The 115,343-nt window shown below is 48.3% G+C and carries 108 protein-coding genes and 3 riboswitches (2 of these 111 running past the window's edge); of the genes, 16 read left to right on the top strand and 92 right to left on the bottom strand.

All coding sequences use genetic code 11. The features are described from left to right. The 11 genes from SATMO3_RS07965 to SATMO3_RS07915 form a co-directional block, all read right to left on the bottom strand. Nucleotides 1-717: the 5' end (the start) of a diol dehydratase reactivase subunit alpha gene (locus SATMO3_RS07965; RefSeq protein ID WP_371379858.1), read on the bottom strand. The gene continues 1,107 nt to the left of window position 1, outside the view; only the first 717 of its 1,824 coding nucleotides appear in the window; the start codon lies at nt 715-717; the stop codon falls past the left edge of the window. A gap of 12 nt (nt 718-729) precedes the next feature. Continuing rightward, the gene (locus SATMO3_RS07960; RefSeq protein WP_371379856.1) at nt 730-1,242 is read right to left on the bottom strand and encodes a diol dehydratase small subunit; all 513 of its coding nucleotides are present in this window, start codon (nt 1,240-1,242) and stop codon (nt 730-732) included. Nucleotides 1,243-1,258: 16 nt separating this feature from the next. Beyond that, nucleotides 1,259-1,906, bottom strand: a complete 648-nt coding sequence (locus tag SATMO3_RS07955; RefSeq protein WP_371379855.1) for a propanediol/glycerol family dehydratase medium subunit — start codon at nt 1,904-1,906, stop codon at nt 1,259-1,261. 16 nt (nt 1,907-1,922) lie between these two features. Then, nucleotides 1,923-3,593 carry a propanediol/glycerol family dehydratase large subunit gene (locus SATMO3_RS07950; protein ID WP_371379853.1) on the bottom strand — a complete coding sequence of 557 codons (1,671 nt, stop codon included), beginning with the start codon at nt 3,591-3,593 and terminating at the stop codon, nt 1,923-1,925. 20 nt (nt 3,594-3,613) lie between these two features. Then, nucleotides 3,614-4,405: a propanediol utilization microcompartment protein PduB gene (pduB, locus tag SATMO3_RS07945; protein ID WP_371379852.1), complete on the bottom strand. Its 792-nt coding sequence runs from the start codon at nt 4,403-4,405 to the stop codon at nt 3,614-3,616. A gap of 26 nt (nt 4,406-4,431) precedes the next feature. Next, nucleotides 4,432-4,710: a propanediol utilization microcompartment protein PduA gene (gene pduA / locus SATMO3_RS07940; protein ID WP_371381684.1), complete on the bottom strand. Its 279-nt coding sequence runs from the start codon at nt 4,708-4,710 to the stop codon at nt 4,432-4,434. Further along, the gene (locus tag SATMO3_RS07935; RefSeq protein WP_371379851.1) at nt 4,711-5,142 is read right to left on the bottom strand and encodes a EutP/PduV family microcompartment system protein; all 432 of its coding nucleotides are present in this window, start codon (nt 5,140-5,142) and stop codon (nt 4,711-4,713) included. A gap of 4 nt (nt 5,143-5,146) precedes the next feature. Then, the gene (gene eutS, locus SATMO3_RS07930; RefSeq protein ID WP_371379850.1) at nt 5,147-5,488 is read right to left on the bottom strand and encodes an ethanolamine utilization microcompartment protein EutS; all 342 of its coding nucleotides are present in this window, start codon (nt 5,486-5,488) and stop codon (nt 5,147-5,149) included. 281 nt (nt 5,489-5,769) lie between these two features. Then, nucleotides 5,770-7,425, bottom strand: coding sequence for a response regulator (locus SATMO3_RS07925; RefSeq protein ID WP_371379848.1), 1,656 nt, complete (start codon nt 7,423-7,425; stop codon nt 5,770-5,772). Between the two features lie 19 nt (nt 7,426-7,444). Beyond that, on the bottom strand, nt 7,445-8,665 hold the full coding sequence (locus SATMO3_RS07920; protein WP_371379846.1) for a PocR ligand-binding domain-containing protein: 1,221 nt from the start codon (nt 8,663-8,665) through the stop codon (nt 7,445-7,447). A 97-nt stretch (nt 8,666-8,762) separates the two neighbouring features. Beyond that, the gene (locus SATMO3_RS07915) at nt 8,763-9,797 is read right to left on the bottom strand and encodes a nicotinate-nucleotide--dimethylbenzimidazole phosphoribosyltransferase (RefSeq protein WP_371379845.1); all 1,035 of its coding nucleotides are present in this window, start codon (nt 9,795-9,797) and stop codon (nt 8,763-8,765) included. 99 nt (nt 9,798-9,896) lie between these two features. After that, nucleotides 9,897-10,098: riboswitch (cobalamin riboswitch) on the bottom strand. 286 nt (nt 10,099-10,384) lie between these two features. Between SATMO3_RS07915 and SATMO3_RS07910 the strand changes: the two genes are divergently transcribed. Next, nucleotides 10,385-11,542: an iron-containing alcohol dehydrogenase gene (locus SATMO3_RS07910; RefSeq protein WP_371379844.1), complete on the top strand. Its 1,158-nt coding sequence runs from the start codon at nt 10,385-10,387 to the stop codon at nt 11,540-11,542. 58 nt (nt 11,543-11,600) lie between these two features. Here SATMO3_RS07910 and SATMO3_RS07905 read toward each other — a convergent pair whose 3' ends face one another. From SATMO3_RS07905 to SATMO3_RS07890, 4 genes are all read right to left on the bottom strand, one after another. Further along, complete coding sequence (locus SATMO3_RS07905) at nt 11,601-12,683, bottom strand: hypothetical protein (protein WP_371379843.1); 1,083 nt, start codon at nt 12,681-12,683, stop codon at nt 11,601-11,603. Between the two features lie 135 nt (nt 12,684-12,818). Further along, nucleotides 12,819-13,634, bottom strand: coding sequence for an ethanolamine utilization protein EutJ (gene eutJ, locus SATMO3_RS07900; RefSeq protein ID WP_371379842.1), 816 nt, complete (start codon nt 13,632-13,634; stop codon nt 12,819-12,821). A 175-nt stretch (nt 13,635-13,809) separates the two neighbouring features. Beyond that, entirely contained in the window at nt 13,810-14,961 is a 1,152-nt protein-coding gene (locus tag SATMO3_RS07895; RefSeq protein WP_371379840.1) for a glycerophosphodiester phosphodiesterase, read from the bottom strand. 138 nt (nt 14,962-15,099) lie between these two features. After that, nucleotides 15,100-15,705, bottom strand: coding sequence for a DedA family protein (locus SATMO3_RS07890; RefSeq protein WP_371379838.1), 606 nt, complete (start codon nt 15,703-15,705; stop codon nt 15,100-15,102). A gap of 263 nt (nt 15,706-15,968) precedes the next feature. Between SATMO3_RS07890 and SATMO3_RS07885 the strand changes: the two genes are divergently transcribed. Beyond that, nucleotides 15,969-16,436, top strand: a complete 468-nt coding sequence (locus SATMO3_RS07885) for a hypothetical protein (RefSeq protein ID WP_371379837.1) — start codon at nt 15,969-15,971, stop codon at nt 16,434-16,436. Nucleotides 16,437-16,490: 54 nt separating this feature from the next. Here the strand turns inward: SATMO3_RS07885 and SATMO3_RS07880 are convergent, their stop codons facing one another. From SATMO3_RS07880 to SATMO3_RS07855, 6 genes are all read right to left on the bottom strand, one after another. Further along, the gene (locus SATMO3_RS07880; protein WP_371379836.1) at nt 16,491-17,126 is read right to left on the bottom strand and encodes a nitroreductase family protein; all 636 of its coding nucleotides are present in this window, start codon (nt 17,124-17,126) and stop codon (nt 16,491-16,493) included. A gap of 20 nt (nt 17,127-17,146) precedes the next feature. Next, nucleotides 17,147-17,695, bottom strand: a complete 549-nt coding sequence (locus tag SATMO3_RS07875; protein ID WP_371379834.1) for a gamma carbonic anhydrase family protein — start codon at nt 17,693-17,695, stop codon at nt 17,147-17,149. Nucleotides 17,696-17,821: 126 nt separating this feature from the next. Then, nucleotides 17,822-19,228 carry a DASS family sodium-coupled anion symporter gene (locus tag SATMO3_RS07870; protein ID WP_371379832.1) on the bottom strand — a complete coding sequence of 469 codons (1,407 nt, stop codon included), beginning with the start codon at nt 19,226-19,228 and terminating at the stop codon, nt 17,822-17,824. 101 nt (nt 19,229-19,329) lie between these two features. Further along, nucleotides 19,330-21,021 (bottom strand): MDR family MFS transporter, encoded by a 1,692-nt coding sequence (locus tag SATMO3_RS07865; RefSeq protein WP_371379830.1) that lies wholly within the window; start codon nt 21,019-21,021, stop codon nt 19,330-19,332. Nucleotides 21,022-21,497: 476 nt separating this feature from the next. Further along, on the bottom strand, nt 21,498-22,349 hold the full coding sequence (locus tag SATMO3_RS07860) for a YitT family protein (protein WP_371379828.1): 852 nt from the start codon (nt 22,347-22,349) through the stop codon (nt 21,498-21,500). A gap of 191 nt (nt 22,350-22,540) precedes the next feature. Continuing rightward, nucleotides 22,541-23,386, bottom strand: a complete 846-nt coding sequence (locus SATMO3_RS07855; protein ID WP_371379826.1) for a methyl-accepting chemotaxis protein — start codon at nt 23,384-23,386, stop codon at nt 22,541-22,543. 199 nt (nt 23,387-23,585) lie between these two features. Here SATMO3_RS07855 and SATMO3_RS07850 point away from each other — a divergent pair, with 199 nt between their 5' ends. Beyond that, nucleotides 23,586-24,005, top strand: a complete 420-nt coding sequence (locus tag SATMO3_RS07850) for a hemerythrin domain-containing protein (protein ID WP_371379825.1) — start codon at nt 23,586-23,588, stop codon at nt 24,003-24,005. A 69-nt stretch (nt 24,006-24,074) separates the two neighbouring features. Here the strand turns inward: SATMO3_RS07850 and SATMO3_RS07845 are convergent, their stop codons facing one another. Further along, nucleotides 24,075-24,743, bottom strand: a complete 669-nt coding sequence (locus SATMO3_RS07845) for a CAP domain-containing protein (RefSeq protein ID WP_371379823.1) — start codon at nt 24,741-24,743, stop codon at nt 24,075-24,077. 137 nt (nt 24,744-24,880) lie between these two features. Further along, the gene (cooS, locus tag SATMO3_RS07840) at nt 24,881-27,007 is read right to left on the bottom strand and encodes an anaerobic carbon-monoxide dehydrogenase catalytic subunit (protein ID WP_371379821.1); all 2,127 of its coding nucleotides are present in this window, start codon (nt 27,005-27,007) and stop codon (nt 24,881-24,883) included. A gap of 297 nt (nt 27,008-27,304) precedes the next feature. Between cooS and lepB the strand changes: the two genes are divergently transcribed. After that, entirely contained in the window at nt 27,305-27,868 is a 564-nt protein-coding gene (lepB, locus tag SATMO3_RS07835; RefSeq protein WP_371379819.1) for a signal peptidase I, read from the top strand. A gap of 138 nt (nt 27,869-28,006) precedes the next feature. On the opposite strand, the gene SATMO3_RS07830 is transcribed toward lepB, so the two are convergent. From SATMO3_RS07830 to SATMO3_RS07810, 5 genes are all read right to left on the bottom strand, one after another. Beyond that, nucleotides 28,007-28,750 carry an ABC transporter permease gene (locus SATMO3_RS07830; RefSeq protein ID WP_371379817.1) on the bottom strand — a complete coding sequence of 248 codons (744 nt, stop codon included), beginning with the start codon at nt 28,748-28,750 and terminating at the stop codon, nt 28,007-28,009. A 106-nt stretch (nt 28,751-28,856) separates the two neighbouring features. Beyond that, nucleotides 28,857-29,756: a LysR family transcriptional regulator gene (locus SATMO3_RS07825; protein ID WP_371379815.1), complete on the bottom strand. Its 900-nt coding sequence runs from the start codon at nt 29,754-29,756 to the stop codon at nt 28,857-28,859. 118 nt (nt 29,757-29,874) lie between these two features. Further along, nucleotides 29,875-30,123: a hypothetical protein gene (locus SATMO3_RS07820; protein WP_371379814.1), complete on the bottom strand. Its 249-nt coding sequence runs from the start codon at nt 30,121-30,123 to the stop codon at nt 29,875-29,877. Nucleotides 30,124-30,164: 41 nt separating this feature from the next. Beyond that, nucleotides 30,165-31,451: a homocysteine synthase gene (locus tag SATMO3_RS07815; RefSeq protein WP_371379812.1), complete on the bottom strand. Its 1,287-nt coding sequence runs from the start codon at nt 31,449-31,451 to the stop codon at nt 30,165-30,167. A gap of 25 nt (nt 31,452-31,476) precedes the next feature. After that, nucleotides 31,477-32,697, bottom strand: coding sequence for a homoserine O-acetyltransferase (locus SATMO3_RS07810; protein ID WP_371379810.1), 1,221 nt, complete (start codon nt 32,695-32,697; stop codon nt 31,477-31,479). Nucleotides 32,698-32,854: 157 nt separating this feature from the next. After that, nucleotides 32,855-32,963, bottom strand: a riboswitch (SAM riboswitch). 323 nt (nt 32,964-33,286) lie between these two features. Between SATMO3_RS07810 and SATMO3_RS07805 the strand changes: the two genes are divergently transcribed. Further along, a complete protein-coding gene (locus SATMO3_RS07805; RefSeq protein ID WP_371379809.1) occupies nt 33,287-33,970 on the top strand; it encodes a TMEM165/GDT1 family protein in 684 nt (227 codons plus the stop codon). A 58-nt stretch (nt 33,971-34,028) separates the two neighbouring features. Here the strand turns inward: SATMO3_RS07805 and SATMO3_RS07800 are convergent, their stop codons facing one another. From SATMO3_RS07800 to cysK (SATMO3_RS07775), 6 genes are all read right to left on the bottom strand, one after another. Next, on the bottom strand, nt 34,029-34,235 hold the full coding sequence (locus SATMO3_RS07800; RefSeq protein ID WP_371379807.1) for a heavy-metal-associated domain-containing protein: 207 nt from the start codon (nt 34,233-34,235) through the stop codon (nt 34,029-34,031). A 106-nt stretch (nt 34,236-34,341) separates the two neighbouring features. Then, a complete protein-coding gene (locus tag SATMO3_RS07795) occupies nt 34,342-36,780 on the bottom strand; it encodes a heavy metal translocating P-type ATPase (RefSeq protein ID WP_371379805.1) in 2,439 nt (812 codons plus the stop codon). Between the two features lie 38 nt (nt 36,781-36,818). Beyond that, nucleotides 36,819-37,088: a metal-sensitive transcriptional regulator gene (locus SATMO3_RS07790; protein WP_371379804.1), complete on the bottom strand. Its 270-nt coding sequence runs from the start codon at nt 37,086-37,088 to the stop codon at nt 36,819-36,821. A 189-nt stretch (nt 37,089-37,277) separates the two neighbouring features. Continuing rightward, nucleotides 37,278-38,387 carry a double-cubane-cluster-containing anaerobic reductase gene (locus SATMO3_RS07785; protein WP_371379802.1) on the bottom strand — a complete coding sequence of 370 codons (1,110 nt, stop codon included), beginning with the start codon at nt 38,385-38,387 and terminating at the stop codon, nt 37,278-37,280. Between the two features lie 25 nt (nt 38,388-38,412). Continuing rightward, nucleotides 38,413-39,189, bottom strand: coding sequence for an acyl-CoA dehydratase activase (locus SATMO3_RS07780; RefSeq protein ID WP_371379800.1), 777 nt, complete (start codon nt 39,187-39,189; stop codon nt 38,413-38,415). A gap of 344 nt (nt 39,190-39,533) precedes the next feature. Beyond that, nucleotides 39,534-40,469 (bottom strand): cysteine synthase A, encoded by a 936-nt coding sequence (gene cysK / locus SATMO3_RS07775; RefSeq protein ID WP_371379799.1) that lies wholly within the window; start codon nt 40,467-40,469, stop codon nt 39,534-39,536. Between the two features lie 95 nt (nt 40,470-40,564). On the opposite strand from cysK (SATMO3_RS07775), the gene SATMO3_RS07770 reads away from it, so the two are divergent. Then, nucleotides 40,565-40,693 (top strand): hypothetical protein, encoded by a 129-nt coding sequence (locus SATMO3_RS07770; protein ID WP_371379798.1) that lies wholly within the window; start codon nt 40,565-40,567, stop codon nt 40,691-40,693. On the opposite strand, the gene SATMO3_RS07765 is transcribed toward SATMO3_RS07770, so the two are convergent. The 4 genes from SATMO3_RS07765 to hydE form a co-directional block, all read right to left on the bottom strand. Beyond that, complete coding sequence (locus SATMO3_RS07765) at nt 40,683-41,813, bottom strand: ABC transporter substrate-binding protein (RefSeq protein ID WP_371381683.1); 1,131 nt, start codon at nt 41,811-41,813, stop codon at nt 40,683-40,685. The genes SATMO3_RS07770 and SATMO3_RS07765 overlap by 11 nt on opposite strands. A gap of 353 nt (nt 41,814-42,166) precedes the next feature. Further along, nucleotides 42,167-43,768 (bottom strand): nitrite/sulfite reductase, encoded by a 1,602-nt coding sequence (locus tag SATMO3_RS07760; protein WP_371379796.1) that lies wholly within the window; start codon nt 43,766-43,768, stop codon nt 42,167-42,169. Between the two features lie 152 nt (nt 43,769-43,920). After that, nucleotides 43,921-44,286: a DUF2292 domain-containing protein gene (locus SATMO3_RS07755; protein WP_371379794.1), complete on the bottom strand. Its 366-nt coding sequence runs from the start codon at nt 44,284-44,286 to the stop codon at nt 43,921-43,923. A 26-nt stretch (nt 44,287-44,312) separates the two neighbouring features. Next, the gene (gene hydE / locus SATMO3_RS07750) at nt 44,313-45,359 is read right to left on the bottom strand and encodes a [FeFe] hydrogenase H-cluster radical SAM maturase HydE (protein WP_371379792.1); all 1,047 of its coding nucleotides are present in this window, start codon (nt 45,357-45,359) and stop codon (nt 44,313-44,315) included. A 272-nt stretch (nt 45,360-45,631) separates the two neighbouring features. After that, nucleotides 45,632-45,729: riboswitch (SAM riboswitch) on the top strand. A 75-nt stretch (nt 45,730-45,804) separates the two neighbouring features. Between hydE and SATMO3_RS07745 the strand changes: the two genes are divergently transcribed. The 4 genes from SATMO3_RS07745 (at nt 45,805) to SATMO3_RS07730 (ending at nt 50,238) form a co-directional block, all read left to right on the top strand. After that, entirely contained in the window at nt 45,805-46,944 is a 1,140-nt protein-coding gene (locus SATMO3_RS07745) for a PLP-dependent aspartate aminotransferase family protein (RefSeq protein ID WP_371379790.1), read from the top strand. A gap of 415 nt (nt 46,945-47,359) precedes the next feature. Next, on the top strand, nt 47,360-47,584 hold the full coding sequence (locus SATMO3_RS07740) for a hypothetical protein (RefSeq protein ID WP_371379789.1): 225 nt from the start codon (nt 47,360-47,362) through the stop codon (nt 47,582-47,584). A gap of 123 nt (nt 47,585-47,707) precedes the next feature. Next, nucleotides 47,708-49,084 (top strand): SLC13 family permease, encoded by a 1,377-nt coding sequence (locus SATMO3_RS07735; RefSeq protein WP_371379787.1) that lies wholly within the window; start codon nt 47,708-47,710, stop codon nt 49,082-49,084. Nucleotides 49,085-49,302: 218 nt separating this feature from the next. Next, the gene (locus SATMO3_RS07730; protein ID WP_371379786.1) at nt 49,303-50,238 is read left to right on the top strand and encodes an AEC family transporter; all 936 of its coding nucleotides are present in this window, start codon (nt 49,303-49,305) and stop codon (nt 50,236-50,238) included. Between the two features lie 172 nt (nt 50,239-50,410). On the opposite strand, the gene SATMO3_RS07725 is transcribed toward SATMO3_RS07730, so the two are convergent. The 6 genes from SATMO3_RS07725 to nifH form a co-directional block, all read right to left on the bottom strand. Then, nucleotides 50,411-51,010 carry a TatD family nuclease-associated radical SAM protein gene (locus SATMO3_RS07725; protein WP_371379784.1) on the bottom strand — a complete coding sequence of 200 codons (600 nt, stop codon included), beginning with the start codon at nt 51,008-51,010 and terminating at the stop codon, nt 50,411-50,413. A gap of 26 nt (nt 51,011-51,036) precedes the next feature. Further along, nucleotides 51,037-51,390: a DUF2292 domain-containing protein gene (locus SATMO3_RS07720; protein WP_371379782.1), complete on the bottom strand. Its 354-nt coding sequence runs from the start codon at nt 51,388-51,390 to the stop codon at nt 51,037-51,039. 262 nt (nt 51,391-51,652) lie between these two features. Beyond that, nucleotides 51,653-52,534 carry an ABC transporter ATP-binding protein gene (locus SATMO3_RS07715; RefSeq protein ID WP_371379781.1) on the bottom strand — a complete coding sequence of 294 codons (882 nt, stop codon included), beginning with the start codon at nt 52,532-52,534 and terminating at the stop codon, nt 51,653-51,655. A gap of 203 nt (nt 52,535-52,737) precedes the next feature. Beyond that, on the bottom strand, nt 52,738-53,667 hold the full coding sequence (cysK, locus tag SATMO3_RS07710) for a cysteine synthase A (protein ID WP_371379779.1): 930 nt from the start codon (nt 53,665-53,667) through the stop codon (nt 52,738-52,740). Nucleotides 53,668-54,319: 652 nt separating this feature from the next. Beyond that, entirely contained in the window at nt 54,320-55,609 is a 1,290-nt protein-coding gene (gene nifB, locus SATMO3_RS07705; RefSeq protein WP_371379777.1) for a nitrogenase cofactor biosynthesis protein NifB, read from the bottom strand. Between the two features lie 158 nt (nt 55,610-55,767). After that, nucleotides 55,768-56,643 carry a nitrogenase iron protein gene (nifH, locus tag SATMO3_RS07700; protein WP_371379775.1) on the bottom strand — a complete coding sequence of 292 codons (876 nt, stop codon included), beginning with the start codon at nt 56,641-56,643 and terminating at the stop codon, nt 55,768-55,770. A 374-nt stretch (nt 56,644-57,017) separates the two neighbouring features. On the opposite strand from nifH, the gene SATMO3_RS07695 reads away from it, so the two are divergent. Beyond that, on the top strand, nt 57,018-58,199 hold the full coding sequence (locus SATMO3_RS07695; RefSeq protein WP_371379773.1) for a MalY/PatB family protein: 1,182 nt from the start codon (nt 57,018-57,020) through the stop codon (nt 58,197-58,199). 65 nt (nt 58,200-58,264) lie between these two features. Here the strand turns inward: SATMO3_RS07695 and SATMO3_RS07690 are convergent, their stop codons facing one another. The 7 genes from SATMO3_RS07690 to SATMO3_RS07660 all read right to left on the bottom strand — a co-directional run bounded on the left by SATMO3_RS07690 (nt 58,265) and on the right by SATMO3_RS07660 (nt 64,244). After that, nucleotides 58,265-59,464, bottom strand: coding sequence for a MalY/PatB family protein (locus tag SATMO3_RS07690; protein WP_371379771.1), 1,200 nt, complete (start codon nt 59,462-59,464; stop codon nt 58,265-58,267). Nucleotides 59,465-59,506: 42 nt separating this feature from the next. Further along, nucleotides 59,507-60,262 (bottom strand): amino acid ABC transporter ATP-binding protein, encoded by a 756-nt coding sequence (locus tag SATMO3_RS07685; protein WP_371379769.1) that lies wholly within the window; start codon nt 60,260-60,262, stop codon nt 59,507-59,509. After that, nucleotides 60,259-60,975 carry an amino acid ABC transporter permease gene (locus SATMO3_RS07680; protein WP_371379767.1) on the bottom strand — a complete coding sequence of 239 codons (717 nt, stop codon included), beginning with the start codon at nt 60,973-60,975 and terminating at the stop codon, nt 60,259-60,261. Before SATMO3_RS07680 ends, SATMO3_RS07685 begins: the two co-directional genes overlap by 4 nt. Continuing rightward, entirely contained in the window at nt 60,972-61,670 is a 699-nt protein-coding gene (locus SATMO3_RS07675; RefSeq protein WP_371379764.1) for an amino acid ABC transporter permease, read from the bottom strand. The genes SATMO3_RS07680 and SATMO3_RS07675 overlap by 4 nt, the downstream gene beginning before the upstream one ends. Nucleotides 61,671-61,701: 31 nt before the next feature. Then, nucleotides 61,702-62,553, bottom strand: coding sequence for a transporter substrate-binding domain-containing protein (locus SATMO3_RS07670; RefSeq protein ID WP_371379762.1), 852 nt, complete (start codon nt 62,551-62,553; stop codon nt 61,702-61,704). 208 nt (nt 62,554-62,761) lie between these two features. Continuing rightward, nucleotides 62,762-63,397, bottom strand: coding sequence for a response regulator (locus SATMO3_RS07665; protein ID WP_371379759.1), 636 nt, complete (start codon nt 63,395-63,397; stop codon nt 62,762-62,764). Beyond that, on the bottom strand, nt 63,387-64,244 hold the full coding sequence (locus SATMO3_RS07660) for a sensor histidine kinase (RefSeq protein WP_371379757.1): 858 nt from the start codon (nt 64,242-64,244) through the stop codon (nt 63,387-63,389). The genes SATMO3_RS07665 and SATMO3_RS07660 overlap by 11 nt, the downstream gene beginning before the upstream one ends. A gap of 359 nt (nt 64,245-64,603) precedes the next feature. On the opposite strand from SATMO3_RS07660, the gene SATMO3_RS07655 reads away from it, so the two are divergent. After that, nucleotides 64,604-65,404, top strand: a complete 801-nt coding sequence (locus SATMO3_RS07655; protein WP_371379754.1) for an alpha/beta hydrolase — start codon at nt 64,604-64,606, stop codon at nt 65,402-65,404. Nucleotides 65,405-65,513: 109 nt separating this feature from the next. On the opposite strand, the gene SATMO3_RS07650 is transcribed toward SATMO3_RS07655, so the two are convergent. The 4 genes from SATMO3_RS07650 to SATMO3_RS07635 form a co-directional block, all read right to left on the bottom strand. Continuing rightward, nucleotides 65,514-66,182: an ABC transporter ATP-binding protein gene (locus SATMO3_RS07650; RefSeq protein ID WP_371379751.1), complete on the bottom strand. Its 669-nt coding sequence runs from the start codon at nt 66,180-66,182 to the stop codon at nt 65,514-65,516. Between the two features lie 15 nt (nt 66,183-66,197). Then, nucleotides 66,198-67,397, bottom strand: a complete 1,200-nt coding sequence (locus tag SATMO3_RS07645) for an ABC transporter permease (RefSeq protein WP_371379748.1) — start codon at nt 67,395-67,397, stop codon at nt 66,198-66,200. 402 nt (nt 67,398-67,799) lie between these two features. Then, the gene (locus tag SATMO3_RS07640; RefSeq protein WP_371379745.1) at nt 67,800-69,227 is read right to left on the bottom strand and encodes a ThiF family adenylyltransferase; all 1,428 of its coding nucleotides are present in this window, start codon (nt 69,225-69,227) and stop codon (nt 67,800-67,802) included. Nucleotides 69,228-69,276: 49 nt separating this feature from the next. Further along, nucleotides 69,277-69,654: an iron-sulfur cluster assembly scaffold protein gene (locus SATMO3_RS07635; protein ID WP_371379742.1), complete on the bottom strand. Its 378-nt coding sequence runs from the start codon at nt 69,652-69,654 to the stop codon at nt 69,277-69,279. 248 nt (nt 69,655-69,902) lie between these two features. On the opposite strand from SATMO3_RS07635, the gene SATMO3_RS07630 reads away from it, so the two are divergent. Both SATMO3_RS07630 and SATMO3_RS07625 read left to right on the top strand, forming a co-directional pair. After that, nucleotides 69,903-71,207, top strand: a complete 1,305-nt coding sequence (locus SATMO3_RS07630; RefSeq protein WP_371379739.1) for an aminotransferase class I/II-fold pyridoxal phosphate-dependent enzyme — start codon at nt 69,903-69,905, stop codon at nt 71,205-71,207. 210 nt (nt 71,208-71,417) lie between these two features. Next, nucleotides 71,418-72,263: a methyltransferase domain-containing protein gene (locus SATMO3_RS07625; RefSeq protein ID WP_371379736.1), complete on the top strand. Its 846-nt coding sequence runs from the start codon at nt 71,418-71,420 to the stop codon at nt 72,261-72,263. Between the two features lie 986 nt (nt 72,264-73,249). On the opposite strand, the gene SATMO3_RS07620 is transcribed toward SATMO3_RS07625, so the two are convergent. Beyond that, the gene (locus SATMO3_RS07620) at nt 73,250-73,444 is read right to left on the bottom strand and encodes a nitroreductase family protein (protein WP_371379733.1); all 195 of its coding nucleotides are present in this window, start codon (nt 73,442-73,444) and stop codon (nt 73,250-73,252) included. Beyond that, on the bottom strand, nt 73,374-73,610 hold the full coding sequence (locus SATMO3_RS07615) for a nitroreductase family protein (RefSeq protein ID WP_371379730.1): 237 nt from the start codon (nt 73,608-73,610) through the stop codon (nt 73,374-73,376). The genes SATMO3_RS07620 and SATMO3_RS07615 overlap by 71 nt, the downstream gene beginning before the upstream one ends. Before the next feature lie 841 nt (nt 73,611-74,451). On the opposite strand from SATMO3_RS07615, the gene SATMO3_RS07610 reads away from it, so the two are divergent. Then, nucleotides 74,452-75,567, top strand: coding sequence for a nitrogenase component 1 (locus SATMO3_RS07610; RefSeq protein WP_371381682.1), 1,116 nt, complete (start codon nt 74,452-74,454; stop codon nt 75,565-75,567). A gap of 1 nt (nt 75,568) precedes the next feature. Further along, complete coding sequence (locus SATMO3_RS07605) at nt 75,569-76,894, top strand: nitrogenase component 1 (RefSeq protein WP_371379727.1); 1,326 nt, start codon at nt 75,569-75,571, stop codon at nt 76,892-76,894. 200 nt (nt 76,895-77,094) lie between these two features. Here the strand turns inward: SATMO3_RS07605 and SATMO3_RS07600 are convergent, their stop codons facing one another. The 35 genes from SATMO3_RS07600 to SATMO3_RS07430 all read right to left on the bottom strand — a co-directional run. Beyond that, nucleotides 77,095-77,886: an N-acyl homoserine lactonase family protein gene (locus tag SATMO3_RS07600; RefSeq protein WP_371379725.1), complete on the bottom strand. Its 792-nt coding sequence runs from the start codon at nt 77,884-77,886 to the stop codon at nt 77,095-77,097. 59 nt (nt 77,887-77,945) lie between these two features. Further along, nucleotides 77,946-78,968, bottom strand: a complete 1,023-nt coding sequence (locus SATMO3_RS07595; RefSeq protein ID WP_371379723.1) for an ABC transporter substrate-binding protein — start codon at nt 78,966-78,968, stop codon at nt 77,946-77,948. A gap of 59 nt (nt 78,969-79,027) precedes the next feature. Then, nucleotides 79,028-79,819 (bottom strand): ABC transporter permease, encoded by a 792-nt coding sequence (locus SATMO3_RS07590; protein WP_371379720.1) that lies wholly within the window; start codon nt 79,817-79,819, stop codon nt 79,028-79,030. A gap of 84 nt (nt 79,820-79,903) precedes the next feature. Continuing rightward, entirely contained in the window at nt 79,904-80,749 is an 846-nt protein-coding gene (locus tag SATMO3_RS07585; protein ID WP_371379717.1) for an ABC transporter permease, read from the bottom strand. Nucleotides 80,750-80,768: 19 nt separating this feature from the next. Beyond that, on the bottom strand, nt 80,769-81,467 hold the full coding sequence (locus SATMO3_RS07580; protein WP_371381681.1) for a FadR/GntR family transcriptional regulator: 699 nt from the start codon (nt 81,465-81,467) through the stop codon (nt 80,769-80,771). Between the two features lie 296 nt (nt 81,468-81,763). Continuing rightward, entirely contained in the window at nt 81,764-82,300 is a 537-nt protein-coding gene (locus SATMO3_RS07575) for a pyruvate kinase alpha/beta domain-containing protein (RefSeq protein WP_371379714.1), read from the bottom strand. 218 nt (nt 82,301-82,518) lie between these two features. Continuing rightward, complete coding sequence (locus tag SATMO3_RS07570) at nt 82,519-83,352, bottom strand: sugar phosphate isomerase/epimerase family protein (RefSeq protein ID WP_371379712.1); 834 nt, start codon at nt 83,350-83,352, stop codon at nt 82,519-82,521. Between the two features lie 34 nt (nt 83,353-83,386). Continuing rightward, nucleotides 83,387-83,836, bottom strand: coding sequence for a GNAT family N-acetyltransferase (locus SATMO3_RS07565; protein ID WP_371379709.1), 450 nt, complete (start codon nt 83,834-83,836; stop codon nt 83,387-83,389). A 324-nt stretch (nt 83,837-84,160) separates the two neighbouring features. After that, nucleotides 84,161-85,462, bottom strand: a complete 1,302-nt coding sequence (locus SATMO3_RS07560) for a nitrogenase component 1 (protein WP_371379706.1) — start codon at nt 85,460-85,462, stop codon at nt 84,161-84,163. Between the two features lie 103 nt (nt 85,463-85,565). Then, nucleotides 85,566-87,020: a nitrogenase component 1 gene (locus tag SATMO3_RS07555; RefSeq protein ID WP_371379704.1), complete on the bottom strand. Its 1,455-nt coding sequence runs from the start codon at nt 87,018-87,020 to the stop codon at nt 85,566-85,568. Between the two features lie 312 nt (nt 87,021-87,332). After that, on the bottom strand, nt 87,333-87,899 hold the full coding sequence (locus tag SATMO3_RS07550) for a nitroreductase family protein (RefSeq protein ID WP_371379701.1): 567 nt from the start codon (nt 87,897-87,899) through the stop codon (nt 87,333-87,335). 19 nt (nt 87,900-87,918) lie between these two features. Continuing rightward, nucleotides 87,919-88,911: an NADH:flavin oxidoreductase gene (locus SATMO3_RS07545; RefSeq protein ID WP_371379699.1), complete on the bottom strand. Its 993-nt coding sequence runs from the start codon at nt 88,909-88,911 to the stop codon at nt 87,919-87,921. Nucleotides 88,912-89,060: 149 nt separating this feature from the next. After that, nucleotides 89,061-90,023 (bottom strand): cysteine synthase A, encoded by a 963-nt coding sequence (cysK, locus tag SATMO3_RS07540; RefSeq protein WP_371379696.1) that lies wholly within the window; start codon nt 90,021-90,023, stop codon nt 89,061-89,063. Nucleotides 90,024-90,050: 27 nt separating this feature from the next. Beyond that, nucleotides 90,051-91,595 carry a nitrogenase component 1 gene (locus tag SATMO3_RS07535; protein ID WP_371379693.1) on the bottom strand — a complete coding sequence of 515 codons (1,545 nt, stop codon included), beginning with the start codon at nt 91,593-91,595 and terminating at the stop codon, nt 90,051-90,053. Nucleotides 91,596-91,609: 14 nt separating this feature from the next. After that, nucleotides 91,610-92,950 (bottom strand): nitrogenase component 1, encoded by a 1,341-nt coding sequence (locus tag SATMO3_RS07530; protein WP_371379690.1) that lies wholly within the window; start codon nt 92,948-92,950, stop codon nt 91,610-91,612. A gap of 29 nt (nt 92,951-92,979) precedes the next feature. Beyond that, nucleotides 92,980-94,248 carry an MFS transporter gene (locus SATMO3_RS07525; RefSeq protein ID WP_371379688.1) on the bottom strand — a complete coding sequence of 423 codons (1,269 nt, stop codon included), beginning with the start codon at nt 94,246-94,248 and terminating at the stop codon, nt 92,980-92,982. Nucleotides 94,249-94,385: 137 nt separating this feature from the next. After that, nucleotides 94,386-95,402, bottom strand: a complete 1,017-nt coding sequence (locus SATMO3_RS07520; RefSeq protein ID WP_371379685.1) for an ABC transporter substrate-binding protein — start codon at nt 95,400-95,402, stop codon at nt 94,386-94,388. 11 nt (nt 95,403-95,413) lie between these two features. Then, nucleotides 95,414-96,193: an ABC transporter ATP-binding protein gene (locus SATMO3_RS07515; protein WP_371379682.1), complete on the bottom strand. Its 780-nt coding sequence runs from the start codon at nt 96,191-96,193 to the stop codon at nt 95,414-95,416. Next, nucleotides 96,187-97,134, bottom strand: a complete 948-nt coding sequence (locus tag SATMO3_RS07510; RefSeq protein WP_371379679.1) for an ABC transporter permease — start codon at nt 97,132-97,134, stop codon at nt 96,187-96,189. The genes SATMO3_RS07515 and SATMO3_RS07510 overlap by 7 nt, the downstream gene beginning before the upstream one ends. A gap of 201 nt (nt 97,135-97,335) precedes the next feature. Further along, entirely contained in the window at nt 97,336-98,007 is a 672-nt protein-coding gene (locus tag SATMO3_RS07505; protein ID WP_371379677.1) for a DUF1847 domain-containing protein, read from the bottom strand. 243 nt (nt 98,008-98,250) lie between these two features. Next, nucleotides 98,251-98,598, bottom strand: a complete 348-nt coding sequence (locus tag SATMO3_RS07500; RefSeq protein WP_371379674.1) for a nitroreductase — start codon at nt 98,596-98,598, stop codon at nt 98,251-98,253. A 213-nt stretch (nt 98,599-98,811) separates the two neighbouring features. Continuing rightward, nucleotides 98,812-99,825, bottom strand: coding sequence for an ABC transporter substrate-binding protein (locus SATMO3_RS07495; RefSeq protein WP_371379671.1), 1,014 nt, complete (start codon nt 99,823-99,825; stop codon nt 98,812-98,814). 158 nt (nt 99,826-99,983) lie between these two features. Next, nucleotides 99,984-101,198: a 2-hydroxyacyl-CoA dehydratase subunit D gene (locus SATMO3_RS07490; RefSeq protein ID WP_371379669.1), complete on the bottom strand. Its 1,215-nt coding sequence runs from the start codon at nt 101,196-101,198 to the stop codon at nt 99,984-99,986. 54 nt (nt 101,199-101,252) lie between these two features. After that, nucleotides 101,253-103,301 carry a 2-hydroxyacyl-CoA dehydratase gene (locus SATMO3_RS07485; RefSeq protein WP_371379666.1) on the bottom strand — a complete coding sequence of 683 codons (2,049 nt, stop codon included), beginning with the start codon at nt 103,299-103,301 and terminating at the stop codon, nt 101,253-101,255. Between the two features lie 32 nt (nt 103,302-103,333). Then, nucleotides 103,334-104,542, bottom strand: a complete 1,209-nt coding sequence (locus SATMO3_RS07480) for a 2-hydroxyacyl-CoA dehydratase subunit D (RefSeq protein ID WP_371379663.1) — start codon at nt 104,540-104,542, stop codon at nt 103,334-103,336. A gap of 51 nt (nt 104,543-104,593) precedes the next feature. Further along, nucleotides 104,594-105,619: an ABC transporter substrate-binding protein gene (locus SATMO3_RS07475; RefSeq protein WP_371379660.1), complete on the bottom strand. Its 1,026-nt coding sequence runs from the start codon at nt 105,617-105,619 to the stop codon at nt 104,594-104,596. Nucleotides 105,620-105,817: 198 nt separating this feature from the next. Beyond that, nucleotides 105,818-106,708, bottom strand: coding sequence for an acyl-CoA dehydratase activase (locus SATMO3_RS07470; protein WP_371379657.1), 891 nt, complete (start codon nt 106,706-106,708; stop codon nt 105,818-105,820). 111 nt (nt 106,709-106,819) lie between these two features. After that, a complete protein-coding gene (locus SATMO3_RS07465; protein WP_371379654.1) occupies nt 106,820-107,602 on the bottom strand; it encodes an ABC transporter permease in 783 nt (260 codons plus the stop codon). 28 nt (nt 107,603-107,630) lie between these two features. Next, nucleotides 107,631-108,488: an ABC transporter permease gene (locus SATMO3_RS07460; RefSeq protein ID WP_371379650.1), complete on the bottom strand. Its 858-nt coding sequence runs from the start codon at nt 108,486-108,488 to the stop codon at nt 107,631-107,633. 203 nt (nt 108,489-108,691) lie between these two features. Further along, nucleotides 108,692-109,108, bottom strand: a complete 417-nt coding sequence (locus SATMO3_RS07455; protein WP_371379647.1) for a NifB/NifX family molybdenum-iron cluster-binding protein — start codon at nt 109,106-109,108, stop codon at nt 108,692-108,694. Between the two features lie 240 nt (nt 109,109-109,348). Beyond that, entirely contained in the window at nt 109,349-110,761 is a 1,413-nt protein-coding gene (locus SATMO3_RS07450) for an FAD-binding oxidoreductase (RefSeq protein ID WP_371379644.1), read from the bottom strand. A 12-nt stretch (nt 110,762-110,773) separates the two neighbouring features. Further along, nucleotides 110,774-111,967, bottom strand: a complete 1,194-nt coding sequence (locus SATMO3_RS07445) for a pyridoxal phosphate-dependent aminotransferase (protein ID WP_371379641.1) — start codon at nt 111,965-111,967, stop codon at nt 110,774-110,776. Beyond that, nucleotides 111,964-113,031: an ABC transporter substrate-binding protein gene (locus SATMO3_RS07440; RefSeq protein ID WP_371379639.1), complete on the bottom strand. Its 1,068-nt coding sequence runs from the start codon at nt 113,029-113,031 to the stop codon at nt 111,964-111,966. Before SATMO3_RS07440 ends, SATMO3_RS07445 begins: the two co-directional genes overlap by 4 nt. A gap of 20 nt (nt 113,032-113,051) precedes the next feature. Beyond that, on the bottom strand, nt 113,052-114,371 hold the full coding sequence (locus SATMO3_RS07435) for a nitrogenase component 1 (RefSeq protein WP_371379637.1): 1,320 nt from the start codon (nt 114,369-114,371) through the stop codon (nt 113,052-113,054). Continuing rightward, nucleotides 114,364-115,343, bottom strand: the 3' portion of a protein-coding gene (locus SATMO3_RS07430) for a nitrogenase component 1 (RefSeq protein WP_371379634.1). Its footprint extends 493 nt past the window's final position; the window shows 980 of its 1,473 coding nt (coding positions 494-1,473); the start codon falls outside the window, past its right edge — the gene reads right to left on this strand; the stop codon is at nt 114,364-114,366. Before SATMO3_RS07430 ends, SATMO3_RS07435 begins: the two co-directional genes overlap by 8 nt.

Genomic DNA, 115,343 nt, shown 5'->3' with positions numbered 1-115,343 from the left:
GATCAAGGCTCTGGCAATGGGCACGACCATTTTGGTTTCATCAGGTGTCAAGGTAAAGACAGTGGCAATGCCATAGGGATTAGAGAGTGTCTTTATTGTCTGTCCGGCTTCGGCTACTTCTACGGCAGCCAGCATACCGACAGGAACTTTTTCAATTAGCGTGACTTCATCAACAACCGGGATGGAATACTCCAGCCTGTTAACGATAAGCACGGCGTCATCCTGACGAGCTATCGCCCCCTGGACCTCGACGCCCCTCGCCATAGCCGCATTGATCCCCCGGGCAGCATCTTCAAAATCAATGCCTTTAGGAATCAGGCAAATGACTTTTTCCCCCGGGCGACTCCCGGGAAGCCGGTCAAAGGGTATCGTCACGCCGACGCCTAAACCAATACCTCCCGGTGTGGAAGGGTTATGTCCGATCATGGTTGATTCGGTAATTATGGTTTCCGTAATGGTTTCCATCGCCAAATCACCGATAACCGGCGTCGCCTCATTCAGCCGTATTTCGTCCAGTGCGCTTAAACTTAGCCCGGACTTTTGCACCGCCTCTTTCAGGGCGATAACAATGCCCGGCACATTGGCCAAAGTTCCTTTTATCCCTGTTGTTTTAATAATACTGCTGGCCAGATATTTTTCTATCCGGCCTTGCTCTATTTGAGCCAGACAAACTTCAGTTGTGGAGTTACCAATATCCACGCCTGCAATAATAGGCATGAAGCTCCCACCTTAGTCCGCTCTGAGACGGTTCCGGCGCTCGTAGACTTCTGCGGCCTCTCTCACAAAAGCGGCGTTAATTTTTGCGTTGTATTTTACTTCCAGTTCTTCAGCGATTGCCAGCAGTTCCTGTTTGGTGGAACGGTAAGGGCGCATGGCATTGTAGATTTCCAGTACGCGTGCATCGGGAATTGCAACCAGTTCGGCTGCGCGGCGGAGGTTATTGGCAAATTGGTATCTGCCCACACCGTCGGCAATCTCGGCCTGCATTCTGAGCGTCTCCGGGGTAATACGGACATCCTCGGATTTTACCTCACCATTCAGGATCTTATCCAGCGTAATATCTGCCAGTGATTTGCCGGTAGGCGTTTTCAAGAGCTCAGGGCGCTTGCTGGCCAACGGATAGTCGCGCTCAGGGCACAGACCGGCTTTAGCGGCAGTTGCCGGTGCAGCGGCCTGAGGAGCGCCAGCCATGGATTTTAATACTTCACGGACGATATCTTCCAACATTTTATTATCTGTCATTTATTTTCACCTCCGCCTAATTAAAATGAACTTCCAGTTCAACCGGCTTGGCGCCGGGAACAACATGTTCGGTTTCTTTAATATGAAGCACTGCGGCTTTCGCCTGATATTTTGGCCTGGCCATCTGATCATTCTTGGTCGGTACAGGTACCGGCGACTGGCCTTTGGCGTATTGGGCAGCGTTTTTGCCGATTTGGCGGTAGGCTTCCAGGTCCAAAAGCGGGGATTGCGAGAACAATTCCAGGTTGCTCAGAGGCGGCAGATCTTTCTGATGGATTACCGTTGTGCCCCGGGACTGAATGCCGATGGCAATGCCCGAGCCGCTGAGTTTTGTGCAGTCGTGAGCGGCGAAAGCTACGTCAGAACTCCTTAAAACACGGACAACTCTGGCTTTGACGCCTTCCTCTTCAATGCCGGCGATCATTTCACGCAACACATCGCTGTGCGGTACATTTACGATGGTTTTATTCTGATATTTGCCAAAGGCTGGCGCCAGGGCGATAATAACTTCGTCGGTTCTGGTGCCGGGGCGGGCCTCCCCTTTTTCCACCAGCGTCATGGAACGGCCGGTTACAGCTGCTTTCGGAGCTGCAGGCTGGACCATACCGGCGAGAACTTGCCCAACTATTTCGCGAATCAATTGTTCGTTAATTTGCATTTCCATCCACCTCTCTCCTAGATCACACGTCAAAGTCAGACGGTTTAATCGCCTGGCGTATGTCTTTAATTTCATCCCAACGTTCTTTGCTCAGGCGATAGCCTGTGCCAGGGCCGGCATAGTCGTTCTTGCAATTTACGGCGCTAACAACGTTAAGATTCTTATCGAGAATGGCCGAGGTATGGAGATAATCACCGGAAATACGCTGTTTCAGAGTGCCCAGCGCGTTTTCGGCAACATCGACAAAGCCGTTCTTGGCCAGCGCTCTTACAATATCAACACCGGTAATGCCGCGCTTCATCATTTCTTCGGCTGCTTTCAGGTCCTCAACTACATTACGTTTAATGATATCTTTGGTCCCGTGCGCATAGGTGGCTGCTTCCACTTCCTCGTCGGTAATGGCCGGGAAGCCGAACTCTTTGAATACGGCCTGGATGGCTTTGGCAGCTTTATTCCGTACGGCAATAACGGCTTCTTCCGAAACCGGCTTGAGGCCGCCGTCAACCATCAGGTCGCGTTGAATGATGTTCCAGTCGTCATAGTCATCAACGTCCCAGTTGGAGCCGGCGAACATGTTGTCATAGTTCGGCGTGGCGCTGTAACCGGAGCAAATGAAGTCGGTGCCCGGCAGCATTTGCATCAGGGTACGGGCGGTACGGCGGATATCGGAATGGGTAAAGGTCTGGTCGTTACTGGAGGCAACCTCGAGATCCAGCATGGCGGCAGTCAGGTTTTCACCCAGGATGGCGCGGATACCGGAAGGAACAGCCGCCGGCACGCCTACGCAGCTTACCGAGCCGTTTTGCAGGCCCTGTACGCCGGCGCCGCGGGTCAGCATGATGCACTTAACTTCCAGGTACAGCATGGATTTGCCTTCGGCGTAACCCATTTGCACTTCCGAGCCGGTGCCGGAGGTAAAACGCATCTTAAGACCGCGGGAAGCATAGGCCGAGGCCAGGAAGGCTTTGGACCACGGAGTGTCGTCACCGTCCACGAATACGTTTTCAGTGCCATATACGGAAATGGTCTCTGCATAAGCGGTAATGCCTCTCATGCCTAACAGGAGTTCGGTTGCTTCTTCGAGCGCGCACTGGATAAGCACGCCGCCGCGGCCGACCTGGCCGCCAACCTGAAGCGCCAGGGCATTGAACGGAGCATAACGGACAACAGCTACCGTTGTTTCCATTTCGTCAAAACCACGCATGGCAGCTTCAGCAGCATCAGCGGCAATCAGTACCGGATTATCCTGCGGATTGGTTACGTGGCATTGGTTAGAAGGAATTTTCCGGGCCCGCATTTTTTGCAGCGCCATCATCATTTCCACAACGTTCATGGTGTTAAGAACAGCCACAATTTTAGCAGCTGTCAGGCCGCGAACTATTTTAACAAGCTCATCACGCGACACATTGACGTCTACAAGCATCTTAGCAATTTCAACATCGGACATAGCCATTGCCTGAGGAGCAATAGAAGTGTCAATAGCATAATCGGCGATAAACTGATCTATAAAGTCAAACTGAGCACGGGGAATGCCGTCCATCTCAACGACTTTACCGTTTTCAATCTTAATGCTGGGTTTAGGATCGTTGGGGCTGCCCATTGCCATCAGGCCGACTTCCGGCCACTCGACCACGAAACCATCCTGGTTTACAGGGCGGGCTTCCAACACTTCAAAACGTTTTGATCTTTTCATCTCTCAATTCCCCCCTGTTCTTAGATGTATGGCGTTGTAACGGACGGAGCCGGGCCAGCCATAGCTTCCAATACTTTAAGACCTACTTCCTTAGCCGAAATAACAGCCTGGCGAACAGCACCGGAATCGCCGGTAATTTGCAGAATAACCTCATTGGAGAAGGAAGTGCCGCCGGCTGGGCTGGCATAACCTACAATTTCCACATTGGCAGTTTTTACTGCAGTATCGGCCATGAGCACGCCGATAGCGGCAGGTGCGCCGACAATTAGACCAAAGGCTTTTCCCAGAGGAGCGCCGAAGGCTTTATTGATAGCATAGCTGGCACGAGCCGTGTATTGAAGCTCAAGATGACCTGCGTCATTGGCGTACACATCACCCATAGTGCGATTAATTTCTTTTAACGCTACTTCAATAGCACGACGGGCATCCGATACTTCTTCAGCTCCGAAGATTATCAAGGAACCATGTCCTGCGCCGCCTTTGGTGTCCCGCGGCAACTCAATGGAGATGATTTCGGTATTGGTGGCTTTCACGGCTTCGTCAGCAGCCATAATGTGCGGACCGGCACCGGTACGGGCGCCCAGGATACCGATGGAGCGGTATTTAGAATCTAATTTCATCTTATCATGCAGCATGGGGTCAACATTGGCAATAACCAGGCCTACTGTATCACCGATGGCAGTACCGACAAACTCGGTAAGCCCGGGGTTGCAAGCAACCTTTACAGCTTCCTGGACAGGCGCTGCCGCCGCCGCGGTTTCCATTCTTTTTTTGATTTCATCCATTACCTTCTCGATCAACTGGTCTTGCATGTAATCACACCTCCAAAATTTATGCTTTATTTAACTTTAGGAAGAATTTTTTCAACATCTGTATGAGGACGGGGAATAACGTGAGTTGAGACAACCTCTCCAACATTTCTGGCAGCTGCTGCGCCTGCGTCGACGGCGGCCTTTACAGCGCCGACATCACCCCGCACCATAACAGTGACCAAGCCTGAGCCAATCTTTTCATAGCCTACTAACATAACATTGGCTGCTTTTACCATGGCGTCCGCAGCTTCAATGGCGCCTACCAAGCCTTTGGTTTCGATCATACCTAATGCTTCGCTCACTATTTACACCTCCTTTCCTATGAGATATTCTGTCAATTCGGCCAAACCGGTTCCGGTATGCGCGGAAACACAGAAGAAAGGTTCTTTAATTCCCGCCTGCCTAAGCCGCAGTTTGGTATGTTCCTGGTCAGCTCCAGGGGCATCTATTTTGGTGACTACTCCCACAACCGGACGCGGAAACATGGCGGCGAAACCGGGTGGGAGTGTTATACGCGGATCTGTGGCATCCTGCACCATAAGGACTACTTTGGCATTCGTGGCCGTCACGGCAAGCGCTGAATAAAAGCGCGGCATTTGCGCGTATTCGCCGGGCGTATCGATGCTGCCGTCACTAAAGCAGATGCTCGATGTTTTTTCCGCCTTGCAGGAGTCCTGGTTAAGCGCATGGATTAACGACGTTTTACCTGCCCCTACAGGGCCTACCAACATAATCATAACTTTATGACCTTGTCAGTTTTGCTGTTGAAAAGCCCAGGCCGTCGGCCAGCAGATTAACTACCTGCAGGAGGGCCGCCTCACAGGCTGAGACAGTACCGGTAATAACAACCGAACCGGTAAACCGGTCCATAAAGCCGATTTGCACCGCAGCGGTTTTGGTGGCGGCATCGGCCGCGATGATAGCGGCTTCACAGGGAGTTATGGTCAAAATACCAATAGCGCCGCTGTTTACTATTCCCAGTCTCTCACACAGCTCTTTTTTGGGATTGGCGATAAGGTGGGCTAATGTCACCTGTTTACCAGGCACATATTCCTGAACCACTCTCGGCTTTTCCTGCGACATGTCGTTCCCTCACAATTCTGTTTATCTTCCTGATTCCTCGTAATAATTAGATTTTTTCGCAATTTTACCTTGAGATGAAGTTGCGTAAGCACAGGACATATTTGCCAGCATTAGCGCAATGATCCGCCAGGAAATTAATTACAAAAAAACACAAATGGTAATTCTTTGTTATGTCCTGGTGTTTTTGCGAAGACAAACAAAAAAAGACTGTTTTCACAGTCTTTTTTTGTATGCTGATAAACTCAGCGCAAAATGCAGAAATCACGCATAGTATTTTATTGTTATTTTTTGCGAGGTTGTTGTTGTATGGCTGCCGCCGGCTGCTCTGATTTCTTTTTGGATTGCGTCCGGTATTGATTTGGGGTAACGCCGACTTCCTGGCGAAATACCCGGCAAAAATAACTGGCATCCTGGTAACCGGCTTCAGCGGCCACACGCACAACCGTCAATTCCGGGTTCTGCAGCATAATTTTCGCTTTATCAATACGAACTTTGGTCAGAAAGTCAACAAAGTTAAAACCTTTCTCGGCTTTGAAAATCCGGCTAAAGTAATAGGGGCTCAAATGCACAGTCTGGGCAACTTCTTCCAGGGAAATGCTCTTATGAAAGTTCTCGGTAATGTAGGCGCAGGCCTTATTGATCAGCCGGACGTTCATACTGCTGCGATTTTCCAGCATATTGTCCATAAACTGATCCAGAGCATCAAAAATCCAGTGGCGGACCTCTTCCCTGTCTATACAGTCATTTAGACGGTTAATGCAGTTGAAATTAAGCAGTGTAAGCTGTTCCAGATTAGCACCGCCTTCCACTGCCGCTCTTGATAATACGATCAGCAATTCAAGCACACAGGCTTTTACCATCTCGACACTGGCTTTGGCCGTAAAGATTTCATGCAGAAGCTGGCGCAAAACTTCCTTGGCCTGCTGCCGTTCACCGCACCGTACCTTATCCAGGAGGTTGCGTTCATAGTTAAAAGGATACCGGAAGGCTACCGCGCTTAAGTGCGGCAACTCGTCAATATGAATAATCTGATTGTCGCCAATGTAAATTTTTTGCTGTTGGGCGCTGGAGGCCTCAATATAGGACTTATGCATCTGCAAAGGATCGTCATAGTAGCGCCCGATACCGATCGTAATACTAATACCCAGCTGGATGATACCATCCCGGATTTTTTGGGCCGTTTCCCGGACCTCCTGCTCAATTTGCTCCATAGAAGCGGCGCCTTCATACCCCATAAGGATGATAATTTCATCACCGCCGAACGGAACTACCAGTGTATCCCGGCCGACGATTTCACAGATATGCTGGTATACGCGCTGCTTAACGACCTGCCGCTCCAGTTCAGAAACACTGCGGGTAATTTGCTTGAAATTATCAATATTAGCAACCAGAATAACACCCGCACCGGTTTTGATGCCAAAGAAACCGGCGCGTTCACGGAAATTCGCCAAATCAGTAATCTTGCCGGCTATCAGGTCCTGAATGAAAGAATTCTTGATAAACGGCATGGCGTGTTCGATGTTTTTTCTAAGCTCGGCTTCTTCCTGTTCTTTCCGCTTACGCCTGCCGACATTCTCAGCGACAGACTGCAGCGTCTGCAGCAAGTCTTTGGGACGCAACGGCTTGAGTAAGTACTCCACAGCCCCAATGGAAAGAGCTTCTTTGGCATAACTGAATTCGTCAAATGCAGTCAACATAACTATAGCGGTATTGGGCAGCATTGACCGGATAGCACGGGCCGCCTCCAGTCCATTCAGTTCCGGCATACGAATATCCATCAGCACAATGTCCGGCTTTTCCTCCGCAGAAATGCTCACAGCACTTTTCCCGTCACCGGTTTCTGCAACTATCTGAATATCCGGACAGTTCTTTTCAATTATAAATCTGAGCGCCTGCCGTTCCAGCAGTTCATCATCGGCAATCAAGAGTCTGTACATATTGTGTCTCCCTTATCTTTTATCGGTAATCGGACGGCGGCAAGGTAATATAGATATCTGTCCCCTTACCGATTCTGCTTTCAATATGAATGCCGTACTGATCGCCGAAGTAATGCTGTATACGCTTATGGACATTAATGACTCCGAGTCCGGTTGTATGCCCTTTCCGGGAACGCATTTCATTGCGAAAAATGGCTCCAATTCTGTCTTCTGAAATTCCGACACCGGTATCTGACACCCTAATGACTATGTTATCGTTTTCAGTATGCCCACTGATCCGGATATGACCGCCTTCCTTTTTTGGTTCCAGTCCGTGGATAATGGCGTTTTCCACCAGCGGCTGGAGGCTAAAGGCCGGAACCGATGTTTTCAGGAATTCAGACGGTACGGCAATGGCAGCCTGAATCCGGTCCCCGAAACGCACCTTCTGAATTGTCAGGTAGTCATCGATGGTTTTGATTTCGTCCTCTAAAGTGCGCATCTCTTCTATAGCCCGCAAATTATTGCGCAGCAAGTCGGAAAGTGAGTGGACAACTTCCTGGGTGCGTTCCGCCCCCTCCAGCAATGACAAGCGGGCAATGGTATTGAGTGTATTAAACAGAAAATGGGGATTTATCTGAGATTGCAAAGCCTTCATTTCGGCAGCCCGCAGTAAGTTCTCCAGTTCCGCCTTGGCTTTAAGTTCTTCCATCAACTGCTGCTGCACCACATTGGTTACACTCATTTCCACAATGTAGTTGGCCATGATATGCAGCAAATCGGCAGCCGCTTTAAGCCGGTTTTCCGGAATAATGGCCACTTTGTCAAACAAGTCTGACAAAATGGCGGTATCCATGCCCGCCGGCAATAAGCGGTTAAACATTTCCTCTTTGGCATCATACCCCTGCTGCGGTAAAACGACCTGTCCGGCCAGCAACGCTCCGACATACTCGTTTTGCACAATAATGGGCGCGGCGAAATCGGTCAGCCCGCCATGGCAGTGATACACGACCGGACGCTGTCTTTCCACGGCGGCGCGGCCACCCCGGTCATCACAGGCCATGCAGCGGGCTAATCCTATGGGAAAGGACCGGACATAATCGCAAAACTCGGTAAATTTGCTGGGTCTGGTCACAGGTTTGCCATCGGCGTCAACCACAACAGCTGAAATGCCTGTAGTCTCCGAAAACTTGTCCTGAATCTCCTGCAGTATCTGGGTATTAACAATTTCCGACAAAACAAACCGTTTATAGTTTTGCACTATATTTCCCCCTGCGAACACTTTCGTAAGAGGTTATTTTAGCTGTTCCAGCTGCCGATTCCTGCCTAAGCGCGCAGACAATCGTCAAAAAGTGTCGCTAAATGGCTGCCAATTGCTCTGATTGCGGATTACTTAATTCGAAATCAGAGAGTCTGGCCATATTATACATGGTATAAGCCATGGTTTTAAGCATACCAATCATTAAAATGGCTCCGGTCCCTTCTCCCAAGGCCATGTTTGCCCGGATAGGAACATCATCGGCCAGGATATTGCCTAAGATCATGGCATAGCTCATCCCCGGTTCCTTGGAAAGATGGGAAGGCAAGCCAAAGTTTTCAACCTCTTTTTGAATACGGGATGCGCAAGCAAATGCCACAGCCGTAATAAAACCGTCAATCACAAACGGAATTTTCCGGTTTGCACACTCGGTCATTCCCGCGCAAATCGCCACAATATCAAAACCGCCAACACAGCGGAGAATATCTTCAATGCATTTGAAGGTTTCGCGGTGCCGCTCCACGCCTTTGGCCACAACCACACATTTTCTTTTCAGCACATCGCTGTTAGGACCGCTGGCGCCGTAGCCAACAACAAATTCGGGTAATATACCGGTCATGGCATGGAGCACAGCCGACGAAGTTGTTGTATTGCCGATGCCCATTTCCCCAAAGGAAATCAGGTTAGCACCATGTTGGTCCACGGCATACCCCACCATTTCCTGACCGATACGCCACGCTTTAGCAAATTCGTCCCGCGTCATGGCTTCGGTTTTCATGAAGTTCTTGCTGCCGGCTGCCACCCGCCGGTCTATGCCTACCCGTTTTTCATTTTTAATACCAATGTCAATGACCGAGTAAGGCACCTGATTAGCCGTGCAGAAGCAGCTGATAGTGGCTCGCCCGTCTACCATGTTTTGCGCCTGCAGGTAGGTGATCTCATCCGGAAAGGTAACAACGCCTTCTTCCACAACTCCGTTATCGGCGGCAAAAATCAAATGATAGGGTTTAATTTCCGGGTGCATCGTACCCCAAGCCAATAACATTTTTTTAAATACTTTTTCTAACAGCCCCAGACTGTTAACCGGTTTTGCTGCACCATCCACCAGTTCGTCTACTGCACTCCGATAATTCATGCCATTTCCCCCTTTAAAATAAAAAGTCCCTGGCCCAAAAGGGCTAGGGTTTTATCTTCTTAAAATCCTGTCCTTCCGGTACTACCCCTGGCGCGGGGGTAAATAACAGCCAAGACAGGCAGGTCTCCTGGCTTACGGATCATAAAAACATCCTGGCCTTCCCGGTTCCCGGTGGCATAGTAGGATATTTCTCCCCGATTACAGTGGCGCGACCGCGTCGTTTAAGGATTGTGAGCAATCCTTCCGAACTTCCCTATTCTCCTCTTATCTGATAAGAGGCACCTGTATGGTGGCATATATTAAATTTGTTGTTTCTTTGATGGCTCAATTTTACACCTAAAGCATTCTGCTGTCTACCACTTTGGAGCTTGTCGCAAGATGTTAAAGCATTTGGCCAAAAAAGTACTATTTCCCCGGTCTTGCTCTTACTGACATAGCCTGTTACGGTATCTGCCATATGGTTGTCAGTTGTTGTGATTTGTCACTTTATTGCCGACATCGCGCCAACTGCCGTCCGGGATCTTGCATAAATAAAAAAACGGTGTTATTGTTTTTAAGAACTTAAAGGAAAAGGGGGGCTGTGGTCAATGAAAAAGATCTTTGAATATTTTATGACACCGATTAGTATACTGGGAACAGGCTGCACGGAGCGAATCACCAGTTACATCAAACCAATGCTGTTTCGCAAAGCGCTGATCGTCAGCGATAAGGTTCTTGTCGAGACCGGCTTGATTGACAAACTCCTGGCACTACTTGACGAGGAAGGTATATTTTATATAATCTACAAAGATGTTTCTCCCAACCCCACCGTGAATCAGGTCAATTACGGGCTAAAACTCCTCAGGGATAACGGCTGCGACTTTTTGATTTCGTTTGGCGGCGGCTCGCCTCACGACTGCGCCAAAGCTATTGCGCTCTTAGCTACCAATGGCGGCGAAATCGCTCATTACGAAGGCTTAAACAAATCCCAGAAACGGGCAGCGCCGCTTATCGCCATTAATACTACGGCCGGTACAGGCAGCGAGCTGACCCGCTTCTGTGTCATCACCGATGAAGAACGTCATGTAAAAATGACAATTAACGATTGGCATGTCACTCCCATCATTGCCGTCAGCGACGCCGAACTTATGACCGGTATGCCGCCTGGTCTGACGGCAGCCACCGGCATGGACGCGCTGACTCATGCCATCGAGGCTTATGTGTCGACAAACGCCACACCGGTAACCGACTGCAAAGCGGTAAAAGCTGTTGAGCTAATTGTCGGCAATCTGGCCACAGCCTACTGCGACGGCAACGATTTAAGATCCAGAGAAGCCATGGTTTACGCTGAATACCTGGCGGGAATCGCCTTCAATAACGCGAGCCTGGGATATGTACATGCCCTGGCGCATCAGCTTGGCGGCTTTTATAATCTGCCGCACGGACTGTGCAATGCCATCCTGTTACCGGCAGTTATGGAATTTAACCTGCCGGCAGCCGTAACCAAATACGCCGATCTGGCCCATGCCGCCGACATTGATACGCAGGGCTTGTCGGCGGAAACCAGCGCCAAACGCTTTATCGCCCACATAAAAGGATTAAACCAAGAACTGGGATTACCGGCGAAACTCCAGGAATTGCGCGGCTTTAAGGCCGAAGACATACCAAAGCTTGCCGAAAATGCGCTTAAAGACGTCTGCTGCCTGACCAACCCCCGCCAAGGCACCCAGCAGGATATAGAGGCCATTTACCGGTCTATATTGTGAGAAGAAGAGTGAGCTCCCTGGCGCTAAGCGTCAGAGACCTCACTCTTCTTTTCATCTTCTACCCCAGGCTGTTGATTAAGAATTTTACCAGCAAGCCGGCAAGCATCCCGATAAATGGATCCGCAATGGCAGTAACTGTCATGGTAACGCCGCCGACAATGCTGTCCGGACCTTCGATCCCACCGCTTAAAGCCAGACTGGCATTAATGGGTACGGTAACAATAGCTCCCAGTACCAGCAGGAAACCGGCGATAGATTCATTCGGCACATATTTGCCAATCTTAACCAACAAGCCGGTTGCTAGAATAGCGGCCATGATAACCATCATGAGAACACCGGCGGCAAGCGGGTGAGGCGCAGCCCCAGTAGCGGAAATAATGGCCTGCACCGGTGCGCCGCCAAACAACGAAGTTACTATGTCGGCAATACTGCTGATTATTGTCAGATGATCGAGATTGATCTCGGTTTTAGCCAGTGTCTGGGCTGTAATGTTGCCAAAGGCAATATTGGCCCCCACGTTAAGAGCACTCAACCCCAGCGCCCCGCGGATAACGGTTTTGTTAAACGCCAGCTTCTGCAGCACAAAGCGTTCACGGCTTGCGTCAACCGCAAGCGGCTGCCGCCTGTTAAGAAAAACACTAACCAGCGAGGAAACAGCCACACAGCTTACAATCGTATAAACCAGCTTATCGGCCGGGTTGGCCGTTAGGTAATAAGTTGCAACAGCGGCGAGAATAGACGCACCGCCAACAAAGGGATTCCTGGCAGCCATCTCGACAGCTACCCTGGCCAGGACAATACCAACACCGGCCATCATAGCATTGGTAATCACCGGTCCGATAAAGCCGACAATAACCTTAAACAACCCCATCAGTCCCACGGCAAGAAGAATAACACCCTCCAGGAATATCATAGAGATTCTTTCCTGAACGGTACGCCCCATGGTTCCCGCTAACGTCAGCGTCTCCGCCTGAAAAGATATGGGGGTCACGACGCCCAGCAAGCCACAGCCGACAGCACCTATAATAAAACCGGCTGCCGTCGGGACAGAGGCGAAACCGAAAGTCAATGCGTAAAGCCCTCCCGGCAATGCGTTGATTACAACACCGATAGCTACTAATAAGTCCTGCATTGTCAACATAATGCATCCCTCCACACAAAAGAATAAAGCACCAGCATCTGGCTTGTGCTTTATTCCATGTACGTCTCATTTATCCTGCAGTTCAAGCTAAGAAGCGCAAGAATGTGATTAACCCTGTTAAATATGTTCTATTCTTTAGCCAAACATAGCAATACCTAAAGGTGTAACCAGCAAGGGATGGGGCGGAACATGAACTTCGCGGCCAAAGGCTGTGCCGAATTCCTTTTCAAATCCCTCTAAATACGCCGTGCCGCCAACTACGTAAACAGGATAGTCCGCGAATTCTTCTTTGCCGGCCAGCATGTCTTTGACCACTGTCGCCATTTTCTCTATGACCGGCATAATAACCGGCATAATTTTACGGTGCTGGGCGGGATTCCGTTTTAAAAGCTCTGCTTCCTCAAATGAAATTTTGTAGGCGCCGGCCAGAACCAGCGACACATGCGTGCCGCCTGTTGGCTCGTCAGCCGTAAAAACCAGTTCGCCGCTCCGCAAGACGGCTATCCCGGTTGTACCGCCGCCGATATCGACCACTATACCATGCGAAATATTGAGAGCTTTAGCGGCAGCCACCGGCTCATCCACCTGGCATACAGGTTCCAGACCGGCGCCGGCAATAACGTGACCACAGGCGGCGGCATTCCGGCCGACGGTGCCCGGTGGAATGGCCGTGGCGCCTTTGTCTAAAGTAACACCCATAATCGCCTCAACCTCGGTCTTTAACTCTTCAACAATCGTCATGGCGCCGCGAAAATCTACAACCAGGCCATCTTTTACGACCGAAGCCCACCGCAAACTGCCGGCAACCGGATTACCGGCCTCATCGGTAACCACCAGCACAACATCAGCGGTTCCCAGGTCCACCCCGACCTTATAAGGGCCGGGTAAATCAGCGGCAGTCTTAGTTTCAATCAGTTCCTTAAGTCTATAGATTTTTTCATAGGCTTCCATTAATTAACCCCCTTGGAGTACCCCTTCATTAAGCAAATCCGTTTTTGTTTGATTCCTCGCATCAGAAGCAAATACCTGTTACCATAATCATAAAAATCTGACAGGATATTTTAATTTTTTGCGCAAAAAAGCTCCCTGGCGAAAACCAGCGAGCTTTTTTTCATATCAAGATCCATTATTCGGCCGAGTCGCCGCCTTTTGCCAGTACTTTGGTATCGCCGGCGACAATGGCCGTGCCGGTATGATAAGGACTGTTAACATTAACTGTCGGCTCGGCGACGGCAATTCCCCGCTTTAAGAGCACCTCACGCAGTATCCACGGTTTATCGGTAATGAGACCGTCCACGCCCATGTCGATCAGCATATTCATTTTGACCGGATTATTCACAGTCCACGGCACAACTTTCATGCCTAACCCGTGGGCTTCGCTTACCAGTTCCTGCGACAATTCCTCCCAGTAGGGCGACACAATGTCGGCGCCGGCCGCTTTAGCCGCTTTCACATAGTCGCCTTTGTAAGCGTCAATATCTATGCCTCCCATCCACGGCGAGGCTCCCGGCTCGCCCACCTGCCGGCACATGCTGTCACGACCCCAGGATGGCTGTTCACAGGTTAACGCCACAAGGGTAATGTTGGGATCCAGCTTCTTCATTTCTTTCAAGGTCCGCCAGTCAAAAGACTGCAGCATAACCCGATTTTCCATATGGTATTTTTTAATGATTTCATGTACTTTTTTTACAAACACAGCCGGGTCAGGATTGTTTTTTGCTTCCGGAAAAGCCGGATCAGGATAGGACTTTGTCTCAATATTAAACATAATATTTGCGTTACCGTACGCATTGGCTAACTCAAATACTTCTTCCAGCGTCGGCATGGCAGCTCCGGGAAAAGACAACTGCGTTTTACCATGACCTTCATAATAATCCCCGGCGGCCGGATTCATGGTCCCGAGGTCAAATCGTTTTATCTCTTTTAGCGTCATGGTGCGGATATCATATTTGCCCGGAGTAACATAGGAACCGTCCGGCCCCTTAGCCAGGCTGGCATTCATAAAAGGATTATGGCTGATTACCACCCTGCCGTCTTTGGTCAGCTGCATATCCATCTCCAGCGTCGTTACGCCAAGTTCCATGGCATAGGCAAAAGCTATCAGCGTATTTTCCGGCCGGGCATCCCGCCCGCCCCGATGGGCCTCAAAGTCAAAAATTTGCGGAATGGCTTTGGCCTCAGCCGAGCTCATTTTCAGCACACCCCCTCCAGTTGCCATCATCGCTGCCGCCAGGCCTGCCGCCAGGAAACGCTGCCAGTATTTTTTGCTGATAATCATCTTACTCTCCCCCTTGTTTTTGAAATATTGCCAGTGCTAATTAGATTATATTGTGGAAAAACCTGGGGATTGTTATGCGAAGATTATCTTTATATTAACACAATTTTAGCAGGGACAGCGTAATCCTTATAGCATATATCACGGAGCCTCATTTTGCTTATAACGCCGCAACCTCCATACCAGCAGCCCCAAGCCTAAAACGCCGGCGGCTGCCAGCCCGAACCGGCTCGCAAACCCGGCTATCTGCTGCCAGCTATGCCCCAGAAAAAAGCCCAGGTAAATGAGAACGCTGCACCAAATAATTGAGCCAAAAATGTTCCCGACAACATATTTTTTTATATCCATAGCTGCAAAACCGGCCGGGATGGGGACAGCCCCGCGAACGACAGGCAGCAGCCTGCCACACAGGATAGCCAAAATGCCATACTTTTCAAGCCAGCCAGTTACCGCCATCATTTTGCCGGCTGAGGGTGTAAGAAAAGATAAATAGCGGGAAACCAGCTGCGATCTGCTAAAAAAACCAATCCCATAGCCGAGTAATGCTCCCAGTAAGTCGCCTGCTGCAGTGGCAATAACAGCAGGCAAAAAATTTACCTGAGCGGTAAAAAGCAAATAACCGGTAAAACCTAATGTCAATTCACCGGGGAAGGGAAAGCCAATTCCGGTTAGCAGCAAGGCGGCAAAAATCGCTGCATAGATATTCCCCCCCATTGTATTTGCCAAGGCGAATGCCGTTTGTTCCATCTGCGACCAAGCTCCATTTTTCCTATAATTACTGCTGCACAAATACTATTGTTTCCGGCAATATTAAATAATAGTATGCTTAACGACCGTAAAAAAAAGACTGAGATTCAGGTGGGGTTCTAACCTCATCTGCAGGTTAGCCGTCGGCTAAAAATCCCGGTCATACGGTTCTCACACTATTTACATGGCTGGCGGCGTTATAAATATTGTTAAGCCGCCCCATACTATTATTAATCTTGGATTTCATATCGGAGGAGGTTTATATGAAAAAACATTTCTGCAAAATCCGCTGTATTCTCCCTGTACTGTTGCTGTCGCTTTCCGTCCTCCTGGCAGGCTGCGCCAATAATCTCACCCCGGTAGAGCCTCAGCCCCAGCCGCCGCACACTGTAACCCCCCCTGACGGGCAAACAGTCCCGACGCCTACAAATGATGTTGTCGTAACCTATAATTACGGCGCTGCCGATAAAGTACAGCTTTCTGCCAACAACTTCAAAATGAAGGTTGGGCAAAGACTGATACTTCAGCCTGCCCCCGGCGTTACCAAGACTACCAGATTCACATCATCAGGCGATAATTTTTGGGGCGATATTATGAAACAGGACACCAATCAGGAAAGCACCGGCAAAGCAGTCTTTACAGCCGTAAAGGCCGGCAAGGGAAAACTTCAGATCATTCCAAACAGCACAGAAACCGCCAGGGCCGTTGATTTATGGGTCACGGTTGAATAGCAAAAAAACGGGCATGAAATGCTTTGCAGCACTTTCTGCCCGTTTTCTGTTTCTTTAATTAATAATTGTCAGCACGTCTTCGAGCGGCTTGCGCGGCGTGCCTGTTGCTTTTGCATTGGCAGGGACCCCCAGCGGTGTCATGGCTGCCAAATAGTACCCCTCTTTGGCAAAACCTATATAGTCGGAAATTTCCCGGGCGGCATACGTGGGGCCGGTCATCCAGCAAGTCCCGTAGCCTAAGCTGGCGGCAGCCAGCAGCAGGTTCTCCATGGCGGCGGCAATATTTTGAATACCGGGATTTTGTTTGCCGTATTGCAGAGCCTCCTCCCGGGGCATAACACCGTCGGCCAGCAGCATATCCGCAATGGTTTCATAAGGGCCGGCATAGACGAGGACCAGCACGGGCGCATTTTTGAAAACAGTATGATAACCGACAGTGCCTTTGAAACTCTTAAGTTTGGCCTCATCGCGCAAATATGTACTCAGTTCGGTGTTTTTGGCCTCAACCAGCCGGGCTATCTCGGCGATTTTCTGTTTATCGGTAATCACGACAAAATGCCAATTTTGCTGGTTTTTTCCGGATGGCGCGCAGGTCGCGGCTTTGATGATTTCCCTGATGGTTTGCTCCGGGATTTGCTCATCGGTAAACTGCCGTACACTATGGCGTTTCTTAATAAATTCCAATTCCATGTTAGCACCCTCCTTGACAATTATACGATTTTTTCCCCATGATAGCGTTCCCCGCCTGCATCGGGCATGATTTTATAGCGTTCCGTCCACAGGGTTTTGTATTTCAAGGCCTGAGCGTGAATACTGTCCCACTCCTCAGTCACTGATTTCACGACTTTGCCGGGGACACCGACAACCAGGGAATGCGGCGGCACAATCTGGTTTTCACGGACAACGGCCCCGGCGGCAATAATGCTGCCTTTGCCGATTACCGCACCATTCAGGACAACTGCGCCCATGCCAATAAGGCAATGATCTTCGATTGTGCAGCCGTGAATAATGGCGTTATGTCCCACAGTGACATAGTCACCGATGATGGTTGGATGTGAGTCGGCTACATGAACAACACTGTTATCCTGCACATTGGTATACCTGCCAATATGAATCCGGTTTACGTCGCCGCGGGCAACCGTGTTGTACCATAAACTGCTAAATTCCTCCATAGTGACTGCGCCAATGGCCTTTGCTCCGTCCGCTATATAAGTTTTTTCATGAATAGTTGGTTTAATTCCTTCAAATTCTGCAATCATGACTATGCCCCTTTCCTTGACTAAGTGTAATTATTCCTAACGAATTTTTTGTTTTCAATATTCACTGGTCCTTAGTTAATTCGCTTACCATTTAAAATTTCCTTTTTTTAACCAGCAAAAATCCTGCTAATACCACAGGCCAATCAATTTCCAGTAAGCCACGCCGACGGTCAGATACAATACGGCGTGCAGCACGGTCAGTAATGTGCCCACTCCCCACCAGGTCTTTTTGTCATTATATCCTTTTTCCATTAAGAGAGGTCCTAATGCATTACCGTAGTGAGTCAGGGTGCAGGAAATAATCATTAAATAAGCCAATACAAAAAAAGCCGGATATCGGGGTATGTCAGTAGCGGCTACAAAGGAAAAGATCAGCGGCGAAAATGCTACCACATAGCCTGTGTATGAAACAAAGAAATAATGCGGCACAATAGCCAAAGCAGCTACCAGGAGAAGGATGGAATAGGGATTAAGACCGGTGGTGGGCAGCAGCAGTTTGATGATACCGGCAAACCAGCTAAAGAAACCCAGTTTGGTCAGGGCTGCCGAAAATCCTAAGATAGCCCCGAACCAGATGAGAAAGGACCACATCTCTTTACTCTCGGCCAGGTCGTTCCACTCCAAAACCCCCAGCACCAGCATAAGCGTTATCCCGATAAAAGCCACCAGCGTATTGTCAATCCCGGTCACCGTGCTCGTCGACCAGAGAATGAGGATGGTAGCAAACACACCGGCCGCAATCAGTTCGCTGGTGCTGACGCCGCCCATGCCGGCCAGTTCCCGCGTGGCCCTGGCTCTTACCTCAGTCATGGCAGTTGTGTCAGGCGGACACAGCTTATAGATAATATAAGGCGTCAGCAAAAAACCGATAAAACCCGGTAAGGCGGCCAAAGTCCATAGCGGCCAGCTGATACTTATACCAAGCACATCCTGCGCCAGCTTGACATTTATCAGATTAGGCCCCATCCCGGTCATGAACAGCGCGCCGGTAAGCATACTGGCCATATAAGCCAGCAATGTAAAATAGGCGCCTGTCCGCTGCCGGCCTGCCCCATTGCCTGAACTGCCGGCATCAATAACCCCCTCAGCCAAAGGATACACCAATCCGCCGGTCCGCGCGGGCGACGCCGGCGTACTGGTAGCCAGCAGCAAATCAATAAAGCTTAAAATATAGCCGATTCGCAGGGTTGTTTTGCCAAAGCGGCTAATTAACAGCAGCCCCAGTCGCAGGGTCAGGCCGGATTTTTTCAGGCCTGTGCCTATCATCATGGCGACAAGCGTCAGCCACAGCATTCCGTCTGTATAGCCCGCCAGTATTTCCTTGATCGGCAAAACAAATATACTGGCTAAGGTGGTAACCACCAGCAACAAAGTGGGCTCCGGATACGGCTGCAATATCAGCCCCAGGATTAGCGCCGCAAATACCCCGAATAAATGCCACGCCGTAGCGCTTAAGCCAGCAGGCACCGGCAGGACAAAAAATAAGCAGGCAACGCTAAACAGCGCTGCTATTTTGGCAAAGCGTAAATTCAAGAGACTCATCTCCCCAGAAATATACCAAACTATAACAGTTCTACTTTTTCTCTGTCTTGCTGACAAAATCCTTTTATAGTTAAATCTGGATTGATATGTCCTTACTTTTTACTATCGTTCTTACCCTGGATCAGGTCGGGAACTAATTCAGCAGCCAACTCAGTCTCCGCCGCCAAGCCCTCGGCGAACAACAGCACTCCGGCCTCCTCGGCAGCCGGCCTGTCTGTTTTACCGTTGACTCTGGCATCTCCCATAAACAGGCTTATAACAATACCGGCAGCCACAATAACCGCCGCTACCCAGAAAACCAACTGCAGTGAGTCTGCTAATGCAATCTTCAGCGGCGGCAACAAGGCTTGCTGCACCCCGGCAGGAATGACCTGCAACGCCTCCGGGCTTAACAGCATATTAAACAAACTTTGCGGGTCGGTATGCGCTTTGTCAAGCATGGCTCCCAACTCTCCTGTCGCAAGGGCTGCATTGCCCTGCAGCACAGGAAAGAACTCCTGGGCCATAACAGACCGCGAATGGTAGTTAAATACCACTCCCAGGCCAGTCATCCCCAGAGTACCGCCAATACTGCGGAAAAATTGGGTAGCAGACGTGGCGACGCCACGCTGTTCCGGCGGAAACGCGCTTTGGACGGCTATGGTAACGGTGGGCATGATTACGCCCATCCCCAGTCCCAGGATAACAATATATAAAATGGCCGCCGTTTGCGTAGTAGCTGCCGTCATGGTGCTCATAAGATAGAGGCCTAGCGTCATAAGCCCCATGCCGGCGGTAAACATAGTGCGAAAACTGACCTTGGTCACAATGCGGCCGGCAACAACACTTGTCAAAATCATGGCAAACATCATCGGGATCATGGTATTGCCTGACGACGTTGCACTGACGCCAACAACCCCCTGTAAAAATAACGGCAGGAACATCATGGCGCCAAACATACCCAGCCCCATCAAAAAACCGACGATATTGGTGATTGTAAAAGTGCGATTTTCAAAAAGCGTCAGGCTTAGAATAGGATCTTCCGCCCGTTGCTCAATAAAGGTAAAAGATATCCAGGCAATTACCGCCGTTGTTAAAAGGCCCAGTATCTGCCACGACAGCCAGGGAAAATCCGTACCGCCCAGGTTAAAGCCCAGCAGCATGCTCACCGTCGCAATAATGAGCGCCACAGCCCCGGCGTAATCGATGATCGCTTTGTCAACAAACCGTTTTTCCCCCATAAGGCCGATGTGAATAGTTATAGCAGCCAGCGCCCCAATTGGCAGATTAATATAAAAAACCCATTGCCAGGAGGAATAGTCCACTATCCAGCCGCCGATAGCGGGGCCTACAACGGAGGATAAGCCAAACAAAGCGCCCATCGCCCCCTGCCATCTGCCTCTCTGCTCGGGGGGAAAGACATCGCCGACTATTGTCATCGCCAATGGCATCATAATCCCGCCGCCAATCCCCTGCAAGGCGCGAAAAACTATCAGTTGCGTCATATTGTTACTCGTCCCGCATAAAGCAGAGCCCAGCATAAAAAGGATAATACCGGCAACATACACAATCCGCCGGCCATACAAATCCGCCAATTTGCCGGCTATCGGCACGACAGTTGTCGAAGTAAGCATATAAGCAGTCGTAACCCAGGTCATGATGCTTAAGCCGCCCAGTTCGCCGATGATCCGGGGCATTGCCGTACCGACAATAGTCTGATCCAGCGAAGAAAAGAAAAGTCCTAAAAATAATCCTAATAGCAGTATCTTGCGTTGTACTTCGATTTCCAGATTAATGCCTCCCAAAACGATGTAATTACTTTATGTAGTCATATCATCTCCAGGATTGGCGTTTCCTACTTATTGAAGGAGAGTTATACTTTCAGACAGGACAAAAAAATCATCAACTTGGCATAATGCCCAGTTGATGATTCTATTTCTTTTGCTAATCTTTTTTATTGTTTGCTTCAATAAGCTTGCAGGACTGATGATAGAGCGCCAAAACCCAACCAATACCCACCACTGCCAATAATGCTAATTCCTGCCCGTTCACACGAATGCACCTCCGTTTTATTTGAGGCGGACATCCGGTTAGAAGGAGCTTCCCGGGCGTAGCTGTCCTCCAGAATTTTTGAACTCTCCTTTTGACTCGAAAAGTTCTGTCCTTCTGGTCCTGCCAGGAAGTTATTCTGGTTGGTTGGCCGTTATACATATATTATACATAACATCCGCAAAATTTTCAATCAAATCTACTAAATTTATTGAAAAAGCTTATTTTCATATTACATACCTTTAGCACCCGGCAAAGTAAAGCCCCGTCCCATTACTTCGGCGGCATCCTGTACAATCATAAAGGCTTGCGGGTCGGCCGCATGCGCAAGCTGTTTGATTTTGGCGATTTGCGTAAGACTGACGACAACAAAAATCACCTGTTTGTCCTGACGGGTAAAAGCCCCCTGGCCATGCAGGATGGTTACGCCTCGCCCGACTTCTTTTAAGATAGCGTCGACAATTTTATCGGTATTGTAAGAAACTATAAAAACCGTTTTCCGCCGGTTGAAGCCTTCGACAACTTTGTCAGTAAGATTGGCGCTGATAAACATGGAAATCAAAGTAAGCATCGCCAGTTTGAGACCGAACAACAATGCGGCCACAAACATAATTACGCAGTTAATGGCAAAACCCACAGCCCCAAAATTGAGTGAATAATATTTTTTGACAATGGCTGCTACGATATCCAAACCACCCGCGCTGCCATTAACCCTAAAGATCATACCGCTGCCAATGCCGGCGGCAATCCCGCCGGTAATTGCTGAAATGATAGGGTCGTCGATCAAATTATATTGCGCGGCAAAACTTGTGGCATCAATTGCCAGCGAAAATAGAATGGTCCCATAAATGGTGCCAACCGTGTACTCCTTGCCCAACAACCGGTAGGCGGCATACAGTAAAGGAATATTCATCAAGAAAACCTGTACACCGATGGGTAAGCCGAAAAGGAAATAAGAAATAATGGCGATCCCGGAGACCCCGCCGCTCAACAGATGATGCGGCACCAGAAAAGCATTGATGGAAAAACTGCAAATCAAGCACCCAACTGCCACCCATAAATATTGGTAAAATGTATCGCGCATATGTTCCCCCATTCGTTTTTAAATAACTATTTAATTGTCCTCACTCGAATTTTATCATAGTATCACATTTTCGCCAACTCCATGTGTGCAGAGTCTTTGTCAATAAAAATCCGCCGTACCCAGTCCCCAGCACAGCGGTCAGAAAGAATAAACCTATCTTTTTTTGTACGGACTCACGACATACAGAGGCTTTACAGCTTGTTGGCCAGCCCTTCGAGGATCGTGGCCGACGCACTAAGTTCCTCAATGGAGGCAGTAATTTCCTCGATTGCAGCGGCCTGTTCCTCAACTACCGAATTAGCCTTATGGATGCCGCGGGAAATTTGGATCACCTGTGTCTGGACCCGCTGCAAAATGGCATTAATTTGGCTGATGCTCTCATGACTGGAACTTGAAAGTTTCCGTATCTCCTCAGCCACTACGCTAAAACCGCGGCCTTGTTCCCCGGCCCTGGCCGCCTCGATGGCGGCGTTAAGTCCTAAGAGATTGGTCTCACTGGCTACATTTTTAATAAAAGTAATGACTTCGTCCGTCTTTTGGGTATCGTTTCTGGCATTATCCGTGTATTGCAGCAGTTCTTTGTTGGAATTAACCAAATCCTGCACACCGGCGGCCACATGGCCGATACCGTCTGATATCTGCTTAAGCGAGGCGGCCAGCGTATTGGCCAGCGTATACACTTCACGCTGCCTGTTTAAGCTTTTGGCAATTCCTATTGAGCCAATTACCGTACCGGTTTCGTCTTTTACCGGCACATCAACCGACCGGACATCAATACCGACTACTTCTTTGGAAATCACCATCGATCTGGTTTTTCCCTGCATAATAGCCTGCAGGGAAGCTGCACCGGACGGCAGCCTGTCGCCGTCGTTCACACTGACTTTAATACTTGCGCTATGCAATATCTTAAGGTACTTTTCTTTATCTGTGACAGATAAGGTGACATCATCCTCAAATAATTCCTTCAGGTATGGTGCAAATAAATTAAACGCCGCCAAAATTTTTTCTATATCGGTCTTTTGTGCTTCCGCTTGCATTTATAGCCCCCTCCTCCACCCAGTGTCCAACCATGTCCACCGGCAAATTTCTTCCAATTATTCAATATTATACCTTATTCATTGCCTGTAATCGACTATTTTTCATAATTAATTCCAAAATATGTGACCTGGCTCACATATTGGGCGATAAATGAGAGTTATACTGAAAGCACCAAAAGAATTCGAGGAGGCTTTACTAATGGCTGATATCTCAAATTTAACAAGACAGCACAAAGATATTGTGGAACTTTTAGACAAGCTGGACGCATATTCTACTCCCCAGCAAGTGGAGAAAAACGCTTTTGCCATTTCTCTGCTCTTGGGACAGTTGTCAGGGAAAATCAATATTCACTTATCCAACGAGGACCGATTCGTTTATCCCCGGCTGCTCAAGGTCAATGAAGCACAAACCCGTCAGCTTAGCCAGCAATTTTCCCGGGAGATGGGCGGTTTGGTTACCGTATTTAACAACTTTAAAGGAAAATATTTAAGCTCGGTAAAGATTAATGCCAATGCCCCGGCCTTTTTGACCGAGTTAAAGGAAATAGCGGCTGCCATTAAAGAACGGATTAACAAGGAGGAACTTCTGCTTTATCCGCTCGCCTCAGCAGCCAATTAAATATAAATCACTAAAAAACCAAGCATGTAAACAAAACACCCTCAGCGTTTGTTTACATGCTTGTTCTGTTTAGCCAATAAATTCCTGACTTATCATCAGGCCATACGGTCCACCTTTAATTATCCCGATACCAATTTGGGTAAAGTTGGCATTAAGGATATTGGCACGATGACCGGACGAATTCATAAGGCTGGTATGAGCAGCCGTAACGGAAGAGTTGCCGGCGATGTTCTCGGCAGCCGTCTTATACGTGATACCCTGGAACTTCATCAGGTCATAAGGCGAACCGTATACCGGCGACTGGTGTCCGAAGTAGTTGTTATTAATCATATCCATGCTCTTCATCCGGGCGACCTTTAGCAACCGGCTGTCAACCGTCAATGCTTTCAAACCGAGGCTGGTCCGCTCCTGATTGACAAGATTGACCATTTGCTTTTCCTGAGCAGTTATCGGCGCGGTTAGTAAAGCATCCGTACCGGTTGTTGATGGCTGGGGAGCGGGAGTGGAAGCTGGAGCCGGAGTCGGCGACGGAACCGGCTTTGGTTGCGAAGCTGGGGCCGGTACAAGATTATAAGGCTCGTAACCCTTGCTGATCAGCCAGTTGTTATACTTTTGGTAAGTCTTCAATTGCTGCGTTGTGGAATAATACAGGGTCGGGGCAGCTGCCGCTGGCACAGTAGCCATACCAATAAACACGGCGGTCAAAATGGCGGCCATAAGTCTACGGGATTTCTTCACTGTGTCACTCCTTATTTAAAATTGAAGAACCATGCTTTCGCAAGTGCTATTATACCTTAGTTTAGCAGAGATAGCATCAAATAATATTTGTCAAAAACGAGCTGCAGTACCGGCGAACGTTTTATCTCTATTTGCCTTTAATTAAGCCCCAGTTCTTTGCGTTTCTTTTCAATATGATCAACGTAAATCTGCACCGTCTTGTCCGCGCTTGTCTCAACCGTGAGTTTGCCCAGACCCAGCGTTTCGGTAGTTTCAGTCAGCACCTTAACCACGACATCACTGCCGGTAACAGACGGCACCGGCGCCACATGCACCAGCCAGCCTAAGGCAATCGCCGTGCAGGCGTCAGCAACCGCCTTTTGTTCCAGGTATTCGGGCGCCCCGATAACAAGCGGCAGCTTATTAGTGTCAACATCCAGGGCATCGGCAAGTTCTTTGGCAGTTTGCGTCATTTTGCCAATATCTACACAGGCGCCGTAGGAAAGCACCGGCGGAATCCCCAGCGCTTTGCAGACTTCTTTCAGACCAGGACCGCATTCTTCAGCCGCCTGCGGGTTGGTTAGGCCGGTATATTGCATAACCGACGAAGTGCAGCCGCCGGATAATACCAGGATGTCCTTTTCGATTAAGCCTTTAGTGATACGGAAAATATTGCTGCCGCCTTGTCCATACCGGGCAGTTGTGCAGCCGACGATTGTGGCAATACCGCGAATCTTACCGGCGGCAATTGCATCAATCAGCGGCTTCCAGGAACCTCCCAGCGCATCCCGGACAGACTCGGTACTAAACCCGATCACACAGCCTTCCGATACATGGGGCGGAATGTATACTTCGCGATTTTCGGCCTTGCGTTTGGAGTATGCCTCAATGGCCATACCGAGGATTTTTTCGGCCTGTTTTTTCATTTCCTCCGGTTTGAATTCGACCACTTCAGTCCCCGGCATGCGAATGACTTCATGCGTACTCACCATTTTTGTCCCGAAGCGCTCGGCATATAAAGGCAGGGTGGGGATGGTGCAGTTGTAATCAAACATAAATAAATCAACGGCACCGGTGGCAAAGAGATACTCTTCACTCAGCCACTCGCCTTCCTGACCGCCATAGGCGCTCATTTCGCCGGTATCTTTGTAGTTTAACAATTGCTGGCCCTCACAGACATGGCCGAGTACCTGCAGGCCGCTGGCGCCGGCTTGTTTGGCTTTTTCCTGCCACTCAGGCGTGGATGCCAGTTCGACAACAATATGGGCGGTTAAAGGCATATGCCCGTTTGTTATGATATTAACCATATCTTTCTTTAAGAGACCCATATTTTGTTTGGCGGCGCGTATTTTCTGGGTACCCATCAGGATTTCCTGCAGAATATCCAGAGCAAACAACCCTTGATATTCATTAATTACGCCGAGCCGCACCGATGTCAGCAAAAAGTCAACCGGATCGGCGTTGAGATTAGTCATACATTTTGTTTGGGCAAAACCGACTTCACTAAAACCCCCGCCGGGAAAAACGTTGAGTTTGCGCCACAGTTCCTGTCGCTTGGGCGGGGCAAAGGTCTGAACCATTGCTGATTCCTCCCAATAGGGCTTGCCCATATCCTCAAGTACCCAGTTGGCAAAGTTGACAGCTACCTTATTAATGTCTTCATGGCTGTTTAAACCAGCCATCTCGGCATATTTCTGCAGTTTTTGCGGGTCACGGATCTTAAGGCCGCTTTCCGGTTTCTCGGCAGCGGCTTTTAAGGTGCGGGCCGCCTGCTGGGCGTGAAATATATTGGCGGAAGCGCCAATAGTAACATGCCGGTAAACAAAGTTTCTGGCGACCATAACATGAGCGTCAACACCGCAGTTGCCACGCGGCGCTTTGGGGCTGATACGGCAAGGACCGTTGGCGCAAAGCTGACAGGACAGACCCGAAGAACAGAAGCTGCAGCGGATTTTCTCCTGCTGCTCAAAGCGGTCAAACACGTTGGTCAGTCCCTGGGCATGCACATGCTGGTACATCTCCCGCATGGCCGGGTCAATAATTACATTGAGCGGAAAGCCGTCTTTGCCCTGATCATGTACTTTAATATGCTCACGCTGCCATTTATGTACCTCAGGCATAGAATCGGGAACCTTTTCGATCTCATAATACTTTTTAGCATTTTTGTGAACATCAAAATGATCGTCCGGGTTATTTGTGCCGCTGGCATCTCCTTTGTTAAGAACTGATTCGACATCACCGCCGCTGGTGGTATCCTCGCTGCGGATTAAAGTATCTTTGGACATGGCTGCTATAACCTCCTTTGGGTGTATCTGGACATAGTTTGTTACTAAAAAACATTTTTTATTACCGGGCCGCCGGCGGCAATAATAAGATAAAGCAGACTTAGCATATCCATTTGCCGGTAATTCGATCAGTCCCTCATATTAACTCTTGCCCCAAACTAACCTATCTGCTATAGTAAGACTTAGTTCTGGAAGAGAAGACCGCTCCCAGAGCTAAGGGTATTTGCTTAAAACTGTACAAGTTCGCCTTAGCCTGTGTATACAAGATAGATTTACTATTTTAGGGGGATTCCAAGTATGAAGTTTTTAAAAGAAATAGCTGATTGGGCTTATAGTCTGGCGGTAGCCATCGCCCTGGCCATTGTAATTAATGCTTTTGTCTTTCAGCCGACACGCGTAGTTGGCAGCTCCATGGAGCCGAACCTTCACCACAACGATTATGTGTTTGTGTCTAAACTAAACCATACGTTTGCCGGTACACCGGAATATGGCGACATTGTAATCATCGACAGCCGGGTGTTCAGAGAACGCAGCGTAAAAGACGATATTGCCGATCCGGTATCCACTTATCTGAGCGTTGCCAAAATCACCGAGATAGACAACCATATTTGGATCAAGCGGGTTATCGGCAAGCCAGGCGATACCATTGAAATCAAGGATGGCAAATTATATCGCAACGGCACTGCCCTTGACGAAGCCTATATAAAAGAACCCATGCGGCCTGCGGAACCGAAGAAAGTCGTTATTCCACCCAACCAGGTATATGTAATGGGAGATAACCGCAACAACTCCAGTGACAGCCGCTATATCGGCCCGGTTCCTGTCAGCCATGTGCTTGGCAAAGTTGTAAAAGTTCTCTAAAGAGACTGTGGTTGCAACACCGGTTTTGACAAATATCAAAGACGGTGCTGCTTTTATCCAGGCGAAAGTTATACTCTTTATCCAAACAAAAAAATGGGTAGGATGCCAATGGCATCCCACCCATTTTTTTGTTTGAAATTAGTCCCTCACCCGTACCATTGTCCAAACACCAACAGCAAACAACAGTACCGTATAAAATGCCAGAACCCCCACCGACAGCCAGGGCGTCTCCAAGCCTGCGCCAATAGCCCGGAGCGCATAAGTGGCATGTGTTAGCGGCAACAGCTCAATAAACAAATGAAACACCGGCGGCAGCCGGTCAGGTGTGAAAAACGTCGCGCATAAAAAAGACATGGGCAACAGTACATAAGTATTGAAACTGGCCATATCCTCATGCGAATTAATCAGCATAGCCGCCACCAGCCCCATGGCGGCAAACAACAGGCAAGTCAGGGCCAGTGTTAATACAAAACCGGCAGTTACCGCCAGTTTCGCACCAAATAAAAATGCCAGCACAAAAATAACCGTACAGGAGATAAATCCCCTAAGCGCCCCGGCCAACACTTTACCAACCACAAAAGAACCCGCACTGACTGGCGCAATAAGATATTCCTCAAGTGTCTTGTGGTAAAGGCGGCTCATATTGAGCGGGGAACCAACCGCACTAAAACTGATATTCATAGCATTCAGAGCCATAATCCCCGGCAGTATGAAATCAAGATAACTGCCGCCATTTACCGAAAGACTGCGTCCCAACCCCCAGCCGAAGGCCACCAGATACAGTATCGGGCTGATCATCCGGGACAACACAAATTTGACCAGCCGCCGGTTTAGTACAACCCAATCCCGCCAGAAAACAGTATTTATATCTTCCAAACGCAAGTTTTGCCAATCCCTTCTTGAACAACTGTTATCAACATTAATACTTTTTTCGCTGTACTTACCGTTTATCCTGCAAAAAAACACCTGGCTGTTGACAGGCCAGGTGTCAGTCCAGTTTCACTTCTACGCCAAATAGACATGCGGCATATTTTAGCCATTCCCGCGCCGCAAAGGAGAGATAGGTATCCTTTTTCCACACAATAGCCAAATGCCAGGGGCTGATTTCCTCGGCAATGGGCAAGGCCTTAACGCCATCACCAATCTTATCACATACTACCTTGGGCAGCAAGGCCACTCCCAGCTTGGCAACCACGATTTCGGCCATAAAATCCCATTGCGAACTTTCGCAAAGTACCCGCGGCACAAAACCATGTTCACGGCATTTCTCCACAATATGATCATGCAGGGCAAAATCTTTGCGGAACAGGACAATCGGCTCTTCCTCCAGATCGGTAATACTTACCACTTCCCGCCCGGCCAGACGATGTTCAGGATGAACAATGAGCCAGATCGGATCTTTTACGAAAGCAAACAGGGAAAAAACAGCTTTATTTTTAACTGGCAGCACAACCACGCCAATATCAAGAGTGCCGTCTTCGACCATCTCTTCCACAGCCCGGGAACCTATTTCAACTAAATCGATAACAATATTGGGGAATTTTCTCTTAAACTCCCCAATGGCAATGGCGAAAAAACTTGTCTCAACCATAGGGGGAATGCCAAGCCGGATACTGCCTTTACGGCCGCTCGTCAAGTCATCCAGATCACTTGTTACATTTTTGAGCGAATCAACTATCTTCAGACCGCGTTCATATAAAGCCTGTCCCGCATCGGTCAGTTTAATCCGCCGGGCAGACCGGTCAATTAGCGTAACTTTCAATTCTTCCTCTAAATTACGAACCATTTTACTAATAGAAGGCTGGGAAACATGAAGCTCCCGGGCCGCTTTAGTAAAACTCAACTGCTTGGCGACTTCAATAAAATAGGTAAGATGGAGAATATCCACAGCCGGCGTACTCCTAACATCAGTATAAGGTATATAGCCTATATACTATATACCTTATACTATGGCGGGCAGACTATGAATCTGTCAAGAATTAATTTACAGTTAGGCCAAAAAACACTTATGACCAAACTGCTTTATCCCAAAATTCCTTTGTCCTGGTTATATCTCTGACAACCGGAATAGGCACCACCTTGGCCCGTTTATCAACAAGCACGCCTTCTTTAGTCTCCCGCATCCGGGTAGTGGGTAACCTATAACCAAATATCCATGTTAACAAAGCCTGCATAGCCGAATCCTCCGCATACTGTACTAATTTTACTTTTATTGTAACCGCAGGCGGTCCGGCAGTAAAATACACATTATGCATATATAGAATTACTCCAGGCTATGGAAGCTTCCGTCCGTTACTTATTTACTGGCAGTCAAAGCCTGCGCCAAATCGGCGATAAGGTCGTCTGCATCCTCAATCCCGATCGAAAGCCGGACCATATCATCAGATACGCCTGCACTGGTCCGCTGCTCACCCGATAGTTGGGAATGTGTGGTGCTGGCCGGATGAATTACCAGCGATTTGGCATCGCCTACATTAGCCAGCAAAGAGAATAAACGCAGGGCATTGATAAATTTCCTGCCGGCTTCCAGTCCGCCCTTGATACCAAAAGTCAGTATGGCGCCGGCGCCTTTGGCCAGATACTTTTTCACCAGCTTGTGATCGGCGTGGCTTTCCAGGCCGGGGTAACTAACCCAGGACACCAGTTCGTGACTTTCGAGGTATTGAGCAATCGCCAGGGCGTTCTGACTGTGCCGCGCCATCCTGAGATGGAGCGTTTCCAGCCCCTGCAGAAACATGAAGCTGTTGAACGGGCTGAGACAAGCGCCAACATCCCGCAGAACCTGCACTCTGAGCCGGATAATAAAGGCGAGATTGCCGAGAGCTTCGGTATAGCGGATATCATGATAGCTTGGATCCGGCTCGGAAAGCAGCGGAAACTTGCCGTTCCCCCAATTGAACTTACCGCCGTCGATAACCACTCCCCCCATCGCAGTGCCATGTCCGCCGATAAATTTAGTTGCCGAGTGCACAACAATATCAGCCCCGAAATCCAGCGGCCGGCACAGGTAAGGCGTGGCAAATGTGCTGTCAATAATGAGCGGCAATCCATGTTGGTGGGCAATAGCGGCCACACTTTCCAAATCCAGCACATCAATCTTGGGGTTGCCGATGATTTCGGCATACAGGGCTTTCGTATTGGGGGTAATGGCGGCGGCAAAATTCTCCGGCTTGCCGGGATCGACAAATTTGACCTTGATCCCCAGTCTTGGCAGGGTATGGGCGAACAGATTGTAGGTCCCGCCATAGAGAGTTGAAGAACTTACTATTTCATCACCCGCCTGGGCAATATTGATGATTGCCGCCGTAATGGCCGCATGGCCGGAAGCAAACGCTAACGCGCCCACACCGCCTTCCAATGCGGCAATACGTTGCTCAAATACGTCTGTTGTCGGATTCATAATCCGGGTGTAAATATTGCCCGGTTCTTTTAAACTAAACAGATCGGCCGCATGATCGGCATCCCGGAAATTGTAGGCCGTAGTCATGTACAGGGGAACGGCGCGCGCGCCGGTTGCAGGGTCAGGCTGCTGCCCGGCATGTACGGCCAAGGTGTCAAAACGCAGTTTTTCGGGTAATGTCATAGTTCAACCCTCATTCTTTCATATTTTATATTGTTGGAGCTTCTTTTACCTGTATCCCTGATATCAGGCGGGCGCCCAGATAGGCCAGCTTAGAAGGCCGGAACATTCCCCACTGTCTGATTGGCAGGACCGAGGGAGCAGGCAGAACTTTATTAATAAACTTTGATAGTATTGGCCGCAGCAAATGGAAGTCGATTAAAAAGCCATCATGTCCATGCGGGCTGTCGATAACCGCAAAATCGGTGCGAACGCCAACCCGGCGCATGGTCTCGGCCAGTTCCTCCTGTTGATAGGCCGGATACAAAAGGTCCGAGCTTACCCCGATAACCAGCACTCTGGCATCGATCCGGGCTAAAGCCGCCTCATAAGACCCGTACCCGTCAGACAGATCAAAGAGATCCAGCGCCCGTAGCAGGTAGAGATAGGAATTGGCATCAAAACGTTTAACGATACTTTCCCCTTGATAGTCAAGATAATTCTCAATTTCAAACTGACCGCCGCGGGTCCGGCGGCCGAATTTATAGGCCATGGACATCTCACTCTGGTATGTAATCATTCCCAAGGCCCGGGCGGCTGCGAGTCCCCTTTCCGGTTTGCTGCCACCGTAATAATCGCCGTTCTGCCAGGCAGGATCGAGCATAACAGCCTGGCGGCCCACCCGGTTATAAGCGATGGCCTGCGCGGCCGAATAACCGGGAGCGGCAATAACAACAACCCCGTCAACAAAGTCCGGGTACCTCACTGCCCACTCTAGAGCCTGCATCCCGCCCATCGAGCCGCCGATTACCAGCGCCAGTTGCTTAATGCCCAATACCTCCAGCAATCTTTTCTGGACCTGAACCATATCACCTATGGTGATCTCCGGGAATTCCATACCATAGGGGTTGCCGGTGGCCGGATCGGGTGAAGCCGGACCTGTCGTTCCCTGGCACCCTCCCAGCACATTGGCACAAATAACAAAAAAGCGTTCGGTATCAATGGGACGGCCCGGACCGATTAGCGGCTCCCACCAGCCTTTCTCGTCATATTGGTCATGAGAAGCCGGATGGCTGTCACCGGTCAGTGCATGGGCAACCAGGATGACATTGTCACCGGTCGCAGATAAAGTGCCATAGGTTTCATATGCCACAGTAACGTCAGTCAGACAGCCGCCCTGTTTCAGCTGCAGCGGGTTCTCCGGACTGGCGACCTGAACTTGTTTTAATTGCGGCCGCCATTTAAAACCCGGAAAAAAGGTCACAACCATAATTCTTCCCCTCCTTACAGTATTCATGAAATAAAGCAGACTTAGCTTCAGGTGGGGTTTTAACCGCATCTGAAGGTTAGCGCCCTTATCCAGGAGGATATTTGAGAGATAACGAAAGCCCCCTCGCTAAGAGGGGGCATAATCTGTTTGCCAATCCCTCTCATCTCCCAGGAAATCTGCTGATTCCTGCTGGAATTAGCACCACTGCGCATTGCGCCGGTTGCCGGGTGTCATCGGGCCAGTCCCTCGACCTCTCTGGATAAGAGCGTACTATTAAATTTGTAAAGTAATGTATACATGATACCTAAATAGCAGCCGATTGTCAAGTATCTCCATTTTTCAGTGAACAAATGTATAATCTTCTGCCGCAGCCCTTATTGACATATTAAAGTTTTTATTATAAACTAGTAACTAATCTAATACTCCTAAAGGGGAGTAGCTCATAGAACAGAGTCAACATACTGATGAGTATTCATCTGGCTCTGTTGTTGACACTTGTCAATTAGCGAGACCTTTAGTATGGCAAATTTGTATTTGCCATACTAAAGGTCTCGTTTTATATATATTACACATCTTAAGGGGGATTATCATGACAGCATTTTTAACCTCGCTTATCTTTGTAGTGCTTGCTGAGATGGGTGATAAAACGCAACTACTGGCTATGGCCTTTGCAACCCGATTCAAGTGGCAAACCGTTATGTGGGGCGTCTTGGCCGCAACAATTTTCAACCATCTGTTTGCCGTAATTGTCGGCAGCTATCTGACCCATTTCATCCCGATGAGTTACATTCAGATTGCCGCGGCCATCTCCTTCATCATCTTCGGTCTTTGGACAATCCGGGGGGATGAGCTCAACGGCGAAGATAAAGGCTGTAAGTACAACCCATTTTGGACAGTGGCCATTGCTTTTTTCATTGCCGAAATGGGTGACAAAACCCAGCTAGCAACCATTGCGCTGGCAGCTCAATTTAATAGCATTATCCCGGTATGGCTGGGAACAACCACCGGTATGATGGTAGCGGACGCCATTGGTATCATTATTGGCATTGTACTGGGAAAAAGAATCCCCGAACGGGCTGTGAAGTGGTTTGCCGCAATTATCTTCATACTGTTTGGCCTGTTTGGCCTCTATGAATACTTACCCGGACATTACCTCACACCGGTCTCTGTCACCGGCACCTTGCTGGCGGTACTGCTCTCTATATTCTTAGTGTCCCGCATGAGCGGAGATTGCGATAAAGAACCGCAGAAATCGCCGCAAGAAAGTAAGTAAACTAGTAAAAAGCGCGAAAATCTTCAAGCAGATTTTCGCGCTTTTTAGTTGCCTGTTCTCAAACTACGTCAAAGCCGATGTCTTCGACAGCCTTCACCAGATCAGCCTGTTTAGCAGTGCCGGTTACAACCGCTTGCTTCTTTTCCAGATCTACACTGGCGCCTACTACTCCCGGAATTCCCAGAAGTGCTTTTTCAACACTCATTTTGCAATGCCCGCAAGACATCCCTTCGATTTTTAAAATTGTTTCCTGTGCCTGACTCATACCGTCACCTCCCTTCTTGCCGGCTTTCAATACCGTACACCCCTACACATTTGGCTACTGACGGCATATTCTCCTTAGTGTTAGGGTTGTCACGGTACTGGCGGCATTATGCCGCAGTATCCCTATCCCTGTAGGGATCAAACCGCCTTAGCCTGAGCGCATTAGTGACCACGGAAACCGAACTGAAGGCCATGGCCGCCCCGGCCAGGACGGGTGATAAAAAACCCATGGCGGCAACAGGAATTCCCAGTGAGTTATAGATCAAAGCCCAAAACAGATTTTGCTTGATGTTCCTCATGGTTGCCTTACTCAGGCGAATGGCGGCGACGATGCCGGTCAGATCTCCCCGCATCAGCGTAATGTCAGCGGCCTCTATGGCAACATCGGTACCTGTGCCGATGGCAAAACCAACATCGGCAGTAGCCAGCGCCGGCGCATCATTAATACCGTCCCCGACCATCGCCACGACTTTGCCTTGCTTTTTCAGCGCGTCAACCTGCTCGGCCTTGTGTTCAGGCAGCACCTCCGCCAGAACATTGGTAATACCCACCGTCCGGGCTATTGCCTGGGCAGTCCTTACGTTATCGCCGGTAATCATCCAGACCTCGATACCCATTTGTTTGAGCGCAGCCACGGCCTGGGCCGAGTTCTCTTTGACGGTATCCGCCACGGCAATCAGCCCGCTCAGCCTGCCGTCCAGAGCAAACAGCATAACGGTCTTGCCCTCAAGTTCCAATTGCTCAATTGCAGCTAGCTCGGCAGTAAACTCGACATTGTTTTCTTGCATGAGTTTGCGGGTGCCCACTAAAATTCGCCTGCCCTCCAGCGTAACCTCCACCCCGTGTCCCGGAATGGCGGCGAACGACTCCGGTTCAGGCAGGACTATACCTTGCCTTTGACCATATTTAACAATAGCCTGAGCCAGAGGATGCTCCGAATTCTTCTCGGCGCCGGCAGCCAGTCTCAGCAGTTCTGTTTCAGCAAGTCCTGCCAGCGGTATAACGTCTGTCGCTTCCGGCTCTCCCTTGGTGATGGTGCCTGTTTTATCAAGTACAATGGTTGTCAGCCTGTGGGCATTTTCCAGGTGCTCCGCCCCTTTTATCAGGATACCGTTCTCTGCGCCCTTACCGGTTCCTACCATGATCGAGGTTGGAGTAGCCAGGCCCAGGGCGCAGGGGCAGGCAATGACCAGCACGGCTGTAAAATTAACCAGAGCCCGTGAGAAATTGCCGGGATCAAGGAAAATATACCAGACTCCAAAGGTCACAAGCGCCAGTCCAACAACAACCGGCACAAAATATCCGGAAACCACGTCGGCAAAGCGCTGAATCGGCGCTTTTGAGCCCTGTGCTTCTTCCACAATACGGACAATCTGCGCTAATGCAGTATCCTTACCGACTTTGGCGGCCGTAAATTTAAAAGTGCCAAGTTTATTAATGGTAGCGCCAATAACCGTGTCGCCCGCCTTCTTGTCAACAGGCAGACTTTCACCGGTAAGCATAGACTCATCAACAGTCGATGTCCCTTCGGCAATAACACCGTCGACCGGAATCTTTTCGCCCGGCCGAACAACCACAACATCGCCGACTAAGACGGCTTCCACCGGAATATCGAGTTCCTGGCCGTCACGGACCACTCTGGCCGTCCTGGCCTGCAGCCCCATAAGGGCTTTAATGGCCGCCGAAGTTCTTCCCTTGGCAGTGGCTTCCAGCAATTTGCCTAAAATAATCAGGGTAATTAAAATTGCTGAAGTCTCAAAATATAAGTCGGGTTCATTCCGAAGTACATTGGCGATACTGTAAAAGTAGGCGGCCGAGGTACCAAGTGCAACCAGTACATCCATATTAGCGCCGCCGTTTTTGAGCACCGTATACGCACTGCGGTAAAACTGCCAGCCGGCAATAAATTGCACCGGCGTAGCCAGTACCAACTGGAGATACGGATTCATCAACACATGCGCAACACTGCCCATGATCCCCAGCATATGCAGGATCATAGCCAGTAAGAGCGGCAGGGAAAAGCCGGCCGCCACCAGGAGGCGAAAACGCTGCCTGCTTACCTCAGCTTCGCGGGTTTGCTTTTCCTGATCCACCTCAGCAGTATCTGCTAAATCGTGTGCGCCAAAACCCGCTTTTTCAATTCTGTCCTTAATATCGCTGATACCGGTAACACCCGGATAGAACTCAACAGTTGCCTTTTCCACCGCCAGATTGACAACGGCATTTACAACTCCCGGCAATTTTTTCAGGCTTCTCTCAATGCGGCCTGAGCAGGCGGCGCAGGTCATACCGCTAATCTTTAACTCCACCTTGTCCGTTATGACCTGAAAACCTATGGCCTCAACTTTTTGCGCTATCTCAGTCAGCGTAACCTGCGCAGGATCATAGGTTATAGCCGCCTTTTCGACAGCCAGATTCACGGCTGCCTTCGCCACCCCCGGCAGCTTGGACAAGCCGCGCTCCAATCGTCCGGAACAGGCCGCGCAGGTCATGCCGCCTATTTTGAAAATGACATTCTCCAAACCATTCTTTGCCGTCTCGGTCATCTTTCTCACCCCTCTTGTACATATACACCCCGGCAGGGCTACTTGGTGAATTTGGATAAAACGCCCATCAATTCATCAACAGCCTGCTCGGTGCGATTTTCTTTGATGGCATTTACGACACAACTCTTAGTATGACTTTCAATCATAATCAGCGCCACCTGATTGAGCGCCGCCCGTGCAGCCATAATCTGCTGCAGCACATCTACACAATAGCGGCCTTCATCGATCATTTTTTCAATGCCGTTAATTTGTCCGCTGGTCCGACGCAATCTTTTCTTTATATCTATCTTTTCCTGTTCATTTAACATGATTTCCCTCCGTCATACTATACCCCCGTATAGTATATATACTACGCTTAAATATATCACCAGTCAATAGTTTTATTATTTACTGGCGATGTATTTAAAACACGGTTGCATCAAACCTAAGGCGAAACAAAATCAAACTTATAACTGATATATAAAAAAAAAGACCCGGATTTCCGGGTCTTTTTCGCCTTACCCCATCATTTCCAGGAAGGCTTGTACTCTTGTTTTTATTTGTTCTACATCCCCCTGCGAATAATCGGTTTCGATCTGAAGAAAAGAAGTATCGCCGTTTTGTTTCAGGTAATCCCTGATTACCCGGCTTTCCACATTATAGGTGTGGCACCCTTGCCAGGTAATATCCACAACACCGTCGGCCTTATACTCTTTGACCAGTTGGGCAAGATTCTGCTGCCGGACGGGGTTGGGACTCATACAGGAGCAAGGAATTGCCAGATACTTCTCAGCAATGGCTTCAAGCGGCGGTTTGCTTTCATCTACAAGAGTAACAAACTGCTTCATGCCTGAACAGTTTTCGATATAGACAACGGCGGCGCCGCAGTCCTCGATAATTCTAATGACCTTCTCGGCGCCAACGCCTGTAGGCACGCCGGTCACAACAATACGCCTGGCGCCTTTAGGCATGGCGGCTTCCCCTTTGGCCACAGAGTCTTTTATATCGGCAATAACGGCCTCGATTTGCTCGGCAAAATCGGTCCGGTCTGTTACAAAATTGCGTCCCCACATCAGTTTAAGGAAATCCTGCCCGGTCATCGGCACCGGATCCAGTTTCATAAACCCGGACAGTTTTTGCATCAGCAGGCGTTCCTGATTCAACTGCTTAATGGCGGAGCGCAGCTTTTCGTCGGTGATCTCGGCCGCCAGTTCTTTTTCCAGCACCGCTTTTAATGCCTTGACTTCCTCCAGCCAATACGCCTTGTCCTTATCGTCCAGATTGCATTGCGGCAATTTCATAACATGCACGGGTTTAAAGCTTTGCATGAGTTCAAACATCTTTTTCTTGCCGTCACAGGTTGTCTCGCCGATAATAATGTCGGAATACAGAAAGTACGGACACTTATCGGTTACCGCAAGACCATAGGACGACTTGATCAGCGGGCAAAAATTGCGCGGCAGCGTTTTTTCCCCGTCGGGAATTCCCTCTTCTTTTGTGGCGCACAGGCCGAATCCCAGCGCGTCGGCTGCTAAAACCAATTCCTGCGGCGCATAGACACAGTAAAAGCCAACAACTTTTTTTCCTGCCTCTTTGGCATTTTTCAGCATGGTAAATGCATCTGACATACTTTCTCCCCCATTTTTAAAGTTTTTAATTCACAGCATCCCAGGCAAACAGCGCTGCGCCGATGGAACCGGCAAAAACGGCCTCCGGATGCGTAACAACAGCTAATCCCAGTTTGCCGGCAAGTTCCTGCCGCAAAGCCTGGTTCTGCGCTAAACCTCCCGTAAAAGCAACCGGCGCTGCGGGCTGAATGGCGGCTGCCATCACCGCAACCCGCCCGGCAATTGATGTATATAAGGCCCTGATGATAGCCTGCCGGGGAACGCCCCGGTTGACCAACCCGATAACTTCCGATTCGGCAAACACGGTACACATGGAATTGATAGTACAAGCCTCGGCGTCCGGCTCACCGGAAAAGTTGCCGATTTCGGCAATATCAAGCCCCAGCGCCTGGGCGGTAACCTGCAGAAAGCGCCCTGTCCCCGCCGCACATTTGTCATTCATAACGAAATCCTGTACTTTGCCCTGCTGATCGATGCGAATGGCTTTGGCATCCTGACCGCCGATGTCGATAACAGTACACGCGCCAGGCAGCAAAAAGCCCGCCCCCCGCCCATGGCAGGTAATTTCCGTCATGGCCTTGGTGATAAAGGGCAGATTCAGCCGGCCATAGCCGGTACCCACAATGTAAGCCGGCTCCAGGGCACCCACTCCGGCCATTGCCGCTGCCAGCAGATCAGCCGCTTGTTCTTTGGGATTCCAGCCGGCAGGGCAGATAAAGTTCTTACTGTTTTTACCGTCATACAGCGTAAGTTTGATCGCGGACGAACCGGCATCAATACCGGCAACTATTGTAGCTTTCATAAATCACCTGTCTGTAAATATAGATTAATTTTAGAACTTAAATTAAAATATTCTATCACTTTATTCGCTGCCTGATAGCTTAATCCTGCTCTTACTACATAGAAGCCCAAGTTGCCCTGACAATAAAGAAATTTATACTTGCTTCAGCACAAAATCAAAACCACCCGTCCTCCGGGTGGTTTGCTCGCCCCTATAAGGACAGTTACCGGCCAGCGCCTAAAGACTCTGATGCGGGTAATTTATTGTCGAGCGCCAAATTCCTGCGCTCCACTGGCTAAAGTCCTATATAAAGAAGGCAGGCATGCCGTTGTGTCAGCATGCCTGCCTTCTTTATCTTCTTCGTATTATTCTTCGCCATAGAGAGCAGTGGATAAATACCGCTCACCGGTATCCGGCAAGATAACCACAATGCTTTTGCCCTTATTCTCAGGGCGTTTGGCCAGTTCGGTTGCAGCGAACAGTGCTGCGCCACTGGAAATACCGACAAGCAGACCTTCCGTGGCAGCCACATCTCTGGCAGCCTGGAATGCGTCATCAGTTTGCACTGTGATAATTTCGTCAATAGCTTCGCGGTTAAATACGACCGGCACAAAGCCGGCGCCGATTCCCTGAATCTTATGCGGACCAGGGTTGCCGCCCGACAGTACCGGCGAATCGGCCGGTTCAACAGCTACGGCTTTTAAACCAGGCTTATATTTTTTCAGAGCTTCGGCAATACCGGTAATCGTACCGCCGGTACCCACACCACCGACAACAATATCAACCTGGCCGTCGGTATCCCGCCAGATTTCTTCAGCGGTTGTTTTCCGGTGAATTTCCGGATTGGCCGGATTTTTAAACTGCTGAGGAATCCATGCGTTCGGGGTTGTCGCCACAATTTCTTCCGCCCGTTCGATAGCGCCTTTCATACCTTTCGAACCCGGTGTAAGCTCAATTTGCGCGCCCAGAGCCTTAACCAGTTTCCGGCGTTCAATACTCATCGTCTCAGGCATGGTAAGAATCAGTTTGTAACCGCGGGCAGCCGCAACAAAGGCCAGGCCAACACCGGTATTGCCGCTGGTCGGTTCAACGATTACCGTATCTTTATTAATAATGCCCTTATCTTCAGCGTCTTTGATCATTGCATAACCGATACGGTCTTTTACGCTGCCCAGCGGGTTAAAATATTCAAGCTTGGCAATAATATGGCCAATTGCCTCTCTTTTTCCACTATAGCTTTTCAATTCCACCAGAGGTGTATTGCCAATCAGTTCAGTCAGATTTCCGTAGATTTTTGCCATAATACAATCATCCTCTCAAATTTTGTTAATTATTATTCTAACCTATTTTCCGTTAAAGTAAAATATATGACTGCGAAAAACAAAAGGAGGCAATCGTGACTGTACCAGTCACCGATTGCCTCCGGTTTTCCGGTCAGCAAAAGAACTATCTTGTAATTATGGTAGCATATGCCTGCCGGGCTGTCAACCCTGTTTTAACAAATTCCCGCCAAATTAGAGCTTAGGCGTAATTTTTTCCTTGAACATCTGTTTGCCGTCTTTCATTTCAATAACAACGGCGCTCTTGATAGGATTATGATTGGCGTCAACGGTCATTATGCCTGTGCTTAACTGAAGGTTCTTGGTCTGTTCCAGAGCTTCACGGATCTTTACAGGATCGGTGCTGTTGGCCCGTTTAATGGCATCAATCAGGAGTAAGCCGGCATCATAGCCGAGAGCCGAAAACACGCTGGGTTCCTGATTATATTCTTTTTTGTAGGCCTCAATGAATTTGACGACGTTGGGATCGGTATCCTGCGAAGAATAGTGGCTGCTGAAGAATGTATTGTTAAGCGGCGCAGCGCCGGCAATTTCCACTACCTTGGAATCATCCCAGCCGTCGGTTCCGAGGAACGGCATGTTCATGCCCATTTCCCGGGCCTGTTTGAGGATTTTGCCAACTTCCTCATAGTAGGCCGGCAGGAATACAACATCCGGATTCATAGCCTTAATCTTAGTAAGAGTTGATTTGAAGTCCTGGTCTTTTTGCAGGAATGCTTCTTTACCTACCACTTTACCGCCATTTTGGGCAAAGACGGTCTCAAAAGACTGCGCCAGGCCTTTGGAATAGTCGGAACTGCTGTCGATAAACACAGCTGCTGTTTTGGCCTTTAGTGTGTTGCTGGCAAAGTTGGCCATAATAGTGCCCTGCAGCGGGTCAATGAAACAGGAACGGAACGCGAAGGGTCTGGTTTTACCGTTATCTACGGTAATTTTCTCGTTCGTGCCTGTCGGGGTAATAATAGGAACTTTATTATCCTGTGATACCTGGACGACGGCTAAAGTATTGGAACTGGTGGCGGGACCGAGAACAGCCACAACTTTGTCCTGCGTAATCAGCTTGGTGATGGCATTAGTGGCTTCGGCTGCCTCCGATTTATTGTCTGCCAAGACCAGCGTCAGTTGCTTGCCCAGAACGCCGCCGTTGGCATTGGCTTGCTTAATGGCTAATTGAATTCCGTTGACTGCCTGTTTGCCATAGTTGGCAACTCCGCCTGTCAACTCAAAGTTACCGCCGATTTTGATATCATTGGTTTCCTGTTTGGCGCCGCCGCCGCAACCGGCAAGCGCGCCGGCCATCAGCATTGTGCTTATAGCCACAGCTAATAGTTTCTTGCGCATATTTTCCCCTGACCTTTCCCTTCCTCTGCAGCTACGTCTTCTAACTCAAAACAAGTAAAAGTCCTTTTTAAAAAATGTTTTTGCACAGAGGAGTTTTTGTATTTTGTACTCAAAACAAACTATACACTTTTACACCTTGTATGTCAACACTTAATTGTTTGTGTCGTTAAAAAGGACATTTGTCTTTTTTGTTCACACTTCCGCGATAAAACAAAAAGTTAGCCGATGTTGCCCTTCTCCAGGCGAAAGTTATACTTTCTATCAGGATAAAAAAGGGGGTACTCTTTCTGTCGAAAGAGTACCCCCCTAAAAAGAAGCTAGGCAATAAAGCAGTTAAGTTCTGTCTGAACCGGTTCAACCCCGATCCGCTGGACAAAGGCGTGAAAAGACTCGCCGTCCGCCCGGTTGGCTTTATAAAATATCACAAGTTTTTCAATGGCTTGGGCGGCCTCATCGGCAGCTACACTGCCTTTAAGTTTTGTACCGAAGGAAGCTTGCGGCCCCAGTTTCCCACCGACGGAAATTTCAAACGCCTCAGTTATTTTGTCACCGACTTTTTTCATAACTCCCTGCAGGCCAATATCGGCAATCTGCTGTTGGCCGCAGGAATTTACACAACCGCTGATATGAAGAATGAGCGGTGTATCCAGTTCAACATTTTTATCGAGATATTCGAGAATGGCTTTAGACCGCTCTTTGGTTTCCGCAACCCCCAGCGGACAAAACTGCGTGCCGGTACAGCAAACGGCATGAGCCGTGAAAGTCTTGGGAAACGGCGTCAGACGGACGAGCACTTTTTCGGCCAATAGAGTCTTGACCTGGGTGTCGGCAATATTGGGCAATATCAGATTTTGCGAGTTAGTGGTGCGCAGGGAACCATCGCCGTACTGATCGGCCAGATTAGCCAACTGCTCCATTTCCTCGGCATAAAAACGCCCCAGGGGAACAGAGATTCCCAGATAGTTAAGTCCTGGTTGCTTTTGCTTACGCACACCGTATTCGCAGCCGGCATTCCAGTCAACAACCAGATCCTTGCCCCGGCTGGCCAGCGATCCTGTGATTTTCAGCAATTCTTCCTGAAACTTGTCAATACCCCAGTCAGCCAACAGAAATTTCAGGCGGGCATGATTACGCTTTTCCCGGTAGCCGTAATCACGGAAAATAACACCTACCGCTTTGGCGACCGCCAGCACTTGTCCTGGCTCGACGAAAATATCCAGCGGCTGAGCCAGACAAGGTTTGGCGGAAAGGCCGCCGCCTGCCATGACATTAAAACCAAGCGTTTTTACCCCGTCAACTTCTTTCTCCGCCGGCGTAAACGACAAATCGTTGATTTCGGCGTGAACCGGATTATGGATACTGCCGGAAATCGATATTTTATATTTGCGGGGAAGGTTGGAGAAGTCCCTGTTGTTATGGAAGAAATCAGATACTTCTTTCAGTACGGTCGCGGCGTCAAGCACTTCTTCCGGATCATAGCCTGCCACCGGATTGCCCACAATCGTGCGCGGACAGTCGCCTGCCGACTCAATACAGCTCAAACCCACTTTCTCCAGTCTGGCGAAAATGTCCGGCAAATACTCAACCCGTATCCAGTGGAACTGAATAGCGTGCCGTGTGGAAATGTCCAGTAAATTACGGCCGTAATCCCGGGAGATGCCCCCTAGCACCCGGGCCTGCGCTGACGTAAGCACCCCGCCGGGAACCTTAACTCTCAGTAAAAAATAGCCCTCTTCTTTCGGCCGCGATATGTACAGCCCCAGCCATTTCAGCAAATCAAAGTCCCGTTCTTCAACAGAGGCAAACCCCAGTTTTGCAAAACGCTCAATGTCTTCAACAATATCCAGCCCGTCTTTTTCCAGCTTAATCAATTCAACCTTGTTCAATTTAGTAAGATCGCCCGCCCAGGTTGGTTTCACAATGATTCCTCCCGTTTTAAATTTAGTTATATTCAAATAACGAAAAGGCCAAAGTTCACCTATTGAACTTTGGCCTTCAGTTTTCTGATTAGCACATAATTACACTACCAAAAATTCTGCCGCTTGTAAAGTGAAATTGTAAAATTCGTTGACTATATGCCATCGCCATGAAGGCCCGTTAGTTTGCCTACGCGGTATTTTTCGGTCCTCTCGACCTGCATAATTTGTCCGGCCTGTATTTGAATGGCAACCTTGCCATACTCCATACCGCTGACAGACTGTATAATACGAGTTCGTATCCCCGTCCCGCCCGGCTCTTTCGCGGCGGCTTTGGCAGACCCTTTGGCCTGCTGGTCGCAAATCCGGATTTTCTCCAGCTTTTCAAGTTGAATTACCTTTGAGTCCTGAATTACCAGTGTAAGCGAGCCAAAACTTATATCCCGCACCGCCTGTTCAATCAATTCAAGCGCCGCATCGGAAAAATACTTGCCTGAAACTACCTCATCCTGCTTAGCCATACTTTTACTCCCCCATTTGGCTCTAACTATGCGCGTTTAACCCGGAAACCATGTGTTTCCGACACCTTGCGGCCAATTCCCTGAATTTTACCGGTAATGCACGACCGGCAATGCGCCGGCGTATCATTGATGCAAATCTTGCCGGGATAAAGAAGATACATTTGACGGTATTCACCTTCAGTAACATTGGGCATAACCACATTAGCCCCCCGCTGTAGAGCCAGTACCCGCCCACGGGGATTCAGCGACTCCATTGCCGTTGTGGCCGGAATGTTGATATCCGGCATCAGCAGCCGGAGCATAGCCACAACCTTGGTGCTCATTTCAAATGTTCCGCCGCTTTCACCGGCCAGCGGCGTATCCGGATTGGGAATAAACGGCCCAATCCCAAGCATATCGGCATCAATTTCTTTAAAAAACAATATATCATCAGCCAAGGACTCCACGGTTTGCCCGGGAAGCCCCACCATACTGCCTGTGCCGAGTTCAAACCCCAGCTCTTTCAAATCCCTGAGACATCGCGCCCGGTTATCCCAGCTCATTCCCGGATCCAGCTTCTCATATAGCTCTTTATCGGTTGTTTCAATTCTTAAAAGGTATCTGTCCGCTCCGGCATCACGGTATTTTTCATATACTGCCCGCGACTTTTCGCCGACACTCAGCGTTATCGCCAAATCAAGCTCCTTGATCTTCCTGATGAGACAGACCATAGTCTCTGTATCGAAACAGTCATCTTCACCTGACTGCAATACTACCGTCCGATATCCGTAGGACTTAGCTTTTGCGGCGAAATCAACAATTTCATCCGGCTTCAAACGATAGCGCTTAACATTTTTATTATCGCGTCTTAATCCACAGTACAGGCAATTCTGTTTACATATATTTGAAAATTCAATTAACCCCCGCAAATGCACCTCGTCGCCTACATAGGCTTTCCGCACCCGGTCGGCGGCGGCAAAGAACTCTTCCTCATACTGGGTATCTATAAGCAACGCTACGATTTCTTCTTTGGAAAGCGTATGCGTTGTTTCCGCCTTTTGAATTAATTCCCCAATATTTTTAGGTTCAGTCATATGGATCACTGCCTCTCCCCCAAATTTCAAAAACAGGTTGCCCTTTTGAAATCATGATAAATGCTTTTTCCATCGGCGTCAATACAAAGTACCCAACATTTTATCCGACGACTAACCCGCTCTAAGACTCCCCCTTCTATAAGCGGGAGTTATACCCCTACGGGCACAGGCGAGCGGTTAATTCTACTTTATAAAGTAATCTTTACAATACCTATTGACAAAATTTATCGTCTATGGCAAAATATATTTCAATATCTCTTAATTGCATATCAAACTTATCGAGAGTGGTCGAGGGACTGGCCCTATGACACCCGGCAACCGGCAGAAATGCAAGGTGCTAATTCCAGCGGAGCAATCCGGAAGATGAGTTATTCGTGTTTATAAACGACTCTTCTTGCGGAAGAGTCGTTTTCTATTATTTATATAAAAGCAGGAGTGATAATTTATGAGATTTGCAACCAAAGTTGTCCAGGCCGGATTAGTCACAGACAAAACCACCGGCGCCCTTAGTACTCCCATTTACCAGACAGCCTCCTTCCGCCATCCTGAGCTAGGCCGCAGCACCGGCTATGATTATTCCCGCACCCAAAATCCAACCCGCAAAGCCGTAGAAGAAGCGGTAGCCGCACTGGAAGAAGGTCATGCCGGGTTTGCCTTTTCCTCAGGCATGGCTGCCATCACAGCCATTCTCATGCTTTATCGCCCTGGTGATCATCTGATTATTACCGAAGACTGTTATGGCGGAACTTATCGCGTTATGGATAAGTTATTTGCACAGCTTGGTTTAAGCGCCAGCTTCGTCGATACCAGCAATATTGATCAGGTACGGCAGGCGCTCCAGCCGGCAACCAAGGCTATCCTGGTGGAAACGCCGACAAATCCGCTGATGAAAATCGCCGATATCAGAGCTATTGTTGCTTTGGCCCGTAAGCACCAGAATCCTGTCCACGTCATTGTCGATAACACCTTTTTATCGCCTTATTTCCAAAAGCCCTTACTTCTGGGCGCCGACATCGTATTTCACAGCGGTTCAAAATACCTGGCAGGCCACAACGACGTTATCTGCGGTATTGCCGTGGCCAAAGACGCCGCCCTCTGTGAACAGATTGGCTTTGTCCAAAACGCTGCCGGCGCAATTTTAGGGCCGCAGGACAGCTGGCTGCTGCTGCGCGGCATGAAAACTTTGGCCATTCGCCTGCGCCAGCACGAACAGAACGCCCTGGCCATTGCCAAGTGGCTTACAACGCATCCCAGCGTCACCGCAGTGTATTACCCCGGTCTTCCCGGTCATCCCGGCAAAGAAATTCAGGAAAGCCAGGCCTCAGGCTACGGCGGCATGCTGTCTTTTACTGTAGATCATCCCCGTCTGCCAGAGCAGATATTGCGCAAGGTAAAGGTTCTGCAATTCGCCGAAAGCCTGGGCGGCGTTGAGTCATTAATAACTTTTCCGGCCGTACAAACCCATGCCGATATCCCGGCCGACATCCGCAACCGTCTTGGCATTACCGACTGTCTGCTGCGATTCTCGGTCGGCATTGAGGATGTAGAGGACCTCATTGCCGATCTGGCGCAGGCGTTGGAATAGTAATAGGCAATAATAAAACAGAGTAACCTTCAGATGAGGTTAAAGCCCCATCTGAAGGTTACTCGCCTATCCAGTGACTTAGCCGTTCGCCTGTGCCCGTTAGAGGTATAACTCCCACTTGTAAAAGCAGGAGTCTTAGAGCAGGTTGATCGTCGGATAAAAGATCTTACTAGTAATATAGTGGCCGTATTGAAACGTAACGTTTCAATACGGCCACTATTGTTCTGCCGGGCAACGGCATGATCGGGCTAGCCAAGGTAAAACGAATCGACATAATTAATAGCAAATATTGTATTATATAAAAATTATCTATAAAAATATTTAAAATGCATATTTTTAATTTATATATCTTTTAATTATAATATGATCAAAGGTCGATAGATAATTTTAATGATATGCGAAGGGGGGAAGAACTATGAAAAAGCATGTGGCCAGCAGAAAGCCAATGGAGCTTACTTTGTCAAACCAGAACAAACTAAGCAGAAATTTTAATTTGCATCAGGCTAAATTTGCTGCAGCGACGAAAAGAGCGGAAGAATTACTGAGTCAGCCTGCCCCGCTTGGCATTAACGACTCTTTAAATTGCGGAAAATTTAATGCTAAATTTGTGAAAGAAATAAGAAAATCGCTTTTGGGTTGAATGGTCATCGACATTTAGCTTGACCTTAAATTTCACTGGAGAAGTTATAGCTGCCAATAAAAACTTAAAAAAGCTTCTCAGATAATGCTGAAGTATAATTTTAAAACCGGGAGGAAGGAAGTTATGCTTGAAATGTCTGCTGCCGCCATCGCTTCACTGCTTGGTGTCATTATTGTAGTTGGTTTATCAATGTATGATGAAGAACTCAATGTGGGTATCGTGGCTATTGGCTTTGCTATTGTTATAGGAGCTGCTTATGCTAACCTTTCTGCTGTCAAGATTATGCAAGCATGGCCGCTGGACTTGTTTATGATTTTAACAGGTGTAACATTCCTGTTTGGCATTGCGACAACCAACGGCACAATGGATAAGCTTACGGCTAATGCTATCCGTTTAGCAAAAGGGAATACTGCGTTAATTCCTTTAATTATTTTCTTGCTAATTACTATTATTACGACGATCGGTCCTGGTAATATTGCCACTGTAAGTCTAATGGCCCCGGTAGTTATGTCTATAGCCGGCCGTATTGGCATGAGCGCGTTTTTAATGACACTGCTTGTTGTCGGCGCTGCTAATGGCGCTGCTTTTTCTCCAATTGCGCCAACCGGAATCATCTCAACTTCTATCCTTACCAAGATGGCGCCACAACTGGAAGCTCTTGGTCAGCATCTGGGCGACATAAATATGTTAGCCTGGAAAATCCACCTGAATTCCGAAATTACCCAGGTTGTTGGTAATGTCGGCGGGTTTCTCGCGCTTGGCGGCTGGGCATGGATACGGCAACAGCGCAATTCCAACTTAAGCATAGATGACATTGCGCCGAAACCAGATCCCTTTGATAAAAAACAATGGTTGACGCTTGCTTCTATTTGTGTATTGGTGCTATTAGTTATTTTACCCAGTCTGTCTGCAACGAAAAGCTGGTTCTCGCCAACTATGATGAATCTTATCGGTACCGGCAAGGTAACTAATGTAGGCGCTGTGGCATTCCTGCTTTCTTGTATTCTTTTAGTCTGTAATGCTGGCGATAGTAAATCCGCTGTTAAATCAATGCCCTGGTCTGTAATTATCATGGTAGGCGGTATGGGAATTTTAATTGATGTAATGGATAAAGCGGGCGGCCTAAATGCTCTCGTAGGAATGATTGCAGCAGTATCCAATCCGGTTAGTATCAATGGTGTATTGGCTTTTGCATCCGGCATTATATCTGCTTACTCAAGTTCTTCCGGAGTGGTAATGCCGATGTTTCTCCCTCTGGTTCCTGGCTTGATTGAACAATTAGGCGGCGGTAATGCGATATCTATGATTTCCTCCATTAATGTTGGTTCGCATATGGTTGATACTTCGCCGCTTTCTCTATTCGGCGCAATTTGTATTGCTTGCGCGGGTGAACATGAAGACAAAGGGAAATTATTCCGGCAGTTGATAATTTGGGGTTTTTCGATGTCAGTAGTTGGCGCCGTTCTATGCTATATATTCTTCGGCATCCTGGGTCTTTAGTTTCTCTCTCTTAGCATATATAGCGCACCCCTGATATCAATGGGCAATTTTCCTATTAAAGCGTAACAGGTATATTTAGGTTTGTTTGTTGTTCCTTGCGTGGTTAGGTCTATCCAGAGGATATGAACAGATATAAATACTATCTGTTCATACTTCTTTTTTTTAAAAAAACTAATAAATTAATGGATTTTATTCCTTAAATTGTAGGTGTAGATATTATGATTTTTTTTGAAGCAATACAAGAAAACCTAAGTATTGTCATTATGATTACGGTGGGATATTTGTTAGCGGAAAAAGGCTGGTTTAACCCTGAAAACTCTCGCCTAATAGCCCGTTTGGTGACGCGGATTTCTTTACCGGGATTGATGATTTGGAACCTGACAAGCAGCTTCAACAGGGAAAATCTCCTGGGCTTGAGCTATGGCCTTGGCGTGCCTCTGGTAACGATATTAGGGAGCTGTGTAATTGGAATTTTGCTTGCCAAATTGATAAGGATACCTAAAAACAAGCAAGGGGTATTTATTGCCGGATCTTTCGGCGTTAATACGATTTTTGTGGGTTTGCCGGTCAATCTGGCGTTATTTGGTCCTGAAAGCCTGCCTTATGCGCTGTTGTTTTATATTGCCAACACCTGCACTTTCTGGACGCTGGGAACTTATTATATAAGTACAGACGGGAGTGGTCCCAGACATAAATTTTTAAGCCTGGATACATTGAAAAGTTTTTTTTCGCCCCCTATGCTCGCTTGTCTTGCTGGCTTATTTCTGGTTTTAACAAATACCAAATTGCCGCCTTTTCTATTAGACACCTGCAAGTATTTAGGCAATATGACAACCCCTTTGGCAATGCTTTTTATTGGGGTAGCTATTCACGATGCTGACATTAAGGAACTGAAACTAAGCAAAGATATGCTGGCTATGTTTATCAGCCGCTTTGCCATCGGTCCAGCTATCGTTTTTTTGCTGGCGCTGATATTTCCTTTGCCGGTGCTAATGAAAAAAGTTTTTGTAATTCAGGCTGCGATGCCGATCATGACTAACCTCTCGATTATGGCTGCCGCCTATGGGGCTGATGCCAGATATGCCGCTGTATTAACCTCGGCGACAATTTTGTTATCCATGGCAGTGATTCCGCTTTACATGGTCATTTTATAGCAGTAAATAACGGGAGTTCAGCTAACTGACTTGACAGGATTATGCCTTCTATAACATAAATTGAGGGATTATCCATTCTATAACAAAGTATTTATTTTATCTTCTCTCCTTTGACGTGAAAAACCACTAAAACACATAGTTTTAGTGGTTTTGTATTACCAAAAAACTCGAATCATGTCTGAAACTGCCGCACCCGGAAATTAACCCCGATCTCTTCTGCAATCGCCCGGCAGGCCGCAATATCTGCCGGCGGCATCACATCCACTACCGACAACGTCACCTCAGGGACATACTGTCTGCATTTTCCGGCAAAATCAAGCAGCGCCGGATAGGCTGCTTCATCATAATCCGGCAGGCATAACTGTTGATACTCCTGGCTGTTCTTGGCGTTCATGCTTATAGAAACCGCGTCTATCAAGCCGGCCAGACGCGGGGTAATATCCTGTCCGCAGATTAGATTGGCATGGCCATTGGTATTGATGCGAACGGGTTTGTCAAATTCGTCCTTAAGCTGCCGGCTTATTTCCAGTACATCAAACGCACGCATCATGGGTTCCCCATAGCCGCAGAAAACAAACTCTTTATACTGATTTATATCCCGTTTGCGGATGTCAGCAAGCACCTCCGCGACGGCAGGCTCCCGTTCCAGCCATAACTGAATGCCTGCCGCAACACCCTGGGAGTTATTCCTTACACAAAAAGAACATCGATTGCTACAACGATTGGTAATATTTATATATAATGCATTTCCCAGCTCGTATGTGATCGTCATAGTAATTCTCCCCTCAGCCAGCGAACCTATATACCGTCGCCAAGTATGCCTTCCTGCTCATTAATCCGTCTTTTCTCCGTTTTTTCTATTTGTTCAACTTTACCATCTTCAATCCGGATAATCAACTGCCCGTACATCAAGCCCTGCAATTGAGCCAAAATCCTGGACTGGAACGCATGCTGACCTGCCGGGACATCCCGCACTATATAGCCTGTTTTGTTCTTTGAGGAAAAAATGAATTTTTCCGTTCTCTCCATCTTTATCACACATCCGTCCTGCACTGTCAAAACCAGGTAACCGTATTGCATAGTATGAAGAGAGTACCGGATCAAATCTATGATCTGTGCCGACAAGAGCTTTTTGGGGCTTACCTTTTCCACACATTACACCTCCGAATCTTTAGTTAATACTACTCATCAGCTAACAAGATGCAATGCAAAAAACAAAATACCAAAGGCTAAGGGACTCATGCTAAAGAGAAGACTTGCTTAGGCCAAGTCCTTAGGACACGGCCCCCGCCTTAGTCACTCTTTGGTTATCAGCAAGGGAAAGGTCGCTGATAACGTTAAGAAGTCCCTTAGCCTTCAGTATGTCTGATCAGCTAATGCGATTGTTAAATTGTTCTTCACACTAAAAATTACATTATAAAGCGGCGGACGAAGATATAGCCTCAGCCACATTCTGTTCCGGCGATTTTTTCTTTGTTGCTGAAAAATGTTCATTTTGCAGCAGTTCCCAGATTTTGTGCCGGACCCAGCCAAAGTCGGCTGACGAGCGAATGCCGTCTCGCGGTCTGGGCAAATTGATTGTGACAATTTCTTTAATGGTTCCGGGGTGCGCGGTCATTACGGCAACCCGGTCGGCCAGAAACACGGCTTCATCAATACCATGGGTTACAAAGACAATTGTCTTTTTCGTTTTTTCCCAGATCCGAAGCAGTTCTTCCTGTAGGACTTCTCTGGTCTGGGCATCAACAGCCGCAAACGGTTCATCCATAAGCAAAACTTCCGGATCGTACGCCAGGGCTCTGGCGATGGCCACCCGCTGTTTCATCCCGCCTGACAGCTCATGCGGATAACGGTCCTCAAAGTTTTTCAGGCCAACCAGTTCTATATACTGCTGACTGATTTCTTTGCGGTCTTTTTGCGGGACTTTTTTTATTTCCAACCCAAACTCTACGTTCTTTCTTACTGTTCGCCAGGGAAACAGCGCATAACCCTGCATGACAATGCCTCTATCCAATGCCGGGCCGGTGATGAGCTTTCCGTCCATAAATATTTCGCCGGAGCTAGGTTGGGCCAACCCGGCAATCATGTCCAGAAAAGTTGACTTACCGCAGCCGCTCGGTCCGACAATGGCCAAAAATTCCCCTTGTTTAACAGTAAGATCCAAATGTTTAATGGCTTCAAATTCGGTAGCCTCTTCGTTCGGCTGCCGCTTTATCTGGTATACACGCCGTATATTGCGGGCAATGATTTTGTCATCTTTGTCAACTGCCGTTGCCACCTCTTGCTTACTCGACATAAAAGTTTCCTCCCTTATATAGTATCCATAAAGCAGACCTAGCTTCAGGTGGAGTTAACCCCAGCAGAAGCTAAGTTGCTCTTATCCAGGGACTTAACCGCTCGCCAGTGCCGGTAGGGTATAGCTCCCGCTTGTAAAAGGGAGCGTCTTAGAGCAGGTTAGTCGGATAAAGATTGTCAGCGAGTGTATTCGTAAGAACCTGTTTAGTTTTCCGCGAAAAGAACGGTGCTAAGATACCGTTCCCCGGTGTCCGGCAGAATCACCACGATCAGCTTGCCCTGACTTTCCGGGCGTTTGGCAATCTCAATAGCAGCAAACGCCGCAGCACCCGAAGAAATGCCTGCCAGGACGCCTTCTTCCTTGGCCAAGCGCCTGGCAGTCGTAAGCGCTTCCTCATTCTGGACTTTATAGATTTCATCAACCACATCCAAGTTCAGCACATTAGGAACAAAACCGGCGCCAATCCCCTGAATCTTATGGGGACCCGGCTGCCCGCCCGACAGTACCGGTGAATTAAACGGTTCTACAGCCACGACTTTTACGCGGGGGTTGCGTGTTTTAAGCACTTCACCCACACCGGTAATCGTCCCGCCTGTGCCGACACCGCCGACAATAATATCAACCTTGCCGTCAGTATCCTGCCATATTTCTTCGGCGGTAATGGCCCGGTGAATAGCCGGATTGGCCGGGTTGTTAAACTGTTGCGGAATAAAAGAATTTGGCGTAACAGCCGCCAGCTCTTCAGCTTTCAATACCGCCCCCTTCATACCGGCCGCACCGGGAGTCAAAACCAATTCCGCCCCATAGGCCTTTAAGAGGCTGCGCCGCTCCACACTCATAGTCTCCGGCATAGTCAGGATCAGGCGATACCCTTTGGCGGCGGCGATAAAAGCCAAGGCAATGCCGGTATTACCGCTGGTGGGTTCAATAATTACAGTATTTTCATTAATAAGTCCTTTTTCTTCGGCGTCTTTAATCATACTGAAGCCAATGCGATCTTTAATACTGCCGCCAGGATTGAAAGACTCCAGTTTGGCTACCACTTCGGCTTTAACGCCTGCTGTCAGCTTGTTTAGCCGTATTAGTGGCGTACCGCCTATCAGAGCAGTGATACTACCAGCAATTTTAGACATGACATCCATCTCCCTCTCCATGAGTTTTTTCGGAAAAGCATTTAAAAATGCTATAACAAAAAGGCAAAGATTTATTCTTTTTTAGAACATCTTTGCCTTCAGCATGTTTTACTGATCAGTCAAATTCTCCTATTAGGTTCGCGCCCTGTCAGCCGCCGAAAGACGATCCGGCAATAATGATAAGCTAGGACTTGGTTTGTGACAAGTCCCTCAGGACGCCGGCAAAAACCTTAGTCGTTCTTACGTCCACACAATCTAGTTATAAATTCTGGTAGAGCAAAATAAAAAGGCCAAGGTCCATCCTTACGGATAATACCTTAGCCTTCAGTCCTTCTGATCAGCCAACAGCTATATAATATCTTTTATTATACTTCCTGTTGAGCATTTGTCAATAGGCTTTTGGTTCTAAGCTGCATTTTATTGTTTACAAAATGCAGCTTAGAATCCGGCTGCCAGGGCTGTACGGCAGAATCGTCAGCTGGTAGATATTAGAATTTGTCTTTATATATAATAAAAAGGCTGTATTCCAAATGACTTGGAAAACAGCCTCTAGCTTTTAGCCAGCCAGGTGTTCACTGGTAATTAATTGTTGCGCCTCCAAACTCCCACCCTGAATTCCGCCAGAAAGTTTCCTGCCGGACTCAGGGTTGTTTTATTTATACCCGCTGGCCGGTCTAAGGGGTAACTCAGCAACTTTACCGGCTGCATATTGCAGGCCGCTTTCTACCGTATCACAATATTCCTCGATATGGATCCCGCTCGCGCGGAAAACCTCTTTGGCATGATAGCCAATCCTCATTGTCAGTATCGCGTCACAATCTTGTAGTGTTTCCACGATTTTATCCCGCCGCTGTTCTGTCTCTCCATCACATTCGGCCATCCCGGTGCAATACTGCTCCACCTGCCGGGTCTCAAACAGTTGAAATTCCCGTCCAGCTCCCTGATAAATGTGAAACTGGCTGGCGTGACCAAAATGCTGGTCAACCAGATTGCCGTGTTTGGTTGTCACGGCAATCCGGTAAATCCTTGGCGTCAGGGATTTTGTCGCGGCGCAAGCCGGCACGCTGTTACACATGCGGAACTCCTGCGACCGGTCTTCCTTGAGGAGGCCGACAGCATCGGCCCGGCACTGCTGGCAGTGCCGCATCTGGCGAATATCAAGCTCGCAGATATTGCGTAAGGCATTAAGCTCTTTCATGCTGGTCTGGGGCCGCTGCTCAAAAGCGCTGCCCGGTGCGGGAATAAGCGGCATAATGTTGGTTACAAAAACCCCCAGTTCTTTTACCTTCTTGACGACCGCCGGAATCCCGTCAGCATTGAGGCCTTTGATCATAACAATATTGATTTTTACCAGGACACCGTGTTTTACCAGGTATTCAATCCCCTCCAGCTGGTTAGCGAGTAAAAGATTGGCTGCAGCAACACCTACATACGTCTGCCCCCGGTAAGACACAAACTTATAGATTTTGGCCCCGATCTTTGCATCCAGCGTATTCACAGTTACCGTAACATGGCGAAGGCCCAGCGCCACAATGTCCGGCGCATAATCCGGCAGCAACAACCCATTAGTCGACAGGCAGAAGATAATATCTGAATCAACTGCCTGAATGGCTTCAATAGTCGCTTTAGTAAGCGGCCAGTCCGCCAGGGCGTCGCCCGGGCCCGCAATCCCCACTACGCTCAGGTTTTCAATTTTTTCTTTAACCCAGATAAACTTATCTTTAGCAAGTTCAGGTGTCAATACTTCGCTGGTGACGCCCGGACGGCTCTCGTTCACACAATCGAATTTCCGGTTGCAGTAATTGCATTGAATATTGCAGCGGGGAGCAACCGGCAAGTGTATCCGCGCATATTTATGCTGCGCATCGGCTGCGTAGCAGGGATGCCTGCTGGTTTTTTCCTGCATAGCGGCACATAGTGAACCAGCGCATACATCGCTCATATTGTTCACCTCTCTTTTCATAAAGTAGACTAATCTTCAGATGGGCTTTTTACCCCATCTGAAGATTAGTCGCCCTCATCCAGGGGCTTAGCCGCTCTAACTCCCACCTGTAGAAGATGAGAGTCTTAGAGCGGGTTAGTCTCAGGATCCAGCCGGCATTAAATGCCGGCGGCAACGCTGCGAACTTCGCCTGTTTCAATGGCTAACAGCTGATCGGCCCATTTGGCGGCCCACTCGCGCAGTTCGGCAGTTTCCAGCGGCGACGGCACTTTGGATTTTGTTGTTTCTACTACTTTCTTGGCCAGCTGGCTGTAGATTTTGGCCTGCGCGGAATCAGGCGAAGCCTCTATGGTTGTTTTACCCTGCAATTCGGCTTGCGTTACGGTTACCGAGCGCGGAATATATTCGACCACCTGAGTCTGGGTCCGGGCGACAAAATCGTCGACAATTTCCCGGGAATAAGGGGCATTGATGGAATTGGCAATCAGTCCGCCTAAGAGTGCGCCCCCGGCATTGGAGTATTTTTTGATGCCTTTAAACAGGTTGTTGGCCGCATAGATAGCCATAAAATCGGCGGAGGATACCGTGAAAACGTGCTCGGCAATGCCTTCGCGGATGGGTACGGCAAAACCGCCGCAGACAACATCGCCTAATACATCATAAATGACTACATCTAAATCCAGTTCTTCATACACTTTCAATTGTTTTAAGAGTTGCACGGCGGTGATAATTCCCCGCCCGGCGCAACCAACACCCGGAGCCGGACCGCCTGCTTCAACGCAATATACGCCGTTAAACCCTTTATAAATTACATCTTCGGCCTGTACTTTGTTTTTCTCGCGCAAAGTATCAAGCACAGTGGGAATGTAGGTGCCGCCACGCAGTGTGTTGGTAGAATCAGCTTTGGGATCGCAGCCAAACTGCATCACTTTATACCCTAATTTTGACAATGCCGCACTGATGTTGGAAGTTGTGGTTGACTTGCCAATTCCGCCTTTACCGTAGATTGCGATCTGTTTAATCTTCTTGCTCATGTGTTACCCCTCTCTAAGATTGCCGGAGAAACAAAAAGGTCAGAACAACACTTCTACGAAGAAGTGCCATTCTGACCTTTGGTTTGCTCCACCAATCAGTCTCATTATAGTTTTTGGAAATTAGCTTGTTATTTATTATACTTAACACATTCTGAAAATACAAGATGCTTTAACAATGTTTTTTTGAAATCGTTTCTTGACAATGAGAACCGTGAATGGTAGCCTTAATATATATATTATTATATCGGCTGATCAGAGTGCCTGAAGGCTAAAGTATTGTCTAAAGCAGACAACTTTAGCCTTTTCTCATATCCGCTCTCCATAATAGTGCACCTCATGTCAGTCGCTAAAATTTGTGAAAACAGGGTGATACCATGAGTTATGACAAATTTGACGCCGTAATTACGCGCAAACTGAGCGGCAGTACCAAATGGGACGATGCCGATACACTTTTTGGCGCAGAAGATGTTCTGCCCCTCTGGGTTGCCGATATGGATTTTTCTTCACCGCCGGCGGTAAACGAGGCCCTGGCCGAACGGGTCCGCCATGGAGTTTTTGGTTATCCTTCCCCCCGCGCCTATGCCTGGTACGCCGTATCGGACTGGCTCCAGAGCCGGCATAACTGGCAAACCAAACCCGAATGGATGGTAAGTACCCCGGGCGTAGTAGCCGCCATCACGCTGGCAGTACAAACTTTTAGCGAACCAAATGATAAAATTATTATCCAGCCGCCGGTTTATCCGCCGTTCTTTTCCAGCGTCGCAAATTCAAACCGCATTGTGCTGGAAAATCCGTTACTCTATGAAGACGGCGAATACCGTATGGATTTCACCGATCTGGCCGCCAAGGCAGCCGAGGCCAAGCTGCTGATTTTATGTAATCCGCATAATCCGGTCGGCCGGGTTTGGACCCGGGCCGAATTAGCCAAACTAGCAGAAATTTGCCGGGAGAACAATGTATTAATACTGTCAGATGAAATCCATGGCGACCTGGTTTATGCCGGGCATAAATACATCCCGCTGGGTTCCCTGGACAGCGGGATCGCAGACCGGATCATAACCCTTACCGCTCCCAGCAAAACCTTCAACACAGCCGGTTTGTATACCTCAATCGCGATTATTCCCGATAAGAAACTGCGCAGTCAGTTTGCCAAAACCGTCCAACAGCTCAGTATCAACAAATGCAATGTGTTTGGCATCACCGCATTGGAAGCTGCTTACCGCCACGGCGGACCCTGGCTTGACGAGCTGCTAACTTACCTGAAAGGCAATGCCGAGTACCTGACAGAATATATCACGGCCAATATCCCCGCGATCAAGGTGGCCAAACCGCAGGGAACCTATTTAGCCTGGCTTGATTGCCGCGCTTTGAACCTTTCCCAGCCGGAGCTTGTTAAATTTTTTGGCCAAAAAGCCCGTGTAGGGTTAAATGACGGCGCCACCTTCGGCAAACAGGGCATCGGCTTTATGCGCCTGAATTTTGGCTGCCCCCGCTCCATATTAGCGGAGGCGCTGGAACGGATTTCTCAGGCTGTAAAACAGTTGGGCCAGGCCTGACAAGATGCAAAAAAGACGGCGGCAACCTCTACTATGAGGATTGCTGCCGTTTTTTTTGCATCTGCCTATCTCTGCCGGGATTTCTTAATCGCTTTCTCGATTCTCGCTAAAGCTTCCAGTAATACACTCTGCTGGGTAGCAAAATTAAGACGCGCAAAGCCTTCACCCTGACTGCCGAAAGATTTGCCCGGGTTCAAGCCTACCTTTGCCTCTTCCACCAAAAATTTCTCTAACGCCGAACTTTCTTTAAAGAAGTTACGAAAATCCAGCCAGGCCAAAAACGTTCCCTCCGGCTTGACTACCTTAACCTCCGGAAGTTTTGTTTCTATAAACTCAACAAGTACATCGGCATTTTTCTCCAAGTATACCAGCAAGGCATCAAGCCACTCCTCGCCGGCCTGGTAAGCCGCGCTGGTAGCCAACACGCCAAAAAGATTATTCCGGCGAAGATGCAGGCGGTTGACTTCCGCATCGATCAGGCCGCGTCTGCGCTTGCAGGGCACAATAATATAGGACGTATTCAGTCCGGCAATATTAAACGTTTTACTGGCCGCCATGAAAGTTACACTCTGCTTGCATACCGGCGTGCCCAGTGAGGCAAATACAGTATGCTTGCGCCCGCTATAAACCAAATCGCTGTGAATTTCATCCGACAATACATCAACCTCATATTTTTGACAAAGCTCATGAACTTTTGCCAGTTCGTCACGCCGCCACACCCGGCCTACCGGGTTATGCGGATTACATATAAGCAGCAGTTTGTTGTTTTTATTGGCGAGTTTTTCTTCCAAATCGGCAAAATCAATTTCATAATGGCCATTGCGGGTAATGAGCGGATTTTCCACAATAACCCGGTTGTTATCTCTGATTGAGGCGAAAAACGGCGGGTAGACCGGCGGTTGAATGATAATGCCGTCACCCGGCTGTGAAAGGGCTAAAATCGATAGGATAATGGCGGGAACAACACCAGGCGCCTGGATAATCCAGTCCTGTTCAATATCCCAGCTATGACGCCGCTTTACCCATTCAACAACTGCCTGATTCAAGTTATCTTCCCGGGCATTATAGGCATAAATAGGATGCCTGGCCCGTTCAGTTACCTTGTCCGCTACCGCCGGCGGAACGGCAAAATCCATATCGGCTATCCATAGCGGCAAAACCTCCTGACTGCCAAATACACTGCCAATATCGTCCCACTTACGGCTGCCGGTCCCCCGGCGGGTTATACTCCGGTTAAAATCAAATACAATACTGTTATCTGCCATAGAAATTTGTCCTCATTTACTTAGTTTTACAGCTGTCAGTTGCTAAATGACATATTCATTAAAGGAAATATAGCGTGACAAAAACTGTTTGGTGCGTTCTTCCTGCGGATTATTTAATATGGTTTGCGGGGGACCTTGCTCCACAATGACGCCTTTATCCATGAAAATGATCGTATCGGCCACTTCCCGCGCAAAATTAATTTCATGGGTAACTACCAATAAGGTGCAATTCACTTCCTGCGCTACTTTTTTCATTACCTCCAGAACTTCCCCCACTAATTCCGGGTCCAGGGCCGAAGTCGGCTCATCAAATAAGATAACATCCGGATTAAGGGCCAAAGCACGGGCAATGCCGATGCGCTGCTGCTGACCGCCTGACAATTGATGCGGGTAAGCATCGGCTTTATCAGCCAGACCGACCTTATTTAAAAAATACAAGGCTTTTTCTTTGGCCTCAGGCTTAGACATTTTTTTTACAACTGTCAAACCTTCCATGATGTTTTCTAATGCAGTCTTGTTTTTGAACAAATTGTACATCTGAAAAACCATGGCGGTACGCTGACGGATTTTGTGAATATCGGCTTTGGACGCTTTTTCTACATTAATATGGATGTCATCTAAAATAATTTCCCCACGGTCTGCTTTTTCCAGAAAGTTGACGGATCTTAGCAATGTTGTTTTGCCTGAGCCGCTGGGGCCTAAAATTACCGTGACAGAACCAGTAGGTATTGCGCAATTAATTCCCTTCAGAACTTCATTATCACCAAAAGCTTTGTGCAGGTTCTTAAATGTAATCATGGCTGTATTCCCCTTTTGAAAAAAGCAAGTTTGTCTTCGATTATCAGAAACATTCTTTCAAAAAATATGCTTATGCTCCAATACAGCAGCGCCACGACTACATAAACCTCCAAATAGCGGTTATTATTAGCGCTAAGCACATTGGCGGCGCCAAACAACTCCATCACGGTAATCATAAACGCAATGGAAGTGTTTTTTATCAGATTGAGAAATTGATTGGCCATTAAAGGCATGGCAAATACCGCCGCCTGCGGCAGAATAATGCGCGTAAATCCCTGCCACCAGGTCATGCCAATGGACAGGGCGGCTTCCGTTTGCCCTTTATCCACCGACTGCACGGCGGCGCGAAATACTTCTGTCAAATACGCCCCGGTGGTTATGGTTAAACCGATTATGGCAAAGGTCATAGCCGGGATTTGATTAACGGCTATTTGCTTACCGGTTGTTTCAGAAAAAATCATCAGCAGAATCGGCAAAGCAAAAAACACGATATATAAGACAATCATGGCCGGCAAAGCCCGGCCGATCAAGACATACACGGCGGCCAGCCGGCTTAGCACCGGGATTCTTCTGGCCCGGACCACCATAACCACAAGCCCCAGCAAACTGGCCAGAATCATACTGGTGACAGCCAACCCCAGAGTAACTGGTACATACTTTACCAATGCAAAAAAGATTTCAACTAAAATATAAGTATCCAAAATGCTATTCATGCAGCCAGCTCCTTACCCCAGGTCGTATGCCGCTCCAGCAAGGCGGTTGCCGCCTGAATGGCAAAACACAAGAGAACGTAGATAATGGCAATATCCAGATACAATTCTAGATGCCGGTAGCTGTAAGACCCCATCAGGTCAGCTTTTCTCAGCATATCGACAACACCTACATTGAAAATTAATGAGGTCCCTTTCAAAGTGGAAATGATATTGTTGCCCAATGCGGGAATAGCCATAGAGAAAGCCTGGGGCAGGACAATTCTTGTGTAGGCCTGAAAGCTGTTCATACCAATGGAATGGGCGGCTTCCAATTGCCCTTTGTCCAGCGCCAAAATGCTGCTGCGCATGATTTCCGCAATATACGCGCCGGCATGTAGCGACATAACCAAAAATACAAACAATAGCCCGGGAAGCGAGCGGATATCCTGATAGCCCAAACTCTGCAACAACTGCGGCATCCCAAAACAGACTAAATACAGCTGTACTAAAAAAGGAGTGCCTCTAATAAAGGAAATATAGCCAATACAAATTGGATTTAATACTTTTGTCTTATTGATTCGCACCAAAGCCACCACACAACCAAGCAAAAAGCCGAATACCTCGGCAACAATGGTCACGACAATGGTGACATCAACATATGACAAGAGAACAGGAAATGATTTTATCATATATTCCAAACTGAAATAGCTTCCCAAGATATCCCCCACTTCCCGGTTATCTTATTTCTTACCTTTGCGGCACTGTGTAATCTTTGCCTAAAAACTGCTCAGATAATTTCTTCAGCGTGCCGTCGGCCCGCATTTCTTTTATGGTAGCATCAATCCGGTCGGCTAGCTGCTGCGATTTTTCATCCTTGCGCAGGGCATAGCAGGTGGCATCACTGGCAATGACAGGGCCAGCAGCCTTGATATTAAGCCCCAGTGTCTTTCTGGCTTCCTCGATGGCCACTTCATAGGTCGGCGAAGCGTCCACCCGGCCGGTAACCACCAGGTTCAGAGTTTCGGTCGTGCCTTTGTCGGTGTAGACCAATTCGATCTTAGGGTCTGCTGTCTCATTGTACTTTTGCAATTGACGGGTCACTTCACTGCTGCTGGTAACAGCAACTTTTTTGCCGCGCAAATCATCAATGCCTTGGATGTCCTGTCTGTCGGCCTTAACCGCTAATTTCCGGCTTGTATAATTGTTGACTTCCCTGGTAAAAATGCTTTTTTCGGCACGTTGCGGATTGGCGACAATCTGGTTGGCGACAAGATCAACCTGGCCCGATTCCAAACCTAAGAAGCCGGCATCGACACTCATTGTCTTAAATTCAAATTTTATGTTAGGGTTTCGTTTCTCGATTTCGCGTAAAATTTCGATATCGTAGCCTGTCAAATGATCCTTGTCATCCATATAAGTAAACGGTTTAAAAGTTCCCCGGGTTGCAACCTGATAAACTTTTACATCGTTGGCATCATTTTTAGCCGCTTGCTTAGTGTTCTCGCTTAAACCACAGCCGGTACTAACCGCCAATCCCATAACGATCAGAGATGTCAAAAATAAACTCCAGTATTTTTTCCTGTTAATAAATGATTTCATAGCTTCCTCTCCTTAAAATAATATTTACGCAAAACAAAAAAGGCCAATTTCTCATAAATTTTCGAGAAATTAGGCCTTCAGTTTTCTGATCAGCTTAGATTTTTCATAATCCTATATTCTATTGCTATATAATAGCTATATTATAAATAGACACCGCAAAATCGTCAAGCATATTTTAAATGTCGTTTATTTTCCCAAGCACATCCTATTATTGAATCAGACGGTTTTTAAATGCAAATGCAATCAATTGCATACGATTGTGCAAGTGAAGTTTATCCATTATGTTCCGTAAATGATTTTTTACGGTACTTTCACTGATGTACAGTTTTTCGGCAATTTCTTTATTGCCCAGGCCCTGGCTGACCAGTTGCAGAACTTCTTGCTCCCTTTCTGACAAATTACTACCGGAAATATCAGCTTTTACCAATGAAAATTCCTGCAATATTTTAGTGGCAAGAGCCCGGGAGATAGGCGCTTCACCCCGAACAATGCTAATAATATAATCAATCCAGTATTCCGGTTCCATATTTTTTAGCAGGTAACCCTGCGCGCCCTTTTTAATGGCTTCGAAAAAATCCTGCACATCATCAGACACACTGAGAATGACAATTTTTACATAAGGTATTTCTTCTTTTATCAGCCTGGTAGCCTCCAGCCCGTCAAGACCGGGCATCTTAATATCCATTAGAATAAGGTCCGGCATAAGCAGTCTGGTTTTTTCCCAAGCTTCTTGTCCGTTTGTCGCTTCACCGACAATGGCAAACGACGGGTGAGTGGCCAGAATACTGGCAATTCCTTTACGGGACAACAGATGGTCATCTACAACTAATACTTTAATTGTCATAAGCTGATCTCCCCTGTAAATTCAGGCTGATAGTAGCTGTCGTCCCGAGACCGGGAAAGCTTGCCAGTTCCAATCGCCCGCCAATGGCCCGGATGTCATTTTCCAGAAGCTTTAGCCCAAAGGACAAACCTTGCTTGTTTATAATCTCTGCCGAAAATCCTTTACCGTTATCGCGAACTTCCATCGAGAACTGCTCCTCCGTCTCGCGGAGATTAACATGCACCTGCTTTGCACTGGCATGTTTACGAATATTTTGCATAAGTTCCTGAAAAACACGAAACAGTTGGTTTTTTACTACCGGACTTAGCTTGTCGCCTATCCCGCCCGACACCTTCAGTTCCACCTGCATACCGCTGTCTGTCTCGTAACTGGCAATATATTGCCGTATAACCGCCAGCAGATTGATGTTTTCCGTCGGAACCTGCTGCAAAACAAAAATATGCTGGCGAATGTCGGCATCTGTCATGCGTATGGCATCTTTGACTTCCCCGATTGCCGCCCAGGGTTCCCGCTGCTGCCGTAAAGCCGTTTCAATTTCTGTCATTTTAATATTCATAAAAAACAAGGCCTGGGCAACACTGTCATGAAGTCCCCGGGCTATCCGGTATCGTTCCTGTAGGACAGCAGTCCCTTCCTTCTCTTTTTGCAGCTTTGCATACAAGTTTTCAAGCAAAGCGAACATACCGTGAAAACATATAAAAACCAATACGCCGGTTAAAACGGCCACCAGCACATTGCCGAATTCCATGGAAATAACATGCAAAAACTGATGTCTGATAAACTCGAATGCCCCAATAAAGCTAGCCGCCAACAAAGCCACAAACCATTTCATTTGCTTTATACTCACTCGCTCAACTCCCCAGAATCTTTTGCTGCCTGTCAACCTATGCCGCCGCACCGGACCATTTTTTAATTTGACGGTAATGGCAATTGCCGGTTTTGCCAACCACGCCGTAGTTAACTATCTAAAAGCATTACTTGGGTACACAGAATAGTATTTTTAGACAGTTGACTGTAGCATGCCGTTCACCACCTACCAGGCGTGGATGCTCAGCAATACTTATCTTTACAACTGATTTTAAGCATGATATAATTTATTATAATTTAATACTGTAGCTGATTAGATAAACTAAAGGCCCAAAATGCGACACAAAGTCGTCTTTGGGTCTTATCTTATTTTTAGGCCGAAAAGGAGAGAAATGTACTATGAAACAACATGAATGGATACTCAGCCAGGGCCGTAAGTTATCAGCCATGATTCATGCCAATAATTTTACACTGACCCAAACTCCTGTTGTTATATGCTGCCACGGGTTTACCAGCGAAAAGATCGGGTCTAACCAACTCATGCTCCATATAGCGAATGCCATTGCAGCAGCCGGTCTTATCGCTGTCCGGTTTGATTTTACAGGCTCAGGAGAAAGCGATGGCGAGTTCGCTGCCGACACAACCGTCAAAAATTGGCAGGAAGACTTAGATAGTGTGATTGGCTGGGTAAAGAATCTGCCGGAATTTGAGGGCTTGCCCATCTACCTGCTTGGTCATAGTCTGGGCGGTCTTATCGTGCTAAACAATGAGGATCAGTCGATTGCCGGCCGGATTGCATTAGCCCCGGTTACGCAGCCGATCGAAAACTTCCGGAATATTATCCTGGGACCCGGCTTGTGGCAGCGATCTTTGGCCGGCCAGACAGTCGCCAACTTTTTAGGCAAAGGATTTAGTCTAAGCCCTAATTTTGTTAATGATCTGCTGGAAAACCGCTATGACCCCCTGGCCAAAAGCCGGCAGCGCCGTTCCCCGCTCTTAACTGTTCATGGCAGCGAGGATATTGTTGTCCCGCCGGCAGGCTCAGAGATTTTATATGACCGGTACAAAGGCAGCAAAGAGCTTGTTCGCCTCCAGGCCGATCACGTATTTACAGGCAAGCATGACGAGCTTACCACTCATATAACCGAATGGCTGCTAAAACAGAAAGAACAGTTAATCGCCTTAAGTCATGCTCACTAACACCGCTAAAGCCAAAGGAGAGCTTACCGGATCTTGTATTCAGGAAGCTCTCCTTTCCTGTGTCAGCCAATAATAGCCAGGGATTCTGCCCTTTGCAGCCAGCTGGACGTTACTGGCCCGCTACAGCATGCAACGTACCGTCTGCCAGGCGGAAAGTCTGATCGGCCCGGGCTGCCAACCCCAAATCGTGAGTGACAATAACTACACTGGTTCCCGTCTGCCGGGCGCCCAGCAGGCATCCGGCGACTTCTTCAGCCAAAGCCGGGTCCAAATCATTGGTTGGTTCATCAGCCAATAAAATAGACGGCTTAAGCAGCAGCGCCCTGGCCAGTGAAATCCGCCGCAATTGGCCCAGGCTTAACTCCTGCGGCTTGTGCTCAAGCCGGTGGGACAAACCAAAACGCTCCAGCAATGCTTTGGCCTGTTGTTCTACCTTTTCGCCGCGGCGAATGAACCATGCCGGCGCGATCACATTCTCCAAGGCAGTTAAATAATTTATCAAACGCGCTCTTTGAAAGACAAAGCTCAAATACTGCCCACGCACTTTAGCCATTTTGTGCGGACTTAAACACTCAACAGACTGACCAGCTATCAGCACCCGGCCGGTCGTTGCCTTCTGCAGCAGGCCCATAATGGACAGCAGTGTCGTTTTACCGCCGCCCGACTGGCCGATAATAGCCACGACAGTTTCTGGGGCCAGCGCAAATGAAATATCGGATAAAATGATGTCATCACCAAAGCTTTTACTGATCCCCTGTAATTCCAGCAGATTGCCCATATAAGCCCCTCTTTTCTAGTCGAATTCGCCCCTGGTCATAATCACGCTGGGATCAATCCGGCTGCCCCGGTAGGCTGGCAGCCAGGCAGCCAAAGCACCCAAGCCGGTAAACAATCCGATTGTGCCAATTGCCGTAGCAGCAATAAAACCCCAGGTCGGTTGTACAAAGGGAAACGCCTGATAAGACTCGAGTAAGGCCAGGCTGCCTTGATAAAGTCCGCCGCCCAGTATCAGGCCGGCAACAGATCCTGTTAAAGATACCGCTACTGCCTCGCCAGTAATTACGGCCCCAATATCCCGCCCGCAAGCGCCAAAAGCCAAATAAAGTCCCCATTCAGCCTGCCGTTCCCAGGTCAGTGTATAAAACCGGGAAAAAAGCTGCAGCAGGGAAGTACCCACCGCCAGTATACCGACAATTCCAATGAGCAGCACAAATACCGTAAACTGCTCGGCAATTCGCTTTTTTACCTCTGCCGCTACAATCGGCTTCATCAGACCAACATTTTGGATCGCGGTTACCACTTGGTTTATATCGGCGCCTTCATCAATCTGTACTAATATTGTCGAGATCAGGCCGTCCGGCGGTCCCTGCTTATCCCATACCGGCTGCAGCGATTTGTCTTTGGCTACTACCCGTCTGGCTTCATTCATGCTGACTAAGAGGGAATAATCAAGGGTGGTCCCGGTTTCTTCCGCCACTGCGACTATTTTGTACCACTGGCCTAAAATCGATATCTTATCCTGCGTCCAGGTAGGGACTTTAGCCCCCAGAATAACTTCATCATCTTTTAGTTCTGTTTTATGTATTTTTTTCAGCCAGGGAGCGATAATCCAGTCACTGGCAGAATCATAGCCGATCATTCGGTTCTGAGCGCCGATATCGTGACAGTCCGCCGTTAAAGAATGGGTATAAAACTGCGGTGTTGCTGTACGAACACCGGGCAGCGCACGCACTTCGTCCGCATAATTTTTCGGCATGTAGGAATTGGCCGTGGCCCCGCCAAATAAGAGCAGACTGGGCTCCAGCGTCACACCGAACGGCACAATAACAATATCTGCGCCCATCCGCTGCTTGGAAAGCTCCATGCCTGAAGTCACACCGTTATACATGGTTGCAACACTAAAAAAGATAGCAACGCCGACGGCGATAGAGACAATTATCGCGCTGCTTTGCAACCGGCGGTGCAGCAGGCTTTTCCAAATTAGAAATATCATACTTTTTCTCCTCTCAGCTTCGCTGACTGTCACAATAATAAAAGGCCTGGTTTACACCCGTAAGGTGCAAAACCAAGCCTCCAGTATCTCTGGTCAACTTATTAGCAGTATTAAATTATAAAGCAGACTTAGCTTCAGGTGGGGTTTTAACTCGTCTGAAGCTAAGTCGCCGGATAAAGAAAACACGGCTTACGCCGAGCCTTTGGCGAAAGTGGAAGCCGATGTTACCCTTATCCAGGCGAAAGTTATACTTTCTATCAGGACAAAAAAAGCTTTATCCCCTATACGTATATATGGGATAAAGCCTCTAGTTCCTTTGACCAGTCAGCCGTTATATTATTTATATTACTATACATCCCATTGCGCCGATTGTCAATATGCTATGCCCAACTGCCTATTGTTTCATACAGCTTGAGGATCACCAGCATCGGAGCACGTGAACTGATATTGCTGCAGCTCATGAATTGTGGGCTTTGTGCCGCATAACGGGCAACCCTCCTGTTTGATCAGCTTTATGGTGCAAAAATGAGAAAACAGCCCATCCAGGAAAACCGCTCTGTCGTGCAGGGTCACACCCTGCCCTGATACTATTTTTACAGCTTCGGCAGCCTGTAGAAAGCCCATAATACCCGGCAGCGGGCCAAGCACGCCCGATTCGGCGCAGGACGGTGTGCTGCCGGCGGCGGGAATGGCCGGCAAGGTGCAACGGTAACAATGATTTTCGGGTGTGACAATTGTCATACAGGTACCGTCAAACCGGAGTACCCCCGCATCCAGCATAGGCTTGCGAACAAAAAAGCAGGCGTCATTCAAAAGAAAGCGGTCAGGAAAATTGTCCACAGCCGCAATTACGAGATCATACTCCTGAAGGATAGCGAAAATATTCTCTTTTGTCAGAGCCGTATTGTATTTATGTATGATAACTCCCGGCTGGATTTCTTGTAAAAACATGGCGGCAGATTCAACCTTGGGCATCCCAATTCGGGATTCCGCATGCAAAATCTGGCGGTTAAGATTACTTATTTCAACAGTGTCATAGTCTACCAGACCGATAGTGCCAACGCCTGCCTGGGCCAATGCATAGGCTGCAGGGGAGCCCAGTCCGCCTGTCCCGACAATCAGCACCTTGCTGTCTGTAAGTTTCGCTTCCTCACCGGCTGTTATTTCCCCCGTATATAATTCAATGAGTGTACGCGCTAAAGCGGCTTTTTCAATCTGGCTGAATTCCATTGTAAGCAGATTACAATATAAAAAATCCGCTGCTGCCTCCCCAATACCGAGTATCAGCTTTATGACCTCTAAAACGCTTAGCGCCCCCAAAAAACAGGTAGAAAATATCCCGCCGGATACACTCCCGTTGTGCGCAGCCGCAGGGACTGCCGGCTGCATGTCAGGCAGCTTATCTAAAAACAATTGGAATGCAGCCGCTTCTTTAAAAACCTGCATTCCGCCCTGCCAGCCGTAATGCAGCGACAGTATGGAAGGAGCAAACGCAGTAAAAGCGGAATTGCACATTTTGATAAATTGCGGTCCACCCAGATAGATCCGGAATTCACTACTCTGGTCGCCGGCCAGGGCCAGCGAAACATCTCTGTTCAAATCCTGAACCCGGGCCGCCAGCTTGTCAAAGCCGTCGTCATCGGCCAGACGGCAAGTTATTGAGCCGATACCGCTTGCAGCCAGATAATAGATAGCCGGCGCCACGTCGCTTACTCTCTCTCCGCAGATAAAAACTGATGACTCCAAAAGCTTTTTCTGACCTGGACCGCTAATTTCAGTCATGATAATATGCCGCAAGTATCTGTTAATCTGTTCACGGGCTAGAATCACCTGGTTACCTCCTCAACTCACCCTTAATCTTCATTTACCTATGATAACTTCAGCCATGATATTGTATTTTTTCCTGATAATCCACAATGGCATTATGAAGCGCGTCGGCCGCAATATTGGAACACCTGAGTTTATTGGGAGGCAGTCCCTGCAAAGCTTCCGCCACAGCTTCATTGGTTATTTGCAAAGCTTCTGTCAGTGTTTTCCCCTGAGCCAGGACCGTAACCATACTGCTGGCCGCAATGGCGGCAGCACAGCCAAAAACTTTCGCCTTGATATCAGTCAGACAATTGTCAGCGACTTTAATATAGATGGTAATCCGGTCACCGTCTACAGGATTACCCACACTGCCCACGCCGCTGGCTTCGGCGACTTCACCAATATTTCTTGGATTTGAAAAATGATCCAGCACGGTGTCGTTGTACATAGTATCCACCTCTCTTCCCGCAGTCCCTGTATAAAAATTTAAAAAACCAAAGATATTGTTCTGGCAACAATGTCTTTGGCGCACGTTCTTTAAATCAGAATTTCTTTAATTACCATATAGTTCCTATCTCATTTAAATACTATTATGAATTCGCTTTATTGTCAATATAGTAATTAATATAAAAAATCTTGTATTCCCATCCTCCGGTAACTTTTGTATAATGATAATGAACAAAGGAGCGATGCAAAATGACAAAATTAAAGGAAATGAACAATCCGGAACTACAGGAGCATTATACTTCCTTAGTCCGTAATTATGAAACCTTCCAGTCGCAAAAACTGGCACTTAACATGTCCCGGGGCGTACCCTGTCCGGAACAGCTGGATTTGTCCGCGGGAATTATTGATTGTCTCCAGGTAAATGATTATAAGTCGGCCAACGGCACTGACTGCCGTAATTACGGCGGCGTGGAGGGTATCCCGGAAGCCAGGGAACTCTTCTCTCAAGTCTTGGAAGTAAGCCCTAATGAAATCATTATTGGCGGCAATTCCAGTTTAACGCTGATGCATGATCTGATGGCCCGGGCTGTGCTGCGCGGGCTGCCTGACAGCGCCACGCCGTGGGGCAAATTGCCGCAGGTCAAGTTTCTCTGCCCCAGTCCGGGCTATGACCGTCATTTTGCCATCTGCGAATACTTAGGCATTGAGATGATACCTATCCCTTATCGGGAAAATGGCCCGGATATGGATCTGGTTGAACAACTGGCCGCCGCAGATGAGTCAGTGAAAGGCATTTTCTGTGTGCCCAAATACAGTAATCCCACCGGCATTACGTATTCAGACGCCGTGGTCGAGCGGCTGGCTGCCATGCCTGCCAAAGCTGCTGATTTCCGGATTTTCTGGGATAATGCCTATACCATCCATCATCTGACCGATAAACCGGCCCAGCTGGCCGACATTCTCACCGCCTGTAAAAAAGCCGGCAACCCTGACAGGGTATTTATATTCTGTTCAACCTCCAAAGTAACTTTCCCCGGTTCCGGTCTTGCAATGGTGGCAGCTAGCGGAACCAATACCAACTGGCTAAAAAAACAAATCAACATTCAGACTATCGGCCCTGACAAAATGAATCAATTGCGCCAGGTTCGGTTCTTTAAAGACCAGGCGGGAATTGAAGATCATATGCGTAAACATGCGGCGATTATCAAACCAAAATTTGATTTAGTGCTGGAAATACTGGAAGCCGGCCTGGGTGGCAAAGAGCTGGCCACCTGGAGCAAACCACAGGGTGGTTACTTCATAAGTCTTGACACCCTGCCCGGCTGCGCCAAAAAGGTCATCGCCAAAACGTCGTCAGCCGGCGTTGCCCTTACCCCGGCCGGCGCCACCTTCCCTTACGGGAAAGACCCGGAAGACAAAAACATCCGCCTGGCCCCTACTTTTCCGCCGCTGGCCGAATTAAAACAGGCAATGGAACTGCTGGCTCTCTGTATTGAGTTGGTAAGTACCGAACAGGAGTTGAAAAAAAGAGGCCTCCCTGGTGGTAATAACTAAACAGCCGATCAAGCAGTAGTCAGTTAGAGAACCCTGGAAATGAAATATTCCAGGGTTCTCTCTGCTTTCGTTTGCTGCTTCCTTATCATTCCGGACTTTCCACAGTTCAACCGGCAATCGAAATTAGTTTGCAATTCAAATATACGGTTATTGTTCTGCTGTTGCGTTATCTTTATAATGAAATAAAAATAGTGAGAAAGAGGTTATCTCATGAAAAGTAATATAGGCAAGAGTATCAGCAGATACCGCAAACTCAAAAATATTACCCAGGAAGAATTGGCCGTGCAGCTGGACATCACCTTCCAGGCCGTATCGAAATGGGAAACTGGCCAATCCTATCCGGACATTACACTTTTGCCCCAGCTGGCTGCTATATTAGAGGTAAGTATTGACAAACTCATGGGCTATGCGTATCAGGAACCCAAACGTACCATTTATGAAGATGAATACAAGCAGGACGATTATTATTGGGGACTCGCACCATCAAAGCTATGTTACAAAATACTGGCGCTGTTCCCGCCGGTTAAACCTTTAAAGCTGTTGGACCTAGGCTGCGGCGAAGGCAAAGACGCCGTTTTCTTCGCTAGAAACGGCTATCAGGTAACCGCCTTCGATATTGCGGATGCCGGTATTGAAAAAACCAAACGGCTAGCCGACAAGATTGGCGTACCGGTACATGTCTTTAAAGCAGATATACTGGATTTCCGCCTGGATACTACTTATGACATTTTATATTCCAACGGCGTACTTCACTATATCCGGCCTGAACTCAGGCAGGATATTTTTATAAATTACCAGCAGCATACCTCACCGGGCGGCATTCATGTGCTGTCTGTATTTGTAACCAAACCTTTCATTCCCCCCGCTCCGGAACATGAACCCAACGCCTATAAGTGGATTTCCGGTGAGCTTTTTTCCCTGTACAGCGACTGGCTGACAAGAGAATGCGACGAAATCATCTTTGACTGCCATTCTTCCGGCATTCCTCATAAACATGCTATGAATGTTCTTATCGCAGAAAAACCAGCCCCGCAGCACGCTATCCATACACGTTAAACTTTACTTATGTTTCTGGGGAAAATGCAACGCGGCATATACAACCAAAAAAAGATTTCAACTACACATTGACACTGTACTTTACCTATAGTAATATTGTTTTAATTAAAATAATACGCTGATCGGGAAGCACCGAAGGCTAGGAAATATCTTTAAGGGTATGCCTGGCTTTCGGTGTTTTTTACTTATGAACCTGCCGCTGTAAATGTCATTATAGAAACATAATCCACCTGTTTTTCTTGCCAGTCTCCCCTACCCTTATCATAAAACAAATGAAGGCCGGGAATTGTTCTTAAAAAGACGGTTCCCCTGGCCTTCATTTGTTTAGCAGACTTCCTTAAAAAAGCCCTTTCTATCGGTAATAATAAATTCATTGAAATCGGTGGGGGTTACCACTTTGAGATGAAATTCTTTATCGAGTTTTCCATTAACAAATTTAGGCTTATCGTCTTGTAAAGTTGTTTACGTAAATACAGTGCAGCCTGTGAAGACCGTTACAATAATGAAACTTACCAATCCCAGAATTATTTTTTTATCATACATATATCCCCTGTTCTATCTGCTAACTAAACCGTTGAACACTATCGAATTGATATCTTCCAGCAGTTTGAGCCCGCCACAGCTTGCATATAAACTGTTAACAACAGTGTTTAACCATTAAGAGTAAGTCTCTTACTAAAAACAAAAAAGGCTACGAAAAAAAACTCGCAGCCTCTGTTTATTCTACAGTCAGCTTAGATTCTTTCCTTTTGCTTTCTATGAAAAAACTGGCTTTAAAAAGATGTGGCTTGCTTCAAGTTCTGCAGAAAGTTCTTATATAAAGATGTCATCAATAACTTTCCCATATCACAATTTCCTGAAGCGGTTTTCGGGTTTCACTGTGCCGGTCCGGCGACTTGGGCTCCCCGGCGCCGTAACCGATCCCGATTATATTAATTGGTTCCAGCTGAGCCGGAATATTGAATTCGCGCCGGATAACGTCAGGATCAAAGTAACATACCCACAGTGCCCAGCCCCAGTTCGGTTGCCGCCAACACGATATGATCGGTAACAATGCCGGCATCAATATCCACACTGCTTTTATTATCATAAGGCCGTCCCCAGGCCGTATCATGATCGCCAAGCACAATAATTGCCAGGGGCGCACCATACACATTGGCCCCTTTTTTGAGTTTTTCCAAGCCGATTTTTCTCCCGGACGACTATCAGCCGGGTAGGCTGATAATTTTTAGCCGAAGGCGCTACCCGTCCAGCCTCCAACAGTTTCTGCAATTTTTCTTCCTCCACCGGTCTTTCTTCATATTTCCGCACCGAATAACGTTGTTTTACCAGCCTCAATACACTCATCCAGAATCCTCCATTAATTTGTTTTGCTGGAAACCTTATTTGAAAGAGCTCGCCAGATGGGCTGTCTTGCTTACGCGAAAAAGGCCAAAGAGATTGTTCCTAGCAATCTCTCCGGCCTTCACTATCCAATGATCAGCCCATATGTAAGTTCTCATGCTCTATAAGTAATAAAAGTCCAAGGCAGAGAACCTTTGTTTTGCAGGCTTTCAACATTCCTGCTATTAATTACAAATTTTAGTACAATTCCCCAGTGCTGTCAATAACAAAACCGCTTTCGTCACTTTAAGCGGTTTATATTGACAGCCTAGATACTCTGTAGTAGTATTAATTCTATATTACTTTGAAAATTTTTCCGGTTTAATGGCAATCTTTATAATGTTTTTTTATTAGCTGGTCATTAAAAAGTTGAAGGCTAATGCATATTTGGTTAAATATGCATTAGCCTTCAACTTTTTTCCAGTAACCAAAGAACAACCAAAATTAATTATATCAGAAAGTGAGGCCAGGCCATGAGTATCAATTTAAATGAACCGGCGGTTGAACTGCGGGAATCCAGACTGCGGACCATAACCGGCTATGAGGGGGATGCCGCCCAACTGACCAGTCGAAGCGATTTTCCCAATCGGGAACGTTCGTTTACCCAGTGCGGCTCTTGCAGCGCTGACCAGGTTATGAATATGCTTACCCAGATTCAGGATGCAGCCGTGGTCGAGCACGGCCCTGCCGGCTGCGCCGGCGACATTCCAACCCGTAATGGCGTTTTCCGGCTGGGAAATCGCCGTATGGGCTATAATGTCCATAATGTCAAATACATCAACACCAATCTGGATGAAAAAGCACGATTTACGGTGGCGGCGCCAAGCTGGAGAGAGCCATCCGGGAGGCCAAACGCCGTTTTGATCCCAAGGCCATTTTTGTCACAACCACCTGCGCTTCCGCCATCATTGGCGATGATGTCCCCGGTATCTGCGACGCCCTGGAGGAAGAACTGGGAATTCCGGTAGTCGCCACTATATGTGAAGGCTTCCGGACAAATATCTGGGCAACGGGTTTTGACGCCTCCAGTCATAGTATTCTGCGCAAAATTGTCAAACCGGCCCAGACCAAACAGCCGGATTTAATCAATGTAATCAGTTTTCAGCACCGCTTTGTTTATGAAAGCGTTTTCCGGCAGCTTGGCCTGCGTCCCAACCATATTGTCCCGCTCTCAAATATCGAGCAGCTGGAACGCATTTCGGAAGCCGCCGCCACCGTGCAATACTGCGAAACACTCGGCAGTTATCTGGCCGCCGGACTTGAAGAGCATTTCGGGGTGCCAGAGGTCAAAGCCCCGGCTCCGTTCGGCATCAAGGCTTCAGACGAGCTGCTGCGGGAGATTGGCCGTATGTTTCATAAGGAAGCCGAAGTCGAGACCGTCATTGCCGCCGAAAAAGAGAAAATCGCCCAAGATCTTGACAGGCTGCGCAGCCGCCTGTCAGGCAAGAGAGCCTTTATTGCCGCCGGCGGGCCGCTGGCCTACAGCATCATCGCCCTTGTTAAAGACCTCGGCATGGAGGTTGCGGGAACCTGCGTCTGGCATCATGACCAAAAATATGACAATGATGATGAACGGCTCAACTTCCTCCGCTTCAGCGTCGACCATCACGGCAATTACCCTGTCGGCGTCTGCAACAAGCAGGCTTTTGAAGTAGCCAACGCCATTCATAAAACGAAGCCCGATATTGCCATTACCCGGCATATCACCACTGTCTGGGCGGCCAAACTGGGCGTACCCTCGATTTTCGCCGGCAATGAACCGACGGAAATGCTGTATGACGGTCTTATCCGCTTCGGTCAGACCATTGATGACGCCATTGCCAATCCCGCCTATATCGAAAATGTGGCCAGACACAGCAAGCTTCCCTATACCGCCTGGTGGCTTGAGCAGAATACCTATTCATTCTTAAGGAGCGAATAACATGACAGATATTATCCAGAGTCCCCGCCATGGCTGCGCTTTAGGCGGACAGCAGACCGTGGTGGCCATCGAGCGGGCCATTCCCATCTTGCACGCTGGCCCGGGCTGCGGCGCAAAGCTGCACAGAGGCCTGGCGCTGGCCGGCGGTTACCAGGGCGCCGGCTATGCCGGGGCGGATGCCATGCCTTGCACCAATATGATTGAAAAAGACGTGGTATTTGGCGGCACCGACAAACTGCGCGCTGTCATTGAAGGCACACTGAAAATCATGGACGGCGACTTTTTCGTGGTGCTGACCGGCTGCACTGCCGATATCATCGGTGATGATGTCGGCAGTGTGGTTGGTGAGTTCCAGGAACAGGGCATACCCATTGTCTATGCCGAAACGGGCGGTTTTAAAGGCGACGGGTATAAGGGCCACGAGTTGGTGCTGCAGGCCATTATCACCCAGTATCTTAAGCCTGCTGCCCAAAAGGAAAAAGGGCTTGTCAATGTGTTCGCCAGCGTACCGCGGCATGACCCGTTTTGGGAAGGAGACCTGCAGGAATTACGGGAGCTGCTGTCAGGTATCGGCCTTAAGACCAATATCCTGTTTGGTTTTAACAGCGGCGGTATCCAGGCCTTAAACGCCATCCCGGCGGCGGAATTCAACCTGGTGGTTTCCCCTTATATCGGTCTGAAAACAGCCGAACTGCTGCTGGAAAAATTCGAGACCCCCTATCTGCATATTCCCGTACTGCCGGTCGGCGGCAGAGAAACATCCAAGTTTTTGCGGATTGTGGCCGAATTCGCCGGCACGGCCTCACGGCAGAACGAAGCCTTCATTGCCCGGAAAGAAGCCGAATTTTATCATTACATTGTCCGTGCGGCCGATGTGCTTACCGAGTACCGGCTAAACCAGCCCAAGCGCTTCTATAACATCAACGATGCCGCTCATGCGCTGGCCTTTAGCAAATTTCTGGTAAACGAACTGGGCTACTTCCCCATTCACCAGTTTATTACCGAGGATGTGCCGGAAGAATACCAGGAGGCCATTGCCGGTTACTTTCAGGAGCTTGCGCCAGGCATTGCTTCCGGGGTAACATTTACCCAGGATGGCGGCGAAATCTTTGAAGAAATAGCCGCATCCAAGCCCCTGACCACGCCGCTTTTACTCGCCAGTTCCTGGGAAGTGGATATTGCCAAGGCCATCAACGGTCTGCATGTCAGCGCTGCCTTGCCCATTATTGACCGCCTGATTTTAAAACGCACCTATATCGGCTATACCGGCGGCCTGAATCTGGTGGAGGATATTTATTCCCGGCTGCTGGAGAAGCACCGTGCCTGATACTGTCTGAACAAGACTACTGATAAAGATGAAGAACCAGGGCTTGCGTCAGGCCTTTGGCAAAAGCGGCAGCCGGTGTCGCCGATAAGTTTTTAACAGAATAAACGAAGGAGCCATTAGCCTGTTCTGCGCTAATGGCTCCTTTACCATATTTAGAGACAACTTGACAATATGGCTGCCAACTAAGTTTTGCAATACTACTATCCTACGATATGCTCTTTCTGAGCTAACGTTATCTCGTGGACAGGCAAAACTATATCTGACAGTTGCAGCAGTTTCACTATACTCTCATAGGCAGCAGCGGCGTCCAGATGTATTCCGGCCGGAATTACCGAATGGCCAATTTGTGTCTGCAGCTTTTTAGACGGGTAAAAATTCTCTAAAATTGTGCAAAAGCCGCTTATTGCATATTTACCTTTTTCCGTCTGTACAATAACGGATTGTCCACCCGGCGTATGCCCGGGTGTCAACAGCAATCGTATGCCGGGAAAAAACTCTATATCGCCATTGACCAGTTCCACATTGCGTAAATTTTCATAGAAATCCCGGGAAGCATAATAAAATTTGTGCAGCGGATGCGGTGATAGAGCCGCTTCCCATTCGGCTTCCTGGACAACCACTCTGGCATTGGGCAGTTTCATCACATTCATAACGTGATCCCAGTGAAGATGGGTAAGTATTACCGTGTCTATATCTTCCGGTGCAAGCTGCCAATGCGCAAGCCCTTCTTCCAAAGGTGTCACATCTTCAACGTCCAAGGGGTGTTGGTCCCAATTATAAAATTCATTGGATTGTCTGCTTTTTAATAACATTTCGCGTTGTTTTGCACTGCCACCTGTATCGACTAGGATTTTTCTGCCATTGCCCTCAATCAAAAAAACATTATAGCCAATATCTATTTTCTGACCAAAATTGGTCAGATAGGTATATCGTGACTTTTCTCTTGCTTTGCCAATCGCCACTGCGATTACCTTAATGGAGTAGTTTGGCATAATGATTCCTCCAAATCTCTATCCTTTTAATCACACCACATATTGCCGTAACAATGAATTTATTTTTTATAATTGGGATTAAACTCATTGGTATAAATCTGTTCCGGCTTAAGACCGGGTTTAATTTCACCGAACTGGGTCATAATGTCAATCCAGGGAGCTACAGATTCTTCTTTAATCAAACCATCCGATACAAAATATGTCGGCCGGATGAATTCGCGTTTTAAATTACCTTTAGCAGCAGTAATATCAATTGCTTTGTCTAAGTTTTCATTGATCCATTTCAGTGTTTTTATATAGGCCCTTACATATCGCCGCACAACATCCGGATGTTCTTTAATGAATTTTTCCGAGAAATAGGCCGGAGTCGCCCCGCCATTACTGCCATCAAACGCTTCCCAGTCACCGAACACATATTTTAGCCCGCCGTGCGCCAATATGACATCAGTCTGATTATGCATACCGATTACATCCACATCCCCCTGACGCAAAAGCTGCTCCAAATTGGGTTCAGGGCTATTGACAAATTGCACTTTTCCTTTCGGGCTATCGATGCCGAACCGGCTCATATACACATAAGGAATGTACTCATGGCAACCGCCTTTGCCAGGTACGCCTATTTTTTTGCCGATCAAATCCTGTGCCGAATTGATTGGGCTGTTTTCCAGGGTAATGTATATCATATGAGGATATTTAGGCGTTGTTTCTGTAATACCCACCACTGCCTTAATTTTCGCACCTGCCGCAATAGCGGAAATTGTTGTATTGACATGCCCTTGACCGACATCCAGTTTGCCGGAAACTACCGAAGCGGGTATCTGTGGCTGGGGAACTACCCCAACATATTCAAACTTAATACCTTCTTCTGCAAAAAAGCCTAATTCCTCACCAACCATATAAGGCGACGGTCCCCACGCCGTTGTAGGCGATTGCACTTTTAAAACAAACGGTTCTTTATAACCGCCAGACTGTTGTTCTGCCATTGCGCCATTTTCTGTTTTCTTGCCGCAGCCTACTGCCAAAATCGCGACCAAAAACAAACTAAGTACCCCGTATAGTATTTTTTTCTTCTTCCCCTGCATCTGTTCTGCACCATCCTTTTTTAATTAATTTGCAAATAAGCTCCCTATTTAATAGTAATTCACTTATGTCCCGTTTGGGGCTGCCAATGAGTCAATCGTTTCTCAAACTGCACAATCGCGTAATTAATGCTCAGCCCTAAAGCACTCAGAATAATAATACCGCTATATAGAGCCGGAGCATCGTAGTTGTCTCTCGCTTCAAAAATCAAAAATCCCAGCCCGGAATTCGATCCCAGTATCTCTGCGGAAACCAGCACAACAATCGAATAGGTTGCACTCAGCCGCAAGCCGGTAATAATGGAGGGTATTGCCGCCGGCAATATCACTTTTCTAAACATGTCCACACCAGACACTGCCATTGACCGGGCGGCTTTGATTAAAAGCGGATCAACGAGTCTAACTCCTGCAATGGTATTTATTATAATTGTCCACACGCAGCCCCAGAAAATAATACCAATTTTCGATAATTCGCCCAAACCAAAAACCAAAATAAATACCGGATATAGTGCCAGCGTAGCCGTATTCCTGGATAATTGAACAATTGGGTCAAATATTTGCTCCACTTGCTTATTCCATCCCATCAATAGGCCCAATGGAATACCAATTATAATAGCCAACGTAAAGCCGGCTACGGCCCGTTTAAAACTAGCCAGCGCATAAACAAACAATTTTCCTGATGTCACTAAATCAAAAAACCCCTCTATAACCTTACTCAATGGCGGCAAAATATGTGGGTCAACCCAGTCTAGTGAAGGAAGAATCTGCCAAAGTGCAAGTACTAAAAAAATTGCCAGAGTCTGCTTAACAATACGCCGGCTTTTCTCGCCCAGCACCGCAATATTTACATTCAACCTCTTTGCACCTCCTTATACCGTAATGAACCTGGTACTGCGCCAACCATGAAATTACCGTTTCAAGGTTGGCACAGTACTGGCCTACTCTGCTATTTGTCTTTCTTTCCAGGCGGTAAGCCTTTTTTCAATATATTTCAATATGTAATTCACGATTAAGCCCAATACTGCTATTGTAAGAAGCATGGCATACATTTCCCGTATGGCATAATGCTCTTCGAAATAAAAAATAGAATAGCCGAGTCCGGCATGTGCGCCAATCATCTCGGCAACTACCAGTACTAACAAAGAATGCGCTGCGCTCAATCTAATTCCGGTCACAATATTCGGTACCGCACCGGGAACAATCACTTTGGTCAGCAGGGTCAGCCCCGAAGCCCCCATTGACCTGGCCGATTTTATAAGTAACGGGTCAGATTGCCTTACACCTGTGATAGTGCTCAGTAAAGTCGGCCAAATTGTTCCCCAGCTAATAATCGCAATTTTAGCTTGCTCGCCAATCCCAAAAATCAGTAAAAATAAAGGGTAAATTGCAATTGCGGAAGAACTTCGGCAGGCCTGCAGCAACGGATCAACCGTTTCTTCAAAACCTTTATACCACCCCATAAACACACCGAGCGGAATTGCAATACCAATACCAATCAAAAAGCCGGCAAGCACCCGTAATATGCTTACATAAAAATTCAGGAACATTTCACCACTGATAAACATTTGCCCCCATCTGATCATAACCTCACTGAATGGCGGCAATAGAAATGTATCAACAAACCCAATCCTGGGCAGCACTTCCCATAATAAGACAATGAGCAAAATAATTATGTATTTTTGCAGATAATTTATTAACCAAGAAAACCGGGGATTTATTGTAGTTATATTGATATTCCCTGCCACTGTCATATTGGTTTTTCCGTTGCTTGCGTGTACACTCACCTGCGTCACCTCCTGCGATTTATTTCGTGTACCCTAATGTGTTACGCGTGTACTGAAGATGCTCCAACATCAGTTCCCCCGCCTTTTTGGCATTTTGCTCGCGTATCATTTCCAGTATTCTGCGATGATAGTCCAGGGAAATTTCCTCTCTTCCCGGTACTTCGGAAGACCGTTGACGGGACAAATGCTGTAAGTCAACAAGAACATCATTAATCCGGCATAAAAGTATGTTATTGCAAGCTTTAAAAATTGCGTTATGAAAATCCAGGGATGATTGCTTGTGATTACGCCCCATTTTTACATCCCGTTCCATATCTAAAACAGCTATCTGCATGGTTTCAATGTCTTCATCGGTTCTGCACATAGCGGCTAACTGAGCAGCCTTAACCTCAATACTTTCGCGTACTTCAAACAAATCAGTCAACGTCTTCAAGACATTATCCTGCACCGCAAACTCCACATGCGATAATAAATCTTTCATGCTAAGGGTCCGCACATAAATACCGTCACCACGTACATATTCCACAATTCCTATAAACTCAAGGGTTTTTAGCGCTTCTCGCACCGGTATGCGACTCACTCCAAAAGACCTGGCTAATTCCCGTTCAGAAGGTAATTTCTCCCCCGCTTTAAACTTGCCTTCAATGATATACCGGCGCAATTGTCCGGCAATTTGTTGATATAAGCTGGGAGAATTTTGCCGACTCAAATTATTCATATTTTGCAATTCGGATACCTTCTTTCCATAATTTAGCGGTATTCCGGAATACCACTGCCATAAAAAAAACAAAAAGAGACCTTTTCTTTTTACAGAAATGGCCTCTAGCTATTTACTAGTCAACCCAATATAATTTTTACAAGTCACAATTTGTTGTAATTAATAATAATCTCATATATTATGTTTGTCAATACTATTACCAAAACAAATTCCAAAAACCATAATCTTGATATGAATATTCTCTGAGCTTGTCCGTATTGAAACATTGCGAACCGACTTAAGAGGGAGCGTCACGGTTACGGTTTACAGATAATTTCGGCGATATAGGTATCAAAAATATTGGCGGCATGCGCCGGACGTATTACCACAGCTGTATCGGCGCCTTGTCCGCTACCGCCAATTGCAATGATATCTTCGCCATAGGGAATCAGCCCGGCATCCAGCGCCATAACGGCAATCTCGACGGTAACCTTAACTCCCTGGCCAAAAAACTTAAGCGTATTGGCCATAATTTCCACAGGATACGCCCCGCCGAATTTCCGGCTGATACCCCGTTCCGCCCCGGACAGCACATGGGTAGTTGTTAAAACTTTAACGTTTTTTCCCACCAATAGTTCCCGCTGCTCGACCGACAGTTCATTAGCGCCCGGCTCCTTATAACCAGCGGCATGAGTAACGCAGACCACGTTTTCCGCTTTTCCCGCCAGCAGTTGAGCGGTTTTTCCGCTATTGGAGGCTACAACAATGGACTTGATGCCATACTCTTTTGCTTTACGCAATGCCAGTTCCACCGTTTTTTCAGTATGGATGGCGCCTGCAGATTTCCAATACATCCTCATCATCTCCATTTTTATAAAGTAGACTTAGCTTCAGGCGGGGTTTTAACCCCATCTGAAGGGTAGTCGCCGGATAAATATAAAGGCTAAGGGGATTCCGCCGGGAATCAGCCTCAGCCTTTAGTTTCTCACGGATCGCACTAGTTACTGTGTTGATTTCATTGTACTTTGATGTGGTTATTTTTGTCAATAACTAACAGAATTAACCCTACTGCTCATCGTCTATAATTCTCGAAGGCAACAATATCCAATAGCTGATCAGCTTCTTTATAATTTACTAGTTTTTGGGCTGCACCAAAAGCTTTTTTTAAATAGCTCGCCGGTGTTTCGCCACAAAGCGGGATTTTATTAGCTACTTCCAGCGCAATGGCTCCGCCATATCCCGTTCCGCTAATCTTCTTCAGCAGGGCAGACCAGTCAATTGAACCCTCTCCAGGAATCTGATGATAGTCATCGGTCCCGTCATTATCATGCAGGTGTAAGGCCATAAGCTTGGAACCATATTTTGCGAGGAAATCGGCACCTGGTGTATAACAGTTCTCATGGCCTGAATCATAGCAAAAGCCAAGCCTGTCAGATTGGATATTTGAGAAAATAAAATCCAAAAATTCCGGCTTACGAAGGTTTTCCAACGCAATATTAATATTTTTTCTTTCTGCGGTTTCCAGTAGCCTCTTTATCCTGTCTAAACCGATTTGACTGGGTGGCGGGGGATTATCTCCCCGGGAAACATGAACAACGGCAGTCGGTATTGCGTGTTCTGCACAGGCAACAATACAACCTGATAAAATTCTTTCAAACTCATCACCGGCAGCACTATTTGTCCATAAGCCGTTAATACATTCCTCTATCGGTGTATGTATGTTCTCAATAAAAAGTCCGTTTCGCCGCGCCATTTCCGGCTGAAGCGATTTATCACCATCCACAGCGGCATGTTCATCACTCCACCATAACAGTACGCCTTCAAACCCGGCCATCTTAATTAGTTTAAAACGTTCCTCCATCGGAACCGGAAAACCAAACCATGAAAAAATACTGAATTGAGGCATTTATAATCCTCCCAGCAGCCCTTTTCAGGCTGCATCACCAATCAGTTACACTGTTAACGGCAATCGCTGCCATTTCATACTTGAGAACTTTTGTTTCGCGGCCATATTCATCCAAAGCCTTGCCAACAAATCTCCAGCCCCGCTTTTTATAATACACAAATGCATGTTCTGTTCGTAAAAATAAAGTAGTAATGCCTACTTCCTGTGCTATATGCAAAGCCTTATCTGTTAATCTTTCGCCAATTCCTTGCTTTCTGTGATTTTCGTCAACATACAGCGAAGCCAGCCAGGGACTTAAATCTGTCTGGGTTGTTAAGTCATTTTTAACAAGTGAAACCGTTCCCACGCATTTGTCAGACGTAATAGCAATAAGTGTTAACGGAAAAATTTCTGATTTTCGGTCACCGAAGTGCTGTATCAATCGCTCTAAAGTATGCTGACTCTTGGATTTGACGACAAACTCATTATACACCCATCCGGCCACGGTATTGATATACTCCGGATGAGCCGATAAAAATTCTATGTTTATCTGGATCAGCTCCTTGCTTTTTTACTTGCCGCAATGCTCCACAAAATTTATTTCGTAATTGTTACACAAAATATAAGACCGCATTTCCACTCGAATGAAATGCAGCCTCCAGTTAATTGACCAGTCAGTCTACCATCACAATAATAGTATTATGTTTTACACTTTGTAAATTGGCCGATAATAGCCACTTTCTGCGGGTATTAACAACCTTATTTTTCAAGTAACTCCTTGGCTAACTGCCGTTCCCACAGCAAATTATCCAGAGTTGGGTCCTAAGCTCTAATTAAACCGTGTCAACACTACCGAATAAATATCTTCCAGCAGTTTAAGCCCGCCCTCATAGCCAACATAGGAGCTGTTAATCACCAGCCGCTCGTTCACCGGCCAGGAGACCGCCAGATAATGCGCCTGCGTCTTCTGGGCGATTTTTTTTTCCCAGGAGCTGCCGATAATAAGCGGATAGCCGTTAAAATAAGTATCTTTGATTTCCTGTTGAATGAGATACCCATCCGATAAGAAGTTTACTTCCGCCTCTATTCCGTAGTTTAAAATTTTAAATTCTTCCCGTATCTGGTCCTGAAACTCGGGCGGCGTATTGTCAGTGACATATTGTTTGGAAGGAAATAACCCGACATCGTTGACCAAAAATTTGGTAATGGCCAAAGCATACTGCGCATCGGCAATGACGGCAAAGCGTTTGGCCATTACCCGGGTTTCCAGGAATACATCGGCAAACCGTTCTATGAAATAATAATATTTCTTTTCATTTTCGGCAATGACGGCTTCGGTTTTATCCTTGTCCATCCCGGAAAAATCGCCCACGGCCCGCAGGAACTTGCTGGTTTCAAATGCGCCGACAGGCAGGGTGGGCAGATGCAGATAAGGCGTGCCGAATTTTTCTTTGAGAAGCTGTACATTGCTTAAGCCCACCCAGGGTGACACCAGGAGGTTAAATTCTGCCGCCGGTATTTTATCAATATTTTTGATACCCCGTCCATAGCCAAAAATCGTATTGGGAGTCAGGCCAAGCTGGGCAACCAGATTTTCCAGGGCAAATAAATTACCATACCAGAAAGGATCATGCTGCGGAATACCCGCCCAGATATTAACAAGGCCTTTGATCTTTTGGTCAGCCGGCTGCAGGTACTGTTCAATGATGGCCTGGACAACCCACTCATGTCCGAGAAAATTATTGCCTTTGAAGCCGGCGGTGGAGGCAAAGATAACCGGTTTAGCCGCATCTTTGAACGAGCGGACGACCTCTTCCATGTCGTCGCCGATGATTTCAGAGGAGCAGCTGCTTAAGACCACATACAAATCGGCGTTAATAACTTTAAGCGCATTGGCAATGGTTTCCCGCAGGCGTTCGGTACCGCCGAAAACAACATCCTTTTCATTTAAGTTGGTGCAGGGAAACACGCGCGGGGCAAAATGGCCCGAGCCGCCGTAATTGCCGCTCTGCAGCTTATCGGCGCAGCCGGGTCCGGAATGTAAGATCGGCAAGGCCTTGGTGATGCTTTGCACGGTCTGCATGGCGGCAAGCGCACATTTGTACCGGGGCTGGTCCAGTAGTTTGGGCATCTGGTTATTCCTCCTCTTTTAAAGAAAGCACGGCTTGCGCCGAGCCTTTGGCGAAAGCGGAAGCCGATGTTGTCCTTATGCTAAAAGAACGTTATACTTTCTTTCAGTACAAGAAAGCCGCGTTGTCCTGTTGGTACCACCAGTCGGTATACGGCAGCGTGATTCTGGCGGCAAGGTTTTTTTCAAAACTCCGGTTGCGGATGGTGTCCAGTATGGTATTGGCGAAATCCAAGGTCCCCCGGTAGCCGAAGCTCTTATACTCGTCGCCGTGAAAGAAGGCGGCAATACCTTGTTTAATAGCCCAGACCGTTGTGCCGGGATGCCGGGCGATATAAATATCAGGCTTGTGGGTATTAAGAATGTTAAGGATTTCAAAATTCTGCTGATCGCTGACGCTTACCTTAAAATTATACGGACTCTCGGCGGCCAGATATTCCAGATGGGGCGGAACTTCATCATTGTCATACTTCGTATCATAATGCCAGGACGCAACCCAGACGACTTCCACCCCCAGTTCCTGAAGCACCCGCGATACCTGGAAAGCGTAACTGGCGCCCATGCCTAAAACGGCCCGCAGGCCTTTGAGCTCTTTCTTTACTTCTTCAATTTTGGGCAGGTAGAAGGCCCGTTCTTTTTCGATATAAGCTTCCACTTCAGCCTCTTTGTGAATGACCCGGCCTATGTCCCTGATCCAGGTTTCGAAACCGACAATGCCCAGCGGGTTGATTGTTTTGACATAGGGAACGCCGTATTCCTGCTCCAGAGCATTGCCCAAATAGGTGCCTAAGGTGCCGCAGATGGCCACTGTGGCTAAAGCCTCCGATAAATGGGTAAGTTCTTCCACCGTGGAATTGGCATACAGGAAAAACGGTTCCACATCAAAATGGGAAAAAATTTCAATAATCTCTTTGCGGGCGCTTTCATTAAAATTTTTAAAATTTATGATCTTATTCTTTTTCTCAGGCGGTTTGACAAGACTGGTAAGTACCGCGTGATCGGCTGCGTCAAACCCCGAGGCCCAAACCCTGGACTTGAAACCCTCGCAATGAACAGGCGCCAGCGGAATGGGCAGTTCTGCCCTAAGCTCGCTGATCACACTGTCCACATCCTCGCCAATGATGCCGGATACGCAGGAGGTGCCTACAAAAATGGCCTTGGGCCGGTAGCGATTGTAGGTTTCGAGGATGATTTCCCGGAGGCCGCCGGTAGCACCAAAGATAGTATCTGATTCGTCCATATCGGTTCCAAGAAAAACAGTATCATATTCCACACCTCGTTTAGCTGCCAGTTGGGTATAGTGAACAATTGCGGTGGTCGACATGGCGGTGCAGCCGGAAGGCGCATGATTAATCACGGCTACATCCCGGATACTGGCAAGCTGCGACAGCGCGCAGCCGGCATCGCAGGAACTGGACTGACTGAAGCAGCGTTCTTTTTCCTTTAACGTTCCGCACCGGCTTTGCTGAACCAGGTCATTTAGGTCACCGGAATAGCCGGTAATAGAGCCTAACCGGTTCTCCCGGCTGCCAGCCGCAGTAACCTTAAGGTTAATCGCCATACAAATTCCTCCCGTATTTGATTTTTAGTAGTATAAAGAATTGCATACAAAAAGAAACAAGGCTGGTAAAACATCATACTTTGAGATGTTCACCAGCCTTTAGCTCATTTACTAATCGGCCTGATATTCAATTTTCAGCTAACCCATTGTATTTTGTGGAGATACTTTATCCGACGACTAACCCGCTCTAAGACTCCCCCTTCTATAAGTGGGAGTTATACCCCTACGGGCACAGGCGAGCGGCTAAAGTCCCTGGATAAGGACGACTAACCTTCAGATGGGGTTAAAACCCCACCTGAAGCTAAGTCTACTTTATCTAATGTAGTTGACAACGTCTTCTTTTCTGTGCGGTGCATTTACTGCCTCAACTTTTTTGTAGCCCAGCACCACGGAAGAAAATGGCCTATAACCTGCCGGAACGCCCAGCTTTTCTTTATAATATTCGCTTTTTTCGCCCAGGAAGGCAAACAGAGTCAGATCAACCCAGCAGGAACCCAGACCAATCGACTCGGCTGCCAGCAGCATATTCTGCGTAGCTGCCGCGCAGTCGGATTCAATCTCCAGTCCGTCCTCTTTGCCGGAAACCAGCACCACTGTCGAAGCTCCGAAAAAAATATTGAATTTCTCATTTTTGGCAAGTTGCTGGATGTGTTCATTATCGATGACAGCAGCCCCAGCCTTGGCACTGACATTCAGCTCTGCAAGCAATTGCTGATCCTGAATTACGGTAAAATGCCACAGCTGTTGATTACCCGCACTGGGAGCATACCGCGCCGCTTCTAATACAGTCTGCAATTCTTCCTCGGTTATTTGTTTTTCCTGAAAAGCGCGTATACTGCGCCGTTTTTTGATGGTTGCCAAAACTTCATTTGCTGCCATGCAATCCTAACCCCCTCAATTATTTTAAACTTTCGATAGCTTTTTGCGCCCACTGCGAATCCTTCATCACCGCCCGGCCCACGCCAATGAGATCGGCTTTCCCCTGGGCCAAAAGCCGTTCGGCCGCCGCTGCGTCGGTAATACCGCCGGTAAGAATAACCGGAACGTCAACAACTTCCTTAACCGCCGCGCTAAGCGGCGCGAAGTAACCCGGCTCATTGCTTTCCGGATTATTATACCCGGAAAAGCCACCGGAAATATCAATAATCCGGACGCCGGCCTTGACAAATTCCCTGGCGGCAATCTGACTGTCGGCGGCGGTGGTGCCGCCGTCTGTGTAGTCGGCAGCCCCCAGCCTAATGAGTATGGGAAACTCCTCGCCTACAGCTGCCCGCACGGCGGCAATCACTTCCAGGTGAATCCGGATTCTGCCGAGCACATCGCCGCCATACTCATCGGTACGCCGGTTGGTCAGCGGCGAGAAGAACTGATTTAAAAAATAACCGTGAGCAGAGTGAATTTCCACCCCGTCGAAACCGGCCTGTTTTACCCTGTGGGCAGCCGCGCCAAAGGCGGCAACAACTTCACGAATTTCCGGTACGGTAAGTTCATGCGGTACGCCGCCCTTACGGGGATTTTTTACGGCGGATGGCCCGACCGGTACAGTTCCGGTAACTTCCTGGGCTGCCGCACTGCCGGCATGATTAATTTGCATTACGGCTTTTGAACCATTAGCGCGGATGATATCCGCCAATTCCTTAAGACCGTCAATAACATGGTCTTCGGCGACGGAAAGCTGATTGCCACTGGCTTTTCCCGCCTGCTGGATAAAACTGTGTTCGATGATAATCAGGGAAAAATAGCCACCCGCCGACTTCTCCCGGTAATACTCAAGAATGGCCGGACTTACCCTGCCGTCGGGTTCTGCTTTGGAAGTCGCCATCGGCGGCATGATCAGCCGGCTGTTCAAAACTAAAGAGCCTGCCTGTAATGGGTTTAGTAACTGGGACAAACAACCCCCTCCTTTAGTATGCACTGTTATTTGGAAATATTTATCTATTTTATAGAATACCCTTTATACCCTTCAGAAACAAGTACGCACTTATTTGTGACCTAGTATTCGTTTGTATACCAAGGAGGATTGCTATGCTGATCACTCTGCTAGCGCCAGTATCTGCTGCCCTCATCGGTCAATTCCTTAAACAAGACAGTGGACAGATACCGTTCACCGGTATCCGGCAGCAAAGCAACCACTGTTTTGCCCGCATTTTCGGGGCGTCTGGCGATTTGCGCCGCAGCAAAGGCCGCCGCACCGGACGAAATACCTACCAGCAAGCCCTCAACCCTGGCCAGCACCCTGGCGGTATCAATAGCTTCTTCATTTTTTACTTTAAATATTTCATCCACAACCTCATACTTAAACACTTTAGGCACAAAACCGGCCCCAATGCCCTGAATCTGATGCGGACTGGGGTTGCCGCCGGATAAAACCGGCGAATCGTTTGGTTCAACCGCAATAATTTGGACACCGGACTTTTTGGCCTTAAGCGCTTCGCCGACACCGGTAACCGTACCGCCGGTGCCGACACCAGCCACAAATATATCGACCTTCCCAGCGGTGTCGCGCCAGACTTCCTCGGCGGTTGTCTCGCGGTGAATGGCGGGATTGGCCGGATTATTGAACTGTTGCAGGATAACGGAATCAGGAATCCGCACCGAGAGTTCCTCAGCCTTACGGATAGCGCCCTTCATCCCGTCGGCGCCCGGGGTCAGGACAAGCTCGGCCCCCAGTGCTTTCAATAAAGCCCGCCGTTCCAGGCTCATGGTATCCGGCATGGTAAGAATGATGCGGTAGCCCCTGGCCGCGGCCACGAAAGCCAGCCCCACGCCGGTATTGCCGCTGGTCGGTTCAATAATCACCGACCCCGGTTTAAGTTTGCCCTCTTTTTCGGCATCTACAACCATGGAATTGGCGATTCTGTCTTTGACACTCCCCAACGGATTATAATATTCCAGTTTCAACAGCAGTTCTGCATTCAATTTGGCAAGCTTGGCAAAATTATTAGGTCGTAGCAGCGGCGTATTGCCGATGAGCTCTGTCAGATTATCCACGATGACAGCCATGTATATTCCCCCCTACTTTTTTCAGCCTCAGCCTTGTTGCGCTTCTTTGATATTGTCAAAGGGATTGCTCGCATACCACTCCGGCCGGAACGGCAAAGGCACATTGGCGGCTATCTTTTTGGAAAAGGCCGTATTCCGCAGCGTCCTCGCCGCTTTTCTTGCCAGCTCAAAAGCCCCCGAATACCCCATATAGTTGAATGACTGGCCAAAAAGCGGCGTAGTGGGAATACCCAGTTTTGTCACCCAGGCATTGGCTCCCGTATGGCCGACATATAAGTCAGGACGGAGGCGGTTTAAAACCACCAGTTCTTCGGCCGGCTGCCCGGGCGCAACATCGACCACGGCTTCCGGATCATCAATATCGTCAATCATCGGGACGGCAAAGCGGTCAAAATTATGCGGTTTTAAACCCAGGACCTTCATCCCCAGTGACTGGTAAAACTCAGCCGTTGTAAAGATTCGGGTTTCGCCGCCGCCAACAAACACGGTCTTGCCTTTCAGCACTTTTTTAAACGGATCAAGCGCTTCCTCCAACTGGGCGGTCTCAATGGCAATCAATTTTTCCACCTCATCTTCCAGTTTGAAAAACTTGGCGATGACCCGGAGCCACTGGTTGGTATTCTTGATACCGATAGGCAAGGTGTCAATAACGTATTCTGTGCCGAAACGTTCTTTCAGGTGCCCAATCAGATAATCGTCATGAGTCGCGCAAATACTGACATTAAGCGCCGCCTCGCCCATGCGGGAAATCTCTTCAATACTGGCATACAGCGGCAAAACCCGCACGTTAAGCCCCAGTGCCTGAAGCAGTCTGGACAATTCGACTTCATCCCCGTAGCTGGTGGAACCAACATTTAGAAGGTTGACCGTCTTACTGTGAAGATATTTTTCGGCCGTCTCGGCCCTCGCCCCGGCCACATCATCCGGATTGGCCCGCTCATATTTTGCGACAGGATCAACCAGCTTTTTGAGCAGCCCGTGATAGGCCGAATCATAGCCGGTGGCGACAAATTTGCTTTTAAACCCTTCGCAGTGAACAGGCACGATTCTGGCCGCCAGCTGTCCGTCCAGCTCATCGATTAAGGAATCGATATCATCGCCGATAATTCCTGGGGTGCAGCTATTGCCAATAACGATGGCATCCGGCCGGTACTCTTTCTCGGCATATAGGATGGCCTCACGCAGTTTGTCAACGCCGCCTGAGATAACATCGTTTTCATCCAGGTTGGTATGCAGCCAGACATTATCGGTAACCGGTTTATGCTTCAATACCCTGAAAGTTTTACTATAGCCGGCGACCCCGAGATTATTGGATGCGCAGCCCAGCGGCCCGTGAATGATAACCACGGTATTTTGAAAAGTCCTGACAATCCCCAGCGCGAGCGTCAGCTGGCAACCGCCGCCCTGCGCAAACTTCCGGCAGTTGTACTTGGTGCACCCTTGGCCCATGCCGTGTTTTAGCCCTGCGCAAGATCCGCCAAAGGCATACGTGGCCTCAATTCGTTCCTCCCGCGTAGGTGCAGCCTCGGCGGCTAAATAGTCATACGTAAGATTTTCCGTTAGTTTGGACATCGTAATATCTCCTCCTATCGATTACTGACTAGTGCCGAAAAAAGATCTTCGGCCAGCGACAAACCACCCCGGTAGCCGGTATAGCCTTTATCCAGAACAGCCCGGTTGGTAACCGGGAAGGAGACCGGCAGGAAAGCGGCGCCGATCTTTTGGGCTGTAGAACCTTCCAGGCTGCTGCCGACAAGGAAAGCCGGACTAAGCGTATCATAATACTTATCATTGGTATTCCGGGGCCAGCTTTGCCGGATGTGGTTAATAAGCTGACCGGCATGCTGTTCGAGAACAACTTTGGGTTTGGCTTCGGAAGTAAGCTGACTATATTTCAGTTCATATCTCTTTTTACTGATATCATCCAGTTCTTCATTGATTACAACCAAATGCGGCACCCAGCCCAGATCATCTGCCAGAAAACTGATCAGGGGAAACGCATAATTGATGTCAGCGGAAACTATGGCATAACGCTGCAAGTCGATATCGCCGTAGATATCCAGAAATCTTTCCAAATAACTGTAATAATACCGTTTTTCTTCAGCAATCAGTGTTTCAACAGTCACTGTCTCAATACCCAGGCGCTCGCCGATTTTGCGCAAGAAGGCATCGGTTCTGGTCTCACCAATGGGCAGATCTACTGAAATATAGGGGATATTATGCTGCTCTTCAAAAACCTTAGCGGTATCAATACCGTACTTATCGGAAAAAACGATGGTCAGAGCCGCGTCCCCATAATTTCTGATTTTTTCAATGGATTCGTCATCACCGAAAAAGGTATTGGCCTTTATGCCCAATTTTTTTAATAACCGCTGGATGCCCCGGATATTGCCCCGGTAGAAGACATCCTGACCTGGCATAATGCCCAGAATATTGACGGTCTTCGCATCCTTTACGGCCTTTGGCACAATAAATTCGGCGGCCAGCGTACTCAGTACCGCATCATACCCTTTAAAACCATTGCCTGAAAATCCGGGAGTATTGGCTGCCAACACCGGCAGCTTGCTGTCCTGGAAACGGCGGGCCACGCCTACGGCATCATCGCCGATGATTTCTACCTGGCAGCCTGTCACGACAAAATAAAGGTCGCCATCAATGATTTTAAGGGTATGGGTAATTTGCTCCTCCAACCGTTCTTCGCCACCAAAGACAATGTCTTTCTCGACTACATTGGACGTAGGCGTCATGTGGCCGCTGCAATAGCCGGACCCCCTATAGCCTCCCGCCTGGTTGTAAGTACCTGACAGCATGGTGGTGCACCCGCCGGATGCATGCACAATGGGAATTGCCCGCGGCAATGAAGCTATTGTGACAATTGCCCCTCCCAGAGCGCATGTGGATTTTGCGCGTTCAATAAACGTACCCATGTAATAACCTCCTATTTCTTTCCTATATGTTAATTGTAAATAACGCTCATGTGCGCTTTCATTTTGGGCAGGCAGTTATAAAAGAGAACCGCCCCCAGCACACAAGCAAAACCAAACATAACTTCAGTCGCCGGGGCGCCAATCCGTTCTGCCAAAAATCCCGCCAGCAGGCTGCCTAACGGCGTCATCCCCTGAAAGGCCATAGAATATATACTCATGATCCGGCCGCGTTTGTCATCGGCAACTACTGTTTGCAGCAAGGTATTTGTCGCTATACTATGCATAATCATGCCGATACCGGCAAAAAACATTATGATTAATGCCAGCCAGACAGCGGTATTCTGGGAAAATACGGCTAATGCCAGGCCAAATACCCCGGCGGCTGCCGGTATTATGTTCTCCAGGCCGGCAACACTGGGCCGCGTTGCCAGGAAAGCAGCGCGACAAATAGCCCCCAGACCGGTCGCCGAGAATAAAAAGCCCAGAATATACGAACCGCCGCCCAACACCTCATCGGCGAAAATTGGCATAAGCACGATATACGGCATACCCAGGAAACAGATTAGCCAGAGCAGCAAAAGCAAATACCGGATGGGCAGAAACTTATAGGCATAGGTAAAACCTTCGCGTAAGTCGCGGCCAAGAGACTGCTCGTGATGTTCTATTGGCTCCGCCCGGATGCGCATAGCCCTGAGAGCAGCGATTACCGCTATAAAACTGCCGGCATTCAATAAAAAGCAAACCCCTTCGCCGACGATAGCTATAAGAATGCCGGCGACCGACGGTCCTACCAGGCGGGCGGCGTTGATAATAATGGAGTTTAAGGCAATCGCATTGTTCATGTCCTCCCTGTTATCCACCATATCTACAATGAAAGCATGGCGGGCAGGCAGATCGAACGCCTGAATACAGCCCAGCAGCGTCCCCAGGGCGATCACATGCCAAACTTCAATCCGGTTGGAAAGTACCAGCATGGCCATAACCAGCGCCTGCAGCAGGGACATGCATTGCGTAAAGATAATAATCCGGTGTTTATTGAACCTGTCTGCCACCAGACCGGCCAGCGGCCCTAGTAATAAACCTGGGATCTTACTGCAGAAATTCACGGTCCCGAGCATCAACGGCGAACCTGTTAACTGGTATATCAGCCAGTTTATAGCAATATCCTGCATCCAGGTTCCAGTCATTGAAATTGTCTGGCCGGTAAAAAACAACCGGTAATTACGGTGCCGCAAAGCGCGTACCAGCAGCTTGCTATGAACGGTAAATTTTGCTTGCATTTCCCATTTGCTACTCATCAGGCTTAACGATCCCCTCTTGCCCTTGTTTTTTGATATATTCAATAAGAATGTTTTATTTCTAACAGAATAAAAAATGCTGAGGCTAAAGTATCCTTACTTTAGCCTTCAGCATTTTTACTGATCAGCCAGTTTCGCTATTGCACTGAATCCTGCACATCTTTTAAGAAGATAAAGCTATTCTTGTGCAAAGCTTCCACATCCATATTACTGCCAAGCATACCAACCTGCTGCAGTTGCTTGGCGGTTATCCCAAAGGCATCATATGCGCCTTTAACAGACGGTACATAGTTATAGGTTTTTAGAACTTTGGCATTAAAGGCCGCATCACCGGCAACCCATTTTTTCTCAACCTGGATCTTGGCTACCTCATCCTGATTTTTCTGGATATAGGCGCTGGCTTTCTGCATGGCGCGGGTGTATTTGGCAGCAATTTCGGGACGATCTTTGGCCAGGTTGTCATTAACATAAGCCGAGCAGCAATACTGATTTTTATACGGTTCTGTTACTGCCGAATCGGCCAGCGTAATGAGCTCATATTCTTTTTGAGCGACTGCCGCTGTCGGGTCATTCATAGCCAGTGCATCCACCGAGCCATTCTTTAAGGCTATTGGCAGATCGCTGGCATTAAAGACGGCAAATTCCACCTGCATATTCTTCTCGCTTACACCAACACCGGCATCAGCCAACGCCCGCTTGGCAAAGATAATCGGACTGCTGGTCATACTGGGTACTCCAATCCGTTTGCCTTTTAAATCAGCAAGGGTTTTAATTCCTGAATCTTTGGGAACAAGCAACTTGTCGCAGCCGGTATGCAGACCGGTAGTAACCTTGATTGGCAAACCATTGGACAACGGCTGCATCAGACTGGCTAATAAACCAAACGAGGCGTCGATCTTACCGGCGGTAATTGCCTCAAAATTTGTGCCCGGCGCCAGCTTAATCAGTTCAACCTTGAGCCCTTCCTCAGCGAAATACCCCTTTTCCACCGCCATATGCACCGGAGCTTCGCACAAACTGCCGCTATACCCGATTTTAAGGACAAAGTCGTCCGCCTTAGTTGCTACTGGTTGTTGTTGTTGTCCGCAGGCGGTTAGTAATAATGAAAAAATTACTGTTAGGGCAATTATGGCCATTTTCTTTTTTACAAACATAAGCTCACCTCTTATAGATAATAATTCGGTTCTTTTTCATTGCCGGCGTAATTGAGTATTCCTAAAATTCTTGAGCGTAAGTTTAAAAATTCGGGATTACTGCGGGCTCTGGGCCTGGAAAGTTTTACATTAATACAACTTTCAATTTTGGCTGGTCTGGGCGTCATGACAATAATACGGTCCGACAAATAAATAGCTTCATCCACATCATGTGTCACCATGATCATGGTGGTTTGCCGCTCCTGCCAGATGCGAATGAGCTCATCCTGCATATTCATGCGGGTAAAAGCGTCTAATGCACCCAGCGGTTCATCCAGAAGGAGTACTTTGGGATGGTTGACCAGCGCGCGGGCCAGCGAGGCCCGTTGGGCCATGCCGCCTGAAAGCTGATGCGGGTAAGACTTATGGAATGCAGCCAAGCCTACCAGGTCAATAAGTTTTGCAACTTCCTCCTTGTCTTGTTTATATACTTTTCGGGCCCTTAGACCGAAAGCCACATTGTCATGAACATTCAGCCAGGGAAAGAGCATTGGATTTTGAAAAACCAGACCGCGTTCGTAAGACGGCCGGCTGATTTCTTCATTATCAATATACAATTTGCCTTCGTCGGCTCCGTTAAGTCCGGCAATCAGCCGGAGTAGCGTAGATTTGCCGCAGCCGGAAGGACCAATGAGCGACACAAATTCGCCGGCTTCAATGGTTAGATCAATTCCGCTTAGAGCAACGACATCTTCCGCATCTTGCTGGGGAAAGCGCTTGACAACCCCTTCAACCCTGATTTCCCCTACCATTTTATGACTCCCTTCTGCCATACAAGTACATAATCCCGTACTTTAAACAATAATGTGATAAGAATGGAAAAAGTGATAGCAATCAGGATCAGTCCTGCATAGACATTCGCATAAGCCATCATCTCCTTCTGCCAGTTAATATACCAGCCAATACCATTTTTGACCCCCAGCATTTCCGCAGTCATTAATGTAATAAAGGAAGCGCAGGTCCCGTTGAAAAGGCCGATAAACATATGCGGCATGGATGCCGGCACACCCACTTTAAATATTTGGCAATATTTCCCTGCCCCCAGTGTACTGGAGACTTCGAAATAGGCATTTTGTACGTTTAAAATGCCGCTGCTGGTCATGACCGTGGTAGGAAACCAGACAGCAAGCGCAATCAGAAAAGCACTGGCGGAAAATGTGGTCGGAAAGCTAATCAGCACTAATGGAATCCAGGCTGTAGAAGGAATTGGTCCTAAGACACGGATCAACGGATTTATCCAATAGCCAGCCCCCTTGCTGAAGCCGACGGCAATGCCGGTGGCAAAACCGGCAATTGCGCCAAAGAAATAGCCTGTGAACAAAAGCTTGCCCGATGAAGCCAGGCAAAGCGCGAGAAATTCCCGGTCTTCAACGATAACACCCAGTATTTTATCAAGCGTGGGAAAGTAGATTACCGGCAATAGACCCATTTTTTTGGTTACGATATTAAGTATGTTTAAGAACAAAATTGCTGCGGCGGCAAACAAAGCCTGTTCCTCAAGCCACGCTTTGGCTTTGGGTTTAAAATAAGCAGCTATCGCAGTTACTGTAAAGCCTGCGAGAAAACACAAGAGCAGATATACAAAATAGGGCTGTTTTACGGGGGTATGCTTGCCGCCATTAACCATGAAAAGTTCTACAACAAGCGCCAAAACTATCGACAAAACAGGAAGCAAGATAATTGCTTTTTTCATGAATAACCCTTCTTTCCGAATAGTAAGCGAAAATAAAAAAGGCCGAAAAAATGCTTAAAGCATTCTTTCGGCCTCTAGTATATTAACCAGTCAGCCGCCAGCCGCGAACCGGCCGGCACATATAGTTAAGAGAAATGTACTACACGTTATGATGGTATTATAGAATATATGACCCTTATTGTAAAGTATCTTGCCTGCTATTTATTTTTTCTGCAGCAGGCGTTTGTGATACGAGTGCGCCGTATACAAGGCGGCAACTGGATTATGGCCTGTCACCCTGTCCTTGGTTACCAAAGTGGTGACAAGGGCATCCGAGTATTTGATAAACAGCGAATCATGACCTACACATAAGCCGACAACCACATTCAAATCGGTTTTCTGGTGATTCAGGATGCGTGCCTGCAGAATGGGGTTACACATGGCCTCGTGATTGCCCGGCCGCACTTTGTGTTCTTCCAGCACTCCAATTTCAGTCTTGTCTACTGAGCCGACCTTGCAGATGGCACTATAGTATGTGAGCCCTTTGGCTGCCAGTATATCGGCAAAAATCTTTGCTTCCTCAATCAATCCGGCGCAAGTCGCGATTCCAATTTTCTTAGCGCCGATGCGGTCGGCAAACTCAATAATTTCTTCGACTCTGGTCATTTTACCGTAAAATAATCCTTCCACCTGGGCCGAAGCCCGGGCAACAACGGCATCCTGATCATCGCCCTGCAAATGCCGTTTGATTTCCTCAATATCATCGGCAATGGCATGCCCGTCACTATCCTTGGTGGTCAAACAAAATCCGGGAAATTCTTTGCTGCGGGTGCGACAGTTATAAACAGTGCAATCCGTGCAGCTTAAAGTCTGTAAATCTTTTTTCTTACTCATCCGGCTCCTCCTCTTTACTATTACCATGCTAATATATGAAGCAAAATAAAATAGACCGAAGATGTGCAAGCATCCCCGGTCTTCAGTTATCTGATCAACCAAGTTCTGATGTGTTCAATTAAACAAAGCTAAAGAATAACTGTTATCCACTCAATATTTAATGAAAATAAAATACCATGGATGCCAAGCCCTTGTCAAGCTTTATTTTAAGAGCACATCATGCCTGACAAATGATTTCTCACGTCAGAACGGATTGGATTCCCGGGCATACCGTTTGGCCTCAGCAAGTTCCTGCTCTGTAAGCATGGAATCTCTCAATCTGCTGACACCTTTGCCAATATACGCATTAAGGAATCGAAAAACAGGTGACTTCTCTTCCAGTTCCGTCTTCATATATCGCAGACAGCCTTTACATTCCTGGTTATGCACCACATGTCCCCGTCCGTCAATACCATGCCACCAGGCCATGATTCTGAGGCCCAGTACCAGTGGTTCCCGAATCAGCCTAAACCACCAGTGCCGCTCATAGCACCATTCGGCAAGCCTCGCTGCACAGTTTTTGCAGATAATACGCCTGGGTGCAGACTTCATAAGCAATTCCCCCTTTTGCAAACCGGCAAATAAAGTAGACTAATCCTCAGGCGGAGTCGACCCCATCTGAAGATTAGTCAGCCTTGTTTTAAGGACTAATTGGCTATTTCAAATTTCACGAAGTATCTTGTGCCGGTTTCTCCACCTGCTATCATGCTTCGCTACTAAACTGGAAATTCCTGTTGGCACATAATTTTTTTGGAAGAATGGTCATTATTTCCTGGCATTGGGATTAAACTCATTGGTATAAATCTGCTCCGGCTTGATACCGGCTTTGATTTCCCCGAAATCAGTCAGCAAGCCAATCCAGACCGTTACAGTTTCGTTAAGTATTAACGCGTCTTTGGCATAATAACCGGGTTTGATGGTCTTAGGGTCGACATTAGCCCGTTTGGCCGTAATTTCTATAGCCTTTTCCGGGTTGGCGTTCGCCCAGTTATTGGTCTTAGCCACAGCGGCTACAAAGCGTCTGACGACATCCGGCTTTTCCTTAATAAACTTTTCGGAAAAATACGCCGGCGTGGCGCCGCCAATTGTTTCCCAGACGTCATAATCACTGAACAGTACGGTAAACTCGCCCCGCTCTTTAATGAAATCCGGGGTTTTATGCAGCATGGCCAGATCTATTTCCCCCTGCCGCAAAGCTTGATCCAGTTGTGATTCCGGCATAACTATGATCTCAACTTTGCTTTTGGGATCTTCTATTCCATTTTTCTTCATAAACGCATAAGGTGTATATTCGTTGCAGCCGCCGATAAGCGGGATGCCGATTTTCTTGCCTACCATATCCTTGGCGCTTTTTAGCGGGCTGTTTTTAGTAACCACCCCGATCATATGCGGTATAGTCTGAGTAGTTTCGGTGTTGGCTGCTACCGCCTTGATCCTGGCGCCGGCGGAAATTCCGGCGATGGTCCTGTTGATATGGGCGCCGCCCACATCAAGTTTACCGGCCACGACCGAAGCAACCAGCTGCGTGGAGGGAACCACGCCGGCGTACTCAATCTTTATACCCTGCTCGGAAAAATACCCAAGTTCTTCGCCGACATAGTAAATGGATGGACTGGTTGGTGCGCTTGGCGTGGCTACCCTGATGATATCGGGCTGTTTGGCTGCATTGTCGGTATTGGCTGTTGCCGGTTGATTTTTTGAACACCCCGACACGAATAGCAGATATAACATAACTGTAACAAAAACCACAAACCGCGTATTGTCCCGTTTTATTCTCAACTACATCACTTCCTTATAATAAAGTAGACTTAGCTTCAGGTTCAGGAATCATCCTCCCAGAAAAAGAACAAGCCAAAGACACCCATAATGTCTCTGGCTTGTTAGCAGTCAACTCTATGTTCGCAAAGAAATTAGTTTAAGTTAAACCTGATCCCCGTTTAACTGGCCAGCATTTCCACAAAAGCCTTAACCCGGGTGAGTACCTGGCCGCTGGGCGCCCCGGTCTGGAAGGACCCTTCCAGATTGATACTCGGGATGCCTTTTTCATGAAAGTACTTACGCCACATTTCCCGGTCAACACTGGCGAAAGAGCAGCCGATATAGCCATACAGGACAATGCCCCGGGCGTTAAGTTTATTCACTTCGTGTTCGAGGACATTACGCGCGTATACGCCCGCGCCCGCGCCGGCATTGTCATACACCCAGCGGGCCAGCGACTCCACCGGCGGCACATCTTCCCGGTACAGCTTAAAGGGCACGCTGCGCAGTCCTAAGAGCGCCCCGCCGGCCTGGTCAATGGCCTCATAAATGCCGAATTCCTGTCCGGTGCCGCCTGCCCATACCAGCGGAATCACATTCTTTAAATCGTTTTCATCGACCGGTTTATTCTCCAGTTCCTCAATCAGTAAATCAATAGCCGCTTCGTATTCTTCCGGCTTACCAAAATAATTATTTAAGCCGATATTCAGCATCAAAATAGTCGCCAGGCTGCGCACATAGAATGGATGCTTCCGTCTTAATTCCAGCACAGTCCGCAGTTTGTTCAGTAGACGGTTCTTCCGCTGAATTTCGACCCGCAGCTTATCTTCATCGATTTTGCGGCTGCCGGTCAGCCACTCGATCACATCATAAATCTGCTCAATAAAAAATTTAATCAGCTCTTCCAGCCGTTTGCCCTCCACGTTGGGTCCGCGATACACCACATCATTGTTGTATACATCATACCCTTCCCGTTTCATGATCTCCCAAGCCAGGTTGTAGGGTTCGCAGGCCGAACTGTTGCCCAGAATACGGTTGATAGTCGTAGTATTGCGGCGCAAATGCCATTGACCCACAGTACATTTCACCATAGAGCAGGTCTCCACCGGAAACTGATAATAATCCTCGGCAATCAGCATAACCTCTTTATCGCTTAACCGGCCCATCTCGCTGAAGGCCACTGGAATGGTATCGCAGGCATAGATGACCGGAACTTCCCAGCCATATGCCTGGCTCCAGATTGCCTTCTTTCTGCCTTCCCGGTAGGCTTTTTCGGCATCAGACACATAGGACTCGGACATATCCAACAGCTTGTTGACAGCTGGCGAATAGCTATGCACCCTTTTGCAATGTTCTACATAATCCCGCTGGCTCTGAATATCTTCAATATCCATAATACTCCTCCTTGCTTACACAAAATGTAATGATATTAGTTTCTTTTTACTGTATCATGCCGGTTTTGCACTTTCTCGCTCCGCATCAGCCACTACGCCCCCTCTTTCGCCCAGGACTTCAATAAAGGCTTCCAGGCGGGTTTTGAGCTGGCCCTGATCACTCGCCGAATAATCCACCGGCACTTCCAGTACAGGTATGCCCAGTTTTTGATAATGCCGGAAAAACTCATGCTTGATCTGTCCGTAGCACGGGCAAAACTTGAGATATACGTACAGTATGCCGTCCACCTTATACTCCTGGGCCAAGTCGCCCGATATGGCAACCCGTTCCTGCAGCGGTTTCATCCGCGTGCACGGCGACTGGTCCAAATACCCTTCGGCCAGCGCCTGGTATGGGTCGCCTTCTTCACTGATCTGGAAACTGGCATTGCGCGAACCAGTGCAGTGATCTTCGATTACCACCCGCGCCCCTACGGCGTCTTCGATTAACTCCAGCAGCCGCCGGTCACCATCGGCCACAATGCCTCCCGCCATCATCAGCCGGATGGGTTTGGACCCTTCCGCCGGCACTGCTGCTAATTTTTCATAGATTTCTTTGTACAATATCAACAGCTCTGCCGGCGGCAGATAGTAGTAGGCTTTAATTAAATCCAGAAAATCCTTACCCTTGAGCGGCGGATTATCCCGCTTGCGTAAATCCGAAATTTGTTTGAGCACGCCGCGCACCTGGTTGTACAGTTTGATCTGTTCCCTTACGGCCTCTTCACTGACGGCATTGCCTGACAGTTTTTCCAGATCTTCTTTAAAGTTTAGGATTTCTGTCCGGTAGTAGCCCCGGGAAGAGTCCTTATGCCGCAGTCGGGGGAGGATGTAAATGTCGGTGGGGGCAAAGAAGTCGCCAATGGCTTCGCCTACTTTTTTTATGCAGTCGCAAGTATAGAAGGTATATACTTTATCCAGCGCTTTATATAGAGGGTCTCCTTCCTTGAAGGCTCCCAGTATGCTCTTGGTAAAATCGCAGAATACACTTTGCGTGATTTGCTCGCCACTGGCCACCACTTCGGTGTTGCCCATTTTAAACAGTCTCACCTGGTTCACACCGGCGGCATTAATCAACTCCAGCGGTGTATAGGTGCACAAATACCCGACTTTCTTTTTGCCGTCGGCGCCGGTTATGATGGTTTCCTGCTGTTTGGCGATCCGGTTTTCCAGTTCTGTCAAATCCAGCGAGAAACCGCTGCCGGCTGCCAGTGTACCGCGAGCCCCGGCGGCCTGATAGTTCTGGGCATGGATAGCAGCCCCCAGCGCGCCGGCGTAAATAGCATCCAGTTTGAATTCGCTGATCGGATGTTCCAGCAGGTCTTCAATAGCTTTTTTCATGCCAATGTTGTTGGAAACGCCGCCCGAGAAAGCCAGCCCGGGCTCCAGGCCGATCCGACTCAGGAGATTGCGGACCCGGCGGGCGGTGGCCAGATGAATGCCGGCCGCTATGTCTTCCTGTGTTGCGCCTTTAGCCCTGAGAGAGATAACTTCGGATTCGGCGAACACCACGCACTGGCTGCTAATTTCTGATGGTTTGGTCGCTTTAAGCGCTACCGGTCCGAGTTCACTCAAGTCCAAATCCAGAAGCTGAGCCACTTTTTCCAGGAAACGTCCAGTGCCGGCGGCGCATTTGTCGTTCATGACAAATTCCACTACCCGGCCGGTTTCCGGATCTACCTTTATGCCTTTGGAATCCTGGCCGCCGATATCAATAATGGTTTTAATACTGGCGTCCAGATAGTGCGCTCCCATTGCGTGGCAGGAGATTTCAGTCACAATCTGGTGGGGTATTTCGGCAAACTCCATAGCCACCCGGCCGTAACCGGTGCCAACAATATAACTGATATCCGAGCGTTTCAGGCCGGATAGTTCCAGCAGTTCCGCCAATAATTCATCTGAGGTTTCCTGCATGTTGATGCCGGTAGGGGTCTGCGCCGTGTACAGTTCGCCACCGGCCAAAAGTACCGCCTTGCCGGTCCGTGAACCAATATCAATGCCTACTACTGTGGTGCCGGTAAGTTCCGGTATCAGCTTCAAATCAATTACTTCCGCTATTTTCATATGTTTCACTCCTTTGTAATAAAAAAACTGTACTAGGCCAGCATTTCCACGAAGGCCCTGATTCTTGTCAATATTTGTCCTGTCGGGGGCCCCACCTGAAAAGTGCCTTCAATATTTATACTGGGAAAGCCCTTTTTATGGAAATAGTCCCGCCACATCTCCCGGGCTACACTGCCGTAGGAGCAGCCAAGATAACCATACAATACCAGCCCTCTGGCCTTGACTTTCTTTAGTTCCTGTTCAATAACTTTCTGCACATAGATGGAAGCACCGGCTTCCTGATTGCCCAGTACATGGCGGGCCAACGCCTCGACAGGCGGCAACGTTTCGTCATAGTTGTTAAACGGGTAACCCCTAAACCCCAGTAAAGCGCCGCCGGCCTGATCAATAGCTTCATAAATGCCGAATTCCTGGCCGGGGCTGCCGACCCACACCAGGGGAATCACCTTATCCAGGTCCCCTTTTTCGCTGGACGACGTCTCGAGTTCTGTGATCAAATCATCCAATATCGCTTCATATTCCGCCGGTTTGCCAAAATAGGTATTCAAGCCGGTGAGCAAATAAATGGAAGGCAGGCTGCGCATATAGTAAGGATTTTTTACTCTGAGCTCTAAAATCTTTCTGACTTTGGCAATCAGTCGGTTTTTCCGTTGAATTTCAACTCTCAGCTTATCTTCATCAATATCTTTGCTGCCTGTCAGCCACTCTGCCGTTTCATGAATTTGCTCTATTAGAAACCGGACCAGCTGCTCCAGCCGCTCTCCTTTTACGCCGGGCGCCCGGTACACCACGTCGATGGCATGAACGTCATACCCTTCCCGCCGCATCAACTCCCAGGCAAGATTGTACGGCTCGCATGCCACACTGGCGCCAATAATCCGTTTGATCCCGCTGCCACGGCGTTTATGCCACTGGCCGACAGTACATTTAACCATAGAGCATGTTTCCTGGGGGAACTGATAATAGTCCTCGGCGATTGTCACTGATTCCAGATCGCTTAACCGCCCCATTTCGCTGTACGCTACCGGAATAATGCCGGACGCATACGTAAGGGGTATTTCCCAGCCGGTCGCCCTGGACCAAACGGCGTTAATCCTGCCTTCAGCGTAGGCTTTCTCTGCATCCTGCACATAGGATGCAGACAAGTCCAGAAGTCTGCCGATGGCAGGTGAGTAATGGTGCACTTCATTTTTGCTGTAAATCAGATAATCCCGCGGACTCTGAATATCTTCAATGTCCATAATATAGCCTCGCTTTCCCGTGTCTTTCGTTAATGCCTACTTGGTGGACTGCTAAATTTTAGCGCTGGGGTTGAATTCATTGGTAAAAATCTGCTCGGGTTTTACATCACTTTTGATTTCGCCGAATTCCTTTAGCAAATCAATCCATACGGTTGCCGTCTCCGGCTGGATAATCCCCTTGGGGGCAAAATAGCCGTTGCGCAGCAATTTGGGATCTATATTGGCTCTTTTGACGGTAATGTCAATGGCCTGCTGCTGATTGGCATCCGCCCAGTCATTGGCTTTGGCCACCGCTTTAACAAAACGTCTGACGACATCGGGTTTTTCCTTAATGAATTTTTCCGAAAAATAGAAGGGAGTTCCACCGCCGACCGTGCCGAAAACGTCATAGTCGGTAAACAGGATTTTTAGGCCGCCGCGGGCAGTCAGGAAACCGGGGTTTTTATGGAACCCGGCCACATCGATATCGCCCTGTCTGAGCGCCTGTTCCAGATTGCCTTCCGGCATAATAATCACTTCAATCTTGCCTTTGGGTGCTGTTATGCCGTTTTTCTTCAAATAAGCGTAAGGCGTATATTCGTTGCAGCCGCCGATTGTGGGTATGCCAACCTTTTTCCCGACCAAATCCTGAGCGTTTTTGATCGGGCTGTTATCCAGCGTTACGTAGACCATATGCGGTATCTCCTGGGTGGTTTCTGTTCCGGCTACTACCGCTTTTATTTTGGCGCCGGCGGAAATACCGGCAATGGTTCTGTTAATATGCGCGGCGCCGACATCGATTTTTCCCGCCACCACGGAAGCAACCAGCTGTGGTGACGGTACCGTCCCGACATATTCAAGCTTAATTCCTTCTTCAGCAAAATATCCCAGTTCTTCGGCAATCATATAAATATCCGGGCGTGTCACATCCCCTGGTGTCGGCACTCTGATTATATCCGGCTGTTTAGCTGCACTCTCTTTTACCGTCTGGGCAGTTTCCGGCTTCTTGGCGCACCCGAACAGCACCAGTGACAAGACTGCCATTATGACTGCGGCGAAAGCCAGGGACTGCAGGCCGCGTTTACTCTGATTGTTCATAAAATCGCCTCCGTGTTAAAGTGTTTTGAAAATTCCTGCGATAAGTAGACTTAGCTTCAGGTAGGAGTTTTAGCCCCAGCCAAAGGTTAGTCTCGGATATTTTTAGCAAGACCTACAGAGGCTAAGAGCCTTGCGCCTTAGCTTTCAGTTTGACAGCAGACCGGCTATTGCTTGAATCCCGTATGGTTTTTGTCCGTTTTAACTTGCTGAAGCTGACAGCCCCTCTTTCTCCACCCTGGCGGCGGTTAAGGCTTTCTGGGCGATGACCGCCCCGCCCAGCGCTCCGGCATAGATGGTGTCCAGTTTGACTTCACTGATAGCGTGACCCAGTACTTCTTCCACCGCCTTTTTCATGCCGGCATTATTGGACACACCGCCGGTAAATACCAAATCCGGTTCAAGACCGATCCGGTTAAACAGATTGCGAATGCGGCGGGCGGTGGCAATATGAATGCCGGCGGCAATATCAGCCCGTTTTTCGCCTTTGGCCTTCAGTGAAATGACTTCCGACTCGGCGAATACCACACACTGACTGCTGATATCGGAAGGCTTGGTAGCTTTAAGCGCTTCGCGCCCCAGATCCTCGGTCGTCAAATCTAAAAGCTGCGCTACCTTTTCTAAAAAGCGGCCGGTACCGGCGGCGCATTTGTCATTCATGATAAATTCCACGACCTTGCCGTTTTTGGGGTCTACCCGGATAGCCTTGGAATCCTGGCCGCCAATATCCACAATCGACCGCACATTGGCATTGAGCACATGGGCCCCCATGGCATGGCACGAGATTTCCGTAACGATCTTGTGGGGGATCTCGCCGAAGTTCAGGGAAATCCGCCCGTAGCCGGTACCGACAATGTATTGGATATCCGACTGCTTAAAGCCGGTTTGTTTGAGCAGTATGCCAAACAGCTTGTCGGCGGTCTGCTGGGTAAATACAGCTGTTGGCGTAATAGCAGTGTAGAGTTTGCCGTCGGCCAGCAACACCGCCTTACCGGTGCGGGAACCGATATCAATACCGATAACCACGTCGTTTGTTATGGTTGAAACCAATTTCTTATCAATTACCTCAGCAATTTTGTGTGTTACACTCATTACACTCACTCCTTATCATTATCCGCTTACGATAGTTATACCGTTAGTCCACTTATCTGCTGTGACTTTTGCTTTCACTCCTTTGCGTTAGTACATATCAACCCTATAAAACTACACATTTTCTACCGGACCTTTCCAGCGGGTAAGGTAGTTTTCCAGTTTGACAATCAGGTAGTTTACCGACATCCCCAGCATAACTAAGATAAGAATGCCGGCATACATTTTTTCTATCTCATATTTGTGCCGGGCATCAAAGATTAAAAAACCCAGACCGGCATGTGCTCCCAGCATTTCCGCCGCCACCAGGATAATAATCGACCGGGTGGCGCTTATCCTGAGGCCGGTAATAATGGCCGGCACGGCGGCAGGTAAAATGACCTGGGCAAATAAGGACAGCCGCGATATTGCCATGGAGCGGGCCGCCTTGACTAAGAGCGGATCAACCGTCTTAACGCCTTCGATGGTATTAATCAGTATAGGCCAGACCGATCCCCAAAATATGATCCCGATTTTGGACAGTTCTCCCAGGCCAAATACCAGGATAAAAACCGGATACAAGGCCAGCGTCGCCGTATTCCGGCAAAGCTGCACAAGCGGATCGGCTATCCTCTCCACCCGTTTAAACCAGCCCATGAAAATTCCCAGCGGGATGGCAACGGCCACTGCCAGCAGGAAGCCAAGCAGCGTGTGGTGAAAACTGGCACCTGCATGCTTAAGCAATTCGCCGGACAGCGTAAGCTCCGCCAAACTCAGAACAACCTCGCTGAAGGCCGGCAGGCTGCGGGTATCAACATAGCCAAAAGCCGGCATAACCTGCCATAATAGCAGCACAATCCCAATTACAATTGTCTTCTTGAAGAATTTCCAACTCCTATCCTGAAGTCCAAGCACCATACAATCACCACCTTTTCATTTTTAATTTTCAATCGCCAACAATCTTTTCTTTCCAGCCTGTCAGGCGTTTTTCCAGTCCGACCAGCAGGTAGTTTACAGCAACTCCCAGGAGCGACATGGTAATAATCCCCGCATACATTTCGGGAACTGCATAACGCTCTTCAAAGTAGAAAATCATGAAGCCCAAGCCGGCATTAGCGCCAATCATCTCGGCAGCGACCAGTACCAGGATGGAACTGGCGGCGCTCAGCCTGACACCGGTCAGTATCGACGGCAAAGCCGACGGTGCGATTACCTTGTACAGCAAGGTAAGTTTGGAAACTCCCATGGAGCGCGCCGCCTTTATCAGCAGCGGGTCGGTATTCTTTACGCCGGAAACGGTATTCAGCAAGGCCGGCCAAATAGTTCCCCAGATAATGATGGCCATTTTCGAAACTTCGCCCAGACCAAAGAATAAGAGAAAAACCGGATAGAGCGCCAGGACGGAAGAATTCCGGCAGGCCTGCACCAAAGGATCCACCACTTCTTCCAGTTTGCTGTACCACCCCATAAAAATCCCCAGGGGAATGGCAATGCTTATACCGATGACAAAACCGGTAAAGGAGCGTGAGATACTGATGGAAAAATGCTTGAATATCTCACCGGTAGTTATCAGATTTACCAGGCTGCGAATTACTTCACTGAAGGGTGGCAGGAGAAATGAATCAATCAATTCCAGCCGGGGGAACGCCTCCCAAATCAAGATCACTAAGGCTATGGCCAAGGTCTTATCCACTGCTGTCCGCAAAAGCTCAAAGGGTATTTTATAGCGCAATCCCGGATTGGCTGTAACCGGCGATTTTTTTTGATTGGCTTTGCGGAAATTATTCATTACGTGTTCTATCACGCTAAGATCACCTCTTTTAAACATCTGGATAAATGCGGCTGCGCAGCACGAACTTTTGGGCAATTGTCCGAATCAGGCCAAAAAATCCTCTGAAAAATAAAAAGCTGGAGACGTGTAAATCTTCGTCTCCAGCTCATTGGCTGGTCAACTCATCTATAAGAATTTAATATTTTTGTTCTCCAGCTTATAATTCACCAGACAGATTACTCTTTGCAGTCGCAGGAACGCCGGCAGGAACCGGATTGAACTGCAGGTTGGCAATTGGCAGCCACCCTGCCGGCGGAATGATGACGGATCAGCTTTCCTCTTTTGCCATAGGCGGCCAGCGCTTTGTCTATCAGGCCGGTTACCTGCAGAGCATAAATGCCTCTTGCCCTTAGCTCCAGCTCAGCCTGGCGGCCAATTCTGGCTACCAGCACGGCTTCGACATCGTAGAGCAGCTCAACCGCATTACCGGTGGCATGCACAGACAAAGTTCGCACTGCCGGCGGCGTTTCCCGCCGCTCAAGAAATGTGTAGGCCCCGCTTTCCGCCGCCTCATAAATCCAAAACTCTTTAGTCCTGCCAAAATGCTCATTAATGGTTATTCCGTCTGTACTGGCAACCGCTACTTTGGGCATGGTCCTTTTCACCTCGCTAATAATATTGGGATGAGCCGTAAACTAGAAATGTTTACGTAAAAATAAAAAAGGCAAACTTTTTCTAACAAGAAAAAATTTGCCTCTGGTTTCCGGCCAGTCAACAATCAGGCGATATTTTGCTGTAGTTTTTTTTATTATAGACTGCTCATCAAATTCTGTCAATCCAATTTATTGACTGCAATATAAGTTTTAGGCCGGATTCGGCTGACACTCTGTTGATTAATGCCCTATATCGAATATTTTGCCTGGATTTAGTATATAGTTAGGATCAAAAGCCTTTTTGACGGCTTGCATAAGCGCAAACTCCACCGGGTTGATTATGCCGCTTAAAACTTCTTTGCGCTTCAAGCCAATGCCATGCTCGCCTGACAGGCGGCCGCCCAGACTGTAAGTAGCCGCATACAGTTTCTCCCGGAATTTGGCGACTGCAGCCGGCCATTCATCACTTGCCACTTCGCCGGGAATAATCCGGATGTGCATATTGCCATCGCCGGCATGCCCGGCAATGCGAAACTGAAAGCGAAATTGCCTGGTAAGAGTGTCTAGCCGGGTAATAAATTCGCTAATTTGATCCACCGGCACAACAATATCCTCCGATACCCCGACAGGATGATCGACCTCAATGGCTTTGCCCCAGGCCCTGCGGGCCGGCCAAATTTTATCACTCGCTATGTCATACACACTGCGACTGCCAAAAGCCTTGCACAGCGCCAGCAATGCAGCCCGTTTCCGGTCTAAATCCTCTTCTGTATAGGCTTCCAGCTGTATAATCAGGCAATCGCCGGTATGTTGGCCGGCAAATATTTTTTCCTGCTGATACCGCTCCAAAGCAAGCATGGTTTGTTTGTCAACCAGTTCAATTGAAATGGGGTCAAGCGCCGGATCAGCCAGTAATTGATTGACTATGGCAATGGCTGACTCCAAGTTCGGGAATACAGCCAGAAAATTGGGTAGCAACGGCGCCAGCTTTTGCAATTTTATGGTTGCCCGGGTTATGATCCCCAAAGTTCCCTCCGACCCGGCAATTAACTTGATTAAACCATAGCCTGTCGAGTTCTTCTTTAGGCGCCCGCCTAACGTAACGATTTCGCCTTGCGGCGTTACAACTTCCAGTTCATAGACCTGATCGCCGGTAACACCGTATTTTATGGCCCGGTTGCCGCCGGCATTGGTAGCTATATTGCCGGCAATAACGCAGTCATCACTGCTGCAGGGGTCGCCGGCATACATGAGTCCGTACCGGTTGGCCGCTTGCTGGATATCCAGCGTCCGCACCGCCGGTTCTACAATCATATATTTGGCAGCAGCATCGATATGCACGATCCGGTTCATCCGGCAGAGATCCATAACAATCCCGCCGTACAGCGGCACGGCGGCGCCGGCCAGGCCGCTGCCGCCGCCCCGCGGCGTCACGGAAAAATGCTGCTTGTTGGCATTTTTTATAATCCGGGACACTTCCCCGGCGCTCGCAGGATAAACGACAGCCTCGGGATAATGCCGGCTCTCTTTGCGCGTGCCGGCATCAAAGGCATATTGTTCGGGTACGGCCTCGCCGCTCAGTACATTGTCCGGGCCGGCGATTCTTTTCAACTCAGCAATTATGGTATCGGTAATGTTGCTATAGGTAGGCATTGCCTCCCCCCCTTACGCTTTGTTATGAAGCAACGCAATATTTTGCAAACGCTGTAAGGCAGCTGCCAGCGTCTCTTCTTTTTTGCAAAAAGCAAACCGCAGCCAAATCTGCTTGCTGCCAGGCGGCGTATGGTAAAAACCGGATAAGGGAACAGCGGCCACGCCTACTGTTTCGATAAGCTGTTTGGCAAAAGCCACATCATCATCCCAACCAAAACGGCTGAAATCAGCCAGCAGAAAATACCCGCCCTGCGGTACGCTGCAGGGAATGTTCAGTTTTTCCAAACCGTCAAGCAAAAGGTCCCGTCTGGATTGATAGTCCTGGCGCAACGCCTGATAGTAGCCGGCGGGAAACTGGACAGCCTCGAGCAAGGCATGCTGCAGGGGAGCCGCCGCACTTATGGTCAAATAATTATGCGTAATTCGGATACCGCGGGTAAGCTGAGCCGGAGCGGCTATATACCCCTGCCGCCAGCCTGTCACACTGTAGGTTTTTGAAAATCCGTTGACAATGATGGTTCTTTCCCGCATGCCTGGTATGGTCCACAGCCTGGGCAAGACAACTCCGTCAAACAGAATCTCATCATAAATTTCATCGGTAATGGCCAGCAAACCGTACTTCTGGCAAAAATCGGCGACAGTGGCCAGTTCCTCCTGGTCAAAAATCCTGCCGGTCGGATTATGGGGCGTATTAATAATAATAGCTTTCGTCCTGGGCGACCGGGCGGCCTCTAGCAAATGGCGTTCAAGCCGAAAGCCGGGCTGGCTTAATTCCACATATACCGGCTTGCCGCCGCTCAGTACAACATCAGGTCCATAGATGGTAAAGGCCGGCTCCGGAATAATGACCTCATCACCGGGGTTAATAACGGCAAGGAGGGAAGCGGCCACTCCTTCCGTAGCCCCGCAGCAGACGGTAATTTCCGTTTCCGCATCGAAGCTGCCGCCCGCCTGCGCCAGCCTGCCGGCAATTCCTTGGCGCAACCCCTCTATCCCCTGGGAAAGCGCGTACTGATTCAAATCACTGTTGACAGCCCTGCCGGCGGCCGCTTTTAGTTCCTGGGGCGCGGCAAAATCAGGTGTTCCTCCCCCCAGGTTAATGGCGCCGCGGCGTTCCGCCAGAGCGGCAATTTCCCTGAATACCGGCAGTTTCAGCTTTAATACCCGGTCGGACAAATAAACTTCCTTGCAATTGCTGTCTGTCATTTCAATTCACCGGTATAATAAGGATTTAATTCATTGGTATACAAATCAGCAACCTTGATTGTCCCCGGCTGGGCAAAGCCATTTTTCTCCATAAGCGTAACCCAGAAGCTAATTTTCTTTTCGTCAATGTAGTTATCGGGCGGATACACATTGCCGGCCATATCCTTGACATCAACCTTTAGCTCTTCGGCGGCGATCTTCAACGCCTCGTCATAATGATCATTAATCCAGTGTTGGGCTTTGATGTCGGCGGCTACATAAGCTTTAACCACATCCGGATACTCTTTAATAAAATCTTCACTAAAGGCCCGGATCGCCAAACCGCTGGCCGGACCGTTGCCAGCCGCTTCCCCGATTTTATAACTGGTGGTTACTACCTTAAATCCGCCATGATTCCGGGCGGCTTTCTGATAAATGTTATGTAATGCGGCAACATCAACTAAGCCTTGTTTAAGTGCCTGCTCCTGCTGCTTATCCGGCATGGTCACCAGGGTTACCTGATCTTTCGCTATGCCATTTTGCCGCAAATATTCAAGGGTTAACAGTTCGGCGCACCCGCCTAAGTTATTCACGGCGATCTTCTTGCCCTTAAGATCCTGGGGAGAGTTAATTTTGCCGTCATCTTTGGCCATCCAGGTGATGTGGACTTTATCCGGGTCAGAATCATCCCACATACTATGGGTGACAATTTTTATTTTGGCGCCCGAATCCCGGGCATTGGCAATGGTGATGGGGTGGCCGGAATTAAATAAATGATTGTCGCCTTTAATAACCGATTGGGCCATAAGACCGCCGGGAACCACACCGGTATAGTCAATAACAATACCCACTTCTTTAAAGAACCCTTTGCGGTCGGCGATAATGATTTCATTGAAATCCTGCAGGGTGGGCGCTTTTAAATGAAATTCCTTGGTTAATTTACCATTGATAAATTTCGGTTTATCGTCTTCGGCCGGCTTACTGGCGCTTTGACTGCCGCAGCCTGCCAGCGTCACGATACCCGCCAGCAATAGCAGTGAACTTAGCAGTGCAGAAAACCTGTGCCATAGTAATTTTGGTCTCATACAAATCTCCTTTATTTATGTTATTTATAAGTGTCAAGTACGCGGTCATATATATCTTCGACTACCCGGAGACCGCCGTTGTAACCGGCATAACCGCAGTTAAGCACCAGCCGGTGAGCCATGGGTACACTGGCAATTAGCAGGTCGGCAGCAATCTGCCTGGCTAAGTCTTTTTCCCAGCTGCTGCCCACAATCAAGGCCCGGCTTCTTTTGTGTATGTCATTTCTGATCTTCTCCTGAATTGCACCGCCATCGTTGATAAACTCTACCTGTGCAGAGCGGAGTTCAGAAATATTTTCAAACTGCCACCTGATTGACTCCTGAAATTCCGGCGGCGTATCATCAATAATAAACTGCCGGCCTGGAATAATGCCAAGCTCGTTTAAGAGGTATTTGGCGAAACCAATAGCATAGGAGGCATCTAACAAGGTATAAAACCGGCGGGGCAGGCCATATCTGAATTCCAGCATAAAGTCAGCCGTTCTCTCGATATGCATATAAAACCGTTCTTCTTCGGACCGGATAAATTCGCCCGCAATTTTATGATCCAATTTGCCAAAATCAGTAACTAGCCATAAAAATCTGGAAGTTTCCAGACCACCGATCGGTAAGTAAGGAAAATGAAGATAGGGCGTGCCATATTTGTCCTTCAGGTGCCTGGCTATTCCCAAACCCGTCCAGGCGCTTATCACTATATTGAATTCGGCCTGAGGAATTGCCTGCCATTCCTGCATCCCCCGCGAGGCTGAGCCAAACAGAATATTAACAGTTAAGCCTATCCCTTCCAGTATCCGTTTAAGTTCTTCCAAATTACCCTGCCAAAACGGGTCCTGGTAAGGCAAGGAGGCAAATACGTTGACCAAATGCCTGATTGGCCGCGTGCCTGTTTTGAATTTGTCGGTATACTGATCAATAATGGCATTGACCACAGTTTCGTGGCTGACATAATTATTGCTTTTAAAACCGCCTGTTTCGGCGTAGACAACCGGTTTATTCTCCGCCTGAAACTGAGCTGTTACCTGCGCGACATCATCGCCGATAATGTCAGAGGTGCAGCCGGTAAGAACTACATACAAATCGGCGTCAATAACTTTGAAGGCGCCCTCAATAATACCGGCCAGTTTCCCCTCGCCGCCGAAAACAATTTCGGCTTCGCTGGCGTTGGTGCAGGGTACGGTATTGCCGCCCGCATACCCTTCGCCCTGCCCCAGCAGCCGATTGACTTTGTCTCCGCAGCCGGGACCGGAATGCAGGATGGGCACGGCTCTTTTGATGCCGGTCACTGACTGCAGCGCGCCTAATGCGCAGGCATAACGGGGCTGTTCTATAAACCTACTCATCTGTGTCACCTCTGAGAAACGCGAATGGGTTTTGCTCCAGCCACCATTTGGTGTACGGCATTGTGCTGTGTTTCGCCAGGTTAGTGACAAACTCCCTGTTATCCAGCGTCTCTAAAATGCGTTCTGCATAGTTAAGCAATCCCTGGTACCCGAAACCAAACTGCTCATCGCCGATTAAGAGAGTCGGAATCCCCAGTTTGGCTCCCCACAGTGTCATGCCGCCATGCCGGGCAATCATAATGTCCGGTTTTATCCTGTTTAAAATATTTACAAGTTCAAAGGCCTGTTTGCTGCAAACATTATAATTGGCGATATCGCCATAGGTATTGACGCTATGGGCCAAAGCATCCGAGGTTGTATCGCCATTGTCATAAATAGGATCATGGTGAAATATGGCCGCTCCCTGGACGGTTAGCCCCAATTCCCGCAATACGGCGATAAGGGCGTGGCCGTGGGCGGCTCCTGCGGTTAAATAGGCCGTTTTGCCCTTCAGTTTTTCGCGGTATTTGGCAAGCTGCGGCTTAATACGTTCATGCTCCTCGGCTATGATGGCTTCCACCGCTTGTTCGCGCTCTAAGACACGGCCCAGTTCTCTCAGCCAGTTATCGGTACCGGACAGTCCATAGGCAGGCGGAGCTTTTATTTCCGGTACACCATATACTTGTTCCAGGGCAGCGCCAATATAAGTTCCCAATGTCGGGCAAATTTGAATAGTGGCCGCCGCTTCCGATAGCTTTTCCAATTGCGCGATTGTGCTGAAAGGAATAATATAGTTTGCTTCATAACCCAGCCGGCCCAATAACTCATCAAAAATATGGCTGCCCCAGAAGTTTACAATATTAACCTTATTGGATTTCTTCACCGGCGGCTTTACAATCTTCCTGACGATAGAATGGTAGGCCGAATCAAAACCTGTCGTCCAGATTTTGGACTTAAACCCCTCACAAAAGCAGGCAACCACCGGAATCCCCA

This window comes from Sporomusa aerivorans, assembly GCF_041428895.1.
Classification (GTDB): domain Bacteria; phylum Bacillota; class Negativicutes; order Sporomusales; family Sporomusaceae; genus Sporomusa; species Sporomusa aerivorans.
Note: the sequence above shows the minus strand (reverse complement) of the source record. Positions and strands in the feature narration are given on the sequence as shown.

Coding starts and splice junctions, on each gene's coding strand:
- SATMO3_RS07960 (WP_371379856.1), bottom strand. CDS start 1,242: ATGACAGATAATAAAATGTTGGAAGATATCGTCCGTGAAGTATTAAAA.
- SATMO3_RS07955 (WP_371379855.1), bottom strand. CDS start 1,906: ATGGAAATGCAAATTAACGAACAATTGATTCGCGAAATAGTTGGGCAA.
- SATMO3_RS07950 (WP_371379853.1), bottom strand. CDS start 3,593: ATGAAAAGATCAAAACGTTTTGAAGTGTTGGAAGCCCGCCCTGTAAAC.
- pduB (WP_371379852.1), bottom strand. CDS start 4,405: ATGCAAGACCAGTTGATCGAGAAGGTAATGGATGAAATCAAAAAAAGA.
- SATMO3_RS07935 (WP_371379851.1), bottom strand. CDS start 5,142: ATGATTATGTTGGTAGGCCCTGTAGGGGCAGGTAAAACGTCGTTAATC.
- eutS (WP_371379850.1), bottom strand. CDS start 5,488: ATGTCGCAGGAAAAGCCGAGAGTGGTTCAGGAATATGTGCCTGGTAAA.
- SATMO3_RS07925 (WP_371379848.1), bottom strand. CDS start 7,425: ATGTACAGACTCTTGATTGCCGATGATGAACTGCTGGAACGGCAGGCG.
- SATMO3_RS07915 (WP_371379845.1), bottom strand. CDS start 9,797: ATGAATTATCGGAGTGCAGTAGACGAACTGGTGGATGGTGCAGCAAAA.
- SATMO3_RS07910 (WP_371379844.1), top strand. CDS start 10,385: ATGAAAAAGATCTTTGAATATTTTATGACACCGATTAGTATACTGGGA.
- SATMO3_RS07905 (WP_371379843.1), bottom strand. CDS start 12,683: ATGTTGACAATGCAGGACTTATTAGTAGCTATCGGTGTTGTAATCAAC.
- eutJ (WP_371379842.1), bottom strand. CDS start 13,634: ATGGAAGCCTATGAAAAAATCTATAGACTTAAGGAACTGATTGAAACT.
- SATMO3_RS07895 (WP_371379840.1), bottom strand. CDS start 14,961: ATGATTATCAGCAAAAAATACTGGCAGCGTTTCCTGGCGGCAGGCCTG.
- SATMO3_RS07890 (WP_371379838.1), bottom strand. CDS start 15,705: ATGGAACAAACGGCATTCGCCTTGGCAAATACAATGGGGGGGAATATC.
- SATMO3_RS07885 (WP_371379837.1), top strand. CDS start 15,969: ATGAAAAAACATTTCTGCAAAATCCGCTGTATTCTCCCTGTACTGTTG.
- SATMO3_RS07880 (WP_371379836.1), bottom strand. CDS start 17,126: ATGGAATTGGAATTTATTAAGAAACGCCATAGTGTACGGCAGTTTACC.
- SATMO3_RS07875 (WP_371379834.1), bottom strand. CDS start 17,695: ATGATTGCAGAATTTGAAGGAATTAAACCAACTATTCATGAAAAAACT.
- SATMO3_RS07860 (WP_371379828.1), bottom strand. CDS start 22,349: ATGCGCGATACATTTTACCAATATTTATGGGTGGCAGTTGGGTGCTTG.
- SATMO3_RS07855 (WP_371379826.1), bottom strand. CDS start 23,386: ATGCAAGCGGAAGCACAAAAGACCGATATAGAAAAAATTTTGGCGGCG.
- SATMO3_RS07850 (WP_371379825.1), top strand. CDS start 23,586: ATGGCTGATATCTCAAATTTAACAAGACAGCACAAAGATATTGTGGAA.
- cooS (WP_371379821.1), bottom strand. CDS start 27,007: ATGTCCAAAGATACTTTAATCCGCAGCGAGGATACCACCAGCGGCGGT.
- lepB (WP_371379819.1), top strand. CDS start 27,305: ATGAAGTTTTTAAAAGAAATAGCTGATTGGGCTTATAGTCTGGCGGTA.
- SATMO3_RS07820 (WP_371379814.1), bottom strand. CDS start 30,123: ATGCATAATGTGTATTTTACTGCCGGACCGCCTGCGGTTACAATAAAA.
- SATMO3_RS07815 (WP_371379812.1), bottom strand. CDS start 31,451: ATGACATTACCCGAAAAACTGCGTTTTGACACCTTGGCCGTACATGCC.
- SATMO3_RS07810 (WP_371379810.1), bottom strand. CDS start 32,697: ATGGTTGTGACCTTTTTTCCGGGTTTTAAATGGCGGCCGCAATTAAAA.
- SATMO3_RS07805 (WP_371379809.1), top strand. CDS start 33,287: ATGACAGCATTTTTAACCTCGCTTATCTTTGTAGTGCTTGCTGAGATG.
- SATMO3_RS07800 (WP_371379807.1), bottom strand. CDS start 34,235: ATGAGTCAGGCACAGGAAACAATTTTAAAAATCGAAGGGATGTCTTGC.
- SATMO3_RS07795 (WP_371379805.1), bottom strand. CDS start 36,780: ATGACCGAGACGGCAAAGAATGGTTTGGAGAATGTCATTTTCAAAATA.
- SATMO3_RS07790 (WP_371379804.1), bottom strand. CDS start 37,088: ATGTTAAATGAACAGGAAAAGATAGATATAAAGAAAAGATTGCGTCGG.
- SATMO3_RS07785 (WP_371379802.1), bottom strand. CDS start 38,387: ATGTCAGATGCATTTACCATGCTGAAAAATGCCAAAGAGGCAGGAAAA.
- SATMO3_RS07780 (WP_371379800.1), bottom strand. CDS start 39,189: ATGAAAGCTACAATAGTTGCCGGTATTGATGCCGGTTCGTCCGCGATC.
- cysK (WP_371379799.1), bottom strand. CDS start 40,469: ATGGCAAAAATCTACGGAAATCTGACTGAACTGATTGGCAATACACCT.
- SATMO3_RS07765 (WP_371381683.1), bottom strand. CDS start 41,813: ATGCTGATGGCCGGCGCGCTTGCCGGTTGCGGCGGCGGCGCCAAACAG.
- SATMO3_RS07755 (WP_371379794.1), bottom strand. CDS start 44,286: ATGGCTAAGCAGGATGAGGTAGTTTCAGGCAAGTATTTTTCCGATGCG.
- hydE (WP_371379792.1), bottom strand. CDS start 45,359: ATGACTGAACCTAAAAATATTGGGGAATTAATTCAAAAGGCGGAAACA.
- SATMO3_RS07745 (WP_371379790.1), top strand. CDS start 45,805: ATGAGATTTGCAACCAAAGTTGTCCAGGCCGGATTAGTCACAGACAAA.
- SATMO3_RS07740 (WP_371379789.1), top strand. CDS start 47,360: ATGAAAAAGCATGTGGCCAGCAGAAAGCCAATGGAGCTTACTTTGTCA.
- SATMO3_RS07735 (WP_371379787.1), top strand. CDS start 47,708: ATGCTTGAAATGTCTGCTGCCGCCATCGCTTCACTGCTTGGTGTCATT.
- SATMO3_RS07730 (WP_371379786.1), top strand. CDS start 49,303: ATGATTTTTTTTGAAGCAATACAAGAAAACCTAAGTATTGTCATTATG.
- SATMO3_RS07725 (WP_371379784.1), bottom strand. CDS start 51,010: ATGACGATCACATACGAGCTGGGAAATGCATTATATATAAATATTACC.
- SATMO3_RS07715 (WP_371379781.1), bottom strand. CDS start 52,534: ATGTCGAGTAAGCAAGAGGTGGCAACGGCAGTTGACAAAGATGACAAA.
- cysK (WP_371379779.1), bottom strand. CDS start 53,667: ATGTCTAAAATTGCTGGTAGTATCACTGCTCTGATAGGCGGTACGCCA.
- nifB (WP_371379777.1), bottom strand. CDS start 55,609: ATGAGCGATGTATGCGCTGGTTCACTATGTGCCGCTATGCAGGAAAAA.
- nifH (WP_371379775.1), bottom strand. CDS start 56,643: ATGAGCAAGAAGATTAAACAGATCGCAATCTACGGTAAAGGCGGAATT.
- SATMO3_RS07695 (WP_371379773.1), top strand. CDS start 57,018: ATGAGTTATGACAAATTTGACGCCGTAATTACGCGCAAACTGAGCGGC.
- SATMO3_RS07690 (WP_371379771.1), bottom strand. CDS start 59,464: ATGGCAGATAACAGTATTGTATTTGATTTTAACCGGAGTATAACCCGC.
- SATMO3_RS07685 (WP_371379769.1), bottom strand. CDS start 60,262: ATGATTACATTTAAGAACCTGCACAAAGCTTTTGGTGATAATGAAGTT.
- SATMO3_RS07680 (WP_371379767.1), bottom strand. CDS start 60,975: ATGAATAGCATTTTGGATACTTATATTTTAGTTGAAATCTTTTTTGCA.
- SATMO3_RS07670 (WP_371379762.1), bottom strand. CDS start 62,553: ATGAAATCATTTATTAACAGGAAAAAATACTGGAGTTTATTTTTGACA.
- SATMO3_RS07665 (WP_371379759.1), bottom strand. CDS start 63,397: ATGACAATTAAAGTATTAGTTGTAGATGACCATCTGTTGTCCCGTAAA.
- SATMO3_RS07655 (WP_371379754.1), top strand. CDS start 64,604: ATGAAACAACATGAATGGATACTCAGCCAGGGCCGTAAGTTATCAGCC.
- SATMO3_RS07650 (WP_371379751.1), bottom strand. CDS start 66,182: ATGGGCAATCTGCTGGAATTACAGGGGATCAGTAAAAGCTTTGGTGAT.
- SATMO3_RS07645 (WP_371379748.1), bottom strand. CDS start 67,397: ATGATATTTCTAATTTGGAAAAGCCTGCTGCACCGCCGGTTGCAAAGC.
- SATMO3_RS07635 (WP_371379742.1), bottom strand. CDS start 69,654: ATGTACAACGACACCGTGCTGGATCATTTTTCAAATCCAAGAAATATT.
- SATMO3_RS07630 (WP_371379739.1), top strand. CDS start 69,903: ATGACAAAATTAAAGGAAATGAACAATCCGGAACTACAGGAGCATTAT.
- SATMO3_RS07625 (WP_371379736.1), top strand. CDS start 71,418: ATGAAAAGTAATATAGGCAAGAGTATCAGCAGATACCGCAAACTCAAA.
- SATMO3_RS07615 (WP_371379730.1), bottom strand. CDS start 73,610: ATGAGTGTATTGAGGCTGGTAAAACAACGTTATTCGGTGCGGAAATAT.
- SATMO3_RS07605 (WP_371379727.1), top strand. CDS start 75,569: ATGACAGATATTATCCAGAGTCCCCGCCATGGCTGCGCTTTAGGCGGA.
- SATMO3_RS07600 (WP_371379725.1), bottom strand. CDS start 77,886: ATGCCAAACTACTCCATTAAGGTAATCGCAGTGGCGATTGGCAAAGCA.
- SATMO3_RS07595 (WP_371379723.1), bottom strand. CDS start 78,968: ATGCAGGGGAAGAAGAAAAAAATACTATACGGGGTACTTAGTTTGTTT.
- SATMO3_RS07580 (WP_371381681.1), bottom strand. CDS start 81,467: ATGAATAATTTGAGTCGGCAAAATTCTCCCAGCTTATATCAACAAATT.
- SATMO3_RS07575 (WP_371379714.1), bottom strand. CDS start 82,300: ATGTATTGGAAATCTGCAGGCGCCATCCATACTGAAAAAACGGTGGAA.
- SATMO3_RS07570 (WP_371379712.1), bottom strand. CDS start 83,352: ATGCCTCAATTCAGTATTTTTTCATGGTTTGGTTTTCCGGTTCCGATG.
- SATMO3_RS07560 (WP_371379706.1), bottom strand. CDS start 85,462: ATGCCCAAACTACTGGACCAGCCCCGGTACAAATGTGCGCTTGCCGCC.
- SATMO3_RS07555 (WP_371379704.1), bottom strand. CDS start 87,020: ATGGCGATTAACCTTAAGGTTACTGCGGCTGGCAGCCGGGAGAACCGG.
- SATMO3_RS07550 (WP_371379701.1), bottom strand. CDS start 87,899: ATGGCAGCAAATGAAGTTTTGGCAACCATCAAAAAACGGCGCAGTATA.
- cysK (WP_371379696.1), bottom strand. CDS start 90,023: ATGGCTGTCATCGTGGATAATCTGACAGAGCTCATCGGCAATACGCCG.
- SATMO3_RS07535 (WP_371379693.1), bottom strand. CDS start 91,595: ATGTCCAAACTAACGGAAAATCTTACGTATGACTATTTAGCCGCCGAG.
- SATMO3_RS07530 (WP_371379690.1), bottom strand. CDS start 92,950: ATGGGTACGTTTATTGAACGCGCAAAATCCACATGCGCTCTGGGAGGG.
- SATMO3_RS07525 (WP_371379688.1), bottom strand. CDS start 94,248: ATGAGTAGCAAATGGGAAATGCAAGCAAAATTTACCGTTCATAGCAAG.
- SATMO3_RS07520 (WP_371379685.1), bottom strand. CDS start 95,402: ATGTTTGTAAAAAAGAAAATGGCCATAATTGCCCTAACAGTAATTTTT.
- SATMO3_RS07515 (WP_371379682.1), bottom strand. CDS start 96,193: ATGGTAGGGGAAATCAGGGTTGAAGGGGTTGTCAAGCGCTTTCCCCAG.
- SATMO3_RS07510 (WP_371379679.1), bottom strand. CDS start 97,134: ATGAAAAAAGCAATTATCTTGCTTCCTGTTTTGTCGATAGTTTTGGCG.
- SATMO3_RS07505 (WP_371379677.1), bottom strand. CDS start 98,007: ATGAGTAAGAAAAAAGATTTACAGACTTTAAGCTGCACGGATTGCACT.
- SATMO3_RS07500 (WP_371379674.1), bottom strand. CDS start 98,598: ATGAAGTCTGCACCCAGGCGTATTATCTGCAAAAACTGTGCAGCGAGG.
- SATMO3_RS07490 (WP_371379669.1), bottom strand. CDS start 101,198: ATGGATATTGAAGATATTCAGAGCCAGCGGGATTATGTAGAACATTGC.
- SATMO3_RS07485 (WP_371379666.1), bottom strand. CDS start 103,301: ATGAAAATAGCGGAAGTAATTGATTTGAAGCTGATACCGGAACTTACC.
- SATMO3_RS07480 (WP_371379663.1), bottom strand. CDS start 104,542: ATGGACATTGAAGATATTCAGAGTCCGCGGGATTATCTGATTTACAGC.
- SATMO3_RS07475 (WP_371379660.1), bottom strand. CDS start 105,619: ATGAACAATCAGAGTAAACGCGGCCTGCAGTCCCTGGCTTTCGCCGCA.
- SATMO3_RS07470 (WP_371379657.1), bottom strand. CDS start 106,708: ATGAGTGTAACACACAAAATTGCTGAGGTAATTGATAAGAAATTGGTT.
- SATMO3_RS07465 (WP_371379654.1), bottom strand. CDS start 107,602: ATGGTGCTTGGACTTCAGGATAGGAGTTGGAAATTCTTCAAGAAGACA.
- SATMO3_RS07455 (WP_371379647.1), bottom strand. CDS start 109,108: ATGCCCAAAGTAGCGGTTGCCAGTACAGACGGAATAACCATTAATGAG.
- SATMO3_RS07450 (WP_371379644.1), bottom strand. CDS start 110,761: ATGCCTACCTATAGCAACATTACCGATACCATAATTGCTGAGTTGAAA.
- SATMO3_RS07445 (WP_371379641.1), bottom strand. CDS start 111,967: ATGACAGACAGCAATTGCAAGGAAGTTTATTTGTCCGACCGGGTATTA.
- SATMO3_RS07440 (WP_371379639.1), bottom strand. CDS start 113,031: ATGAGACCAAAATTACTATGGCACAGGTTTTCTGCACTGCTAAGTTCA.
- SATMO3_RS07435 (WP_371379637.1), bottom strand. CDS start 114,371: ATGAGTAGGTTTATAGAACAGCCCCGTTATGCCTGCGCATTAGGCGCG.